Origin of the sequence: Planotetraspora sp. A-T 1434 (genome assembly GCF_025420585.1) — a bacterium.
Classification (GTDB): domain Bacteria; phylum Actinomycetota; class Actinomycetes; order Streptosporangiales; family Streptosporangiaceae; genus JAOEGB01.
The window spans coordinates 1-115343 of the sequence record NZ_JAOEGB010000019.1; the positions used below are offsets into that span (position 1 = coordinate 1).

The following is a 115343-nucleotide window of genomic DNA, read 5'->3' on the forward strand; positions in this document are numbered from 1 at the left end:
GGAGCCCCACGCCGAACGGCCGCCAGAATCTCTCTGGCGGCCGTTGCCGTGCGGGTTCGTGTTGGTGGCGCGGCGGTCAGGCGGTGCGGAGCGGCACGTCGGGGTCGGTGATGACGCGGCGCAGCGCCTCGCCGAACCCCGACACCATGTCGCTGATCGTGTCGTCGTCGAAGAGGTTGGTGTTGTAGGCCATCGACCCGACGAGCTCGCCGTTCCGGTCGATCTCCAGATGCCACATGGCGCCGTCCGGGACGTCTCCGCCCACGGGCTGCGACAGGAGCCGCCGGCGGATCACCGCGTACTCCAGGTCTCCCACCGTGTCGCGCTCGTCGGCGAACGGCGAGCGGAAGACCTGGAAGGCGACCAGGGCCATGTCGTCCTCCATGGCGGGCAGCATGAGCTCCGGCGCCTGCTGGAGCACCAGGCCGAACGGCATGTCGTGCGCGTACGCCTTGACGCAGCTGGTCCGGGTCTGGACGACGACATCGCGGAAGGTGGCGCTGCCGGCCAGGTCGAGCCGTAGCGGCATGAAGTTGAAGAACGACCCGACCGCGTTGTGGAACCGGGCCTGTCCGCGCCCCGAAGAGAACGTCGGGATGACGATGTCGGTCGTCTGGGCCCTGTCCCGGAGGAACGCCGCGTACGCCGCCAGGAGCACCATGAACGGCGAGCTGTGCGTCTCCTTGCCGATCCGCAGGACCGCCGCGGTGAGGTCCCCCGGCAGCCGGAACCGCTGCCAGGCCGTCGCCTTGGGCAGGCCGGCCGAGTGGGGGTGGTCGGTCCTGATCGTCAGCATGCGGGCACCGCTCAGCTTCTCCCGCCAGTACGACTCGGACCGGCTGACCACCGCCGGGTCGACGCCCGACCGCTCCCAGTCCACGTAGTCCCGATACTGCAGCACCTCGGACAGGTCGGGCAGGTCGTGTCCGGTCCGTACGGCGTAGCGGTGCACCACATCGCGCATGATGAGCCGCATCGACCACTCGTCGGCCGCGACGTGATGGGCCATCAGCGCGAGCACCCCGTCGCGCTCGTCGAAACGGCCCAGCACGGCGCGTACCAGCGGTAGGTCGCGGAGCGGGAACGGCTCCGCCTCGACGTCGTTGAGCAACTCCTCGGCGGCCCGGTCACGGTCGCCCGCGGCCACCCCGGACAGGTCGCGGACCGTCAGGGACGCCGGGCTGGGCGGGACCACCCGCTGGTACCCGCCGCCCTCCCCGCGGACGACCTCCGTGCGGAGGGCCTCGTGCCGGGCCACCACGTCGTCCAACGCCTCCTGGAGCACAGCGGGGTCGATGGAGCCGGTGACCCGCCAGCCGCAGACGATGGTGTACCGGGGACCGAACGGACCCTCCTCGTCGCCCCTGTCGAACGCACACAGAAACTGTTGGTTGGCCGAGAGCGGAATTCGATCCAGCCCGCCGTTCGGAATGTCGCCCAGTAAATCTGTCGCCTCGGAAACGCTCATGACTTTTGGCTCCTCATGCCGGTGGTCAGATCGGTCGTGAGTCCGTCGTGATGTCGAGTTGCCGCAGCCTGTCGCGGTCGATCTTGCCTCCGGCCGTGCGGGGCAGGCTGCTGACGGTCGTGAAGGTCACGGGCGGCATGGCCTTGCCGAACCACCGGCGCAGGGCGGCACGCCAGGCGGCCGGGGCAGCGCCGTCGGCCGCCTGTTTGCGCGGCACGACGTAGGCCGCCAGACTCGCGACCAGCCGGTGCCTGCCGGAGACGGCCACCACGGCGCACTCGGCGACGGACTCGTGCGCCGCGAGCGCGGCTTCCACATCGCCCAGTTCGAGCCGGATGCCGTTGAACTTCACCTGGAAGTCCTGACGTCCCTCGAATTCCAGCAGGCCGTCTCCGTTCCGGCGGCCGCGGTCGCCGGTCCGGTAGTACCGGCACGGGTCGTCCGACCCGGTCGGCGGCCGGAACGCGGCCCGCTCCCCCGCGGCCGCGCCGGCGTACCCCGGAGTGATGTACGGACTGCGGATGACCAGGCTTCCGGTGACCCCGTCCGGGCAGGGCCGGTCCAGCTCGTCCAGCACGAGCACCTCCCGCCCGGGGATGGGCCGGCCGATCGGCACCCTGCCGCGGAGGTCGCCGGACGGTGTGTCCCCCACCTCGTGCCAGGTCGCCAGGATGGACTCGGTCGGCCCGTAGAGGTTGACCAGCCGGATCGCGGGCAGCGCCGAACGCAGCCCGCTGACCAGCTCGCCGCTCAGCGGCTCGCCGGCCAGGAGCAGGTGATCGAGCCGGTACGGCCCTCCCGCGGGTCCGAGGCCGTTGATCCCCTCCAGGAGGCGGCGCGCGAAGCTGGGAACGGTCTGCAGATGCGTGATCCGTTCCGCGGCGAGCCAGTCGACGATCTTCTCCGGATTCGCCCTGATCCGGGAGGGCACGGGACACAGCGTCGCACCCGACATGAGCGGCGCGAACATCTCCACCAGGCTCGCGTCGTATCCCGGCGCCGCCCATTGCGCCACCCGGCAGCCGGGCCCGATCCGGAACTCCTCAGCGAACCACGACATGAACTGCGCGAAGGTCCGATGCGTCTGGGAGATCCCCTTGGGCCTCCCGGTGGACCCGGAGGTGTAGGCCACGTACATCAGATCGTCGAGCCCGCCGGCCGTCGGCGCGGGCGGCGGCCACGACTCGGCGACGGACCCGTGGGTGGCTTCGCCGGATGGGAGCAGGTCTTCCATGTGGAGGACCGAGCCGTTGAGGGTGTCGCGATACCAGGTGACGAGGTCGTCTTCTCCTCCGCCAGGCTGTGCTCCGCCGCCGTCGATCACGAGGATGGCCGGGCGGAGGTCCTCCAGCACTGCCCTGCCCCGTCCCCCGGCGCCGCCGGTGTCGAGGCAGAGCAGGTAGGCGCCGGCCGCGAGCACTCCGAGGACTGCCGCGGCCTGGCGTGGTCCGGGGTCGAGCCGCACCGCCACCGGCCGGCCCTCGACGTCTCCAGCGGCTTTCAGGGCGGCGGCGACCGTTGCCCCCTGGCGCATCAACTCCAGGTAGGAGACGTTCTCGCCGCCCTGGGAGACCGCGACGGCGTCCGGACAGGTTCCGGCGCGCCGCCGTACCAGCTCATGGACCGGCCGCTCGACGGACGCGACGGCCGTTGCCGCGCGTTCGGTCACGACACCGATGCCCCCGCCGTCTTCGCCTTGCCGTTGGCCGCCGGCTTGCCGTTGGCCGGCGCCTGGCTCTTGCCGGACGGCTCTGCCTTCGGCGCAGGCGTCTCGGCCGGCGCCCACGGCGGCGGGGTCTGCGGCGGCTCCGGCTTGTCCTTGGCCCAGGGCAGCGCGTTCAGCAGGATGCGCAGCAGCATCGGGGGGCGCATGAGGGCTTCGGGGCCGTCGATGAGACCGGCTCCGCGCATGTAGGCGGCCGCGACCACGCTGTCACGCGTGGCGGCGGTCTGCACCAGGCCGAGGAAGGCCTGGGCCATCCGCACCTGCAGCGGGCGCTCTCCCTCGACGCCGGGGAAGCTCAGGTCCACGATGTTGGTCATCTCCCACGGCTGGTCGATGACGTTGCTCGCGAGGTCCTTGAAGTACTGGAACGGGTCGGGCACCGCGCCGGTGTGCAGGTGCTGGCGGATGACCAGCGCCCCGAGGGCCGCGACGGTCATGCCCTGGGCGTACACCGGGTTGAAGCAGCACACCGCGTCGCCGGTCACGAGCAGCCCGTCGGGGAAGCGGTTCAGCTTCTCGTAGCGGCGGCGCAACGTCGTGGGGAAGCGGAAGGCGACCGGCTCGTCCAGGGGCTCGGCGTGCTGGAGCGCGTCGTAGATGTCCGGCACCGCCAGGGATTTGATCCACTCGTACAGGCCCTCCTGGTCGGTCGGAGGGTGGTCGCCGAGGATGCCGTAGGTCGTCAGCTCGACCCGGCCGCCGTCCGTTTTCGTGAAGATCGCTCCACGGGGCAGCGCGGGCGAGGCGACGGGGTTGATGGACAGGTCGCCGTGGTAGGGGTCGGCGGTCAGCCGGTAGTGCTGGGTGACGTACCCCAGGCCGATCTTCTTCCGCTCCTCCTCCACCCGGGGATAGCCCAGGGCCTCCAGCCAGATGGGGGTGCGCGAGCCGCGGCCGGTGGCGTCCACCACCAGGTCGGCGCTGATGATCTTCTCCGCGGCGCCGTCCTCAAGGGGCTGCACGCGCACGCCGGTGACGCGGCTCCGGTCGACGGTGGTCTCCAGGCCGAGGATGTCGTGCCGCTCAGCGAAGACGACGTTGGGGAATGCCCTCGTCCGCTCGCGGATGTGGTGCTCCAGCTTTGGCCGGCTGGAGGCCACGCAGATCAGTCCGGCCTGCTGCTGCTTGAGCCGCTTGCCGTTGAAGTACCAGCGCACGTGGCCGGCGAGGTCTCCGGTCGGCACGCCGTCCGCGAACAGTTCCTGGGTGATGCCCGGATACATCTCCTCCATGGCCTGCTGACCGCGGGCCAGCAGCCCGTTGATGTGGCGGCTCTGCGGGCAGCCACGGCGGGGCCCCTCCACCCCGATCAACACATCGCGGTCGATGATGAGCACTTCGTCATAGGCATCGGCGAGCACCCTGGCCGCGAACAGCCCGGCGAGGCTTCCACCGAGCACCACCGCACGGGTCTTTGCCACATCACCCATTTGAGCGCCTCCTCGGCTTCAGATTTGGTTCCGCGAGCTGTTGTCACCGGTGCCGGCCGACTGACCAGATGCAGCCGAATCGCATACACAGCGACCGCCCAGTCGCCTTTCACAAGCGGTCGGACCGCTTTTCCATCCGCTTCAGCGTCACACCCGGATTGTTATGGGGCATCTTCTGGAATGCTGCCTGACCGGGGCCGATTCAATGGCAACACAGCAATTCAAAGGATGCTCGCGATAAAACGCCGTGTGATCCTGACCGCATGACGGAGTTTGCGAACAAAACAGTTCTCATCACTGGTGGCGGCAGCGGCATGGGGCTGGCCACGGCGCACAAGCTCGTCGCCGACGGAGCGCGGGTCGTCCTCGCCGGACGCAGCGAGGAGCGCCTGGAGACGGCGGTCAAGGAGCTCGACGCGGGCGACCGCGTCCTGGCGGTGCCCACCGACGTGTCCCGCGTCGCCGACCTCGACCAGCTCGCGTCGCGGATCGAGCAGACCTTCGGACGGCTCGACGGCGTGTTCGCCAACGCCGGGACCGCCGACTTCGGCCGCACCGCGGACGTCACCGAGGCGAGCTTCGACAACGTCGTGGGCGTCAACTTCAAGGGTGTCTTCTTCACCATCCAGAAGGCGCTGCCGCTGCTTCTCGACGGCGGCTCGGTCGTGATCAACGGATCGTGGCTGGCCCACCGCGGACTGGCCTTCACGTCGGTCTACGCGGCGAGCAAGGCAGCCGTCATCAACCTGGTCCGCACCCTCGCCGCCGACCTGGCTCCGCAGGGCATCCGGGTCAACACCGTCAGCCCCGGCTACATCGTGACGGACATGTTCACGGCGATCACCAACACCCCGGAGGCCCAGGAGGTCTGCCGCAGCCACGTGGCGCTCGGCCGGCTCGGGACCGCTGAGGACGTCGCGGACGCCGTGCTGTACCTCCTGTCGCCTCGCTCCGCGTACATCACCGGCCAGGAGATCGGCGTGGACGGCGCGCTCACCACCTCCGTCCCGCTCTGATCTCCCCCTCTGATCACCGCTCTGATCACCGCTCTGATCACCGCTCTGATCACCGCTCTGATCACCGCTCTGATCCGCCCCTCTCGTCACGAGGTCATCGCGGGTCATCGCGGGTCATCCCGGGTCATCGCGGGTCATCCCGGGGTTATCGCGGGTCATCGGCAAGGGTGTAATGAGGTCGTCAATGAGGGCCGCCGGCCACAGCCGGCGGCCCTCATCGGCGTTCCTGCCCGCATCCCGTGCGTGCCCGGATTCCGTACGCGCCTGGATCCCGTGCCCAGACCTCTGGTGCATACCTGGATGCCGTACATGCCTGAAGGCATGCCTGAGGTCGCCACCGCCACCTCGGCCGCGGCGGTGGCGACCAGTCAGCGCGGGGCTCAGCGCAGGGCGGTGGCGGACGCCATGATGTCGTCCCGGAACCTTCCCCGGGGGTCCACCCGCTCGCGGACGCGGTCGACGGCGGCGATCCGGTCAGCGCTGAGATGCCCCTGCGGCTGCGCGAACGTCTCCACGAACGTGGGGGTCGTGCGCCCGGTGTCCCACGGGGCGAGCGCGGCCCGGACGGTCGCGATGTGCCGGGTGATGGCCTCGGCCGTGCCCGACAGGTCCGGGACGCCACCTCCCGAGTAGGCGTAGCGAGCGTCGAGGTGGTCGAGCGCGCCTCCCCGGGGATCCGCGACCGCGTACGCGCCGCCGAGCTGACGCAGCCCTGCCGCGATCAGCGGCGATTCCGACCCTTCGCCGAGCACGCGGAGCAGCTCGTCGATGCCCTCTTCGCCGAGCTCGCCCAGCAGCATGTGGTCGCCGATGACCGCCACGGGGTCGGAAGGGTCCATGTGCGTGTCCAGCACGCTCATGGGCGCGGTGAGCTGCCACGTGTCCATCACCGGCTCGGCGACCGAACGCAGGGGGCCCAGCAGCTCGTCCGCGTACCGCTGGGCGGTGGTCACGTCATCGGCCGTCTCGGCGAGCACGGCGCCGTCCACGCACAGGATGGGCCCGGCGGACAGCATCGGCGGCACCTCCGGAATGGCCGGCAGGTTCAGGATCCGCACCGAGGTCGCCGCCTCCCAAGGGGCGTCGAGGGTCCACCGGCGCCAGATCCGCAGCAGCCGGGGAGCATGGGCCGCGGGCCAGCAGGCCGCTCCGGTGACCACCTGGGCCACGGGGAACAGGCCGACCTCGACGGCGGTCACGATGCCGAATCCGCCGCCTCCGCCGCGCAACGCCCAGAAGAGCTCCGGATCGGACGACGCGTCCACCCGGCGCAGCTCCCCGTCGGCGGTGACCAGCTCGATCGCGGTGACTCCGTTGCCGGCGAGGCCGGTCTTCCGGCCGTAGAAGCTGAGCCCGCCGCCGAGCAGGTAGCCGACGACGCCGACGTTCGGAGACGAACCGTGGGCGACGGCAAGCCCGTGCTCGGCCGCCGCCCTGGCCACCACGCCCCAGCCCGTGCCGGCGGGGATGCGCGCGACCCGGCCGGCGGGGTCGATCTCCACCTTGCCGTCCATCTCCGTCCGGACCAGCAGCGCGTCGCCCATGGGCCGCCCGGCGGGAGAGGCGTGCCCGGTGGTGTGCACCCGCAGCGAGAGCCGTTCCCTGTCCGCGAAGCGGATCGCCGCGCGGATGTCCTCGACGGTCCGCACGACGACCGCGGCCACCGGCTCCGGCGGCGCCGCGAGGTTGAACACGCTGGTCGCCGCCTCGTAACCCGGCTCCCCCGGCCGCGCGATCCCCGCGCCGATGCTCGTCTCGCCGGCTGTGCCGACGGCCGTACCGCTGCCTGTTTCGCTGCCTGTTTCGATGTCGTTGCCGACGCTCATGAAGGCCTCCGCCTGGTGTTAGAGGGACGCCGCGTTCAGGCCACGCGCTCGGCGGTCAGGAAGGCGAACGACTCGGGGCCCGACTGGTCCCGGACGATCATGTTGGCGTCCGCCAGCCAGCGCCTGAGCTCGTCCGGCTCGAACAGCAACATGCCGGCGGGACGGCTCGGGAAGTAGTGGGACGCCTGGAAGTGCCGGGCGACGGGATCCCGATCCCACACGAACGTCATCAGCGTGAACGTGCCGCCGAGGCGCAGGCAGCGCCCCACTTCGGCGATGGCGGTCGCGGCGTCGTCGGGGAATGCCTGCAGGGCGTTCCAGCAGATCACCGCGCCCAGGCTCGCGTCCTCGAACGGCAGCGCGAGCGCGCTGGACCGGACGGCCGGCACGGCGGGCACTCTGCGGCGCAGCACGTTGAGCATCGGCAGGCCCATGTCCAGGGCGATGAGCCGCTCGGCGCCGACGGTCTCGGCGATCACACTGGTCCACCGGCCCGCGCCCGCCGCGAGGTCGAGCACGGGTCCGTCGACCGGACTCACCTGCTGCGCGATGTAGGCGTCCTCGTCGGCCAGGGTCACGGCGCCGCCCCAGTTGCCTCCGGCCACGCGGAGGAACTCGGGACGCAGCCGGGACTCGTAGTAGAGCCCCATGCTGGGCATCTCCGCCAGCTTCGCCAGGAGGTTGGCCGTGACCTCGTCGGTCACTCCGGCGGCGTCGCTCACGCCCTCCGTGAGGTCGAGGATGCCACGGGTCACCGGGTAGGTCACCGCGCAGCGAGCGCAGCGGACCCCACCGGCCCGGAAGTCGAGCGGCCCCTGGCAGGACGGGCAGCGCAGGGCGGCCGCGTGCCGGGTGAAGATGTCGATTCCGGGCTCCGGCACGGATGACGCCGATCCGTCGCCGGACTCGGATGACGGCGACGGGGGCTCTGTGACGCCGGCGACCGCCACCGGCATCCCGTGGCGCACCGCCCAGTACGCCTTGGAACCGACATATCCCCAGACAGTCCGCGTGTCGTTGCGCCAGTTCACGGCGACCTGCTCGGGGGTCAGCGCGCCGATCCACGCCTTGTCGAAGTCGCGCTCCTCGTCGGTGAGCTGCCACACCGACGGAGAGGGCCAGACCCGGCCCAGGTCGGGGGCGTCCAGGTCGAGCGTCCGCAGGCACCGGTCCAGCCGCGACAGGTCGCCCTCCTCCAGCCCCAGAGGCTCGACCAGAGGCAGGATCCGGTCCCGGTCCTCCGGGAAGTGGGCGAGCAGGTACACCACGGCCTGCGTCAGCGGCTCGTCCGGGCCGACCCGGCTCAGCAGGTGCAGGTAGTGGTCCATGCCCTGCCGTACGGCTTCGCGCACGGAGCCATCGGGGTCGCCGGGCTCCTGGCGTTCCCGGGCGGCGGAGTCGGCCTCCGCGAGCAGCCCGAGCAGGATGAGCAGGTAGCCGGCCCGGTGGTCGTCCACCCGGTCCAGGGACGCCACGATCTCGGTCGCCAGGGGCAACGCGACATCGGCCGGCGCCGGCAACGTGAAGCTTTCCGGCTCGGAGCCGGCCGTCGCGGGCTGCGTGGAGTCGGTCGGTGCGCCCACATCCCACAGCGCCCTGACCAGCCGCTCGTACGCCTCGGGAAGCTGAGCGGGCGGCGCGGCGGTGAACTGCTCCACCAGGGCACCGGCGATCGCGTGGGTGCCGGTCACGTACGTGCTGTCGACACTCATATACGAGTCCTTTCGGGAATCCAGCCGAAGCTTCGAGGCGACGCGGCGGCCGTGGTCGGCGGGGTGACCGTGATTCTGTGCGCCGGGCTCGGCGGGGGTGACGAGTTCGCCGGCGGGGACGGGCTGGGAATGGGCGTGGCGGATTGCCGGGCCACATGGTGACTTGGTACGCGTGAGTCAATTGGCGTGAGTTGGTGGGCCGCGTGGTGCATTGCCGGCCGCCACGGTGCGGCAGTCAACGCCTTTCAGCATCACACTCCGCCGCCATACCGGGCTTCTCCCGATGTGCGACGCCGCAAATCAATGTCGTACGGCACTGCCGTACCGCAATCGCGGAGATGCGAGCGCGCCGCCGCCGGCAAATCATAGACGCTGGCAGGCCCTGTTCTCCGGTTGTTCTCCGGTTTGTTAGCCGGTTTGCCAGCCGGTTTGTTGGCCGGTTTGTTTCCGGCGACCTGCTCTGTGCGCCTCACCCGTCAGCGCACGACTTCCGACCTTGTGCCGCGACAGCAGAAAGAGGTCAAATGAAGAGCAAGATTCCCATCGAAGTCTGGGTGCCGGACCTGACCTTTCCGGGCTGGATGGACCGGTGGTACAAGCAGGGTGCGGATTTCGAGAAGGCTCATCCCGAATTCCAGATCAACGTCACCGGCAAGGACTTCTGGAGATTCCCCCGCCAGGTCGTCGAGGCTGCCGCGGAAGGTCGCACCCCGGCGATTTCGGAGTGGTACTTCTACATGACCCAGGTGGCCCGGGACTCGCTCGCCCAGGACGGCAGCCCGCTGTTCACCTCGGTGGAGAAGGCCATCGGCGGCCGTACGGACGTTCTCGGCGAGCCCGTCGTGATCGACGACATCATCCCGCCGATGCGCGACTACTACACCTACGACGGGGACCTCACCTCGATGCCGACGGTGGGCACGACGAGCCTGCTGTACGCGAACAAGGGCCTGCTCCGGCGGGCCGGGGTGACGGAGCTGCCGCAGACCTGGGAGGACGTGGACGCCGTATGCCGGGCCGTCGCCCAGCTCGCGGACGGCCCGGCCCACGCCATCACCTGGTCGGTCCACGGCACGTTCATCCAGCAGGCGCTGGCGTCGCAGGGTGGCCTGATCGTCAACAACCACAACGGCCGGACGGGCCGGGCCACGGCCGTCGACCTCGCCTCCCAGGAGATGCTGACCTGGGCGGAGTGGTGGCGGAAGCTCCACAAGAACGGCCACTACTTCTACACCGGCAAGATCCCTGACTGGGCGGGCACGCTGAAGGCCTTCGCCGACCAGGACGTGGCCATCCGGATCTCCTCGTCCAACGACGTCAACTACATGTTCCGGGCCGCCGAGGACAACGGGTTCGACATCGAGGTGGGGATCTTCCCGTACAACCACCGTGTCCCCTATGTCGGCAACGCCATCGCGGGAACCTCCCTCTGGCTGGCCAACGGCCTCGACGAGGCCACCCAGGAAGGCGCGCTGGCCTTCCTGCAGTATCTGCACAACCCGCGCAACGCCGCCGAACGGCACAAGGCCAACAGCTTCCTCCCGCTCACGTACTCGGCGCAGGCGCTGCTGGAGGAGGAGGGCTGGTTCGACCGGCACCCCCACCACCGGCTGGCCTACGACCACGTCATGCGGTTCCCGGCGGGCGTCGTGCGCGAGCGGCCCGAGCTGGCGGGTCAGGTGCCGCTGTCCGAGGGCGCCCTGTTCGGTGACTTCGCCGGGAACCAGGACGTCATGACCCGTGCCATGGGCGACGTGCTGGCCCACGGCCTCGACCCGCTGGAGCGCTTCACCGAGGCCACCGCCGAGGCGCAGCGGTTGCTCGACACGTACAACACCTACGCGCTCACCTCCGGCTTCCGCGACCCGGAGAACAGCCCCACCCACAGCCTCAGCGTGGAGGCCTTCAGCGAGGCCGCCGCCGGCCGCGACTACTCGGCGGCGGACATGGAGGCGGTCGTACGGCTCCACCGCTGACGGACAGACGAATGCCGTGATGGGAAGAGTCCGCGGACGCACGCTGCGTCCGCGGATTCGCCATGTCCCGCCATCCTCGGCCGTGATCATGCACGGATTCCCTGGAACCTGCCGTGAGCTGGGCGAAAAACGTCGGTGACCATGCACCCTCACCTGAGTGCATGGTCACCAAGGTTGTTTCCCCCGGCCGGGACCGTGATCGAGGAATGTGTGCATGATCACGACCGGGGAGGGCGCGCGGTCAGTGGGCGGCGGCTCCGGCGGGGACCGACGCGGTCAGCCGTACGGGCAGAGCCCGGTGACCGTTCATGATGAACGTCGGCAGCGGCTGGAGGTCGTCCTTCGACACCGCGAGGTTCAGCTCGGGGAAGCGCTCGAACAGCGTGGACAGGCCGATCGTGGCGACCGCTCGGGCGATGCCCGCGCCCAGGCAGTAATGCGGGCCGTGACCGAACGACAGGTGCTCCTTGTCGGCCCGGGTGATGTCGAAGCGGCCGGCGTCGTCGCCGTGCAGCGCCGGGTCCCGTCCCACGGCGCTGTAGTTGACGAGGATCGGGTCGCCCTTCGGGATGGTGACCCCGTCGAGGTGGATGTCGGTGACGGCGTAGCGGAGCGGCAGGTGCGCGAGGGGCGACTCCACCCGCAGGGTCTCGTCGATCACGTCGTCCCACGTGGCGCCGCCGGACCTGACGAGGTCGAGCTGGTCGGGGTGGGTCAGCAGCGCGGTGATGGCGTTGTCGAAGAAGTTGATCGTGGTCTCGGATCCCGCGCCGAGGATGGCGAAGATCGTGTCGGTCAGCTCGACCTCCGACAGCCGCGAGCCGTCCTCGTCCCGCGCGGCCACCAGGTCGCTGGTGATGTCCTCGCCCGGAGCGCGCCGCTTCTCGGCGATGAGCTCCTCCATCGCGCCCCGCCATCCGGCGAGGATGGACTGGGCCTGCTCGGGGGTGACGGTGGTGTCCACCATCATGTCGATGACCTTGGCGGTCTCGACCCGGGCCTCCTCCGACATGCCGATCAGGTCGGCCACCAGGCGGGCCGGAAGCGGGTACGCGAACCGCTGACGCAGGTCGACCACCTCACCCGGCGGAGTGGCGGCCAGGGCGTCGAGAAGCTCGTTGGTCAGCTCGACGATGCGCGGCCGGATCGCCTCGGTGCGACGGGGCGTGAACGCCTTCCCGACCAGCCTCCGCAGGCGGACATGGTCCTTGCCGTACGCCGTGACCATGTTGTCCATGGCGATCCAGCTGATCATCTCCCAGTCCGGCGGGATCTCGCCGTTGAGAAAGGCCGGCCAGTGGTTGCGGGCGCTCTTGGTGACGTTGGGATCGGTGAGCAGGTTCCTGATCACGTCGTGGGAGTTGACGGACCACGCGATGACGCCGCCCGGCAGCTCCACGCGCGTCGCGGGGCCGAGCGCGCGCAGGTGATCCGTTTCGGCGTGGATGTTGCGGCCGGTGGTGTCGAGAACGGGGCAGCGTCTTTCCACGGATGTCTCCAGGGTTTCGTCGGTGGAGCCGGCCGAGGTGCCGAACACCATGAAGCGATAAGAAGCCGAATACGACGGCACCGGCGAATCATCACCTGCGCTCGATGCCATAGAAAAAGGCTATTTCGGCCGGTCGCCCGTAGAAATATCCAGAAATGCTGATGCGGAAGTAAGCATTACCGAAGATAAATCAGTCGCGACACATGAACGGATCATGCTCGCCGCGTTGCGGGGACCACGGCAGACAGGTGGCAGGCCAGCAGCTCAGATCAGGCGGCTTGTGTACCCCGCCTCGACCAGACGCTCGTAAGCCGATCGGACATCCGCGGGGAACGGCTGCTCGATGGCGTAGCCGGCCTTCGCGTACTCGACGATTCGCTGGGTGTCGCCGACAAGCATGTTGACCACGCGGTCCGGATCCCCGATGCCGGCCACGTAGTCATCGAGCGAAATCGGGAGCGAGGCACAGGTGATCTCGATCTCCGGCCACAGCTTCCTGCTCGTGGCGTATGCACGACGCTGCTGGTACGGCTTGGAGATGAGGATGGCTGACCGGACCTCAATCCCGCGCTCACTCAGGAGTTCGCGAGTGCGGCTGATGTTCTGGCCGGTGTTGGTCGCGGTCGGCTCGATCAGGACGGCCTCGGCGGGAACACCGCGCGCTATGGCGTGCTCTTGGTAGTGAACGGCTTCGCCACGCGGGAAAACGGCAACCGTGGTCGGTGCGTTCGCGCCGGTGAAGACGATCAGCGGAAACATGCCACGGTGGTAGAGATCCGCCGCACACGTAGCGACCCCGAGATCATGGCTGCCGAGACCGATGCCGACGTCCGCAGGTCGTACGGCATGGCGCAGATCGTGGTAGTCCCAAAGAGTCTCGACGTCGGCACGGATGGCCTCGGGTAGGACGGCTCTGGCTGTCATGGCGTGTCGCTGTCCTCAATCGGGAATCTTGAACGTATAGGACCACGCGAAGCGCGCGGCAGCGTGGATGCCTCGGGCGAATTCAACCAGGCGGCCATCACGGGTGACTGTGCGTCGATGGAGCACCATGACAGGCTCGCCTGCGGGAAGCCGTAGCACTGCCACCTCGTCGGGTGTCGGCATTCGTGCATAGATGGTTTCGGTGATGCTGTCCGGTTCGAGACCCTGAAGAGTGAGCACAGCGAAGCCTCCACCGTGTCCTGCCGGCCCGGGCGTGGGGTCGACAAGGGGTGTCCCTTCAACGTCCTCCGGGCGGTAGTAGCTGGTGAGCGTGTGGGTTGGCGCGTCGCCCTCCTTGACAAGCCGGGCGCGCTCGTAGACGGGCGAACCTTCGGGAATTCCGTACGCCTCGGCAACTTCCGCATCCGCTGGGACCTGGCGGACTGTCTGGGTCTGCTCCGTTGGCGTCCATTTTCGCTCCGACGCTTCGCGGTCAGCGGCAAAGGCTACGAGGCCGAACTTCCACTTGTGCTTGGCGTAGCGCTCGGCACCAAGCCGCTTCATGGGTGGGCGCCGGCGGACTACAGTTCCCCGGCGTCGTACTGGAGTCACCAGTCCCTCGGCTTCGAGGACCCGGACGGCCTGGCGGACGGTCTTGATGTTGACTCCATGCTCCTCGGCGATCTGGTCTTGCTTCGGCAGAGTGCTTCCCTGCTCGTAGTCGCCTCGCCTGATGGCCGTGCGAAGGAAGTCGGCCAGTTCGCGGTAGCCGATGGCCATGGTCGTCTCCTCCACTCGCCTGCGCGGACAAGGGTAGCGGTATCCACCTATACCGCCTCTAGTAGAGATAGCTCTATTGACAGTCTCCACACGTCCACGTTCTATAGGGCTAGCTCTTTACAGTCCTCCCACGGACATTCGGCAGCATCGGCATACCGGCAAGGTCCATCGAGGGAAGGGAGAACCGACCATGGCAGAGAGTAAGGGCGGCGGGAAGCACGCGGGCGAGCCGAAAGACAAGCCGCTCAAGGTTCAACCTCCCACCAAAAGCACGGGCGACACTCAGAACACGGGCGGCGGGACACGCCGCAAGTGAACACAGCCCAACGCATCGACGCCCTGTGTGAGGTCCTGGCCGCGAACCAGGAACTGACGGACGGGGTATGGCGGGCGGCGTTACACGCGGTGCCTCGGCATCTGTTCGTTCCTGACCGGGCGTGGGCCGCAGCCGATGACGGGCCTGGTTATGCGATCGACCGGGAGCTCCGCCCTGAGGCGTGGATGGACGCGGCCTATGCCGACCATCCGATCATTACGCAACTGGACGACGGCGCGACCGACGTGACGACCGGTGACGGCCATTACACGTCATCGCTGTCGGCTCCGGGCGTCGTCGTGGAGTTCCTGGAGATCCTGGACCCTTACGACGGTGACCGGGTGCTGGAGATCGGCACGGGCACCGGATGGACGGCGGCCTTGCTGGCGCATCGTCTCGGGGACGGCAACGTGACCAGTGTCGAGATCGACAAGGAGGTGCACGCCGCGGCGGCTGACAACCTGGCCACAGCGGGGCTGTCTCCGCGTCTGATCCTGGGCGACGGCGCGGAGGGCCGGCCGGACGGTGCTCCGTATGACCGGGTGCATGTGACCTGTGGCGTCTCTCGGGTGCCGTATGCGTGGGTGGAGCAGACGCGGCCGGGCGGGATCATCGTGCTTCCGTGGATGCCGGAGTTCGAGGGCGGTCACAAGGTCGCGCTGACCGTGGGGCGGGACGGCCGGGCGATCGGCCGATTCGCCTACCGTGGGGCGGCTTACATGATGCTGCGAGCCCAACGCCCGCCCGGCTGGGAGTACGCGGGCGACTACCGCAAGAGCACGGCGACCCTCGACCCTCGGCGCGTCTTGAGGGCCGGTACCGGGCTTGATGTGGCCGTTGCCGGGATGCTGCCCGGTGTTTCGGCAGTCACCGATCACAGCGACGGTTTCGAGGTCTGGCTGTCGGATGGGGAGTCGGGCGCGTGGGTGTCCGGCGACGAGGTCAACCAGTACGGGCCGCGAAGCCTGTGGGATGAGCTGGAAGAGGTGTTCTTCACCTGGGTCGGGTGGGGAAACCCGGCGCGTGACCGGTTCGGGCTGACCGTCGCGCCTGATGGTCAGCGTGTCTGGCTGGACTCTCCCGACAACCCGCTCTCGCCGGTTCGGCCGACGGCGGTCCGGCCTCCACTGTTCCAGTAGGGCGCGGATCGTCACGGAGAAGCCGCCACGCCGATGTAACGGCGTGGCGGCGAGAATCTTCGCGTGGTCCACGTCACCGAGGCGCCCCTCGCCGGAGCGGGGACGCCTCGACGCGGAGCGCGGGCCGGGCTACGGAGCGTCCCCGATCAGCCGGAGACCTTCAGGGACGCGGAAGGGTCGGTCTCGGAGGAGGCGCTCGGGGCGGCGTCCCGGGAAACCTCTCCGGTCTCGTCCTGAGGGGGCTCGTCCGGCGGGGTCGCCGGCTGGCCGGCGGAGGGGACGTGCCTGAGCGTCACGCCCGCCAGGATGGCCAACGCCAGGGCCAGCACGGCGCTGACAGCGGTGGCGGCGTTCACCGCCGTCGTGAACGCTTCGCGAGCGGCGTGGAGCAGCTCGGACGCGAGTGGAGCGGCCAGGTGCTGAGCCGCGGCGATCGCGTCGGGGATGCCCTCGCGGGCGGTGTCGGCCGCCCCTGCCGGGACCCCGGCGGGCACGGCGAGCTGGCTGTGGTAGACGGCGGCGCCCACGCTGCCCAGCGCCGCGATGCCGAGCGCGCTGCCGAACTGGGCGCTCGTCTCGGAGATCGACGATGCCGCTCCGGCCTTCTCAGGCGTGACCGAACCCATGACCAGGCCGTTGCCCAGCGACCCCAGCGGGCCCACGCCGAAGGAGGCGATGACGAGACCCGCGATCACGAGGGCCAGGCCCGACGAGCCGTCCGCCTGGGACAGCAGCACGTAGCCCGCCGCCAGGATGACCAGACCCGCCGCGAGGACGTAGCCGGGACGGATCCTCCGCGCGATGACCGGGGCCAGCAGGACGCTGACGATCGTCGCCGTGGTCGACGGCAGCATCCACAGCCCCGTCTCCAGCGGCGACAGGCCCTTGACGGTCTGGAGGAAGATGTTGATCAGGAAGTAGCTTCCGTTGATGACCCCGCCCAGCACCATGACGATCAAGGCGGCGCGGAAGGTGCGGTTCCCGAACAGGCGGAGATCGAGCAGCGGGCTGGCCAGCCTGCGCTGCCTGCGCACGAACAGGGCCCCCATCACGATGCCCACCACGACGGCGACGGCGTACAGCGGCCCCCAGCCGTTCCGGGCCAGTTCCTTGAGGCCGTAGATGAGCGGCAGGATGGCGGCCAGCGACAGCGCCACGCTGGTGAGGTCAAGGCGTACGGCGTTGGGGTCGCGGAACTCAGGCAGCAGCGCCGGACCGGCGACCAGCAGCAACAGCATGACGGGCACGCCGAGCAGGAACACCGAGCCCCACCAGAAGTTCTGCAGCATCACGCCGCCGACCACGGGGCCGAGCGCCATGCCGCCCATGAAGCAGGCCATCCAGACGGAGATGGCCGTGCCCATCTGCCGGGGATCCTTGAACATGTTGACGAGCAACGCCATGGTGGAGGGCATCAGCGTGGCTCCGGCGACGCCCAGCAGCGCGCGAGAGATGATCAGCATCTCGGCGCTGGTGGAGTACGCCGCGGCGAGTGAGGCCGCGGCGAACGCCGCACCGCCGATCAGAAGCAGCCTGCGGCGGCCGATCAGATCGCCGAGCCGGCCCATCGTGACCAGGAAGCCCGCGGTCAGGAAGCCGTAGATGTCGGTGATCCACAGCTGCTGGGTGGCCGTGGCGCCCAGGTCGGCGCTGAGGTGCGGCAGCGCCAGGTAGAGGATGCTCGTGTCGAGCGCCAGGAGGAGCGTGGGCAGGGCGAGCACGGCCAGCCCCAGCCACTCCCGCGGACCGGCCCGCACGCCGGACCCGGCTTCGGTGTTCGTGCTGTCCATCTCGGAGATCCTTCCGTCGGCGTTGGTCCCGGTCTGTCTCCCCGTCTTGTCTCTCGGTCCGCCCGATCGGCGCGCACGGCGGGGACCGTCCCGCGAGAACGACGGCGGGGACCGTCCCGCGAGAACATGCGCACCGACCAGTCTTACGGTCGCGGCACCGCCCGGCTTCCGCGAAACTGCGCTCTTTGGACGAGCCTCTCGATCGGGTCGCGCAGGCTCGCCGACGGCGGAACCCGCGGCTCACCCGGGCCTGCCATCGGCCCGCCCGGGCTTGCTCACGGCCCGCCGACGCCTACTCGGGTGAGCCCGAGGGCACCGGCGCCTGCTGCTGGGGCGTGACCGGCCGCGCCACGGGCTTCCTCGACCGGCTCCACCACCGCATCGCGGGCCGCTCCACCAGCGTGTACAGCAGCCAGCCGGCGATGACGTTGACGCCGATCATCCCGAGGGTGACGAGGATGCCGCCCGCGATGCCGTACTCGCTGTTACCGAGCACGAGGGGACGCAGCCAGTAGATCACCAGGAACTGGGTCATGTAGAAGCCGAAGGACACGTTGCCCAGCCACACCATCACCTTGGTGCCCAGCACGGTCCGCGCACCGCGCAGGTTGGCCGAGGCGAGCGTGCCGATCGCCAGGGCGAACGGGATCGAGGTGATCAGCACGAAGCGGTACGGCATGGGCGCGTAGACGGCCCCGGCGTAGCCGGCCAGCAGCAGGACCACGATCGGGGTGAAGCCGATCCGCGGCCACCGGTTCGCGATCACGATCCGCGCCACGATCATGCCGAGGACGAACTCGAACAGCCGCGCCGGCGGGAAGATGTACGCGAACCAGAACTGGGTGATCGACACGGCCTGGCCGGGGAACGCGGGCGTGTCGGGCAGGAACGCCATGTCGGCCAGGCAGACCGCCGCGATGCCCGCGACGGCGAGGCCGGCCCACAGCCACAGGCGGCTCTCGGCGATCTTCCTGATCGGGATGATCAGCAGCGGGAAGAGCAGGTAGAACATCATCTCGGAGCTCAGCGACCAGGCCGGCATGTTGCCCCCGGCCCACACCGGCGGGCTCGTGGAGAACGAGCTGAACAGGAAGAGGTTCGGCAGGCCGTAGTTCAGCGAGTACGCCCCGGCGAACAGGAGCATCGCGAGGGCCCACGTCACGACGTGGTTGGGCATGATCTTCACGACGCGGCGCCGCCAGTAGGCCGTGACCCGGTCGCCGGGACGGGCCGACCAGGTGATGACGAAACCGCTGAGGATGAAGAAGAAGGAGACGCCGAGCGACCCGCCCGGGTTGAAGAACCAGTTCAGGTTCTGCGCGAGGTCAGGGTCCTTGAAGGGGGTGGGCGCTTTCTGCCCGGCGGGAGTGAACGGAATCACGACGTGGCTCATGAAGACCAGCAGCGCGGCGATGATTCGCGCGCCGGTCAACGCTGGCAGATCGGGGCGACGCTCACTGAGAGTTCCGGCAAGGCCGGATGACGATGCCACAGGCACAATGGGCCTTCCTCTCCCTCGGATTGCCCAATGACGTACGCAACCCGGGCGATCGTGGGAATGACGCAATCAGGTCACATGATTCGCATTCCTGGCATGAGGCCGCATCTTCCCCCGTGCTGACTTTGGGGCCGCCCGGGGATTGAATCCACCGGTCACATGCTGAAAGCGGACGAGCCAGCGCTCGTCCGCTTTCACCCCGCCGCACGGACGCCGTTGTCCTTGCGCGCCGCTTTCGCTACTTGACCGACTTGAGATGGTCGTCGAGGGCGTCGAAGAAGTGCCCCCAGCCCTCCTCGGCCCGGGGAAGCTCGGCCTCGGGAAGGTTCCCCTCCTGGAGGAAGACGAGCTCGGTGCCGTCGCCGATGGACCTGAAGGTGACGGTCACGACCTCCTCGCCCGGCTCGTCGCGGGGGTCCTCCCTGCCGCTCAGGTCGACGAGGGTGTAGACCAGTCGCTCGTTCGGCACGACCTCGCGGTAGACGCCGGCGAAGGGGACCTGGGTCTGCTCGTCGACGACGATGGTCGCCTTCCACTCGCCGCCCGGCCGGACGTCCATGGAGATCGTGTCCAACGGCGCGCCCCACCAGTGGGTGAAGTGCTTCGGCTCGGTCCACGCGGAGTAAACCAGCTCGCGCGGCGCGTCGAAGGTCCGAGTGATCTCGATCCTGCCGCTCGCCAGTTCCGTCATCGTGTCGTCCTTTCTAGGGCTTTCTCTGGGCCTTGTTCGAGCTTGGAGAAGATGGCTCGCGTGAAAGCCGACGCCGGCCTGCCGGGCTCCGGCAGCGTGCCGACACGTTGAGCGGCCCCGATTCCGACCGGCCCATCGCCGCCGTGCCGCGGACCAGCTTTCCGGCAGATCAGCTTTCCGGCGAATCCGCTTTTGCTCCGGATCCACTTGTTCGCGGATCCACGCGACCGCCCCGCGGCCCGGGATCAGGAAAAGCTTATGGGCCGACGAGGCACCTGTGGCTTGATTCTCCCGGCCGCCCGGCGGCGTGTCTTATTCAAAATTGCTCTCTTCCCACGCCTGCCGTACGGCCTCAAAACGACGTGCGGACCCTCAAAACGAAGCGCGGCCCCTCATAAGCGCGCACGGCCCCTCATAAGGGATGCGCCGAAGCTGATAAAAGCGAATCGCAACCCGGGAGATGCGGCGGCCAGAAAAGGGATGTGACGCTCAAAGCATGCCCAATTCGACGACGAGACCGTGAGGACTGGGAGCATGGGAGTCGCCACAAGAATTCCCGAGCACCGCTTCCCCTCCCCGCCCGAGCCCGGCCTCACGCCCGGCGAGATGGTCGCGAGGGCCGAGGCGATCGCGCCCACTCTGGTCGGGCTTCAGGCCGGGACCGAGGAGCGCACCTTCTACGGCGAGGACGTCCACGACCAGTTCGCGAGAGCCGGCTTCTACCGGATCCTCGTTCCGCGCCGGTACGGCGGCTACGAGTTCGGGATCGACACCTTCATGCGGGTGACGATGGCGCTCACCCGGGGCTGCCCGTCGACCGGCTGGATGTACTGCCTGGGCGCCGCGCACGCCCTCGCCGTCGCCTCCCTGTTCGACGAGCGGGCGCAGGACGAGATCTTCGGCTCCGGCGGCGACTTCATCTGCCCGGCGACGGTCGTCCCGAGCGGCACCGCCGAACGCACGGCGGACGGTGGCTGGACGCTCAACGGCACCTGGGGCTACTGCTCCGGCTCGCCGTACGCCACGCACTTCGTGGGCCACACGCTCGTCGCACCCGAGGAGGGCGGCCCGCCCGAGCCGATGATGTTCATCGCCCCGCGCAGCGAGTGGACCCGGCTGGACGACTGGGGACACGCGCTCGGCCTCAAGGGCAGCGGATCGCACAGCATCAGGATCGAGAACGGCCACATCCCCGGTCATTTCACCCTTCCCATGCACATCAGCCAGGTCAGCGTCACGGAGGGCACGCCGGGCCGCGCGCTGCACGGGCCGCAGTACGGCGGCGGCCAGCTCAGCTTCATGGTCCTGGAGGACGCCGTCCTCGCCGTGGGCATGGCCCAGGGGGCGCTCGACGCCTACGAGGACCTCATGCGCACCCGGACGACGCCGTTCCCGCCCATCGTGCTCCGCGCCGAGGATCCCGACTTCCAGTTCCGGTACGGCAAGGCCGCCGGCCTGATCGCCACGGCCGAGGCCGCGACGCTCGACGCCATCCGGCAGTGGCAGGAGACCTGCGCCCAAGGCCCGGAGGCGGTCACCAAGGAGCGGGAGCTGCGGATCGCCGCGATCTGCAGCGAGGCGGTCGGCCTCTCCTGGCGCGCGGTGGAGGGATACCTCTTCCCGACCGCCGGTTCGAGCGCGGTGCGGCACGGCGAGCGCGTCGAGCGGGTGTGGCGGGACATGTCGATGTTCGCCACACATGCCGGAGTCTCAACGTTCCTGGCCACCATCGCGAAGCGCGAGCTGGCCCGAGCCCGGTTCGGCGTCGAGTAGGGCGCGGACCCCCGACAGTTCAGACGTTCAGAAGGGAGAAGGCCCGATGACGGAACTCCGGGACACCCCGCTCACCGCGGATCTCACTACTCAGCCCGTTGGCGACACCGTACAGCCGGACACGCGGCGGAAGACGCGGCCGCTGACCGGCGCGGAGTACATCGATAGCCTGCGCGACGACCGCGAGATCTATCTCTACGGCGATCGCGTCAAGGACGTCACCACGCATCCCGCGTTCCACAACCCGGTCCGGATGACGGCCCGGCTTTACGACGCGCTGCACGACCCGGACAGGCGCGACGACCTCATCGCGCCGACCGACACGGGAAGCGACGGCTACACGCACAGCTTCTTCACCACGCCGCACAGCGCGGAAGACCTGGTCGCCAACCAGCGCGCCATCGCGGCGTGGTCCCGGATGAGCTACGGATGGATGGGCCGCAGCCCCGACTACAAGGGGTCGTTCCTCGGCACGCTGGGCGCGAACGCCGAGTTCTACGAGCCGTTCGACGACAACGCCCGGCGCTGGTACAGGGAGTCCCAGGAGAAGGTCCTCTACTGGAACCACGCGATCGTGCATCCGCCCGTGGACCGCAACCGGCCGCCGGACGAGGTCGCGGACGTCTTCGTCCACGTGGAGAAGGAGACCGACGCCGGCCTGGTCGTGAGCGGCGCCAAGGTCGTCGCGACCGGCTCCGCGCTCACCCACTACAACTTCATCGCGCATTACGGCCTGCCGATCAAGGACAGGAAGTTCGCGCTGGTGGCGACCGTGCCGATGGGCGCCCCCGGCCTGAAGCTGATCTGCCGGCCCTCCTACAGCGCCACGGCCGCGGTCATGGGCAGCCCGTTCGACTACCCGCTCTCCTCGCGGCTGGACGAGAACGACACGATTCTCATCCTGGACAAGGTGCTCATCCCCTGGGAGAACGTGTTCATCTACGGCCACCTCGGGAAGGTCCAGCTCTTCACCGGCCGGTCCGGCTTCCCCGAGCGCTTCACGTTCCACGGGTGCACCCGCCTCGCGGTGAAGCTCGAGTTCATCGCGGGTCTGCTGGCCAAGGCGGTCGAGATCACGGGCACCAAGGACTTCCGCGGCGTGCAGAGCCGGATCGGGGAGGTGCTGGCCTGGCGGAACCTGTTCTGGGCCCTGTCCGACGCGGCCGCGCGCAACCCGGTCCCGTGGGTCAACGGCGCGGTCCTGCCCAACCCGCAGTACGGCCTGGCCTACCGGTGGTTCATGCAGATCGGCTACCCCCGGGTCAAGGAGATCGTGCAGCAGGACATCGCCAGCGGGCTCATCTACGTCAACTCCAGCGCCGAGGACTTCAAGAACCCGGACGTCCGGCCGTACCTCGACAAGTACCTCCGCGGGTCGAACGGCGTCGAGGCGGTGGACCGGATCAAGGTCATGAAGCTGCTGTGGGACGCCGTGGGGACCGAGTTCGGCGGGCGGCACGAGCTGTACGAGCGCAACTACGCGGGCAACCACGAGAACACTCGGGTCGAGCTGCTGTCCGCGCAGCTCGCCAACGGCCAGGTCGACGGCTACAAGGCGTTCGTCGACGAATGCCTCGGGGAGTACGACCTGGACGGGTGGACGGTCCCCGACCTGTCGTCGTTCGAGGCTCTACGGCAGGTCAGGACGGGCCTCTTCGACACCTGATCACCCCCGCGACACACGCGAAGCGCCGCCGGAAGCTCCATTTTCCGGCGGCGCTTTCGCATGCGGCCGGCCGCCGTTGACGCCGGGCCGCGGTCGTCCTTGGCCATGTCCAAGGGGCAGCGTTCGGCGATGGGCGTCGTCGTGGGCCGGGCCGGCCGCGCAGGTCGACGCGTTCACCGCCGGGCTCATCGTGCTGGGCGCCAGGCAACTCGGAGCGACCAAGTCGGCGACGGTCTACGGCGACCTCGACGACAGCCGCCGCAGGAAGGCCGCCGAAGCCGGGCTGGAGCTCGGCTCGATCGCCATGCAGGACCTGTTCATCCACCTGACCGGAGAGGACCGATGAGATTCCCCAGCCGCCTCCTCGCCGCGAACATGCTCTTCGCGCTGATGATCTGGGCCGGTTACTTCGTGGTGGTCACCGCGATCACGGTCGGCATCGCGGTCTTCGGCAGACTGACCGGGAGCGTGTGGGAGTCTGCCACCCAGCTCCCCCAGTGGTTCGCCCTGTTCGTCGGGGTGGCCCTCGTCCGGGACTGGCTCCCGCTGTACATCGCGCACGGGCAGACGCGCCGCCAGTTCGGCGCGCAGGCGGCCGTCACGGTCATGCTCTTCGCGCCGTTCCTGGCCGCCCTGCTCGCCCTCGGCTACCTGCTGGAGAAGGTGCTGTACGGCCTGGCGGGCTGGCCGCAGGCGCTGGACCGGGCCCACCTGTTCTCCGAGCCGACGCAGGTGCCGCTCGTCTTCGCCGAGCATCTGATCGAGCTCGCCGCCTGGATCCTCGCGGGCACCTTCATCGGCGCCACGTTCTACCGCTGGGACGGAGGCGGCCTGCTCACCATCCCGGTCGGCATCGGCATGGTGGTGCTCGCGGACGCGGCGATCGGCACGGATCTGCGCCTGCCGTTCATCCGGAACCTGGGCCTGCACCTTCCCCAGTCGCCCGCGATGACGGTCGGCGTCGCCGTCGGCACGTTCCTGCTCGGCCTCGCGCTGACCTGGGCCGTCATCCGCGACGTGCCCCTGCGGAACAAACCGTCCTGAGCCTGCCGTACGCGCCGCGACCGGAGCCGATGCACGATCACGTACGGCAAAAGCGCTCGTGAGCCCCATCGTGACGGAACTCGTGCATGATCACGTGTGAGGGAGTGGCTGGTCAGGCCATTGTGGCGGGAAGCCGTGCATGATCACGTGTGAGGGAGTGGCTGGTCAGGCCATTGTGGCGGGACGCCGTGCATGATCACGCGCGAGGGGAGGCCGCCACGGGGACGTGGCCGATGCCGGCGGGTCCATCTTCCTCGGCACTCCGCCGGTCGCGCTGGACCTCCTCGGCCTCCAGCACGACGTACGGGTCCTGCATCTCGTACCAGCCCAGGCCCGGAGGGCAGCGGTCGTAGCCGAGCAGCCGGCGGACCTCCTCGGGGTAGGCCAGCACCTTCTCCCGGGGCACCGCGAGGTACTGGTTCTCCTCCTGCCGGAGGTTGCCCAGGTCCAGGGCGATGGTCATGCCGGTGCGCGGCACATCGGTGGCATTGGCCCCGCCGCCGTGATAGACGCCGCCCAGCCAGATGAGGCCGGACCCGGCCGGCATCACGGTCGGGATGGCCTCCTCGGACTGCGGGGCGCGTTCGTCGTCCCAGTGGTGGCTTCCGGGGATCACCAGCGTGCCGCCGTTCTCGGCGGTGAAGTCGCTCAGGGCCAGCATGAGCTGCACCCGGCTGGTCGTGCCGGGATGCGTGCGCAGGTGCAGCGCGTCGTCGCGGTGCAGCGGCTGCTTGCCCTGGCCACGGTGGATCTGGATCACCTGCGTGGTGCTGATCTGGATGCTGGGGGTCATCTCCTGCCGCGACCGCCCGATCCACATGGGGATCGGCTTCTGCATGATGGCCCGCGCGGCCCCCAGGTACAGGCGCTGGGTGACGACCGGCGTCAGGTGGGTGGTCCGGGCGAACAGGGAGGACACTCGCCTGGTCCGCAGGCCGTCATACCAGCTCTCGCTGTAGGCGCAGGCGTCCAGGGCGGGGCCGAAGTCTCCCCACAGCGCGGCCATGGTGGCCGCGTCGGCGAAGTCCTCGACGATCACAGCCCCGTCGCGCTCCAAGATCTCGACGACCTCGCCGAGGTCGGCGTCCGGCTTCACTCTGGTAAGGCCCGCCATCGTGAGTCACCTTTCTCCGCGATTAATGCCTATCTCCGCGATTCGCGCGATTCGTACGAACGTGTGTGCCGTGCCGGGCCCCCGCCCGGCACGGCCCCGAGCTCAGCGGAGCTCGACGTCGGCGCGCGTCGCGGCGTCCACGAACTGGCCCCGGGACAGCGCCGCGGCCACCAGCTCGATTTCGTCGGCCATGTAGCGGTCGTGCGCCAGCGTCGGCGCCAGCGACCGCACCATGTCGTAGGTCGCCTTCCCGGCCGGGCTGAGCTTGTCGTACCTCCCGGACAGGTCCACCGCCTGCGCCGCGGCGAGGAACTCAACGGCGAGGATCCGGGTGTTGTTCTGCAGCACCCTGCGCGCGTTGCGCGCCGCGATCAGGCCCATGCTGACGACGTCCTGGTTGTCGCCGTTCGACGGGACGCTCTGGGTGCTGGCGGGGCCGATGGTCCGGTTCTCCGCGACGAGCGCGGTCGCCGGATACTGCGCGCCGGCGAAGCCGCTGTTGAGTCCCGGGTCGCCCGCGACGAGGAACTCGGGCAGGCCGTTGCTGAGATGCCGGTTGAGCAGCCGGTTCGTCCGACGCTCGGAGAAGACGCCGAGCTGGGTGAGGGCGATCGTGAGGTAGTCCATCACGAAGGCGACCGGCTGGCCGTGGAAGTTGGCCCCGTGGAAGACTTCCTTGCCCTCGAAGACGAGGGGGTTGTCGTTTGAGGAGTTGAGCTCGATCTGGAGCGTTGCGGACGCGTGGTAGACGGTGTCCCTGACGGCGCCGACCACCTGGGGGATCGCCCGCAGGGTGTACGCCTTCTGCAGGTAGACCTCCGTCCGCTGGACTCCGCTTTCCGAGCCCGGCCGGTCGCCGCTGAGCTCCCGCCGCAGCTGGACGTGCTCCACGGCCAGCTCGCTGCCCTGCAGCAGGGCGCGCATGTTGGCGGCGGAGTCGATCTGCCCACGGTGCGGGCGGGCCACGTCGTGCCCGTCGGCCACGAACGGGCTGGTCGAGCTCTGCAGGACCTCGCAGATCAGAGCGGTGACGATCTCGGCCTGCCGGACCTGGTCGAGCGCCCGGCCCACGAGCAGGCAGCCGAGCCCGGTCATCGCGGAGGTCCCGTTGATGAGCGAGAGCCCTTCCTTGAACCGGAGCTGCAGCGGCTCGATGCCGAGCTCCCGCAGCACCGGCCCGGTCTCGACCCGGCGGCCGTCCCGCAGGACGTAGCCCTCCCCGATGATCGTGGACGCGACGTGCGCCAGCGGCGCGAGGTCGCCGCTGGCCCCGAGCGAGCCGATCTCGGGGATGGCGGGGGTGACGCCGAGGTTGAGATAGAGCGCGAGGCGCTCCAGCAGCTCGGGCCGCACCGCCGAGTAGCCCTTGGACAGGGCGTTCAGCCGCGCCGCGACGATGGCCCGCGCCTCGTCCTCGGCGAAGACCGGGCCGACTCCCGCGCTGTGGCTGCGGACCAGGTTGGTCTGCAGCTCGATCTCCTTCGCGGTGTCGACCAGCATGTAGATCATCTCGCCGTAGCCGGTGGTCACACCGTAGACGGGGATGCCCTGCCGGATGATGTCCTCGAACAGTTCCCTGTTGGCCGCGGCCTTGGCCAGCGCCGAGGGGGCCACGCCGCACATGACCTGGTTTTCGGCGATCCGCCGTACGGTTCCGACGTCCAGGGTCTCACCATCGAAATCGACTGACGTCGCGGTCTCGACCAGAGTCAAATCTCTCACCCGCCATAGGTTGGTAACGCCATAATGGACACAGCTCGCGAGCCGAAAGGGCGGAAATCCCGGCTGAATGGCCCCGGCATCACGCCGGCGCCATTACCGGCGGATCCAGCGGCGCATCAGATATACGCGATCCTCACCACGTCATCGTCACTTCCGGCCATGGGCGGGGGCATCTCCTAAGATGCTGCTTCGGATTCCCCCACCGAACTGCGCGATATTTCGACACATCCCCCGTGGTCGAATTACCCCGGCCATTGGCGGCGCTTTTTATTCGCCGGGCGCCGGCTTAATTGGCGGTCAGCGGGCCCGGGGCCGCCGGGGGGATGTGAGGTTGGCGCGGAAGAAGTCGGCCGTCGCGGGAGACCTGCGCGGCGCTGGCGAGCGCCCCTCCCGGCCCGGGCGCGGTGCCGCACCGGCTGGCCAGGGCGCTCGGCCACCTCGGCTACGCGCGGCGGTTCCTCACCGAATCGCTGGGCCACTACCGGGAAGCCGCCGCGCGGACCACGTCTGCGAGCGAGGCGGCCCGCGACCTGCGTAACGCGGCCGACGGCGCCCATGCCGTCGTGCCTTCCGGCCATCAGGCCTTCGAGCTCCTGCTCGCCTCGGCCGAGCGGGCGCGGGCCACCGGCGATCCGGTGCTCACCGGCGAGTTCCACGAGGCGCTGGGCCACTCGTCGCCGTCCACACCGGCCGGTTCCAGGAGACGGGCAGGTGCACGCGGCCGGCTCGGCGAAGGCCGCCGCACGCGGCGGGCCAGACCGGCGGCGTGTGATGCCGCCGGTCTGGCCATGGCCGTACTCGGAACCGCGTGGGGATGGGTCGCGGGTCAGCTGGTCGTGAGCACCGGGATGCTCGGCTGCGCGGAGCTCTTGCCGAACGTGTTCCGCAGCCTCAGCGCCGGCTTCTCGACGGCGTAGTAGCTGACCACGGCGGCCAGGAAGCTGCCGCCCATGACGACGGCCCACGTCAGCGGGAAGTTCTTCCCGCCGACCAGGCTGCCGTTATAGAAGTACAGGAACGGGATGTGCCAGAGGAACATGCCGTAGGAGACCTTGCCGATGAACTGCAGCGGCTTGACGGTCAGCACGGCGTCGAGGACCCGCGACCGCACGCCCGGCACCGTCAGCGGCGCGAGCAGCAGGAAGACCAGAAGCAGGTCGACCGGCTGGTCGAACAGGAAGGTGGTCAGCGTGGGGTAGTCGGCGGTGCCCTGGCCGCCTGCGGGCGAGAAGCAGAACAGGATCAGGACGATCAGCGCCGCGAACCAGCACCAGCCCGGATACTTCGCCACCAGACGGTACGGCGCGAGCACCGCGTTCGGCGACGTCTCGGCGGCGGCGGACAGCGTCGCCAGCCCCATGCCGACCGCGAGGTAGCCGACCCACCCGATCGGCCAGTTGCCCTGGACCGGGTAGGGGCCGACGGCCGCGCTGTGGCTCCAGGCGCCGAACGCGTACCCGATCAGGATGAGGATGCCGATCGGCAGCAGGATCCGGCGCGCCCGGCCGGCCGGGTCCGCCGTCCGGCGGGCGAGCCGGGCGAAGAGCCAGGCGAACAGCGGCAGGAACACGTAGAACGCGGTCTCGGTCGCCATGCTCCAGGTCGCCTCCAGGCCCTGGGGAATGGCCCCCGCCTGGTAGACGTGCTGCATCGACAGCACACGCAGCGCGTACCAGACGCTGCTGACCTGGTCGCGGCCGATGGTGAACATCACGATGATGGAGACCAGCCAGAAGGCCGGGATGATGCGCAGCGCGCGCCTCCAGGCGTACGCCCCCAGCTCGGGCTTCCGGGCGTCCGCGATGGTGGCGAGCGCGAACGGACGGTAGATCAGGAAACCGGACAGCCCGAAGAGGATCGGCAGGGACTCTCTCGTGAACCGCTCCAGCACGACGGCTAAGACGCCGTTCTCCGGGTGGTAGGTGAGGAACCCGAGCTTTCCTGCGGTGAACGCCGAGTGAACGGTGATCACGGCCAGCACGGCAATGGCGCGAATTCCCTGGAGCTCCGGGAAGTACTGGCGTTTCGTGTCGCGGGGCTGCGCGGGCTCGGCGTTCTTCGCGCCCTGTCCGGGCCCGTTGACGATATCTGCTGCCATAGCCGCTCCTTGAGGAGTTAAACGACACCATCAGCTTGGTTCTGCGGCAGTTAGCGAAGCATCTCCCAAATTGCGGAATTTCCCCCCGCCGTGATCATGCACAGATTCCCGGCCAGGCCTTCCGACCTGCGCCGTCTCTTCCCGTGATCATGCGGAGATTCCCGGCGACGTCTTCCCACCTGGGCCACCCCTTTCGGTGATCATGCAACTTCCCGCGCATGACCCCGGTCGTGGCGACACGCGCCTTCCGCCGTACCGGATCAGCGGCCGTGGCGGTCGAGGACCTGGGCGAGATCGTCGGCGATGGACGCGGCGAGCGCGGGCAGGTGGTCACGCAGGAAGAAGTGGCCGCCGGAGAACAGGCGGAGGCCCAGGAAGTCGTCCGTCTGGTCCTTCCATTCGATCAGGCTCTCCGGCGGCGCCACGATGTCCTCGGTTCCGCCGAAGGCGGCCACCGGCACCGGAAGCGGCGGCTCGGGGCGGTAGACGTACGAATGGCACAGGGTGAAGTCCGCCCGGGCGACGGGCAGCGTCAAGGCGAGGGCGTCCGGATCTTCGGCCATCTCCGGCGGCAGCCCGCCCAAAATGCGCAGCGCGGCCACGAACTCGTCGTCGGAGAGGGCTGGATCGGGCATGCCGATCTCCGCCGCGCCCCGGATCGGCCACGACGCCAGGGCGAGCAGCACGGGGAGCGTCCCGCCGTTTCCGTTGCCGTTTCCGTTTCCGTGGCCGGCCTGGAACGCCCTTGTGAGGCGGTAGCTCAGCATCGCCCCCATGCTGTGCCCGAAAAGGGCCCACGGCACGCCGTCCCCGGCCAATCCCCCGGCCGACTCGCCGGCCAAGCCCCGGGCTCGGTCCCCGGACGCCTCGCGGGCCAGCGTCTCGGCGAGCCACCCGGCCGCCTGCTCGCAGTCGGTGAACGCGGCCTGCCGGTGCCGCCCCTGACGGCCCGGGAGCCGTATCGCCCGAAGCTCCACCCATGACGGCAGATGCCTCGACCACTGCCGGAACATCGAGGCTCCGCCGCCCGCGAACGGCAGGCCGTACAGGCGGACCCGCGCGGCGGGCCGGGGCTCGAACGTCACGTACCACGAGGACTGCGTCACCATTTGCCGCTCCGGCTCCTTCGACCCGACTGCAAGACCTATCCGCTGGACGAGACTCTCGACCGGACGCTCATCCGGACCCGCGGCGCTCGGAACCATGGCGAGACCCGGCGGTCACCTGGTCCCAGCCGCTCATCCGGACAGGCGGGTCACAGCAGGGAGTGGCCGATCATCTCTTTCATGACCTCGGTCGTGCCGCCGTAGATGGTCTGCACGCGGGTGTCGACGAACGCCCGGGCCACCGGGAACTCGCGGACGACGCCGTAGCCTCCGTGCAGTTGGAGGCAGCGGTCCACCACTTTCTGGCACAGCTCGGTGTTCCACCACTTCGCCATCGCCGCCTCTTCGGCGTCGAGCCGGGCGGCGGCGTGCTCGGCGACGCAGCGGTCGGTGAACGACCGGGCCACCGTGAGGGCCGTCGCCAGCTCGGCGAGCACGAACCGGTTGTGCTGGTGCTGCCCGATGGGCCGGCCGAAGACCTCGCGGCCGCGGCAGTACTCCAGCGTGTCCTCGAACACCTTTTCCGCCGCGGCCAGCGCCTCGACGGCGATCATCATGCGCTCCTGCCGGAGGGTGCGCATCATCGCGGCGAAGCCTCGTCCTTCCCTGCCGAGCAGGTTCCCGGCCGGGACCTCCACGTCGTTGAAGAACAGCTCGACCGTGTCCATCGCCCGCATGCCGATCTTGTCCAGCTTCCGGCCCCGCTCGAACCCGGCCCGGCCGGACTCCACGACGAACAGGCTGGCATCGGACGCCCTGGCTCCCGAGCCGGTTCGGGCGACGACGAGGACGAGGTCGGCGACGGCGCCGTTCGAAATGAAGGTCTTCTGGCCGCTGATGACGTACGTGTCCCCGTGGCGCGTCGCCTTCGTGCGCAGGCGCTGCACGTCGCTGCCGGCGTCGGGCTCGGTGATGGCGATGGCCGTCACCAGCTCGCCGGAGCAGAACCCGGGCAGCCAGCGCCGTTTCTGCTCCTCGGTGGTGAGGGTGCGCAGGTAGAGACCGGCTATCTCGTTGTGCAGGGACAGCGCCGGGGCGTGCACCCCGGCGCGTGCCAGCTCCTCCGCCAGGATCACGTGGTGGAGGTAGTCGGGGTCGCCGCCCCCGCCGTACTCGGTGTCGACGTCCATGCCGAGCAGGCCGTACTGTCCCGCTTTGAGCCAGATGCCCCGGTCGGCCACGCCCTCCTCCTCCCACCGTGAGTAGTGGGGAAGGATCTCCTTGCTCACGAACGTCCGGACGAGGTCGCGGAACGCGTCGTGGTCCTTGGTGAAGATGTCACGGCGCATCGAGCGCTCCGGCCACCGTGACGTCCGGGACCACCGGCGCCCAGGTCGGGAGGATGTCGCGGAGCCGGTTCATCATCACCTGGCAGTAGGCGGCGTTGTGATCCAGGCTTCGCCGCCGGGGGTAGGGCATCTTGTGCCGGCCGCCGTGGTCGACGCGCAGCCGGACGGGGTCGACGTCCAGAAGACCCTCGATGGGCTCGAACGACGTCAGCAGCTCGGCCGCCGCCGCCGGGAGCTCGATCTCGAACTCGTAGCGCCCGCGGGACACCACGCGCAGGTGCCGCAGCGGCACCGTCGGCTCGGTTACCGCCTCGCGGTACACGTACGGCCTGGCCAGCAGATCGAGCTCGAACGCCATGCGGACGCGCGGATCGGCCAGCCAGCCCTGCTCGGCCAGGAAGTCTTCCAGCAGTCTGTCCATCTCACCGCGGTGAGACTGGAGCACGTAGTGCAGGACCTTGCCGATGTTGTTGATGTCGTAGTTGCCGAGGCTGCTCACCGAGTCGGCGAAGAACCGGCAGATGTCGGTGTCCGTCCGGGTCTTGTAGTAGTCGGCGGCCCGGCACAGGAAGTCGACATACGAGCAGACGCCCGACCGGTCGAGCTGCCGCGCGACGTAGAAACCGGCGCGGGCGTTGTAGAGGCTGATGACGGCGTAGTAGAACCAGGCCCCGGCCTGGAACTCCTCCTGGGTCACCCAGTTGGTCGCCACGACCACGTCGGCCTCGGCCACGGGGTCGTCCACCCGGACGGTGACGATGCCGAGGGACTCCCGGCGTTCGTACATCGGCGTGTTCCGCAGGAGGAGCTGCGGATAGGCCACGACCGCGTCCGCTCCGGTGGCGCACAGCTTGGCGATGCCCTCCTGGAAGGACTGCAGCGTCTCGCCCGGCAGCGGCCAGATCAGCTCGGTGTAGGAGCTGATCTTCTTCTCGCGGAGCTGGAGCTGCAGCTCGACATAGGTCGACTCCTTGATGTTGGCCCGCTGCACGAGGTCGAGCGCCTGCGGGCTCAGCGTCTGCAGCGACACCGGCTGGCTGGTCAGCATGCCGCCCTCGACCAGGATCTCGGTGATCTCCGTGACCCGGTCCGGCCGGTTCTTGGCCGCCTGGATGGTGACCATCATCGGGTAGCCGTACCGCTCCTTGCACTCGACGAGATGCCTGGTCAGCTCCACGTCACGGGGCAGCGCGCCCCAGTTGGCGTCGGCGACGAAGATGCTCTCGATGCCGTGCTCGCTGATCCAGGTCAGGTCCGCCTTCACCCGGTCGAGCTCCCAGCGGTGGACCTTGTCGTTGGTCGCCGCGCCCCAGTAGCAGTACGAGCAGCGGAACGGGCAGCCGCGGTTGGTCTCCACGACCGCGAAGACGTACTCTCCCCCGTCGAAGATCCCGGCGGCGAAGGGCGACGGGATCTCGTCCAGCTCCTTGATCCGGGTGGGCTTGTCGGTCGTCACCAGCTCGCCGTCCGACCAGAAGCTCACCCCCGGCACCCGGCTGAAGTCCGGGTCCGCGCCGGCCAGTTCGCGAAGGTACGCCGTGAACGGCTGCTCGCCCTCCCCGTTGCAGACCACCACGTTCTCCCAGGACGGGGGGACGTATTCGGCGGTGTAGTTCATCACCTGCGGGCCGCCGAGGATGAAGTGCGCGTCCGGGCGGAGCCGGACCAGCTCGTCCAGCACCTCCTTCATCCGGCGCATGTTCCACAGGTAGCAGCTCATCGCGTACACGTCGGCCTCGGCCGCGAGCATCAGCGCGACCAGGTCGTCCACCGAGGTCCGCACCTCGGGCGCGTGGATGGTGAAGTGGCAGCTCCGCGCGACGTCCGGGTCCTGCTGCGCGTACGCCTGAAGGTAACCGGCGGCCAGCGGAAGGGTGTTCGCGTAGAGGGGCAGCTCCAGGAGGCTGACCTTCAGGCTTCTCATGCGTCCGTCCCCGTCGTCTCGGCGATCGAAGCCGCCAGCTCGTGCAGCACGTCGTATTCGAAGACGTCGTCGGCCCCGAGCCGGATGCCGCGTTCCTTGGCCCGCCTCGCCAGCCGCATCGCGTGCAGGGAGTCGCCGCCCAGGTCGAAGAAGCTGTCCTCGCGGCCCACCGAGCTGATCTGGAGCACCTCGCACCACAGCTCGCTGAGGACCCGTTCGGTGTCGGTACGGAAGACCTTGCCGCCGGCGCCGGCGGACTGGCCGGGCAGCGGAATCGCGGCCAGCGCCTTGCGGTCCACCTTCCCGTGCGGGGTCAGCGGCAGCGCGTCCAGCAGCGTCACCGTCTGCGGCACCATGTAGTCCGGAAGCCGCTCGGTCAGGTCGCGCCGTAGCCGGCCGACCTCGGGCGGATTGGCGGGATCGGCGGGGACGACGTAGCCGACCAGCCGGTCACCGCGGCCGTGCTTGACGACGGCCGCTTCGCGCACCTCGGCGAGCTGGTTGAGCGCCGTCTCCACCTCGCCCAGCTCGATGCGGAAGCCCCGCAGCTTCACCTGGTCGTCGGCCCGGCCGAGGAAGCTCAGCGAGCCGTCGGGCAGCTCGCGGACCAGGTCGCCGGTCGCGTACATGCGGGCGTCCCCGTCGAGGACGAACGGGTCGGTGACGAACCGCTCGGCCGTGAGGTCGGGCCGGTTGAGGTAGCCGAGGGCCACACCGGTGCCCCCGACGTGGAGCTCCCCGACCTGACCCGGCGGCACCGGCCTGCGCCGCTCGTCCAGGACATAGGCCCGCATCTTCGGGAGCGGCAGCCCGATCGGAGGCGCGTCGTCCCCCGGCGTGCCGTCCTGCGCCGCGCCGTCCCGCGCGGGGGCTCTGGTCACCTCGGCGTAGGTCGCGACCACGGTCGTCTCGGTCGGGCCGTACAGGTTGTAGACCTTGAACGGCAGGCCGGCCGGCGGATAGCGATGCAGCTTCTCGCCGCCGGTCAGCAGCGCCCGCAGCGCCCCGCCGTACGTCGTCCAGGGCTGGTCGAACATCTCGACGGCGAGCGCCGTCGTGAGGAAGCAGACGGTGATGCCCTCGGCGGCCAGCCACCGGGCGAAGTCGACGGGCGAGTCGGGCAGGCGCCCCTCGACGAGGCAGAGCGTCGCGCCGTTCGCCAGGCACGGCCAGACCTCCAGCGCCCAGGCGTCGAACGACGGCCGCGCGAGCTGTGTGATCCGGTCGCCCGGCCGCACGTCGAACGTCTGCCGATACCAGGCGACCAGGTTCGACACGCCGTCGTACGGCACCAGCACGCCCTTCGGCGTTCCGGTCGAACCAGAGGTGTAGACGACATAGAACAGGTCGCCCGGCGCAGGCTCGACGCTCTCATCAGGCTCTTCGTCTCCGGCCAGCGCCTCCTCCACGGCGAGCACCTCGGCCACACCGCCGGCGTAGCGATCGGCCAGGTCCGCCCGCGTGATGACCAGTGGAGCGCCGGAGTCGGCGAGGATGGCGGCCAGCCGCGCATCGGGCTCATCGACGTCGGTGCCCACGTAGGCGCCGCCCGCGAGAAGCACCGCCAGGGCGGCGACGACCAGCTCGGGCGAGCGCTCCAGAGCGAGGACCACGAGCGTTCCACGGGTGACCCCCCGGCCGCGCAGGACCTCGGCCATCCGGCAGGAGCGTTCGTAGAGCTCGGCGTAGGTCAGCACCGTGCCCGCGCGGACGATCGCCGGCTGATCCGGCTGCACCTGCGCCCACCACCCGACGTACGCCGGAACGGTCGCATGCGCGGCGCGTACGGCAGTGCTCAACTCGGTCAATTCTGCCTCCAAGTTCCGATTTCCCGCTTCCGAAGGCTTGTGCCTCGCCCGTCGGACGACGGAGGCGGTGGCCGCTACGACGCGATCAGAAGAAGAGCACCCGCTCGGCCGCGGAGAACATCCGGCGGGTTTTTCCGAGGCTGTTATTTCTCATTCGGCGGGCCTCCGGCTCGCGGGTGAAACAATTCTTTTGGAGCACGGGTGGGTCTTTATGACGTGCGGATAGTCACCGTCGTATCGTCTCGGCACGCCGCCGGGGAATGCATCTCCTGAATTGCCGTCGGACCTGCGAACGACGACCTGCGCATATTCGGACGCGACCGCTCAGCAATGTGAAAGATGCGCCCGCCCTTTGGCGCTGTCATAGTCATGTGGCGCGATTCGGTGAATGACACGCACACGGACACGGATGCGGGCGCGGACAGGGACACGGGCGCGGATGCGGACGCTGGCGCGGACATGGTCCCGCGGTTTCGCGCCGCCGAGCATGGGGCTGGGACATGACGGTTGTGCACGGGTCACTCGAAGCTCGGACGGCGGCTCCCGGGCCTTCGGACGAGCATGGGCCGCTTCTGGACGACGACACGGTCGCCGCCTATCTCGGGCGGATCGGCGCGCGGCGGCCGGAGCGGGCGACCGCCGGCGCGCTGCGTGAGCTGCACGAACGGCATCTCATGTCCATCCCCTTCGAGAACATCGACTTCCACCTCCGCAAGCCGATATACATCGGCGCGGACGCCATCGAGAAGATCGTCGGCAGGCGGCGCGGCGGCACGTGCTACGAGCTCAACGGGGCCTTCTTCGAGCTGCTGCGCGCCCTGGGCTACGACGCCACGGTGCTCGCCGGGCGGGTGGCCGAGGACGGCGAGCTGGGGCCGGTGCTCGGCCACATGCTCCTGCGGGTGGTGGCCGAGGACTCTCCGGAGCCGTGGCTGGTGGACGTCGGCTACGGCCGCGGCGCGCGCCACCCGCTGCGCTTCGACGCGCGTGAGCCGCAGGACGACCCGCAGGGCACGTTTCAGCTCTTCGAGGGGCCGTTCGGCGACCTCGACCTGCTGCGCGACGGGGTGCACCAGTACCGCATCGAGACCCGTCCCCGCACGGTCGCCGACTTCCTCCACATGTGGTGGTGGTATCTCCATTCGGGCGAGTCACCCCACATCACGCACCTCTACTGCACGGTCCCGACGGCCACCGGTCGCGTCACGATCAGCGGAAACACTCTGATCGTCCGGGAGACCGGGCGGCGGACGAAGCAGGTGATCGAGGACGACGACGAGCTGCGCGCGGCCTACCGGACCTGGTTCGGCCTGGAGATCGACGAGCTCCCGCCGCTGCCCGAATCCCGGGCGGCCGAGGCATAGGCCCCCGGGACGGGCTTGCCGTACGGCGGTCAGGGCGTTACTCGTCCTGGAGGGCGCGGCGGTTTAGCTTGCCGGAGGCGGTCTCGGGGAGCTTGTCGACGAAGCGGATGTCACGGGGATACTTGTGCGGCGCGAGCCGCGCCCGGACGAAGCTCTGCAACTCCTCGGCGGACACGTCGTCGCGGGTCACCACGAACGCCCTCGGCAGGGTCAGCCCGTCGACCTCGTAGCCGACCACGGCGCACTCCACCACGGCCGGATGTCCGATGAGGCAGTTCTCGACCTCGGCGGGCGCCACCCACCGGCCGCCGACCCGCAACAGGTCGTCCGCCCGGCCCTTGTAGTAGAAGAAGCCGTCCGCGTCCCGGCTGAACAGGTCGCCGGACCGCACGGTGTGCTCGGCGACGAAGGTCCGGGCCGACTTCTCCGGCGACTGCCAGTATTCCAGCGCCGCCGTCTCGCCGGTGATCTCCAGGAGGCCCACCTCGCCGTCGGGCACGGACGCGCCATGCTCGTCGACGACCCGGACGTGATATCCCGGCACCACCTGGCCGAGGCTCCCCAACCGGACCTGGCCCGGCCGGTTGCACACGTACCCGTGGAACATCTCGGACGAGCCGATGCCGTCGATCACCTCGACGCCGAAGGTGTCGAGCCACCGGCGGTGCAGCTCCAGCGGCAGGGCCTCGCCCGCCGAGATGCACACCCGGATCGAGCTGAGGTCCTGCTCGGACGCCTTGGGGTGGGCGACCATGGCGCTCATCATGGTGGGCACGTTCACGAGGATCGTCGGCCGGTGCTTGGCGATCAGCTCGAAGATCTTGTCCGCTGTGCTCCGCTCGGGGAACACGATCCCGGCCGCGCCGACGCCGAAGGGGAACAGCGCCGTCATGTTGTTCGCGTAGCCGAAGAAGAGCTTGGGCACCGGCAGCACCACGTCGTCGGGACCGATGTCCAGCACACCGCGGGCGAACCACTCGAAGCTCAGCGCCGTGCTCCGGGCGGCGATGACGCAGGCCTTGGGCGTGCCCGTGCTGCCCGTGGTGAACCGCCAGATGGCGACGTCGTCCGGGGTCGTGGCGGCGGGCTCCAGCTCGGCCGGCTGTGCGGCCGCCAGAGTCTCGAAGTGGTGCTCGCCCTCCCGCAGTTCGTCCGCGGGCACGCCCACCACCAGCAGGTTCGACACGCCCGCCGCGCGCAGCTTCTCGAGCGTCGCCGCGTCGGCCACGACGACGGCCGGGGCCGCGTAGTCGGCGTAGAACCGGTAGTCCTTCGGCTGGAGGTAGGTGTATGCCTCGGCCGTCACCGCGCCGATCTTGTGCACGCCGTACCAGGTGGCGACGAACTCGACGCCGTCGCCGAGCGCGAGCAGCACCCGGTCGCCCTGCCGTACGCCGAGATGGCGCAGCACGTTACCGGCCCGGTTCGCCAGCGCCCGCAGCTCCGCGTAGGTCGTACGGCCCGCGGGGGTGATCAGGGCGGTACGGTCGCCCTCGTTGCGGTCGAGGAAGTGCGACGCGATGTTGAACTCTCGAGGCAGGTCTCCGTAGCGCAACAGGCCGGCGGAGTGCCGGTCACCCGGGTCTCCTTCGAGCAGCGTCGAGCGGGTCTCGGCCACATCGCCCCTCATGGGTCCCTCCTCGAAACGGCGGCTCGAACGACCGGCCGGCGAACTCACCGCACCAGTCCCCCATCGTCCGACGGGATCAATTCGGGGCGCTTCTTCTGAAATGCCGTTTTTCACCGCAGGGGCGGCGCGGCGGGACGGCACATCGCAATACGGGAGATGCGGGGCGCGAACCGCCCGGATGAAGCTGGTTCAGGCGTTCGGCGGAAGGAGACCGCCTCGGCGAGGCAAGCACCGTGACCTGGAAATCTGCGTGACCTGGGAATCTGCGTGACCTGGGAATCTGGGGGAGCTTCGTGGGAGGTCGAAAGGTGGACGTCCGGGAGGGACCGTCGCCGCTGGGAACCGCGCAACTGCTCGCGGAGGTCGACGCCGCCGAGCGTGAGCTCACGGCACACGACCGGTCGTCGGGCGAGGGCGGCGCCGCCGAGCCGCCGGCCGGTGACGCCGGCGAGTCCGCGCCGGCCCGGTTCGAAGCGCTGATCGCGGCCGACAAGCGGATCGAGCCGAGAGACTGGATGCCGGACGGCTACCGCAGGAGCCTCCTCCGGCAGATCGCCCAGCACGCGCACTCCGAGATCGTCGGCATGCAGCCGGAGACCAACTGGATCACCCGTGCTCCCACTCTCAAGCGCAAGGCGATCCTGATCGCGAAGGTGCAGGACGAGGCGGGCCACGGGCTCTACCTCTACTCGACCGCGGAGACGCTCGGGGTCGACCGCGAGTCGTTGCTGGACGCGCTGCACGCCGGCCGCCAGAAATACCTGTCGTTCATCAACTATCCGACGCTGACGTGGGCCGACGTCGGGGCGCTCGCGTGGCTGACGGACGGCGCGGCCGTCGTCAACCAGGTCTCGCTCTGCCGCACGTCCTACGGCCCGTACGCCCGCGCCCTCGTACGCATCTGCCGGGAGGAGTCCTTCCACCACCGGCAGGGCTTCGACCTGCTGTACGAGCTGTCGCGCGGGACGGCCGCCCAGCGGAAGATGCTGCAGGACGCGGTGGACCGGTGGTGGCAGCCCGCCCTGGCGATGTTCGGACCGCCGAACGACAGGTCCACCCACTCCGACCAGTCGCTGGCATGGCGGATCAAGCGGGCCACCAACGACGAGCTGCGGCAGCGATTCGTCGACATGTGCGTCCCCCAGGCGGAGGCCCTCGGAGTCGTCCTCCCGGATCCCGAGCTCCGGTGGAACGCCGACCGGGGGCACTACGACTTCACGCCGCCCGACTACGAGGAGCTCATGCGGGTCGTCGCGGGGAACGGCCCGTGCAACCGCCAGCGTCTCGCCCACCGGCGCCGCGCCCACGAGGAAGGCGCCTGGGTCCGCGAGGCCGCGACCGCCTACGCCGCCAAACACGGCCTCTCCCACCCGGGCGGCCCCCCGGCGTACGGCCCATCCGCGGATGAGGCGGATGAGGCGGTTCAGGTGGATGAGGCGGTTCAGGTGGATGAGGCGGTTCAGGTGGAGGGGAGCGCTTCGGCTGACTGGCCGCTGTGGGAGGTCTTCGTGCGCCCGCGCCGCGGGTTCAGCCACGCGCACGCGGGCAGCCTGCACGCGGCGGACGCCGCGATGGCGCTGCGGAACGCCCGCGACCTCTACACCCGCCGAAGCGAGGGCGTGTCCCTCTGGGTGGTCCCCGCCGCCACGATCACCGCCTCCAGCCCGGACGAGAAGGACGCCTTCTTCGACCCGGCGGCCGACAAGGTCTACCGGCATCCGTCCTTCTTCCAGCCGCCGGAGGGGGTCGAACACCTGTGAGCAGCTCCGATCTGTACGGGTATGTGCTGGGGCTCGGGGACGACGCGCTCATCGCGGCGCAGCGCATGGCGGAGTGGGTCACGCGGGCGCCGCAGATCGAGGAGGACGCGGCCCTGGCCAACATCGCGCTGGACCTGCTCGGCCAGGCCAGGGCGCTGCTCTCCTACGCCGGGGAGCTGGAGGGCCTCGGCCGGAGCGAGGACGACCTGGCCTATCTCCGCGACGAGCACGAGTTCCGCAATGTCCAGCTCGTCGAGCTGCCCAACGGCGACTTCGCGACGACCATCGCCAAGATGCTGTTCTTCGCCGCCTACCAGCACCTTCTCTACACGGGACTGTCCGCCGCCGACGATCCGGCGCTCGCGGGGATCGCGGGGATCGCGGCCAAGGCCGCCAAGGAGACGGCCTACCACGTCGATCACGCCGTCACGTGGACGCTCCGGCTCGGCGACGGCACCGACGAGTCGCACCGCCGGATGCAGGCCGGAGTGGACGAGGTGTGGCCCTTCACGCACGAGCTGTTCGAGCCGCCCCCGGCCAGAACCGGGCACATCAAGACCACCGGGGACATCGAGACCACCGGGGACATCGAGCCGGGCGCCCTGCGCGGGCAATGGCTGCGCCTCGTCGAGCGCGTGCTGCGCGACGCGACACTGCGCCGCCCCGAGGACGGCTGGAGGCCGGCGGGCGGCCGCCGGGGCGTCCACACCGAAGCGTTCGGCTACCTCGTCGGCGAGATGCAGTCGCTGCATCGGGCACACCCCGGAGCCCGCTGGTGAGCGAGAGCGCGCGGGCCGCCGCGTTACGCGATCCTGAGCTCCGCGTGCCGTTCGCCGAGGCACTCGACCTCGTGCGGGCGGCCGTCGCCGCCGTACGCGATCCGGAGCTCCGGGTGCTGTCCATCGAGGAGCTCGGCATCCTCCGGGACGTACGGCTCGGCCCCGGCGGCCGGGCGGTCGTCACGATCACTCCCACCTATCTCGGCTGCCCGGCCCTCGACGTGATCCGGGCCGACATCGCCTCGGCGGCACGGGAGGCGGGCGCCGCCGAGGTGGAGATCGTCACCTCGCTGTCGCCGCCGTGGACGACGGACTGGCTGACCGACACGGCGAAGGCCAAGCTGTCGGCCGCGGGCATAGCGCCGCCCGGGTCTCCGCCGGGCGTGCGGGTGCTGCCGCTGGTCGGGGTGCCAGTGGTCGGGGTGCCGGTGGTCGAGCTGCCGGTGGTCGGGCTGCCGGTGCGCTGCCCGCGCTGCGGGTCCTCCGACACGGCGGAGATCGCCCGCGCCGGTTCCACGGCGTGCAAGGCGCTGCGGGCGTGCCGCGCCTGCCGTGAACCGTTCGAGCACCTGAAGGACCACTGATGTCCACCGTCACGGCCGGCAGCCGGGCCCCTTCGCGGCTGCGGTTCCATCCGGTGACCGTCGCCGCCGTCGAACCCGCTTCGGCGGACGGCAGCGCGGTGGTGGTGACCTGCCGCGTTCCCGGCGAGACACGCGAGGAGCTCGCCTTCACCCCCGGCCAGCACGTCACCGCGCGGGCGACCATCGGCGGAGCCGAGGTCCGCCGTTCCTACTCGCTGTGCTCGACTCCGGAGGAGCTGGAACGGCATGGCGTGCTGAGGGTCGGCATTCGCACGGTGCCGGGCGGCGTCTTCTCGTCCTACGCCAACGGAACGCTCTCCGCCGGAGACCCGCTCGACCTGCTGCCCCCCGTCGGCAGCTTCGGCACCGCCTTCGATCCCGCGCGGCGGCGACGCTACGGGGCGATCGTCGGCGGCTCGGGCATCACTCCCGTCCTGTCCCTCATGACCGCCGGGCTGGCCACCGAGCCGCACAGCACGTTCACCGTCCTGTACGGCAATCGCGACGCGGACTCGATGATGTTCGCCGAGGAGCTGGCCGACCTGAAGAACCGCCATCCCGACCGGCTTCAGCTCGTGCACGCGTTCTCCCGGGAGGAGCCGCGGCTCGGTCTGGCCGGGGGCCGCCTCGACCCGGCTACGCTCTCGGATCTCTTCACGCGGATCCTCGAACCGGCGGCCGTACAGGAATGGTTCCTCTGCGGCCCGGCGGGGCTCGTGCGCGACGCGCGGCGGACCCTGTCCGAGCACGGCGTGGACGGCGTGGGCGGTTCAGCCGTACATGTCGAGCTGTTTCATCCCGACGACGGGCGGGCTCCCGGCACGCGGCCCGCCGCCGGTCCGCCGCGTGACGCTCAGGCGAGGGAGCTGAAGATCCTTCTCGGCGGACGCGTGACGACCGTGCGCACGCGGGACGACCGCCCCATCCTCGACGCGGCTCTGGAGGCCCGGCCTGAGCTGCCGTACTCGTGCAGAAGCGGTGTCTGCGCGACCTGCCGTGCCCGTGTCGTGGCCGGCGAGGTCAGCATGTCCCGCAACTGGGCGCTGACCGAGGACGAGCTGGCCGCCGGCTACGTCCTCACGTGCCAGTCCGTCCCCGTCACCGGCCAGGTGACCGTCGACTTCGACGTCCTGTGAGCCGTCTCAAATGTTGCTGAATGTCAGGAGTGCCCCATGAGAACCGCGCATCGGACCTGTCCCATCTGTGACGCCGTCTGCGGACTGCGACTCGAGCTCGACGACACGGGCCACGTCACGTCGGTCAAGGGCGACCCCGACGATCCCTTCTCCGAGGGGTACGTCTGCCCGAAGGGCGCCAGTCTCGGCCGTCTCGACGAGGACCCCGACCGCCTGCGCGTCCCGATGATCCGTAAGAACGGCGAGTGGTTCGAGGCCACCTGGGACGAGGCGTTCCAGGCGGTCGAGCAGGGTCTCAGCGGGGTGATCGAGCGATACGGCCGCGAGTCGCTGGCGGTCTATTTCGGTAATCCGACTTTCCACACGATGGCCGGATTCATGTACCGGATGCCGCTGACGCAGTCGCTCGGCACCCGCAACGTGTTCTCCGCCAGCACGATCGACCAGATCCCCAAGCAGGTGGCCTGCGGCTATCTGCTGGGCGACCCGTTCGCCATCCCGGTGCCCGACCTGGACCGCACGGACTACCTGCTCGTCATCGGCGCGAACCCGGTCGAGTCCCACGGCTCGCTGTGCGCCGCCCCCGACTTCCCCGGCCGGCTCAAGGCGCTGCGCAGGCGTGGCGGCAAGCTGGTCGTGGTCGACCCGCGCCGCACCCGCACCGCCGCGGTCGCCGACGAGCACCTGTTCGTACGGCCCGGCACCGACCCCTACCTGCTGCTCGCCATCGTCCACACGCTCCTCGCCGAGGACCTCGCCACACCCGGCATCGCAGTGAACGGGCTCGACGAGCTGCGGCGGCTGGCGGCCGGCTTCACCCCGGAGGCCGTGGCGCCGGTCTGCGGCGTACCGGCCGAGGACATCGTGCGACTGGCCCGCGAGCTGGCCGCGGCTCCCACTGCCGCCGTGTACTCCCGCATCGGCACCTGCACCGCCGAGTTCGGCACGGTCTCGCAGTGGCTCGTCGACGTGGTCAACATCCTGACGGGCAACTTCGACCGGCCGGGCGGGGTCATGTTCCCCAGGCCCGCCATCGTCGAGATCTTCCGCACCGGCCAGCCGTACGCGTCGGGGCAGTGGCACAGCCGCGCCCGGGGGCTGCCGGAGGTGATGGGCGAGCTGCCGGTGTCCACGCTCGCCGACGAGATCGAGACACCGGGCGAGGGCCAGGTCAGGGCGCTGGTGACGGTCGGCGGCAACCTGGTGCTGTCGGCCCCGAACGGGCCCCGGCTCGACCGGGCCTTCGCCGACCTCGACTTCATGGTCTGCGTGGACCCGTACCTGAACGAGACGACCAAGCACGCCGACGTCATCCTGCCGCCGCCGCGCATGCTGCAGTCGCCGCACTACGACTTCCTGCTGCTGATCGTGTCGGTGCGCAACTACGCGAGGTTCTCACCGGCCGTCCTTCCGCTGGAGCCGGGGCAGCTGTCGGAGGCCCAGATCCTCGCGCGGCTGACTCTGATCGCCTCGGGTCAGGAGGCCGACGCCGACCCGGCCATGCTCGACGAGATGATCGTCGGCCAGGTGCTCGGCATGGCCGCCACGACCCCCGGCTCGCCGTTCGAGGGCCGGGACGTGGCGGAGCTGCGCGCCGAGCTGGACGGCGACAGCGGCCCCGAGCTGATGCTGGACGCCATGCTGAAGCTCGGCCCCTACGGGCTGTCGCTGGCCGACCTGCGGGCCAAGCCCCACGGCGTCGACCTGGGCCCGCTGCGGCCGCGCCTGGCCGAGCTGCTGTGCACGCCCTCGGGCCGTGTGGAGCTGGCCCCGCCCCAGCTCGCCGAGGAGGTCGTACGGCTTGGCGAGCGGCTGGCCACGCCGCCGGCGGACGTGGTGCTGATCGGGCGGCGCCAGCTGCGCTCCAACAACAGCTGGCTGCACAACGTCCCGACGCTGGTCGGCGGGAGCAACCAGTGCACGCTCCAGATCAACCCGCTGGACGTGACGAGGCTCGGCCTCGGCGACCGGGCGGTGGTGCGCTCCGCCGTCGGCGAGCTGGTCGTCCCCCTGGAGCCCACTGAGACGATCATGCCGGGAGTGGTGAGCCTGCCGCACGGATGGGGACATGTCGCGACAGGCCAGCAGGTCGCCGCCCGGCACGCCGGGGCCAACGCGAACACCCTGACGGACGAGTCCGTCATCGACGTCCTTTCGGGAAACGCGGTTTTCAACGGTGTTCCCGTAACGCTCAGCCCGCCCGCCCCCGACGCGCTGTCCTGACCCGCAGGCCCGGCGCCGCACCGTGTTCGCCACACCGGCTCTCGGCGGGCTGGGCCGCGATGCGCGCGAGGAGCCTGGCGAGCTGGCCCGGGGCGGAGATCATGGGCCAGTGCCCCGTCTCCAGGGTGTGGAAGTCCCAGGTCGGCGCGGCCCGCATGGCCGACACGTCGGCGGAGACCCGGCCGGCGAAGTGCTCCATCGAGCACACGACGTAGGTGGCCCGCTGCCGCGTCAACGGGTGCTTCAGGACGGCGGGCTCCGCGATGGTCCGCCCGGGGTGGCCGACGAACCGCCTGGCGAGCCACCGGGCCTGCTGGGGGGAGAGTCCCTGGCCGTCGGCCACCACGGACGCGTCGGGGGCGGGCCAGCGGCCCTTGTTGTCGGCGATCAGCCGCAGCTCCTCGTCGCGCTGGCGCTCGGGGAAGGCGTGCAGCATCGACTTGCCGTGGTGCGGCAGGAACCCCTCGACGAACACCGTGTGCGCCACCCGATCGGATGCCCGGTCGGAGACCTGGCCCGCCACGATGCCCGAGTAGCTGTGCCCCACGACCACGACGTCACGCAGGTCCCTGCCCTCCAGAACCTGCAGGACGTCGTCGATATGGGTCTGCAGGCCGACGTCCGACACGTCCGCGTCGGGGGTGGCCAGGCCCGACAGCGTGATCGGCCAGGCGGGATGCCCGTGCCTGCGCAGGCGACGGGCCACGGGCTCCCAGACCCAGGCCCCCATCCAGGGGCCCGGGATCAGGACGAAGCCTCTCTTCATGAGACTCAGCACCCCCTTGCGGCTACCCGGCCGATCGGGTCATCCACCGTTATTCATCAACCTCGCACTCGGCAACCTCGCACTCGGCGTCGTCAACAATCCTCAGGCGGCTTCGCGTACCGTCGGGGCGACGGGCAGATGGAGGTCCGTCACATGCGCTTCCGAGATCGTGATGTGCCGCGTCTCGGTGAGCACCGCCACGACGCCGACATATCCGTCACCGGGGTCGAGCGTGTGGATCCGTACGGTTCCGGGGGAGATCTCAAGTGGCCAGCTAAGCAGCGCGGGGCTCTCCTCCGGGCCGCTGACCTCGACCCGGTCCGGCGAGATGCGCAGCCCGTGCCCGGTGGCCTTGAGCGCCGCCTCCTTGCGGACCCATGTCCTGGCGAACGCCTCGTAGCGCTCGGCCTCGGGCAGCGCCTCCAGCACCTTGCGCTCCGTATCCGTCAGCGCGCACCTGGCGAGCTCCTCCACCGGAGCCGACGGCACCGACTCCACGTCGACGCCGAGTGGCCCCTCGGTGGTCAGGGCCACCGCGACCCGGTTTCCCGAATGCGAGACCGACACGTGCAGCGGAGTGTCGACGCCGCCGATGTACGGCTTGCCGTGATGTCTCGTGCAGTCGGGGCAGTTCCGCTCCACCACCACGTCCTCGGGACGGATGTCCAGCTCGGCGCCGGCCGCCAGCCGCAGCAACCAGGATCCGGTGAGGAACCGGCGGCGGTCCGGCTCGCGGCGGAAGCGCGCGGCCCGCTCCAGCTCAGGCTCGCTGAGCACCGCGGAGAGGTGGTCGACGGTCCGGTGCCGCGGGTCGGCCCACCAGATGCGGCACTCGCCCGGGGCCAAGGCGGAAGCGGTCATCGCTCTTCTTCCTTTCTCAGGGTCCTGGGTCCTGGGTCCTGGCCGTGGTGCTTCGCGGGCAGGGTGTGGCAGGTCACCAGCTCCCAGTGGCTGACTTCAGGATTGGTGAGGATCTCGACGACCTGGGCGCGGATCTCCGCGCTCGTCGTCTTGTCGTCGGCGCGGACCCTGATCACGATGTCGCCGGTGGCCTGCGTGAGATCCTTGTGCCATCGCCCTGGCAGGAGCGCCATGATCCGGATCCCGTCGACCGGCGAATGGGGAATCCGTCGCCCGCCGGTCTGGCGCATCGTCAACTGAACCAGCATGACTCCACGATCCTCGTCCTGCGTCCGGCCGGTTCCGGTGCCGGTCCCGGCCCCGTAACCGCCTGCCGTGACGGTCGGCTCGACGACGACTCCGGAGCTCACCGAGGAAGCGACCAGGCTCTTCATTCCGTGCCTCCCGGAGCGTCGGTCTCGCGTGGCGATTTGTTCTCGCACCACCAACTCTGCGGCGTGGGAAGATCCGGAACCAGGCTTGCCGGAGGCAGCAAGCTGCACGCGGGTAGCCGCATGCTGTCATCCCCACGTCGTGATCATGCACAGCTCCCCCGCTCCCAGGTCGTGATCATGCACAGGTTCCCCAGGATGGCCATCGACCTCGCCATACCCAGGTCGTGATCATGCATGGGTTCCCTCACAGCCCTTCCGAGCCGGGCACAAAACGTTCGTGACCTTGCACTCCGAGAGTGCAAGGTCACGAAGGAAGAACCCGCAGGCCACCAGGCATCTACGGGAAGGCGCGCATGATCATCAACCAAGAAGGGGCTGGTCACACACCATGATCGGGAATCTGTGCATGATCACGACGTGATCACGGGTTACAGGGGGACGTTGCCGTGCTTGCGGGGGGCGGTCTGCTTGCGCTTGTCGCGGAGCATGGCGAGGCCTCGGGCGACGACCGACCGCGTCTCCACCGGGTCGATCACGTCGTCGACCAGTCCCCTCTCCGCCGCGTAATTGGGGTGGACCAGCTCCTTGGCGTACTCGCGAACCAGTTGCGCGCGCAGCGCGGCCGGGTCCGCCGCCGCGGCCAGCTCCTTGCGGTAGATGACGTTCACCGCGCCCTCGGCGCCCATCACGGCGATCTCGTTGGTCGGCCACGCCAGCGACAGGTCGGTCCCGATCGAGCGGGAGTCCATCACGATGTACGCCCCGCCGTACGCCTTGCGGAGGATGACTTGGATGCGGGGGACGGTGGCTTCGCAGTAGGCGTAGAGCAGCTTCGCGCCGTGCCTGATGATCCCGGCGAACTCCTGGTCGGTGCCCGGAAGGAAGCCCGGCACGTCCACCAGGGTCACCAGCGGGATGCTGAAGGCGTCACAGAACCGCACGAACCGCGCGGCCTTCTGCGAGGCGGCGACGTCGAGCACACCGGCCAGCACCATGGGCTGGTTCCCGACGATGCCGACCACTCCGCCGTCGATCCTGGCGAGCGCGCAGATGACGTTCGGCGCCCAGCCCCTGTGCATCTCCAGGAAATCGCCGTCGTCGACCAGCTCGGCGATCACCAGGCGCATGTCATAGGGCTTGTTCGGCTCGACCGGCACGATCTCCGCGAGCCGGGGCCGCACCTCCGAGGCCGCGCCGCAGGGCGGAGAGGAGGGCGGAAGCTCGAGGTTGTTGCTCGGCAGCATCGAGACGAGATAGCGCACCTCCATCAGGCAGCTCTCCTCGTCGTCGTGCACGAACGTCGCGACCCCCGAGAGCGTGCCGTGCACCTGCGCGCCGCCCAGCTCCGCGTGGGTGACGCGCTGACCGGTCACCGCTTCCACGACATCGGGCCCCGTCAGGTACAGCTGAGCGGTGTCGTGCACCATGAAGGTGAAGTCGGCCAGCGCCGTGGAGTAGGCCGCCCCTCCGGCGCAGGGCCCGAGCACCACGCTGATCTGCGGGATCACCCCGGACGCCTGGACGTTGCGCTGGAAGATGCCGCCGTACCCGTTGAGCGCCATCACCCCCTCCTGGATCCGGGCGCCGCCGCTGTCGTTGAGCGCGATGAACGGCGAGCCGGTGGAGAGCGCCAGGTCCATCACCTTCTGGATCTTCATCGCGTGCGCCTCGCCGAGCGACCCGCCGAAGATGGTGAAGTCCTGGGCGTAGACGAACACGCGACGACCGTCGATCGTGCCGGAGCCGGCGATCACGCCGTCGGTGTGCGGGCCCTGCGCGCCCATCCGCAGGCCGTGCGCCTGGTGCCGCTGGTACATGTCGATCTCGATGAACGAGCCCGCGTCGAGCAGCAGGTCCAGCCGTTCGCGCGCCGTACGCTTGCCGAGCGCGTGCTGCCGGGCGACCCCCTCCGGACGGCCCGCGACGATCCGCTCACGCAGCCGCTCCCGCTCCTCACGCAGCGAGCGCATGGAGCGCGGCTCAGGCTCCGGGCTCCGCGGCTTCGAACTCCGGGGCTCCGGGCTCCATGGCTGCGGCTCGGCCGGCGCTGGAGCGGGCGCTGGAGCGGGCGCGGATCCGGATGCCGGCACTGGGGCGACGTCGAGTTCCGAGATGGTCATCTGCGCTCCTCCGGTGGTGCGGGCGTCGGCGTGTTGCGGCTCGGGCTCCCGTCATCGGGAGAGCGCGGACGGCACGCCCGCCCCGCCGAGACCGGCCTGCCGCTCGGACAGGTGACCGCTCTCGTAAAGCCAGCGCACGGTGTCGCGAACGGTCGCCGCCAGGGGCCGCGGGTCGATTCCGTGGGTGTCGACGCCCTCGGCGACGCGTACGGCACAGGCGCAGGTGTAGATGGCCCCGTGCTCGGCGGGAATGTGCCACGGCCAGATCCGCTGGACGAGGTCGGCGAGCCACCCGACCGGGATCATCGCGCGGGCCGGCAGGAACAGCGTGGGCAGCGCGCGGCCGGTGACCTCACGCAGGACCCTCATGTACTCCCGCGTCGGCACGTATCGCCCAGGACCGAAATATCGGTTGGCCGTGCCGCCGCGTGCGGTGATCAGCCCGACATGCAGCGCCGCGGTGTCGCGCACGTCGCCGAGTGGGAACCCGCCCAGCGGCCACATGGGCGTAAGCCCGCGGAGCACCCCGCGCAGCCGGTTGACCTGGTCGCCAAGGTTGGGATCGTTCGGGCCGAGCAGGGCGGGAGGATAGGTGATCACTACGGGCGCGCCCTCGACCTGATGCCGCCGGGCGATCACCTCTGCCGCGGCCTTCGTCGCCATGTACGTGTCGCGGGGGCGGCCGACGGGCGAGTGCTCGTTGATCACCCCGCCCCGCGCGGGGAACATGGCCGCGACGCTGGAGACGTGGATGATCGGGTCGGCGCCCGCGCGACGCGCGACGTCCAGCACGATCCGGGTGCCCTCCTCGTTGATCCGGCGCATCTCCGCGTGGAGCCTGCTGTCGAAGGAGTAGATCGACGCCGCGTGCAGCACCGCGTCGGCTCCGCGCAGCGCCCTGGCCGCGCTCATCTCGCTGGTGACGTCGCCGGCCACCACCTCGACGGCGGCGTGGTCGATCCCGAAGGGCGCCAGAGCGCGCTCGGCCTTCGCCGGATCGCGGACGAGCAGGCGGACCCGGTGGCCCATGCTCACCATCGCCGCGACCGAGTGGGCGCCGACGAATCCGGTGCCTCCGGTGACGCTCACGAGCATCGGACCATCCTTTCTCCAATTCTCACCAGTCAATGACCACACGCCATTCCCTGTCATCTCCTCATGTGCTTCACCCTTGGCACGCCGTACCGCGGGTTGGCAGGAAGTGGCAACCGACATGCAACTTGCTGCCCCCGTAAAGCCTGGTGGGAGCCCTTCCCGGAACGCAGAATCGGTTGTGCGAGGACAACTCGCAAGCGAAACAAGAACGGCCTGAGAAAGAGGAAGAGAAATGAAGAGCCTGGTTGCTTCCCCGGCAAATCACAAGAACGCCGGCAAGTGGGCCGTCGCTCTTGTTTCGGGCGCCGTGGCATGGGGCTTCGCGGCCGGTTCCTACGAGATTCAGCCGGCCGTCACGGCCGGCTCGCACCACACCGTGGCTCTCGCGGACGGGAACGGCTGGGGCAGCGCCTCGGCCCTCGGAAACGGCTGGGGCTGAGCCGACTCATCCGTCCAGCCCCTCGCGAGAACTCACACGGGTTAGATCCAGTTCTCCTCTTTGGCGCGGAGGGCGGCCTGGAAGCGGTTGACGGCGCCGAGCCGCGCCATGAGATCGGCGACGTACCGGCGGTAGGTGCGGACGGAGATGTCCAGTTCGCGAGCCGCGATCTCGTCCTTGTCGGCCGTGGCCATCACTTCGAGCACCCGCTGCTCCATCTCGGACAGGCTCGGCTCCTCCGTGGAGGGCTCGGTGAACTCGCGGAAGTCGACGGCCGACTTCCACATCCCCTCGAAGTAGATGACGAGCTGTGAGACGAGTCCCGGCTCCCTGACGAGAAGGGCGCCCTTGGCACTCTCCTTGGGGTCGATCGGCACGACGGCCACACTGCGGTCGTAGATCAGCATGCGGTCCATGGGCTGCTCGGTCAGGCGCACGTGCGCACCGAGGCTGACCAGCTCCCGCAGGTAGGACATCATCGCGGGGTCGTCGAGCGCCTTGGGGTGGTAGACCCCCTTGAGGGCGAGCCCCCGGCGCAGGGAACGGGTGTCCAGAGGGAGCGCGGCCTCGATCATCGCCCGGTTCCACGGCCCGCCCGGATGCAGGCAGAGCGTCTCCTTGTAGGAGAAGAAGGCGAGGTCGTCGAGCCTCTGGCGGACGCGCTGGAGCCCCTCCACCCGCTCGATGTCGAGCATCGTCGCCGCGCGCTCCCCCTCCTGCTTGTCCTCGACGAAGACGGAGATGGCGTCACGCGCGGCCAGGACGCGGCGGATCTCGGCGTTGAGCTCGTTGAGCCGCTTCTCCACGAGCCGCTCGATGCCGACCCTCGGCTCGGTCGCCACGACCCTGTGCCGGTCGGCGAGGTCGAGCAGAGACAGCTTGCCGAGTGTCTCGACGGCTGTCTCCACGGTGTCCGGATCCATGCCGAGGGCTTCCGGCAACGTGCCGACGCCTTCGCCCCGATGCCGGAGGAAGTAGCGATAGATCTCCGCCGCCTCGGCTGAGATACCGATGACCGAAACATCCATGGCTCCGCCTCCCGCTTCAGAGAACTGGGCAGGGCAATGTCGCACCGGAAGGAGACGCCCCGTAGCAGGCGGCCCCCGGGCACACCACCTTGACGGCCTCGTGAGACGTCCCCGCCTCGACGACGACGGGCTCGTGTCCGAACCGGCGGCGGGCGATGGCGGCCCAGTCCGGCGTGGTCAGCTCCGCCGCACCCGCCTCGCCGGCGTCAAGAGCGCGCGGATCGGCGTCGACGGCCCACCGCTCCAGATAGGTCACGTAGTCGGCCTCGCGGTGCCAGACCGCGAAGCGGCGCAGGGAGTCCGCCGCGGCGAGCGTGCTCCACGGCTGCGCCCGGGCCGCCATCGCGCGTAGGAATGCCTGGCCGACCGCCTCGCCGGCCGTGGGGGCGGCGGCGGTGGCGATGGCGGCGCCGTCACCGGCGACGCCGACGAGGGCGAGGGCGATCCGGCCGTCAGAGGCGGGCAGCAGGAACGCCGAGACGCCCAGACCCAGGCCGGACGCCGCCGAGGCGACCCCGGGGGGAAGCAACTGGTCGAGGTGGGTGGAGAGGCGCGTGAGCGGGAGGCCCGGGGCCGCCCACCAGCGGGAGAGCACGTCGTGGGCGAGCAGCTCGGCGACCGCCGCCGGGACGTCCTTGTCCACCACGCCGACCGTGGTCGGCTCGACCGGGCAGTCGCGGTCACCCGCCCACACGACCTCGATCGGCAGCGCGTACGGCCTGCCGGTGAGCAGGCCGGTCCCCGTGACCACCGGACGGCCGGCATCGACCGCGCCGGGCAGCAGGCCCGGCAGTAAGCCCGGCGGCAAGCCCGGAATGAGGTCGGGCACGAAATCCGTCAGGGAGAGCTCCTGAGCGGCGGCGTCGAGCGGCCCGGCCCCTTCGTGCGGAAGCCGGTGCAGCAGGTCCAGAGCCCACGCCCGCCGGCGTGCCCTCGCATGGGCCTCATGAGGAGAGAAACCGGCGGCGACGATGGCGACCCCGGGTTCAGCCCCTGAGAACAGTGCCGAGGTCTGCGCGTACGCGAGGTGCACCGTGCCGTCGAGGCACTCGGCGACCTCTCCCAACGCCTCCACCGCCAACCGAGAGCCTGGAAACGTGGGTGCCATCGATCCCTCCTCGCTGAGCGTGACCTGTCAAGGCCCGGCGTGAGGGCATCGGCACCGCGGCCGCATGTCGCCGCGGAAGGTCCTGACACAACAGGCCGCGGGCCGAGCTTCCCCGCCGGCCGGCATCCGATCGGGACCGTGAAAAGCCCAGGATGCCGGCACATGACCAGTAGAGCACGCGCGGGAAGGGGGCAGTCAACGTGAAAGCGCCTATTCGGCAATCCACAAGAAGGCATTCAGCCGGTTGCGTTGGACGATGGAACGTCCGATTGCGGGAAACCTGTCACGCGCGCCATTTCGCTGCCCCCGATATGCCTGGCCCGCGGCCTGTACGGCATGCACCGTGGGCAGCGGGAGAACACGCCATTCGCTCACGGAGGCGATGTAGGAAATGGAAATCTCCGCCACCCTGCAGGCTAATCTGCCGACCAATCCCGATAAACGCGATCGCGACGACGAACCGCGATTCAACATCGCCGAGCGATTTCTCGACCGGAACCCCGGCGACCGGACCGCTCTGATCACCGCCGCCGGTCACGTCACCTTCGCCGAGTTGCGCACGCTCGCCAACCGGGTGGGCAACGCGCTCCGCGCGCTGGGCGTACGGCGCGGCGACCGGGTGCTGATCGCGTTGAGCGACGGCGTCGAGTTCGTCGCCACGTGGTACGGCGCGCAGAAGATCGGGGCCGTCACGGCCGAGGTCTACACCTACCTCCAGCCGAAGCACTACCGGTACTTCGCCGACTACGCGACGCCGGCCGTCGTCGTGACCGACGCGGTGGCCGTGGACAAGCTGCGCGCGGCCGGGATCCGCGATCTCCTGGTCGCCGGGGTGCCACGGCGCGACCTGCGGGAGGGCGAGCACCACTTCGAGACCCTCGTCGGCCGGCAGTCCGGCGACCTGGAGCCGGCGCCGACGACCCGCGACGACGTGGCGATCTGGAAGTTCACCACCGGCAGCACCGGCGCCCCCCGGGCGTGCGTGCTGGCCGCCCGCAGCCCTGAGCTCAGCTTCGAGTGGTACGCCAGGGGCGTCCTGGACTTCCGGCCCGACGACATCGTGCTGCCGGTGCCCAAACTGTTCTTCGGCTACGCCCGCGACCTGACCGCGCTGTTCCCCTTCGGCGTGGGCGCGGCGGGCATCGTCTTCCCCGAGCGCAGCACCGCCGACCGGATCTTCGAGCTGATCGCGGAGCACCGGCCGACGATCCTCGTCAACGTGCCGACCATGATGAGCGCGATGGTGGCCCATCCCGACGCCCACAGGCAGGACCTGAGCTCGCTCCGGCTGTGCACCTCGGCGGGCGAGTCGCTCCCCGAGGAGCTGCACCGCAAGTGGACGGACACCTTCGGCGTCGAGGTCGTCGACGGCATCGGCTCCTCCGAGGCGTACCACATCTACGTGTCCAACCGGCCGGGCCACGTCCGCCCCGGCACCCTGGGGCAGGTGGTGCCCGGCTACCGGGCGCGCGTGGTGGACGGGCAGGGACGGTCCGTACCGGACGGCGAGATCGGCAGGCTGGAGATCACCGGCGAGACGGTGGCGCTGGAGTATTGGCGGGAGCCCGAGAAGTCGGCCGAGACGTTCGTCGCGGAGCACACCGTGCGGTCCGGCGACCTGTTCAGCAGGGACGCGGACGGCTTCTTCCGTTACCACGGCCGGGCCGACGACCTGCTGAAGGTCGGCGGCGTCTGGGTCGCGCCCGCCGAGATCGAGAACTGCCTGATGGGACATCCGGCCGTGGTCGAATGCGCGGTCGTCGGCTACGAGGTGAACGGGCTGACCCGGCCGCGGGCCTACGTCGTGGCCTCCGGCCAGGTCGCCGCCGAGGAATTGCAGGCGTACGTGAAATCCCGGCTGGCGCCGCAGAAATATCCGCGTGACGTGCGTTTCGTGGCCGAGCTGCCGCACACCGCGTCGGGAAAGGTGGACCGCCGCGCCCTGGAGGACCGGACCGACGGTGAATCGTGAATATCCCGCGGAAGCAGCCGGTCCGGCGGGCTGGCAGGAAGCGGTTACGCGCACGCAACTTGCTGCCCGATGAACGCCTGGCTCCGGGAACGGGCCACCCGCACAGTTGACGTGTGGGAGGAAGCACAAGGAAATCGCGATGACACCTTCGCAGAACAAGAGGTCAGGCGTATGAAGAACTCGACTACGTGTCCCCTGGATTCCGCCGGCGTCTCCCTGTTCGCAGGCGACGCGATTCCCGCGTACCGCGCGTCGCTCGCCGCCGACCGCGGGCCCCGCTCAGCCGACGTGGGCGCGCGCTCCGCCGTGGGGGTTGACGAGACCCCGGTGGCCGACCCCCCGGCCGACTTGACGTACTCCTCCTATCTGGCGCTCGACGAGGTGCTGACGACCCAGCGGCCGCTCTCCGGCGCGCACGACGAGATGATGTTCATCGTCATCCACCAGGTGCACGAGTTGTGGTTCAAGCTGCTGCTGCACGAGTTCGCCGACCTGCAGCGGCGCCTGTCCACCGGGGACACCGCGGGCGCGCTGCACTCCCTGCGCCGGTCGCTGGCCGTGCTGAAGGTGGTGATCTCCCAGATCGACGTCATGGAGACGCTGACACCGGCGCAGTTCGCCGCGTTCCGCGGCTGCCTCGGGACGGCGAGCGGCTTCCAGTCCGCGCAGTTCCGCGAGGTCGAGACGGTGCTGGGGCGGCGCGACCGCGCAGTGCTGGACCGTTACAAGGAGGGCGGCGCGGAGCGTGGCCGGATCGAGGCCGCGATGAACCGGCCCTCCCTCTTCGACTCCTTCCTCCAATATCTGGCGTTCCAGGGCTACCCGGTGCCCGTGGCCGTGCTGTACCGGGACGTGTCGCTCCCCCTGGAGCCCTCCGCCGAGGTGCAGGACGCGCTGCTGGAGGTGCACCTCGAGGACGGCGTGGCCGCGCAGGTCTGCGAGGGTCTGATCGACCTCGACCAGCGGCTCCAGGAATGGCGCTACCGGCACGGCAAGATGGTCGAGCGGATCATCGGCCACAAGACCGGCACCGGCGGCTCCTCCGGGGCGTCCTACCTCTTCCGGACGCTGGCCACGCCCATGTTCCCCGATCTGTGGGCCGTCCGGAGCCGGTCATGAACGACCAGTCGGCGTGGCTCGCGCCGCACTACTCGATGTTCCAGGTGTCGCGGCGTCTCCTGCTGACCGGCCACTCCCACCAGGCCTGGCCGGACGTCGCGCTGGAGGGCCAGGTCGAGGCGTTCCACGACGCCGCCCGCGACGTGGACGACAAGTGGGGCCGCGCCCTGGCGAAGGCCGACGAGGTCAGAGCGGGTTTCCGCCGGTTCCTCGGCGACCCGGCGGCCGAGCTGGCCCTGGGCGCCAACACGCACGAGCTCGTGCTGCGGTTCCTGTCCGCTCTCGACCTGCGGACCCGTCCCCGGCTGGTCACCTCCGACGGGGAGTTCCACACGCTGCGGCGGCAGCTCGGCCGCCTGGCCGAGGAGGGCGTCGAGCTCGTGCGGGTTCCCGCCGAGCCCGCCGGCACGCTGGCCGAACGGCTGACCGCGGCCGTCGACGACCGTACGGCCGCCGTCCTGGTGTCGGCGGTGCTGTTCGAGACCGCGAGGATCGTCCCGGGGCTCGGCGCGCTCGCCGGAGCCTGCCGGCGGCGGGGCACGGAGCTGCTCATCGACGCCTACCACGCCCTGGGCGTCGTGCCGTTCTCGACGGCGGAGGTCGAGCCGGCCTGGGTCGTCGGCGGCGGGTACAAGTACCTCCAGCTCGGCGAGGGCAACTGCTTTCTCCGGATCCCCGCGCACGCCGCGCTGCTGCGGCCGGTCATCACCGGCTGGTTCTCCGAGTTCGCCGAGCTGGCCGCCGAACGGCACGACGGTGAGGTGCGCTACCCGACCGGCGAGGCCCGTTTCGCGGGGTCCACGTACGACCCGGCAAGCCACTACCGCGCAGCCCGCGTCTTCGGGTTCTTCTCCGAGCACGGCCTGACCCCGGAGTTCCTGCGCCAGGTGTCGCTGCGCCAGGTCGGCCTGCTGGCCAGACTGTTCGACGCCCTCGACGCCCCGGAAGACCTGATCACCCGCGACCGCCGCGGCTCCCTCGGCGACTTCGGTGGCTTCCTCGCGCTCCGCACGCCGTACGCCGGGCGCCTGCGGGACGGCCTGGCCGCCCGTGGGGTCCTGGCCGACAGCAGAGGCGACTATCTGCGCGTCGGGCCCGCGCCGTACCTGTCGGACGCGCAGCTCGTGTCGGCCGTCGACGCCCTCGGCGCCGAGATCGCCGAGATCCGCCCAGGTACGGACGTCACCCCCGGCCACCTCTCCTCCACCAGCCGGTGATGAGCATCTCACCTTGGTAGAGCGAGAACCCCGGCGGCGCGTCTGGGGGAAGCGCGCCGCCGGGGCCCTCGGGTCATCGGCCGGCGGTGGCGAACTGTCCGGGAGTACGGCCCGCACCGGCGGGACCCCGGTAGGCCTGGGCGATGTCCAGCCAGTGGTCGGCCTCGGCGCCCGTGGCCGTGACCGCGAGATCGTCACGGTGGCGGCGCCTGGTCACCAGGAGGCAGAAATCCTCGGCGGGGCCGGACACCCGCTGCTCACCGTCCTCCGGGCCGAATGCCCAGACCTCTCCCGACGGGCCGGTGATCTCGAAGCGGAACTCGGTGGCCGGCGGGGTGAGGCCACGGGACAGGTAACCGAAGTCGCGGGTGAGGATCGCGAAGACGACCAGGTGCTTGAGCCGGTCGGTCCGCTCCAGCTCCACCCCGAGCGCGTCGGCGATGTCCTGCCCGTGGGCGAACTGCTCCATGATCCCGGCGCAGGCGAGCACGATGGGCGGCAGCGGGTTGACCAGCCAGGGCACCACCTCGCCAGGGGGGACGGCGGCGAGTCCCTTGACCACGGTCTCCCGCTCGGCCCGCCAGCGGGCCAGCAGCACCTCGGTCGTGTCGTTCTCGTAGTCCTTCAGCGCGGCGTTCACCGCGCCGTCGAAGTTGCTCTGCGCCCCGGCGGTCAGGGCCTTGAACGCCTCCGCGTCCGTGGCCGCGGTCGCGGCGAGGCGGAAGATGAAGGCGAGATGGGCGATCTGGTGGCGAATCGTCCAGCCGGGTGCGGGAGTGGGGAGATTCCACTGCTCCGCGTCGAGACCGGCCACCAGGCGGTCGATCTGGTCGCCGTCCGTGGTCAGGTCCTTGAGCACAGCCTCCAGCTCGGTCACGTTCTCTTCCTCTCATTGGCAAGCGGGTTGTCTTCGTGCGTCGATGCCCGGCTCGGCCGGGCGACGGGGACCCGTGACCAGCTCCCCACCTCGCGCGCCGCGGCAAGGCTCGCCCACGCGGTCAGCTCGACCAGGGCCCGGTCGCCCGGCTCGGCCCCGCGGAAGTCGTCGACGACGGACCGGTCGACCTGATAGGACGCCAGCGCGGTCAGCAGGGCGAGGCGGCCCGCGGGGCGCTGCGCCGCCGGCAGGACGGACACCGCGTCGGTGGCCCAGCCACGGCTCGGGCCGACCGGGCGCCCGCTCCACGCGGAAAGCTCGGCGACGACCAGCTCTCTCACCGGGTCCGGCACCGAACGGCGGCCCGCCGCCTCGATCGCGGCGGCCGCCCGCGCGAAGGCTCCGGCGATGTGCGCGCCGCTCTCCTCTGCCCCCGCCCCCGTCCGTGCCCCCGCCCCGGCCCAGGACATGTCGCCGGGCAGCAGCGCGGCGGGCAGCAGGTCGAGGGATGCGCCGGGTGTCACGGCCCGGCGCGCGGCGGGCCGCATGAGGAGGCCGAGCAGCCGCAGGGCGGGGCCGCGGACGGCGGCCGGGACCTTGGGCGGCAGCGGGGAGTCGTCCAGGAACACGTTCACCATGCGGTTGAGGTAGTGGAAGGTGACCGCCACCGCGACCAGCTCCCCGACCTGCCCGGGCGGCGCCGGAAGGGCCTGCCGTACGGCCGTGTCCCGGTTCGCGGCGGCGCGCGCCCATTCGGCGGTCCGCCGGACGCCGGGATCGGGGATGGCCTCGAAGCGGCCCTCGGCGATCTCGCTCGCGTGGGCTCCTCGCGACAGCCCGCGCAGCGTCTCCCTGTGAACGTCCACGCAGTACGGGCAGGCGTTGCCGATCGAGACCGTGGTGGCCACGACCTCTCTGACCGCCCTGGTGACCGAGCCCGCGGCGAGCAGCGACTCGCGCAGCATCAGCCAGGAGGCCGCGAGGGTCTCCGGAGCGGGCGAGTGCAGGATCATGGGCGGGGCGAGCATGCCGAAGTCCCGTTCCACCTGGTCATAGACCTTCGCGACCAGGCCCCCGGCGGCGTCCGGCCGCACTGGCGAGACGTGGCGGACCTGGGTCAGCGAGTTTCGCAGCGTCGCCCTCGTGAGCAGCGTCCCGCCCATGGCCGCTCCCCCCTACTTCCGCATGAGGGCCGGCACCAAAGGGGCCGTCCCACGCCGGCCGCTGGTGCCGCCGCCCGGCGCCGGCGCGCCGTACGTGACCTCGACGCCGCGCTCCCGCGCGGCCCTGACGATGCCGGGGACGGCCCGCTCGGCGAGCGCGCAGATGGTCATCGCGGGGTTCACCGTCAGCGCCCCCGGTACGGCGGAGCCGTCGGTGACGAAGATCCCGGGGTGGCCCCTGAGCTCGTGCCGGTCGTCGAGGGCGGAGGTGTGCGGGTCGTCGCCGATGCGGCAGGACGCCAGGGGGTGGACGGTGTACGCGCCGACGAGGTCGTTGGTCCAGGGGGTCACCGTGGCGAGCCCGTCGCGTTCGAGGATGTCCTTCACCTCGGCGTCCGCCATCGCCCACGCCTTGCGCGTGTTGGCGGTCGGGCGATACTGCAGCCTGCCGATGCCGAGCATCTGCTGCGAGAGCCGGTCGGCGTTGCCGCGCTCTGGGGGCGGGCCGAAGACGCCCTCGTTGTCGTCCTCGATCATCTGGAAGATGATCAGCCACGACTTCCAGCGCTTCAGCATCTCCTTCTTCCCGACCCCGTACCACCCCGGCCCCGATCCGCCGGCGGCCGTCGCCAGGATGGTGCCGAGGCCCGGCGGGAAGTACAGCTGCTCCAGCGAGTAGCGGGTGTATTCGGGCAGCGAGCCGTCCAGCCGGTCCCAGTTGGCCACGGTCGGCCCCTTGCCGATCTGGTTGGCGGCGTAGGCCAGTCCGTCGCCGCGCTCCAGGCCGAGCAGGTCCCGGACGCGGTCCTCGTTGAGGACGGCGGTGTTGAGCCGCTCCCCGTTGCCGGAGAAGTAACGGCCCACGGCGTGCGGCATCGGGCCGAGCGTCGCCTCGCTGCGCTGCAGGATCACGGGCGTGGCCGCGGCTCCGGCCGCGAGCACGATGATCTTGGCCTCGATCGCGCCGTCTCCGGTCGTCAGCCGGTAGTCCTCGTCGTGGACCAGCTTGTAGTTTACGCGGTAGTGGCCGTCGTCGGTCCTGGAGATGCTCTGCACCTCGTGCAGTGGCCTGATCTCCGCCCCATGCGCGAGTGCCGCCGGCAGGTAGTTGAAGAGGAGCGACTGCTTCGCGTCGAAGCGGCAGCCGGCCATCATCCAGTTGCAGTTGACGCACTTGCCGTTGTCCACGGCGGCGGGGACCGGGTTCGCCGTGCGGCCGGCGTGGCGGCAGGCCGCGGCCCACAGCCCTCCGGCGTACGACACGTCCTCCCAGCCCTGGTGGGTGATCGGGATCGACTCGGCCACCCGGTCGTACCACGGGTCGAGGGTGTCGCGGGTGATGGCGGACGGCCACATGCGCCGGGCGATGCTGCCGCGGCGCTCGAACACGAACCGCGGCGCGCGCGGCATGGCGGCGAAGTAGACGACGCTGCCGCCGCCCACGCAGTTGCCGCCGAGCGTGCTCATGCCGTCGCCCACGACGAAGTCGAAGATCCGCGTGTACGACGACCCCAGCTTGTAGTCGTGCTCGAAGTCGGTGCCGGTGAGCCACGGCCCGCGTTCGAGCATCACGACCCGCGCGCCGCCGGCGGCGAGGTGGTAGGCCGCGATCGCGCCGCCGAAACCGGTTCCGACCACGAGGACGTCGGTGCGCTCCGTGCTCGTCATGCGGGGCTCCCTGAGGGGGTCGTGTCCGGATGGAGGTCGGCCAGCGCGCGGCCGTACGTGTATGCGGGGAACCGCCACAGGCCGTCCGGGTCGGGCGTGGTGATGCCCATCGCGGTCAGCCCGGGGTGGCCCGCGGCGATCGCGTCCCTGGTGTGCATGTGGGCGGCCGAGTCGTAGGCCATGTTGCTGAACAGCGCCAGGCTGATCCACAGCTCCTTCTCCGGGTGGCCGGGCGCGGTGAGCACCCCCACCAGGGCCCCCCGGTCCTCGAACGGCAGGGCGACGAACGGGGGCACCGACTCGTCGAGCGCCAGCCCGTGCTGGGCCGCGTAGGCCAGCGCGTGGGCGTCCAGCGCGCGGGCGAAGTCGTCCAGCCCGCCGGTCAGCCCCGTCGCGTCCCACTCCAGCAACTCGATGGCCCCGGCCTCGACCGCGCCGCCTCCCGGAGCCGCGCCCGCGACGGCCCTGTCCTCCGGATACCGCTTCTCACCAGGGATGATCGTGTCCGCGAACGCCTCGAGGGTCATCGTCCTGGCCTGCTGCTGTGGGCTTGGCGCGCGCATAGGCGTTCCCCTACCTAGTTGAGCTCCGGCTCTCCACATGGTCCGGATATCTGCTCGTCTGGTGCATCTTCTGCATTGCCGTCACCTTCCGCCTCAAGCGCCGACCTGAGCGTGGCGAGGGCGCGGACGGTCTGGCTCCGCACGGTCGAGGAACGGCTGCCCATCGCGCGGGCCGTCTCCTCGACGCTGCGGTCCTCCCAGTAGCGGAGGATGACCGCGGCGCGCTGCCGCGGCGCGAGGCCGGCCAGCGCGTCCATCAGGACCATCCGATCGCCCAGCAGGGCGTACGGATCGGGTGTCGGCTCGGGCTCGGGCGGCAGGTCGTTGAGGATCTCGCGGGACCAGCGGAGCGATCGGCGGTCGCTGATGAGCAGCCGCGTCATGATCGTGCGCGCATACGCGGCGATCTTGTCGCGCTCCTCGATGGTGTCCCAGTGCCTGTGGATGGCCATCAGGGTCCGTTGCACGAGGTCGTCCGCCTCGTACCAGTCGTCGGAGAGTTGGAATGCGGTGCGCCGCAGCGCCGGCCTGACCTCCTTGACGAAGCGCGCGAACTCATCGCGGCATGCCTCAGCCATCTGCTCACACTCCAAGAAGCTGACCGGATTCCAGCGTGACGGGGCCGGACCCCCGAAGCGACGTATCGACGTCGATGTGCCTTGCCAGCCACCTCAGAATTTGCGCGCAAATGTGCCTTCACAACCCCTACACGCCGCACGCCCCCCCTTACCCGGGCCCTGTGAACCCCTATTTGGGCGCGGATCTGCTGCTCAGAGACCGGGCCGCGAATACGCTCGCCAAATGACAGGCTCGCAGACCCACAGGGGAAGGCCGCCCGCGATAAGCGACCGCTACGTCGCCTTTCCGGGGCACCGGGCCGCCACGTGGATCCCGCGTTCCGCTGCAGGAGACGTGCTGTTCACCCAGCATCTGCCCGGCCGGCGCCCCAGGCGCCCGTAGGGCTTCGGCGTCCGATCGCGTAAACGCCCGGAACAATGCGGCCACATGATGTCACCGGTCAATTACTCAAACAAGTTCTCGGAGAAACTCGCGGCGCCGTGCAGCGCCCACAGCATCTCGCCGCGTGTAATTACCGAGAGAGTCAGGAAACGCGGCAAATGTCCGGATGAACAGCTGTCCGGAAAACGCCACGTGGCTCCTCGGAACAGACGCCGACCAGGGCGATCAGGGGAACGTCGCAATCCAGGAGTAATACTGGCGCATTTGTCGCGCCCAGTTTTATTCAGGATTGCTCGGCCGACGCCTCCACTATCCGGGAGGAGTAATGGACGACGTAATCGAGCGAGCTGTCCTGCGAGTCATCGACAGCATGCACGAGAACCTCGGCGAACAGATCACCATCGACGACATGGCGCGCACGGCGATGTTCAGCAAGTTCCACTTCTCCCGCGTCTTCCAGCGGGTCACGGGGCTTTCACCTGGGCGCTTCCTGTCAGCGGTACGGCTCCGCGAGGCCAAACGGCTGCTGGCCTCGACACCGCTGAGCGTCACGAACATCAGCCATCAGGTCGGCTACTCCAGTGTCGGCACCTTCAGCTCGCGGTTCACCAGCAGCGTGGGGCTCTCTCCGAGCAGGTATCGGCAGCTCATGAGCGTCACGCCGCAGATCCTCACCGACGGCCGCCACGACTTATCGGGGGGCTCGACGGTGACGATCAGGGGTGACATCACCTCTCCGATGGAGGACCGGCCGGTCTTCGCGGGCCTGTTCCCCGACCAGATCCTGGAGGGCCGGCCCGCCAGCTTCACGCTGCTCAGCAGGCCCGGGCCGTACGTCCTGGCGAACGTGCCGGAGGGCCGCTGGCACCTGATCGCGCAGTCGATCGCCGCCGGCCGGGAGGACGCCATCCACTACCCGCCCGGCGACGACGAGGCGCTCTGCATCGCGCGTTCCGGGCCCATCACGGTCGGGTCGGGGGGCGGGCCGCATCTCGCCGACATCCAGCTCAAGCCGATGCGGCCGCTCGACCCTCCGGTGCTGCTGGCGCTGCGCGATCTCCTGTCCTCGCAGGACTCGCAGCACTTCGCGGACACCACTGTGGGCGCCCCTGTGGGCGCGGCTGTGGGCGCCTGCTGAGCCCCGGCACGAGAAGCGCCGCGGGCGGTGATTCCATCACCGCCCGCGGCGCTTCCGACATCTGTTCCGGGTGTTTTCCGAAGACGGCTCAGGCGAGGCTCACGGTCATCGGCAGGCCGCCGCGGACCCTGAGGGACAGCATGGCCTCGGGGGTCACCCGGTAGCCGGGAACGCCGGTCAGCCGCAGCTCGCGGCACACCATGGCGACGACGAACGTCGCCTCCATCATGCCGAGGTGGTTGCCGACGCAGAACCGGGGCCCCGCGCCGAACGGGATGTAGGCATAGCGCGGCCGGCCGGACGGGCGGCCGGGGTCGAACCGCTCCGGATCGAACCGATCGGGTTCGTCCCAGAAGGCGGGATGCCGGTGCAGCGTGTACGGGCTGATCATGACGTCCGCCCCGGCCGGCACGTGGTAGCCGCCGACCTCGTCGTCCCGCTGGGCCACCCGGGTCAGGGCCCACACCGGCGGGTAGAGCCGCAGGACCTCCTCGACGACCATCGCCGTGTACGTGAGCCGGTGGAGGTCCTCGTAGACCGGCGGCCGGTCGCCCAGCACCTCGACGGCCTCCGCGCGCAGCCGCTCCCCCACATCCGGATGCAGGTCGATGAGGTGGAAGGCCCACGACAGCGTGCTGGCCGTCGTCTCGTGCCCCGCGAGCAGCAGCGTGACGATCTCCTCACGCGTCAGCTGGCGGGCGGCCCGGGGATCGGCCTCCTCCCGCGTCGAGGCCAGCAACCGGGACAGCAGGTCGTCGCCGTCGGCGGAGCCCGTGCCCCGTTCCGCCACGAGCCGGTCGGCGACCCGGTACAGCTCCCTGCGGGCCCGGCGGAAGCGCAGGTGCATGGGCAGCGGCAGCCACAGCGGCACCATGCTCAGCGACACCATCTCGAACATCGCCTGGTCCTGGATCTCCTCGAAGGAGTGCCCGATCGAGGTGAAGGCTCCGAGGTCGGCGTCGAGCAGAGTGCGGCCCAGGACGCCGAGGGCGAGCCCGGTCATCTCGCCGGCCACGTCGACCGGCGGCCCGCCCGCGTGCGCCCGCAGGCGGTCCACCAGGCGGACGGCCTCCTCCGCGATGACGACGTCCTGACGGGCGAGCCGCTTGTTCTGGAACGACGGCTGGATCGTCCTGCGCTGCCTGCGCCACAGCTCGCCCTCACTCGTCAGCAGCCCGTCGCCGATGACCCTCCGGGCCTCGGCGAGCCCGATGCCCTTGTGGTAGGCGGCGCTGTTGTCGGCCAGCACGTGCTTGGCGTGGTCGGGGTGGTTGAACAGGTAGATCGCCTTCGGGCCGATGGCCAGCCGTACGGCGTCGCCGTACCGGGACGCGGCCGACGACAGCATCCCGATCCGATCGGTCACGAGTTGCTTGAACAGCCTGGGCGCGGCCGTGATCGGAGGCCCGGGCGGCACCACGTGGGTGCCGCCCCGGGCCGGTGATGTGGCCGCCGGCGGTCGTTCGGTGTTGAGGCTCACGCCGACAGCTCCCTCAGATCCGTGATCTCCCGGAACTTGCCCCGGTAGACGAGCAGGCCGTCGCGGTCGGTCTGCTGATAGATGGACAGGACCTTCCCGATGAAGATCGTGTGATCGCCGCCCTCGTAGGAGCGCCACACCTCGCACTCGAAGCGCGCGACCGCGCCCGCGATGAGGGGCACGGCCGTGAGCTCGCCGGGCAGCCACGCGACGTTCTCGAACTGCGCCGCGCCGAGCGCCCGGTAGCGGTTGGCGAAGTGCCGCGCCTCGTTCTCCTGGTGAGCCGCCAGCACCGACACGCCGAACGAGCCGGTCATGCTGAGGCACTGGTGCATCACCGCACCCCGATCGATGCAGACCAGCACGAGCGGCGGGTCGAGCGAGACCGAGGTGAAGGAGTTGGCGGTCATGGCATGGGGGACCGGACCGCCGGTCGTCACCACGGTGACGCCGGTGGCGAACGCCCCGAACGCCCGCCGCAGCGCTTTCGGGTCCGTCACCTGGCAGGACGCCGTAGATTGCTCGACTTGCACGCTGACCTCCTGGATCCGCGCCTAGGGCGCGTACGGTTCGAGCGCCCTGACCAGCGACTCGGGGACCCTCGCGGGGGATGTGCGGGTGTTCGGCCCGCGCATGCAGGCCACCCGCTGCTTGCCGCGGGCGACGAGGGTCTCCCGCTCGCCCGCGTCCAGCCGTACGTAGTCGAAGCTGAACTCGAGCTGGGTCTGCGCGAGCTCGCCCAGGCGCATCCTGATGGAGAGCTCGTCGAAGGCCGTGATCTCCGCGAAGAACTCGCATTCGACCTTGAGCGTGAAGAGCTTCAGGTCGTCCTGCAGATCGGCGAGCACCTCCGGCGCCCGCTCCTTGAGGAACATCTCCCGGCAGCGCCCCTGCCACCGCAGGTAGTTGACGTAGTAGACGTTGCCGACGATGTTCGTCTCCTCGAACCCGACCGTGTGCAGGTATTCGAAGTACTTGCTCATGGCCTATGCCCCTCCTTCCGTGAGCACCGCGACGACGACGGGGTCCGCGACGCCCCGCACAGTGGTGACGAGCGTCGCGATCCGGAGGCCGCCGGAGACGAAGACCGCCCACGCGTCACGCCTGCCCGGAGTCAGCGTGAGCGGCGCGCTCGGCGCGAGACCGGCCCGCCGCAGGCACTCGGCCGCGGACAGGACCCGCGCGCCGGAGGTGTCCGGCCCCTCGCCCAGCTCCCCCGCCACCAGGTCGGCGAGCGGCGCGTGCGGACCGAGCAGGCCCTTCCACTCCTCCGCCGACCGTGTGGTCACCCGGGCGACGTCGCAGCCGAGGGTGCCCGGGCCCGCGACGCACAGGGTCACGCCGGCGGCGTGCGCCACCGAGACCGCCCGCTCGCCGTCGACCTCCGGTTCGCCGCCCGGACCGTACCGGACCTCCACCGCGTGGCCGAAGGCCCGCCCCAGGCTCACAGCCGCCGCCTGATCCCGGGCCTCGTGAGGTTCGACGACCGGCTCGACGACGACCGCCACCCGCGTGCCGGTCAGGTCCTCCAGCGTCCGCTCGACGTAGGAGCCGAGGAGCGGGGCCACCCAGGGGCCGCGCCCGTCCTTCTTCCGCACGGCCTGGAGCCGCAGGCCGTCCCACCGCTCGACGACATCGCCCGCGTGCGTGCGCACCGCGATGTCGTAGACGTAGGTGTCGCCGTCGCGACTGCGCTCGGTGGCGCAGTAGCGCAGCTCCCCCGCCGGGGCGAGGGCCGCTCCACCCGCGTGGACCCGCTCGATCCCGGTCGGGAGCAGCGTGGCGTCCGGCACGCAGACCTGGTTGCCGTGCATGAGCGCGTCCCGCATGCCGGGGTCGCCGAGCAGTAAGTGGCCGGGCAGGAACGCGGCGAACCAGTCCCACGCGTCGACCGCCGCCACGTCCGCGTCGACGTGCCGGGCCGCGGCGCGGTGGTAGCGGCGCAGCCGCTGGAACCGCTTGCCCTGGAACAGCACGTCCCCGTACATCTCGGCGGCCGGATCCAGCGCCACCGGGGGCAGCCCCTCTCCCACCTGATCGGGCGGCCCTTCCGGGGCCGCTTCGCCGGTGTACGACAGCCGCGCCCGGAAGTGGTCCACGTCGAAGCCCGTCTCCGCGCTCCGGATGGTCACCGCCAGCGTGTCGTCGTCGGTGACCGTGGCGGCCACCCGGAGCGTGGTGCTGCCGTCCGGCGGCACGATGATCGGCCGCAGGAACTCCGCGTCCTCGATGACCGGCGTCGCCTCCCGCCCGGTGGCCGCGAAGGCGACCTGGGCCATGGCCTCCATGCCGAACACGGCGGGGAAGAGGAGGTTGCCGTCGAGGTAGTGGTCGGCCAGGTAGAGGTCGGTTCCCGCGTTGACCTCGACCTCGGTGACCAGCTCCACGCCGTGGTAGCGGACGAGCGGCTTGCCGACGAAGCGCAGCAGCGGCAGCGCCGGCAGGTCGTACCGGACCGTGTCGATGCCCTCGGTGCGCCCGCTGATCACCACGACGCCCGGAACGTCCGGGTCGGCCACCAGCCGCCGCATGATCCGCACGCCCTGCTCCGGGGAGATCGGCGTGATGCCCTGGCGGGTCAGCCCGTCGATGACCGACAGCCGCTCCCCCATGCCCACGTCCGACCAGACCGACCACTCCATGCACACGGCACGGCAGCCGGGATGCCGCTCGGCCACCTCCCGCGTGAGGCCGGCCAGCCACTCGTTCGCGGTCGCGTAGTGCGCCTCGCCGTGCAGTCCGGCCCGGCCGATGATGCTGCCGAAGGTCACCAGCAGGCGCAGCCTGCCGGGATCGATCGCGTCGAGCACGTTCCGCAGGCCGTCCACCTTGGGGGCGAACGTCCGGCGGAAGGCGGCCATGTCGAGGCTCGTCAGGCCGGCGGGCTCGTTGCGTCCGGCGCCGTGCAGGAGCGCGGTGACGGGCCCGAGGGCCGCCTCCAGCTCCGCGATCCCGCGCCGCACCTGCTCCGGGTCGGTGACGTCGGCCCTGGCGTAGCGAACCTCGATGCCGGAGTCCGCCATTCGCCGCAGGTTGGCGGCGAGTTCCTCGTCGCCCGCCGGGTCGGAACGGCCCAGCACGGCGAGCCTGGCTCCGCTGTCCACTGCCACCGCCAGCGCGCACTCGGCGGTGATGCCCTTGCCGCCGCCGGTCACCAGCAGCACGTCGGTGCCGTCCAGCGGCTGCTCGGTCCGGGCGGGCCGTACCGGCAGCGCCCGCATCGTGGGCACCCGCCGCACGCCGGCCGCGTCGTAGTACGCCTCGGCGTAGGCCGTGGTGGCGGCCACCTCGGCTGTCACCCAGCCGACCGCCTCCGGCGTGGGCGGTACGTGCACGATGGTGACCCGGAGCTGCGGAGCTTCGAGCTGGAGCGTCTTGGCGAGCCCGGCGGCGCCCCGGCCGTGCTGGACCAGGACGAACCGCGTCCCCGGCGCACTTGCCGCCGCCGTCTTGGCGCCGAGGAGCGCCTGCTCCAGATGCTCCTCCCCGCACTCCGGCGGTAGGCACACCAGCACACCGGACCCGACCTTCCCCTGTTCGAGTGCCAGGCGCAGCGGCTCGGCGATCCGGGAGTCCGAGGCAGCGAAGACCTGCCAGTGCCCGCTCTCCCGCGCCGCCGTCCGCTCCGGCAGCGGCAGCTCGTCGAGGTCCACGGCGAACGGCCTGGCCCACGGAGCCGCGCCGGCCACCCCCTTCGACACGGCCTCCTGGGGCTCCACGGCCAGCCGGTCGAGCGCCTCGCCCAGCTCGCGGAGGCTGGCCGTGGCGAGGTTCGTGGGAGACCTGGCCGCGGGGACGCCCAGCGCCTGGGTCGCCTGGTCGACGATGTGCATGACGGTGACCGAGCTCAGGTGCAGCTCGTCGAGCGGCCTGCTGTCCTCGGTCACCATCTCCAGAGGAAGCTCGGCGCGCTCGGCCGCCAGGCGGCGCAGCAGGTCGATGGTCGACTCCTGTTCCCCGGACACGGGCTGCCCGTCCGGCTGCGGCGCGCCCACCGGCTCCGGCCGTGCCGGAGCCTGGAGGGCTCGCGTGGCGCCGGGGAGCCGCACCTCCGGCGCCTGCTCGGCGGGGCTGGCGAAGAAGGAGAACTCCGCGCCCACCTCCAGCGGCCGGACCAGCCGGCCCTGGAACAGCTCCTCGTGCACGACGGGGACGCCGACGACATAGGCGGCGCCCACCGCGCGCAGCAGCCCGGTCAGCGACTCGGCGTCGGTGTCCAGCGGGACCGCGGGCACATCGGTCACATCCGCCGCCAGCCCGCTGAGCACCCGGCCGGGGCCGACCTCGATGAACAGGTCGATGTCCTTGGCCGCCCGCTCCACCGCCTGGGTGAACAGCACGGGGTCGGTGATCTGGCGGCGCAGCAGCGCGGCGATGTCGGTGTCCGGCGGCAGCACCTCCCCGGTGACCGTGGAGACCACCTGCCGCTCGATCGGCCCGAGCTCCTCTATCTCCAGGTACGCGCCGAGCGCCTCGGCCGCCGGGGCCACCAGCGGCGAGTGGAAGGCGTGCGAGACCGCCAGCCTGGTCCAGGTCAGGCCCGCGTCGGCGGCCCTGCGCCCGACCGCCTCGACGGCGTCCACGGGGCCGGCGACCACGGTCTGGCTCGGGCCGTTGTATCCGGCGATCACGACGGGCAGGTCGCCGATCAGGTCGAGCACGGCGTCGGGGGCCGCCCGGACGCCGGCCATCGTGCCCGACGCGCTGTGCTCCGTCATGGCCTCGCCCCGCACGGTGGCCACGCGGAGCAGGGTCTCCTCCTCCAGCGCGCCCGCCCAGTGCAGCGCGGAGATCTCGCCCAGGCTGTGGCCGACCGCGACGTCCGCGTCGACGCCGAGCAGGGACAGAACCCGCAGACCGGCCATCGAGCCGGTGACGATGCGGGGCTGGGCCACCGCCGTCGCCACCATGTCGCCCGTGGTCGGCAGCGCCGCCCTGGCGTAGATCTCATCGGCCTCGGCGAAGCGCCGCCGCAGCGCGCCGCCGCTGGTGCCGCGGCCCGACCCCTGCCCCGGGAAGAGGAAGCCCACCCGGGCCGGGCCGTCCGCGTGGCCCAGGAAGGCCCGGCCGTCCGGCGTGAAGAGGCTCGTCTCGCCCGCGTCGAGGGCGTCCAGCACACGCTGGATCTGCCGTTCGGCGTCCTCGGGCGAGGAGACCACCACGGCGGCCCGGCACGGCAGGTCGCGCGACTCCCGCTGCAGCGTGGCGGCGAGATCGGCGAGCTGGGCGTACGACACCCGCGCCACGAACCCGGCGATCTGGGTGAGCCGTTCGCGCAGCTCCTCCGGGGAGGCGGCGTCCACCAGGAGCAGCTCCACGTCCTGCGGCGACGAGGCGAGCGTCCGCGTGCGGGTCGAGAGCGGCACGCGACGGCGCGGACCGCTCTTCTCCAGCACGACGTGCGTGTTGATGCCGCCGAAGCCCATGGCCGTGATGCCGGCGCGGACCGGAGCGCCGGCCGGCCACGGCTCGGCCCTCCGCAGCACGCGCAGCGGCGCCGACTCCTCGGCCAGGATGTCGTGGGGCTCGACGCAGCCGATGGCGGGGGGCAGCACCTGCTCGTGCACCGCCATCGCGGCCTTGATCAGGCCCGCGACCCCGGCCGCCGCCTTGGCGTGCCCGATCATCCCCTTGATGGAGGTGACCGCCGCCGGAGCGGCCCCGGGACCGGCCTCCGCCCTGGCCTCCGACAGCGCCGTGAGCTCGGTGGCGTCGCCGACGGCCGTGCCGGTGCCGTGGCCTTCGAACAGCTCGACGGTCTCGATGCCGAAACCCGCCCGCTCGTAGGCCCGCCGCAGCGCCAGCTTGTAGCCGCTGACCTCGGGCCTCGTCATGCCGCCCTTGCCGTCGGAGGAGATGCCCCAACCGGCGATGGTGGCGTAGACCCGGCGCCTGGCCTCCAGCGCGTCGGCCTCGCGCATCAGCACGACCATCCCGCAGCCCTCGCCCGGCCAGAAGCCGTTGGACCGGCGGTCGTAGAGCCGCATCTCGCTCTTGGCCAGGGCCCCGGTCTTCGCGAAGCCCACGATCTCGAACGGGTCGATCGACAGGTCCACCCCACCGGCGATGGCGACGTCGATGTCGCCGTCGATGAGTGCCTTGCACGCCGTCGTCACCGACAGCAGCGAGGAGGAGCAGGCGCCGTCGACCGTGTAGCCGCCGCCGTTGAGGTCGAAGTGGTTGCAGATCCGTCCCGCGATCGTGTTGGACAGGCCCCCCGCGAGGGTGTCCTCGTCGATCGGCGGGAACGGGTTCTTGTAGGTGGCTTCCAGGTCCTCGAGGAAGGCGGCCAGCCGGTCATCGTCCCAGCCCCCCTGCTCCTTGAGGACCGCCGCGACCGTCCTGCGCACGTACGGCCAGCGCAGGCGCATGACGTTGGCCCTGGTGAACTCCCCGGTGAGGGTGTTACCCACGACCACGCCCGTGCGCTCACGGGGCAGGCCCTCCGCCCCGGGGAAGCCCGCGTCGGCCAGTGCCAGGCCCGCCATGTCGAGCGCGAGCCAGTGCGTGAGGTCGGTCGAGCGGTAGGTGCTGCCGGCGATCCGGTAGCCGATCCGGTCGAACTCGTAGCCCTCGATGACCGCGGCGGTGCGGGCGTAGAAGCGGTCCGGGGTGGCCGGGTCGGCGTCCCAGTAGTCTTCCAGCCGCATCCGCACATCGGGCAGCCTGCGGAAGGCGCGGCGACCGGCGAGAGCGTTCTCCCAGAGCTCTCTCGGCGACGCGGCATCCGGATAGCGGCACGCCATGCCGACGATCGCGATCCTGGTCATGCGGCCGCGACCTCCTTACCCGCGGCCGGGACCTGCACGGGCGCGTCGGCGACCGCGCGAAGCTCCTGGGCCTCGCGCTGCTCGCGCGCCTTGTTGACGAAGTGCAGCGCCCAGAAGAACACGCCCCGGATGGCACAGACGATGGCCGTGGCGAAGAAGATCGCATAGGCGATGTGCACCGCCGTCAGCAGGCCGTACACCAGGGCGACGCCGCCGCCGAAGGCCACCTGGGACATCGGCTTGGACGGGCTCGTGCCGGGGTCGGTGACCATGTAGTTGGTGAACAGCACGAACGCGACGCCGGTCATCATCCCGAGGGCCGCGGAGATCGAGGTGCCGAAGAAGAGGCCACGCAGGATCGCCTGCAGGGCGAAGAAGCCCACCCAGCCCATGATCAGCGGCATCCGGCCCGTGAGCTTGCCGTTGATCATCGTGCCGCCGATGATGATGAGGCCGGGGATCAGCCAGTCCACCCACCCGTCCGGGCTCTCGGTGAAGTGGTACGGCGGCGCGATGCTGGCCCAGGGGAAGATCAGCAGGATCACCGCGATGCCGAAGTTCGACGGGTTCATGAAGTGGCGCAGCCGGCCCTTCACCGGGGTCCGCAGCACCCACTTGGCGCCGACCGCGACGACCACTCCGAAGACCATCACGAAGACCTGGTCGTTGACGTAGGTCAGCATGTTCATGGCGAGGCTGGTGATGTGCGCCGGGTAGAGGAATTCCCGCAGGCCGCGGATCCCGTTGCCCGCGTAGCGCGGCGTGCGGCCCTCCACCTTGGCCCCGATGTACTCCAGCCCGATCTCCACGCTGTAGCCGGTCGCGAGGGCGATGAACGGCCACGTCCACGGCTGCTCGAACCCGAGGAGGAGGTAGCCGATGATGTTGAAGACCGAAATCGAGATCGCGAAGTTGCGCAGCGCGATGATCACTTTCGGGTCATGACGCGGAGGCGCGCCAGCGGTTTTCTCAGCCATGTCGATCACTTCTCCTTGGCCTGCTGGCCGAGCTTGAGCGAGTGCCAGCCAGGGGCCAGCTCAAGGTCCTGGTTGTGGATCTGTCCGGTGCGGTCGCGCCAGCGCAGGTTCACCATCAGCGGTCCGGTGACGTTCGGGCCGAGGCCGATGTGCACGTCGGTGGTCCGCCTGCCGGAGTGGCCGCTGCTGCCGTCCACGCGGGCGATGAACTTGCGCCCGTCATGGGTCATCACGCAGACCTGCGCGCCGGTGACCGGCGAGCCGGCTGCGGGAAGCGTGCCGGCGACCGGCGTGGCGTCGTGGGTGAGCCGCAGCCCGAGGAAGGCGCCGGTGGGCGGGCTCTGGTTCTGGTAGAAGATCGGCTCGCCCCACTGCCGGGCGACGGCGAAGTCCAGCAGGCCGTCACCGTCGGCGTCGCCGGTCGCGATGCCCCGCGTCGGCACCGGTACGGCGAGGCCGAGCTCGGGGGCCAGGTCGATGTAGCGGCCCGTGGGACCCTTGACGAAGAAGTGCAGGGTCTGGTTTCCGCCGATGTCGTCACCCAGCTGCGCGTTCGGCCACCAGAACGGGTTCTGCAGCAGCTCGTCGTTGGCCGTGGCCAGCTCCTGCAACTGCGGCCAGCGGTCGGTCTGGCCCTTGATGAACCCGGTCGCCTGGGCGATCGACAGCTCGCCGCCGTTGTTGAAGTCCTCGATCTTGACGTCCCAGCCCCAGCCCGACCAGGCGGTGCCCGCCGGACCGCTCTTGTCCTGCCACGGCGCCACGCCGTCGCGCAGGTTCGCACGCAGATCGGCCTGGCTCTTCGCCGTGGAGACGAACTGGAAGTTGCTCTCTTCGATGCCCCACGAGGTGGTGATGTTGCTGACGAACATGTCGTAGATGCCGTCGTGGTTCAGGTCGCCGAAGTCCACGCCCATGCCCTTGAAGGAGTCATGGCCGATGCGCTTCGACTTGGGAACCATCGGCAGGCGCACGCCCTCGACAAGCGAGAGCTTGATGTGCCCCGGCGTGGACCGGTTGTAGAACATCCGGTCGGGGCCGAAGTCGTTGGCGAGGTAGAGCTCCGGCAGCAGGTCGCCGTCCAGGTCGTTGGACGCGGCGGCGAGCTCCCAGCCCTTCGACGCGAACTTGGGCAGGACGTTGTCGAGCTTCTCGTAGGTGGCCGTGGGCTGCGCGCCCGTGGTGGCTCCCGTCCAGCGGAAGAAGTAGTCCTCGCCGCCGTTCTGGGCGTCCGACATCGAGTGGTTCATGTGCACGCCGCCGCTGACCGTGGGGTCGAGCACCGGGCCGTCCTCGAAGTAGTTGCCGATGAAGATGTCGTCGTGCCCGTCACCGTCGAAGTCCGCCACGGTGGCCGCGTTGGTGTTCCACTGCGGGCCGGTGTACCTGCCGTTCGTGGAGTTCTTCCCCGGCACCAGCTCGGTCGGCTGGTAGGCGTCCGCGCCGAGCTTGGCCGCGCCCGGCTTGGCCAGGTAGATGATCGGCGTGCGGCCCCACATGTAGACGAGCAGGTCGAGGCGGCCGTCCTCGTTGTAGTCGCCGGGGACGCAGCCCATGGGCGCCATGTGGTCGTTCACCGGCAGCGCGCCGGGGCTCAGCGCGAACGGGGCGTACCTGCCGGAGCGCGCGCCGGGCGTGGGTGTGACCACGACCTGGTCGGTGCGCGTGTCGACGAGGCACAGGTCGTTGGACAGCCCGTCACCGTCGAGGTCGTTCATCGCGATCGCCGCGCCGACCGAGGAGATCCAGGCGTCGATGTGCGTGTAGTCCTTGTTGACCTGGCGGATCGAATGCTGCGCGTATCCGCCCGGCAGAGCGACGGACAGCGGTTTGAACGAGAACTTGCTCGCCATGGTGGCCGTCTGGGCCGCGGAGTAGGAAGGCAGTCGGGCGATCAAGAAGACGCTCGTGACCAGCACGAGAGCGACGATTCCCGGTAGCTGCCTCCGCAGCCAGCCAAGGGTCCCAGTCACGGGCTAACACCTCCAAGAGAGACAAACTGGTCGGCGATGCGCCGCCGCCACACCTCGTAGGCCGGCACATCGGGGACTTCCCCGTGGATCGGCAGGTCGGGGCGGGACTCGTTGCTGATGCGGGCCGCCTGCCACGGGGTCGTGCCGCAGAGCACCCGCGTGGCGGTCTCGGTGGCGGGCACGACGAGGTCGGGACGGACCCGGGCCTCGGCCGCGAACGCGGAGCCCTGCGCGAGCTGGGGACGGTAGGCGCCGGCCCGCTCCTGGAAGGCCAGCAGCTCCGCCTCGTCCGCGCCGCAGGCGTAGGTGGCGGCCAGCCCCGCGCCGGCGTACAGGTCGGCCCGCCGGTGCTCGGGGAACTTCTCGATCATGGTGGCCACGACGTCGGCGTCGGTGCCCCCGACGAACCACATGGCCCGTCCGATGCCCTGGTCGATGACCCGGTTGGCGTACCCGGCGGGCGCGTCCAGCGGCCACGGGAACCGGGCCTCCTGGAACTGCCCGTGCACGTACTGGCCGGTCCGGAAGTAGGCCTGGTGGAAGCCGTACCCGTCGAGCGCGAGCCACCGCAACATAGGGTCGGGGGCGTGGATCTTGGACCACAGGAACCGCGGCAGCCGGGCCATCGCCCACCCGACTCCGACGTAGATCATGTAGATCTGGGCGTCGCCGCCCGGTCTGGTGAGGAAGCCCGCGACCTTGGCGCCCCTCGCGAGCGGCGTGGCGTCAAGGATGCCGAACGCCATTCCCGCGCCCTCGTAGGCGAATCCGCGAAATCGCCGCGGAAGCTCCTCCAGACGCTCCTCGGCCTCGGCTGGCGTGCGCGACTCCGCGGCGTAGGCATAACCGGTGAGAAACATCTCGCCGACCGTCTCCAGCAAATCCCGGGACTCCGGGCTCTTCACGTGGAAACCGCGTTTCGCAAGCCTCGTCTCGGAGACGTCGGGTGTCAGAATTCGCCGTCTCAGTGACCGTAAAATGCTGGCCAATCTCCCTCTCCCTCCCCCAGGTTGCTATTTATCCTTGGGGCAATCTTCCTTCTGATGTAGCCATATGGGTTTACTTCCGGTCCACTCCGGGCGTGCTCACTCGGCGGGCCGTTTCCGGGCATGCCGAACAGAAATCTCGAACCGGAGAGGAAATCCCGCACGTGGCGGGGGCCGAACGCGTCGCCACGTCAGCGCGGAATACGGTTCTCCGCCGCGATGAAATGTGCGCTCACATTTCGCCGCCACAATTCGTACGCCGGAACGGAGTCGCCGGCCTCCACGGCCGAGTCGTCGGCGAGGGCCACGGCGTCCTCGACGGACAGCCCCGCGAGGACGGCGGTGGCGACCTCCGTGTGGTCCGGCACGAAGCCCGCGAAGCTCCGCGCCCTGGCCGCGAAGACGACGCCCTGGGCCAGCTCCGGCAGGTGGTCACCGGCCTCGCGGCGCAGGACGGCGAGCCCATCGGCCCCGCACCCGCCGGCGAAGGTCGCGGCCAGGCCGACGCCGCTCCAGAGGTCGGCCTGCCGGTGGGCGGCGAAGCTTCCCACGTTGGCGGCGATGTCGGGCACCTGCCCGCCGTGGATGAACCACAGCGCCCGGCCGATGCCCTGGTCGACCGCCCGGAGGAAGTAGTCCGGCGAGCCTTCCCACGCGTACGGCGACGGCACCCGCTGCTCGTCCACCCAGCGCCGGGTGTCGAAGTAGGCGCGGTCGAAGCCGTACCCGTCGACCGCCAGCCAGGTCATCGCCGGGTAGTACGCCGAGCCGCTGAGGTCGGGGACCACCTTCTTCCACAGCGGCCGGGGCAGCCGCGCCATCGCGAAACCGATGCCGATGTAGGTGAGGAAGATGTGCGGCTGTCCGGGACCGAGCAGGAGGTCGCGGCTGCGGTGGCCGCGCCCGCCGCCCATCGCGTCGAGGACGGTGAAGGCCATCGTGGCGCCCTCATACGCGAAACCGCGCAGTTCCTCGTCCACCATGCTGAGCCGGCGCTCGACTTCCCACTGGTCGCGGGCGTCGATTCCCCATTCGAAGCCGCAGACGACCGCCTGCGGAATGGCCTCCAGACGCTGGGTCGCGGGCGACGGCGTGACGGGAAAACCGCGCGCGCCGAAAGTGACGTCGAGCAGCGACGGCGCCAGAATGAGCCTGCGGAGCGATCCGGATAACGTCGACATAGTGCTCTCCTCTTCAATCGGCTGGGCGTTCGGGGGCGTTGGTGGAATACAGCCCGCGTCAGGACCACGGCGCCGTCGGATACCACGGAATGATTTCCCGCCGCGCCAGCGTCCGTACGTCCCAGTAAAGGAAGGTGAACACGCCCGCGATGATCAACGCGGACGCCGTCAGGATCGCGGCCCGCCCGGGCTTGGCGCTCAGCCACCGCTGCAGCCGGCTGCCGCCGACGGCGGCGAGGACGATGAACAGCACCGCCATGATCACGATGTTGCCGACGGACTGCATGACGAACGCCGCGGCGCCGTACAACGGGTTGCCGCTCTCCGCGGCGTCGCGGAATATCTGCCGGAACAGCGCGAACGGCCGGCCGATCAGGAACCCGCCGATCAGCACGCCCATGAACACCGTCGGCGCGTTCGGGTGGCGCGTCACGACGCGCGCGAACGGATCCGGCACGACGCGGAGAGCCGCCAGGCCGAGATAGAGCATCACGAGGCCGATCACGCCGAAGACCACCATGGACTGCACGCTGCGCGGCGACAGGGTTCCGGCGGCGCCCTGCGCGGTGGAGAACTGCGGCATGGCCGTGCCGGCGAAGCCGGCGATCGCGCCGTAGATCGCGGACACCGGGGCCAGTCCACTGAACAGGATGATCAGTCCGCGCCTCCGGGGGACGTGGCCGGCTCCCGGGCTGGGCGTGGCCCTGTCTGCCAAGACTGCGCTGTCGCTCATCCTGATCTCCGGTTACCCGAGGAAGCGGCACGGTCGTGCTCATTCATCAGGATGGGACGGGCAGCCTGCCCCGGTTTTTCGCAGAATGCGGCATTACCCTAAACAGCACTTATTCGCTCGATATCCACTGAGCCACAGCACATGAGGAGAAGGCGCCGCATCAGGCCGGCCGCGATCAGCGGTGATCAATACAGACAGTAGGCGCCGTGTATCAAATCCATCCCTCCTATGGCCAGTCTGGGTAGCATTGGATAAATGGATCTTCCGATGAGCGCCCGGCTGGAAGCGCGCTTGGCCGCGCTGTGGTTGCGACCGCTCAGTGTGGGTGGGTGCTCGTTCGCCAGGTGGCGCGGGCTCCGGGGACCGGGCGGAGGGTGAGCGTGAAGCCGTCGGTCCACGCGGGCGGAACGGCCGCGCGGGCGGCCTCCGACGCCGCGCGCCGGCGGAGCAGCGCGATGACCGCGATGACGGCCGCGAGCTCCTCGGGCGTCGGGTTCCCGCGGACGATCGTCACGTCTGTGCCGTCTTGGGCGGCTGTGCTGTCTTCCACGGTCGCCTCCCGCGACGAACGTCGCACCCGGCGGGGTCGCGCGCTTCTTCCGGGATGCGGACCTTTCGTCAGAGCGTGGCCTGCTCCCCCGAACCCTGGTCGCTGCCCTGCCTGCCGCTCTGGTCACCGCCCTGCTTGCTGAACTCGAGGACCAGCGGCAGGTCGGCGCGGCGGGTGATGTTCAGCTTCCGGTAGGTGCGGGTCAGATGCTGTTCGACCGTGCTGATCGTGATGTAAAGCCTGGCCGCGATCTCGCGGTTGGAGTAACCGGCCGCGGCCAGAGCTGCGACCCGGCGCTCCCCGTCGCTGAGCACCTTGATCAGGTCACTCGGCAGCGGGGACGCCGCCGCGCCTCCGGCACCGGCCCGCGCCAGCGCCTTGACGAGCGGCTCGGCGCGGCACTCTCCGGCCACGACCTGCGCCCGCCCGGCGATCGTCCTCGCCCTGCGGTACTCGCCGAGCGCGTCGTAGACCTCGACCAGGTCGAACAGCGCCCGGGCCAGCTCGTACTTGTCGCCCGCCATCTGGAGATACTCGGTCGCCTGGCGGAGCAGCGCGGGACGGCGGGCCGGTTCCGACACGGCCGCCAGCAGCCGCAGCGCGATGCCGCGGCCCCGCCGGGCGTCCGGCCCGCAGGTGGCGAGCTGCGCCTCGATGAGCCGCCGGGCCTCCTCGACGTGGCCCATCCGCAGGCACGCCTCCCCCGCGTCGGCCCGCCACGGGATCAGTCCGGGCGTGTCGAGATTCCAGGCGGCCATCAGCTCTCCGCACCGCTGGAAGTCGCGCAGCGCCAGCGCCGGATATTCGGTGGCCAGGCTGTGGCGGCCGCGCGCGTGCAGATAATGCAGGCCGTACCTGGTCTGGAACATGGCGTCGGGGACGGGCCGGTCGAGATGCTCGCGCACCGCGCCGTACCTGCCCATCGCCGTCAGGGCGAGGATCAGGCTGCTGAGCGGCCCGCCGATGGCGACGCCCCAGCTGCTCATCGGGATGGTGTCCAGGGCGACACGGGCATGATGTTCGGCGGCCGGCATGTCGCCCTGGCGGATCGCGATCTCGGCCCGGATGGCCGCCAGCCTGGCCTGACGGCTTGGCGCCTGCCGAGACGACGCCTCGATGCTGAACAGGTCGCACCACGGGGCGACCCGCTCGCAGCGCCCGGCGTACGTGAGCGCCAACAGGGAGTTCTCCACGGTCTCCATCGTCATCTCGTCGAGGCGGGAGTCCTCCAGGATCCGCTCGACGGCGTCCAGGTGCCGCTCACGCGGCCCCCGGGTGAGGACCTCGGCGAGGGCCAGCGTCGACTCCAGCCGCCTGCTGACCGAAACGGAGACCATGGTCGCGAGGCCGCGTTCGGCGGCGGTGTGCCGCACATGCGCCAGAAGCGGCGGATGGGTGGCGCGCAGCCACAGCTGGGCCACGACCAGCTCGGCGACCGTCTCGTGGTCCGCGGCCTCCATCGACTCGTTGAGCTGCTCCAGCACGTCGCGCGCGTCGTCGAAGCGGCCGTGCCACAGCAGCGCCCGCGCCAGCACGACGGCGTCGCTCCCCCGGAGGCTGCCCCGGTGCATCGCCTCGGCCAGTTCGGCGAGATGCCCGGCCGGCGCGGCCGGGTTGATCCGCCACTCGGCGCGCACGAGCATCGTCATGATCTTCGACCGGTGGGCCTCGTCCGCGCACTCGCGCCAGGCCATGCGGAGGTAGGCCACGGCCGACTCCACCTGGCCACCCCGCAGGGCGCTCCGCGCCGCCTCCTCCAGGGTCGGGACGACCCAGGCCGCCTCGACCCGTCCGGCCTGCAGGAGATGCCCGGCGACGACGGCGGGAGCGGCGCCGGCGTCGTAGGAGAGCTCGGCCGCGCGGCGGTGCAGATCCATCCGCTCCTCGGGATCGACCCCGGCGAGCACGGCCTGCCTGAGGGCCTCGTGACGGAAGCTCCCCACCGTGAGCAGACCCGCGGCGCTGAGGGAGAGCAGCTCCCTGCCGATGTCCATCGCCGGGATGTCGAGCAGCCGGTCGAGGCCGTCGGTCTCCCCGAGGACCGCCAGCCCCCGCGCCACCCGCATTGCCTGCGGCTGGCCCCGCTCCAGGCAGGACAGTACGGCCTGGCCGTACTGGTCGCCGATGACGACCGTGGCGGGCGGCTCTCCGGCGGCGGAGCGGACGAACTCCCGGTGGTCGTCGGCGAGGGCGGTCACCAGCAGGGGGTTGCCCCCGCTCAGCGCGTACCAGTCGTCGGCGAACCGGACGGCCGCCTCCCGGCCCACCCGCTCGGCCGCCAGCCCGGCGACCCCCGCCCGTGAGAGCGGCGCGAGCTGGAGACGGCGGCAGTGCGGCTGGCGGAGCAGGTCGGTCTGGAAGTACGCGTCGGTGTAGCGCCCCTGGTCGGAGTGGCCGAAGACGGCCACGATCCGGGCTCCCCTGACGCGGCGCGCCAGATACGCGAGGCAGAGGAGGGAGACCCGGTCGGCGTGGTGGACGTCGTCCACGATGATCATGAGCGGGTACCGCTCCGACAGGTCGAGCAGGACCGTGCAGAGGGCGTGCACGATCTGGGCGTCGATCTGCTGCTCAGCGGCTTCCTGCGCGTTCGCGACGGCCCGGGCGCCCTCGTCCAGCAGCGCGAGCGCGCGGTCGCGCTCCCCGGCGACCAGCGGCGCGTCCTGGATGAGCTGGCCCAGCACGCCCAGCGGCAGGTCCCGCTCCAGCCGGGAGCCCGTCGCCGTGACCGCCAGCGCGCCCAGCTCGATGGCCTGCTCGGCGAGCGTCCGCAGGAGGGCGCTCTTTCCGGTGGCGACGGCGCCGCTGACCAGGGCGACCCTGCCTCTGCTCATGACGGCGCTGGCCAGCAGCCCCTCCAAGGAGGCCAGTTCCTCCTCGCGTTCGATCAGGTCCATCGCCGCCTCCGATCGTCAGACCGCGGTCGGGGAATCTGACACCGCAACGTTAGGCACCGGAGGCATCCGATCCTTATCGCCCGGCTATCACCCACCGGGCCCGCCCGGCCCCGTGGCGGTCACGGCGCATGTCCTGCTCCGGGAAGGCGGGCGGCTGCGCGTCCCCCGGCTGGTGAGGCTGCGCGTCCCCCGGCTGGTGAGGCTGCGCGTCTCCCGGCTGGTGAGGCTGCGCCTCCGCACCCACACCAGGGGCCGCCCGCGCGAGCCGCGCCCTCGTGACGGCGGAGCGCACGGCCGCCACCGCGGCGCCCTCGACGTCCCGCTCGATCCCCGCGCCCCAGAACGTGGCTCCGTCCACCCCGCACTCCGCGTAGACGGCAACTCGCCGCGCCGCCGTACGGCCGGGGCGCTCCAAGCCGGTGTGATGCACCACGCGGACGTGGAAGCCCCACCGGGCGAGCGCCGCCCGGACCGCCTGGATGGTGTCCGTCCTGGTCGAGCCTGAGCCGAACGGCTCGCCGTCGATGTGGAGGCCGGTGACCGTCGCGCGGCCGTCGAAGGCCGGCGCCACCGGCGGAGCCGAGGTGATGACGTACTCGCTCTCGAAGAGCCGTCTGATCCGGTCCGGCGCGATCTCGCCGCCTTCGGCGTCCGCCACCGCCTGCACGATCTGGGCGAACTCGATCTGGAGGCCCCGCGGCAGGGTCAGCCCGTGCCGGGCGCTCATGAGGTAGGCCAGACCGCCCTTTCCGGACTGGCTGTTGATCCGCACGATCGCCTCGTAGGTGCGGCCCGCGTCCTGCGGGTCCAGCGGCAGGTACGGCACGCGCCACGGCAGATCGGCGGCCTCGGCCCCCGTGCGGGCCGCTTCTCGCTCCAAGGCGTCGAAGCCCTTGTTGATGGCGTCCTGGTGGGAGCCCGAGAACGCGGTGTAGACGAGGTCGCCCCCGTAGGGGTGCCGGGAGTGAACGGGGATGCCCGTGCAGTGCTCGACCGTACGGCGGACGTGGTCGAGGTCGGAGAAGTCGATGCCCGGGTCCACGCCCTGGGTGAACAGGTTCAGCCCGAGCGTGACGAGGCAGACGTTGCCCGCCCGTTCCCCGTTGCCGAACAGGCAGCCCTCGATCCGCTCGGCCCCCGCCATCAGGGCGAGCTCGGCGGACGCGACGCCGGTGCCCCGGTCGTTGTGCGGGTGAACCGACAGGCAGACGTGCTCCCGCCGGGAGAGGTTGCGGTTCATCCACTCGATCTGGTCGGCGAAGACGTTGGGCGTCGAGCGCTCGACGGTCGTGGGGAAGTTCAGGATGATCTCGCGGCCCGGTCCGGGGTTCCAGACGTCCATGACCGCCTCGCAGACCTCCAGTGAGAAGTCCAGCTCGGTGTCGTTGAAGTGCTCGGGAGAGTATTGGAAACCGAGGTCGCAGTCGCCCAGCGTCCGCTCGGCGTACTTCATCGTCAGCCGGGCCCCCTGGACGGCGAGGTCCTTGCACTCGTCGCGGTCCATGCCGAACACCAGCCGCCGGAACAGCGGCGACGTCGCGTTGTAGAGGTGGACGGTGGCGCGCGGCGCCCCCTGGAGGCTCTCCACGGTGCGCTCGATCAGCTCGTCGCGGGCCTGGACGAGCACCGAGACGCGGACGTCGTCGGGGATGCGGTCCTGCTCGACGAGCAGGCGGACGAAGTCGTAATCATCCTGGCTGGCGGCCGGGAAGCCGATCTCGATCTCCTTGTAGCCCATGCCCACCAGCAGGTCGTACATGGCGAGCTTGCGGGCCGGGGTCATCGGGGACGCCAGTGACTGGTTGCCGTCGCGGAGGTCGGTGGAGAGCCAGCGCGGCGCGGAGGTGATGGCGGCGCTCGGCCACACGCGGTCGTCAAGGAAAACCTGCGGGAATGCGCTGTAGCGTCTGATCACTGTCAGACCCCCTATCTGGTCGCACTGAGACCGTCAACTGAGCGAACCGAAATAGGCCGAATAGGAATATGTTGAGAGCAAAAGCTGAATTTGGTACGAATCAGTCTGGTCCTGCATACGGAACGTGACCACGATCTCCGGATAGGCGGCGCTGAGTCCCAGACCGACAAAGTATCGGTCGCTTTCGAAGACGATGCGGTACAGCCCGCGCTCGAACTTGCGACCGCACCACTCCCGCACCCGTCCCTCCTGGTCGGTCTCCGCCTTGTCCTCGGCGTTCCACTGGCCGTTGTCGGCGTGCTCGAGCCGCACCCGCACGCTGGCCGCCGGCCGGCCGTACACACCGTCCAGCGCCTGCACAGCAATCCCCATATCACCGTCACCTGTTCGCGGGTCCGTCACGGCTGCCCGGGTGCCCAGGGCGCCAGGGCTCCGCCCAGGCTGGCCCATGGCTCTATCGGCGTGGCTTCCGTTCGCTATCCGCCGGGCCGCGCCCTCCGGCCACCGCGGCGCGACCGGGCGGGACATGGCGCCCGCACAATCCCGGGTCTCACCCCGTGACCCGCTCCGCCGCCCGCCGAAAACGCCGTGACCTGCGTTGATGGGCCACCGGAAGCGATCCGATATGGGCCGGATGGCGGCCCGTGTGAGCGTGAGCACCGGTCAGCTGAAGCGCCGTGCGACGCCGGCGCCAATAGGTGGAGGTAGGCAGATGGGTGCCAGGATCAACAAGAACGTCGCACGGTTCGGCGTGTCGGTCGTCATCGCCCTGACAGGCGCGGCGGCCACCGGGGCGATCATCGCGGGGGCCCCGGCCGCGTACGCGGACGAGACCGGGGCGACCACCCCGACCCCCACACCCACGCCGCCCCCTGTCACGACCGCGAACAACCCCTGGGGATGACGGGAGCGAAGCCGCACGGGGGCCATGACTTGAACGGCCGGAGACACGATGTCTCCGGCCGTTCCGCGTGGTCTGGAACTTGACAACGAAGTTCACCCGACCGCTAGAGGTCCTTCTAGCCACGGATCGCCTAGCGCTGTACGATCCACACACAATCGGACAGACAGCACGAGGCCAACCTAGGCGTCGAAAGGGTGCTGCTAACGAGCACACCGCCGCCTAGGGTTTTTCGCTATCAGTTGACAGCATTTTACATAGATGACCGGAGATCGAAAAGGCTGTCATGCATGAGACTTCACGTGTTGCGCTTCCCCGTGGGGAGGTGTGAAACCTTAACGGGCACGAGGTCAGAAGTTTCATCAAGGAGATGAGCGTGGAGTTTCGCGTTCTGGGGGCTCTCGAAGTCACAGCGGGGGGTCGCCGCCTCGATCTCGGAGGCATTCGCCAGCAAACTGTCCTCGCGGTGCTGCTCCTCAATGCCAACCGCCCCGTGGCCATCGGGCGGCTCATGGAGGCCGTCTACGGCGACGATCCGCCCACCACATCGAGGGCACAGGTGCAGATCTGCATCTCCGTGCTGAGACGTCTGTTCGCCGCCCACAACGACGGCGACGGCGACGTGATAATGACCAGGTCGCAGGGCTACGCGCTCCGGGCCAACGACGAACAGATCGACGTCCACCGTTTCCAGAGCCTCGTACAGCAGGCCCGGCACAGCCGCGACAACCGCGGCTACGACGAGGCGGTCAAGCACTACCGCGACGCGCTCGCGCTGTGGCGCGGGCCGGTCCTGGAGGGCATAGAGAGCAGGCTGGTGCAGTCGGCGGCCGGCCAGCTCGCCGAGCAGCGGATCACCGCGAACGAGGACTGCATCCAGCTCGAACTCGATCTGGGCAGGCACCACGAACTCGTGGGCGAGCTCACCACGCTCGTGGAGGAGCACCCGCTGCGTGAGCGGCTCCTCGGCCAGCTCATGACCGCGCTCTATCGCTCCGGACGCCAGGCCGAGTCCCTCCAGGTCTACCGCGACGCCCGGCGCATGATGATCGACGAGCTGGGGATAGAGCCCAACGAGCGGTTGCAGCAGCTCGAGTCCGCGATCCTCACCTGCGACGAGCGGCTCGACCCGCCGCAGCAGCCCGTGCAGGCGGGCCACGCCGGTCACCCGTCCTCCGGCGCCGTCGAGCTCCCTGCCGTGCCCGGAATGCTCCCCGCCGGAATCGCCGACTTCATCGGCCGGCAAAGCCAGGTAGACCACATCCGGCAGCGGCTCACGGTCGCCTCCGACGGTGCCGCCCGCTTCGCCGTACCCATAATCGCGATCGTCGGCAAGGCCGGGATCGGCAAGACCACCATCGCGGTGCACGCGGCGCACAGCGTGGCCGAGCACTTCCCCGACGGCCAGCTGTACGCCGACCTGCACGGCGGGGTCTCCCGCCCGCTCAGCCCGATGCAGGTGCTCGAACGCTTCCTGCGCGCGCTCGGCGTGCCCGGCACCACGCTCCCCGACGGCATGGAGGAGCGGGCGGAGACCTACCGCATGCTGCTGGCCGACCGGCGGATGCTCATCGTGCTGGACGACGCGGCGACCGAGAGCCAGGTCCTTCCGCTGTTACCGGGCAACCCCGCCTCCGCCGTCATCGTCACCAGCCGCAGCCGGCTCGCGGGGCTGGCCGGGGCCACCCACGTGGACGTGGGGCTGTTCGACTCGGCCCACTCACTGGACCTGCTCGCGCACATCGCCGGGACCGAGCGGGTGCAGGCCGAGGCCGACTCCGCCGCGGCCCTGGCCGACCTGTGCGGGCATCTTCCACTGGCGCTGCGCATCGCGGGCGCGCGCCTCGCGGCGCGTCCGCACTGGAGCGTCGAGCAGCTCGTGGACCGGCTCAGGGACGAGACCCGCAGGCTCGACGAGCTGATGCACGGCGAGATGGGCATAAGGGCCAGCCTGTCGCTGACCTACGACGGCATCAGCGAGGAGGCGCGGCGGCTCTTCCGGCGGCTCGCGATCCTCGACTCCCACGTCTTCTCGGCATGGACCAGCGCGGCCCTGCTGAACAGGCCGCTCGCCGACGCGCAGGACCTTCTCGACGACCTGGCCGACGCCCAGCTCGTCGAGGTCACCGGCACGGGCCGCCACGTGCACGCGCAATATCGCTTTCACGACCTCATCCGCGTGTTCGCGCGCGAACGCCTCGCCGCCGAGGAGCCCGCCGCCGAGCGCACCGCCGCGCTCTCCCGCGTGCTCGGCGCGCTCCTCTCCCTGACCGACGCGGCCAGGGTCCGCGAGTACGGCCCGGACGCCACGATCCACCAGAAGGCGACCTGCCCCTGGTCGCTGCCGCAGGAGCTCATCGAACGGCTGGTCACCAAGCCGATCGCGTGGTTCGAACGCGAGCGCCACATCCTCGTCTCCGGCATCCGCCAGGCGGCGCAGGCGGGCTTGGTGCAGGTGTGCTGGGGGCTCGCGGTGAACGCCGCCATGTACTTCGAGTCGCGGGTCTACCTCGACGACTGGCGGGAGACCAACGCGATCGCCCTGGAGGCCACCAGGAGGGCGGGCGACAAGCGCGGCCAGGCCGAGATGCTGTACCGGATCGGCTCGCTGTCCCTGAGCGAGCAGCGGTTCGACGACGCGCGGCGCGAATTCGAGGGGGCGATCGAGCTGTTCGAGGAGGTCGGCGACGATCTGCGGATCGCCCTGGCCATCCGCAGCATCGCCCTCCTCGAACGCATGAACGGCAGGTTCGAGAGCGCGGTCAGCCACTACGAGCGGTCGCTGGAGATCTTCCGCGCCACCGGCGACCACGCCTCCGCCGCCCACACCCTGCACAACCTCGCGCAGGTGCGGCTCGACTGCGACGACATCGACGGCGCCAAGATGCTGCTCGCCGAGGCCCTGATGCGCAGCAAGGCGGGCGGCGACCGGCGGGTGACGGCCCAGGTCCTGCATCGCATGGGCCAGGCCCACCTCCAGTCGCGCGAGTTCGCTCTGTCGGCGGGCGCGTTCGAGGAGGCGCTGACGGTCGTGCAGGAGATCGGCGACACGACCGGCGAGGCGTTCGCCCTGCACGGCCTCGGCATCGCGCGGCTGCGGCAGGGCAAGCACGCGGAGTCCGCCGGCTCGCTGCGCCGCGCTCTCAACGTGGCCTACACCTCCCGCCACCGGCTCGCGGAGGCGTGCGTGCTGGCCGGGCTGGGGGAGCTCGCCATCGCGACCGGCGACCCCGCCGAGGCCACGGGCCACCTCCGGCGGGCGGCCGGCCTCTTCCACGCGATGCGGATCCCCCTCCGCGAAGCGCAGACCCTCATCATGCTGAGCGACGCGTTGCAGGCCGTCGGAGACGCCGACGCGGCCGGCGACGCGCTGTCCAAGACACTCGAACTGGCCGACCGGATCGACCTGCGCGCCAGCGGCTACCTGCGCGAGCAACTGGCCGGGATCCACGCCCGCGACAGACGCCCGGAGTACGCCACCGCCTCAGACCCGTCCGTGTGACCCGTTGCTTCGGCGCCCCACGCCGGTCGGCGTCGCTCGCGTGCCGCCCGGCCATGTGTGATCGATTCCCGGCTATCAGAGCCGATGATGAGGCTTGCTGGAATCGGTCCTTTCCCCTGGAGGAGGCGGGTGATCGCCGGCGTGGAGAGAGCCATCTCGGGGCGTCCGCCCGAGCTGTTCGAGGGCCTTCATCGGCGGGGCGGGACGAGCACGGCCGCGCCCAGCCAGTGGCACACGGCCAGTGCGGTCTCCAGCCCGAGCCGGTCGTCCCGGAGTGGCCGCCCCCGCTCCTCGGCGGCCCTGCGCAAGCGGTACACCACCGTGTTCCGGTGGACGCCCAGCCGCTCGGCGGCCGCGACGTAGCTTCCCTCCGACGCGAGGAACGCGCGGAGCGTCTCCCGCAGGCGGGCGTGGGCGTCATCGTCGATCGCCAGGGCGCCGAGGGCCTCCGCGACCCACTCGCGGGTCGCGTCCATGTCGGAGCACATGAGGGCCACCGGGCCGACCTCGCCGAACGCGGTGCACGACGGCGCGGGGGCGCGGCCCGCCAGCGCGACCGCCTGCGCCTGTACGGCCTGCCGGTGGGTGCGGCGGAAACCTGCCACGCCGCTGTGCGGCTCCCCCACGGCCACCCTGACCGGGCGCTCCCATCCGTCGACCAGCGTGGAGATCACGGCCGAGTCGACCGTACGGCGTGGCCCCATGGGCAGCCAGGCCCACGCGCTGAGCTCGTCGCAGGGGGCGAAGAGCGGGCGGCCGGCACAGTCCAGGGCTTCGGCCAGTGCCAGGACGGAATGCTCCATGCCGGCGAGCCGGTCCTCGGCGGGATGGTCGCGCTCCGCCCAGACCACGAGGCCGAGGTGATGCTGGCTGAGGCGGTAGCCGAGCGTGTCCTCCGCGGAGGCGACGTCGACGGCCCTGCCGTCGATCAGGTCCCTGATCCGGGCCGACCGTGAGGCTCCGCGGCTGAGCAGCCACAGGTCCCGCTCGTGCTCGTAGACCGCGACCACCGTCTGGGAGACCCGGTCGATGTAGGCGGATGCGACGGCGACGATGCGCAGCGCGGCGGACGAGACGGCTTCGGCGTCGTCGCTCTGGCGGCTGAGCTCCTCCAGGGACCACCGCAGGAAGCTGTCCTGCCCCAGGCGGTAGCACCGGATCAGTGCGTTGACGGGGACACCGCGCTGAGCGAGCCGCCGCGCGTACTCCACCGCCGCCGGCGGGGCCTCCGTGCGCTCCACGTCGATGCCGTGCCGTAGGAGGTGGACGAACGTCTCGACGTTCCCCTCGATGCTGGCGGACATGAGCTGGACGAGCCGGTCGTCGCCGGCCAGATGCTCGATCTCGGAGGACAGCCGGAGCAGGAGATCGCCGGTGATGTCGGCCAAACGGACGTTCAGGACGGCGCCCACCGAGGCCACCAGATCTTCGATTACGATCGCCGGACCAGGGCGTATGTCACCGTTCCACCGCATCGCCCCAGAGTACGCCCGGAACCGTCCGGTTCATTGGTCCCGCGGCGATCGCCCCGGCCAGAGCCTCCCCCCGGGGGCCACGGCGAGCGCCACCTGGGCGCCTCCGCGAAGCATCGTCCTCACCCAGGGACTGGGCAGTTCGGCTTTCCCCGGAAATCTCCGGATCTCGCTCGGATGAATGGAAAGGGCCCGTCCCTCCCGTGGGGGCAAGAGGGACGGGCCCCGGCTGGGGAAGGTCGTCAGCCGATGGTGATCTTGTCGACGTTCGGGCCGCCGGTCGCGCCGTTACCGGTCAGCCGGATGGTGTTGGTGCCCGCGACGAGGTTCACCGTCACCGACTTGGTGACCCAGGTGTCCCAGTTCGTGGTGACACCGAACGACACATTGCTGGCGGCGACCGTACCGTTGACCGAGACGTCCAGCGGCCGGGCCGCGGTCGTGCCGTTGGAGTAGCGGATGGTGAGCGGGGTCGCGCCGGCCGAGTCCGCGTTGACGGTCAGCTCGATGTAGCCGCCGGGGGCGTTGACGTAGTCGACGAACCCGGTGCCGGTGTACCCGAGGTGGTTGGTGAACACGCCCGCCGCGGACAGGACCCCGTCCTCGGCCTGGTAGTCCTTGGGCGTGGCCACCGCGCCCGTGGTCGCGGTGGCGGGGCCGGAAGCCCCGGAGAGGTTGCCCGCCGCGTCCTTGGCCTTGACCGTGAAGCTGTACGACGTGCTCGGCGTGAGGCCGCTCACGGTCGCCGTGGTCCCGCTCACCGTGGTCGCCAGCGACGCGCCGTTGTAGACCTGGTAGCCGGTCACGCCGGTGTTGTCGGTCGCGGCGTCCCACGCCAGCGACACGCTGGAGGAGGTGGTGCCGGTGACGTGCAGGTTGCCCGGAACCGACGGCGGAGCGGTGTCGATGATCTGCTGCTCAACCGTGATCTTGTCGACGTTGGGGCCGCCGGTCGCGCCGGGCCCGGTCAGCCGGATCGTGTTGGCGCCGGCGGCGAGGTTGACCGTCACCGACTTGGTGACCCAGGTGTCCCAGTTCGTGGTGGGGGGGAAGGCCACGCCGCTCGCCGCGACCGCACCGTTCACGGAGACGTCCAGCGGCCTGGTGTCCGTCGCGCCGTTGGCGTACCGGATCGTCACCGTGGCCGGGCCGGCCGCGGCGGCGTTCACCGCGAACTGGATGTAGCCGCCGGCCGCGTTGACGTAGTCGACGAACCCGGTGCCGGTGTACCCGAGGTGGTTGCTGAACACGCCCGCCGCGGACAGGACCGCGTCCTCGGCCTGGTAGTCCGTCGCCGAGCCGGGCTGGCCGTTCACGGTGAGGGAGTAGGTGGCGGTGTGCGTGCCCGAGCTTCCGGTGCCTGTGATGGTCACCGGGTAGGTGCCGCCCGGCGTCGAGGCGGAGGTCGTGATCGTCAGCGTGGAGCTGGCGCCGGCGTTCACCGAGGCCGGGCTGAACGAGGCCGTCGCCCCGGTCGGAAGGCCGGACGCCGACAGCGCGACCGACTGCGCGCTACCCGCCGTGACGGCGGTGCTCACGGTGGCCGTGGCGGAGGAACCCGCGTCGACCGTGCCCGAGGTGGGGCTCACGGAGACCGAGAAGTCGTTGCTGCCGACCTCCGGCGGGAAGATCCACTGGGCGGACGTGCCCGAGCAGCTACCCGCGATCAGGCTGGTGCCCGACGCCTTGATGCACTTCTGGCCGGTCTGGATGTCGGTGATCGTGCCGTCGGGGTTTATCGACCATTGCTGGGCGGGCCCGGCGGTGCAGGTCTGGAGGACGATGTTGCTGCTGCTCGTCCCGGCGCACAGGTTGTTGATCACAAGGAAGGCGCCGTGGAAGGTGAACCGCTGGTTGGCCGCGCCGCTGCACGCCGCCAGCTTGAGCGCGGTGCCCGTGCTGGAGCTGTTGTTGGGGTCGTCGATGCAGGTGCCGGTCGAGACGTTCTTCCACTCACCGACCCACTTGTTCGGCTGGGCGCCGCCGTAGCACTCACCGGTCGAGGTGTTGAAGATCGGCGTGGAGTCGACCACCTCGCTCGATCCCGGGTTGACGATGACGGACTCCATCGTCGGTGTGCCGTTCGAGTTGTAGTGCGTGAGCGCGTCCTCGCAGTCGATCGCGTCCATCGCGTTGCCGCCCTTGCCACCCAGCCAGAGGTCGAAGTGGTACAGCCCCGGGCCGCCGTTGGGTCCCTGGCCGCTCCAGTCCTCGCCGCACTCCTGGCAGCTGTCCTCCATGATGAAGTACTTCTTCACCCGGGGGACGTAGAGCTTGGTGCCGGCCGGCGCCTCCGCGGTCGAGGTGGCGAAGGTGATCGGGTCCGAGTAGGTGCCCTTACCACCGGCGGTGCTGTGGATCTGAGGGTAGGAGATGTCGCCGCCGGGCGGCGTGTTGTCGTACCAGCCGTAGAACGTGAGGAAGGCCTGCCGACTCGTGGCCGCGTAGGCCGATGTGCCGCTCAGCAGGGCGGCAAGGGTCGATAAGAGGACCAGGCAGGTGGCCGTCAGGGTTGCGCCGAGCGCACGCCGACTCATGGGGGGCCTCCGGGGGGCGAGGATCAACCAGCGTTAATGCAGGGTCAAGCCGGAGGCCCCCACAAGTCAAGGTTTGATAGGAAAGTTTTCTAACAATCACCCTCGACGCACATCGACCGCCTTCCGCCGCGCCGCCTCGATCCCGGAGTTCACCCAGCTCAGCGGCTGACGAGGGCGCCACGAGGGACGAGGAGCCGGACGTACGGGCTCCGAAATCGCGCGTACGGCACCGCACAGGTGGCAGGATCGCCACAACTCTGAACGACGACATCTCTGAACGACGACACGGTCACGAGGACGCACATGCCGACAGAGCCACACATCGTGGAACGCGCCGAGCAGCCTTACGTGGCGATCAGGGGCGTGGTGACCATGCGAACGATCGCCGAGATAGCCGACCGTCTCCCGGAGGTCTTCGGCCGGGTCGGCGCGCATGGGGTCGAACCGGCGGGAGCGCCGTTCTTCAAGTACAACCTGATCGACATGGAGGGGCGGCTGGAGATCGAGGCCGGCGTACCGGTCGCGGCCGTCGCCGAGGCCGCCGACATCGCGCAGGACGCCGGCGAGCTCTTCTCCGGTGTCCTGCCCGCGGGCCGATACGCGACCGTCACCCACGCAGGTCATCCGAGCGGGCTTCTCGACGCCACCGCGGCGTTGCTGGACTGGGCGGCGGAGCGCGGCCTGCGATGGGACATGGCGGAAACGCGCGACGGCGAGAAGTGGGGCTGCCGCCTCGAGCTGTACAAGACCGATCCCCGCGTGGAGCCCGACATGAACAAATGGGAGACGGAACTGGCATTCCGGCTGGCCGACTGACCGGGACCGCAGCCCTCCCGCGGGCGTCGAAGGGCTTTCCAGCAGGGCCTATACCTCACCTATACCGACGTGTCCGATGCTCAGCCCGAGCCATTCCCGGCGGCTGGAACATCTCCTAGTGGCGTGACGTGACGGCCGGGCCGGTGAGATGTCGACCAGGCCCGGCCGTCAGAAACCGAGATCGCTCAGGCTGCGGTGGTCGTCAGGGCGGCGTCCCAGCGGCCAGTGATAGCTCCGGTCGGATTCTCTGATCGGCAGGTCGTTGATGCACGCCCACCTGACGACCATGAGGCCCTGCTCGTCGAAATCCCAGTTCTCGTTGCCGTAGGAGCGATACCAGTTTCCCGAGTCGTCGTGGGATTCGTAGGCGAAGCGCACGGCGATGCGGTTCCCGGTGAAGGCCCACAGCTCCTTGATGAGCCGGTAGTCCAGCTCTCTCGTCCATTTACGCCGGAGAAACTCGATGATCTCGCCGCGCCCGTTGACGAACTCGGCGCGGTTGCGCCAGCGGCAGTCCACCGTATAACCCTGGGCCACCTTCTCCGGATCACGCGTGTTCCACGCGTCTTCCGCCAGACGGACTTTCTCGATGGCGGACTCTCTGGTGAACGGAGGGAACGGAGGACGGGACATCAGGCGCTCTCCCTCAGGAAGCCGAGAAGGGCGCGGTTGACCTCTTCGTGATGGGTCCACGCGATGTTGTGCGGGCCCCCAGGAATCTCCACGTATTTGACGTTCTGAATAAGCGAGGGCAGCCGCCTGCCGGTGGAGTCGATGGGCAGGATGCGGTCCGCGTCTCCCTGCACGACCAGAGTCGGCACGTCGTTCTTGGCCAGGTCGCCGCGGAAGTCGGTCAGCCACGCCTGGACGCAGTCGAGCGTGCCCTTCGCCGACGCGCCCACCGCGACGTTCCAGCTCAGCTGCCACGCCTCGTCGCTGATACGGCTGCCGAGAAGCTGGTCGACGTTGTAGAAGTCGTCGAGGAACGACTTCAGGTAGGCCGGCCGATCGGCGACGATCGCCTGCTGGATGCCGTCGAAAACGCCCTTGTCGACGCCCTCCGGGTTGTCGTCGGTCTTCAGCAGGTACGGTGGCACCGGCGCGAGCAGAGCCGCCTTGCTGACCCTGGCGGAGCCGTACTTCGCCAGATAACGGGTCACCTCTCCGGTCCCCATCGAGAAGCCCGTCAGCACCGCGTCGCGCAGGTCGAGCTCCTCCATCAACCGGTTCAGGTCGGCGGCGAAGGTGTCGTAGTCGTAACCCACGGTCGGCTGACTCGAGTCGCCGAATCCCCGGCGGTCGTAGGTGATGACGCGGTATCCGGCGTCGAGCAGCACCAGGAGCTGCTTCTCCCAGGAATGACCGCTCAGGGGAAATCCATGGATCAGGACGACGGGCTGCCCCTGGCCATGGTCTTCGTAATAAATCTCAATATCGGCGGAGTTCTCCCTGCCAACGGTCACGTACGGCATGCGCCCCTCCGAGATGATCGGTCCGGACTTTCATCCCACCCATCGCCTCGCGGGAATCTCCGGCGACGGTAAGGAATGCGTCAGCACGCCCGGCCGAGCGCGGGCGTCACGGGCCGGCCGCGGTGACCAGACCGGTCTCATACGCGAAGATCACAAGCTGTGCCCGGTCACGGGCGGCCACCTTGGTCATGGCCCGGGAGACGTGGGTCTTCGCTGTCGCGGGGCTGATGAAGAGCCGTTCGGCGATCTCGGCGTTCGTCAGGCCCGACCCGACCAGCGTGACGATCTCGCGTTCCCGCTCCGTCAGCCGGCCGAGCATGGCCTGGTAGGCCGGCGGACGCCGGGGCCGGACCGCGAACTGGCCGATGAGGTGGCGGGTGACGCTCGGGGCCAGCAGCGCCTCGCCGGCCGCGACCACGCGGACGGCCCGGCGCAGGTCCTCCGGCTCCAGGTCCTTGAGGAGGAAGCCGCTGGCCCCGGCCCGCAGCGCCGAGTAGATGTAGTCGTCCACCTCGTAGGTCGTGACGACCACGACCCGCGTCGCGGCGAGCGCGGCGTCCCCGCAGATCCGCTCGGTGGCGGCCAGGCCGTCGAGCCGGGGCATACGGACGTCCATCAGCACGACGTCGGGCCGGGTGCGGCGGATCACGGCGACCGCGTCGAGCCCGTCGGCCGCCTCCCCCACGACCTCGATGTCCTCCGCCCGTTCCAGGATCGCCCGGAACCCCGCCCGGATCAGCGTCTGGTCGTCGGCCAGCACGACGCGGATCGTCATGTCGTCTCCAGAGGAAGGTCGTCCAGGGGGAGGTCGCCGAGAGGAAGCTCGGCGTGGACGTGGAAGCCGCCGTCACGCCCCGCCTGAGCGGTGAGACGGCCACCCACCATCGCGGCGCGTTCCCGCATGCCGGCCAGCCCCAGCCGGGGGCCGCCGGGGCTCACGTCGGGAACGGCCCCCACGCCGGGATCCGGACCGCGGCCGTCGTCGGCGACGTCGACGGTGAGCGTGCGGCCGTCGCTCCGCAGGGTCACCGACACCTCGCGGGCGCCCGCGTGCTGCACGACGTTGGTCAGCGCCTCCTGCACGATGCGGTAGGCCGTCAGCTGGAGCAGCGGAGAGATCGGGAGCGCCGGCGGCATGGTCAGCTCCACCCGCAGCCCCGCCGCACGGGCCTGGGCCGTGAGGTCCGGAATCTGCCCCAGCCCCGGCTGGGGGGCCACACCCGGCTCGCCGCGCAGCAGGCTGAGGGCGGCCCGGAGCTGCGGCCTGGCCTCCTTCGCCGCCGCCCGCACCGTCCGCATGGCCGCCCGGGCCTGCTCGGGATCGCCGTCCAGCGCGTCCAGAGCCAGCCCGCTGTGGACGGCGATCGTCGAGATCGTGTGCGCCAGCACGTCGTGGAGCTCCCGGGCGACCCGCAGCCGTTCCTCCGCGAGTCGCCGCGCCACCTGCGCCTTCGCGGCCTCGGTGGCGTGCCGCAACCGCTCCTCGGCGGCCGTCGCCCGCGAGCGGGCCGCCGCGCCCAGCACGACCATCCACGCCAGCGCGAAGCCCGGGCCCAGCACCGGGAACGACGTCCACGGCATCGGGTGGGGCGGCAACGCCGGGATGGCCGTCGTCACCAGGACCAGGCACAGCCCGGTCAGGAGCGACCAGGCGGACCTCCCGTACGCGGCGACCGCGTAGTAGGCGGCGAACAGCGGCATCGCCGCCGCGAGCCCCGGATAGCCCACGAGGTTGTAGAGGAAGGTCATGGTGAGGCCCACGAGTGAGACGGCGACGGGAGCCCGCCGCCGGGCCACCAGCGCCGCGGAGGCCACCAGGCCCATGCCGTACGCCCAGGGAGCCGGGGGGAACGGGTCGGGCGCGTAGGCCAGCTCCGTGGCCGTACCGGCCAGGGTGATGATCCCCATCGCGGCGGCCAGCAGCGGCTCGACCCGGAACTCGGCGATGCGCGGCCGGGGCCGGGCGGGCGTCGGGTCCACGCGCGCAGCATAAGGGCGGACGGGCCCCGCGGAACATCGCCCGCGAGGCCCGTCCTTCAGGCGTTCAGCCATCGGCTCGGACAGCCGTCCGCGCGCCGGCCCGCCCGGCACGGGCTTCCCCCGCACGGGCCTCCTCGTTCTGCCCGTTCAGGTGTGCCGTACCACCGGGCGGGCGCGAGCGGCGGAGGCGTGGGCGGCGGTAGATGAGGACCGCCACGACCGCCAGGCCGGCCGTCCAGGCGGCGAGGACGCCGATCGCGGGCCACAGGGCCGGGTGGCCTCCGGCGATCTGCCAGCCGAGGTCGGCGAGCCGGTTCGACGGCAGCCACCCCGAGACGCTCCGGAACGACTCCGGCAGCATCCCCGGCGGGACCCACAGGCCGCCCACGGCCGAGGTCACCATGTAGAGGCCATAGCAGACGACATACGACGCGTCGGCGTTGACGGCGTATCCGATGGCCACGCCGAGAGCGGCGAAGGCGGCCGTGCCCAGCCACATGGCCACGACCAGCCCGGCCCACTGCCCGGGGCCGAGCCGTACGCCCTTGGCCAGGGCGGCGACCAGGCAGACCGAACAGATGGCGGGCAGCGCCATGGCCCCGCCGGCCACCAGCTTCGCCGCCAGCACCTGCCACGCGCGGACCGGCATGGCGCGGAGCTGCTCCAGCCAGCCGATCTCCCGCTCCTGCGCGATGCGCGGGCCGGTGGTGGACAGGACCGCCCAGATCGCGCCGTACGCCGCCATCGCCACCATGATCTCCACGGTGCCCCGCAGCTCCCCCGGCCGCACCGGAGCGCCCCCGAACAGCGTGGCGAACAGCAGGTAGAAGCCGATCGGCGTCGCGACGGCCAGGGCGAGGTAACGCGGGTCGCGCAGCGCCCGGACGATCTCCAGGCGCAGGAAGTACCAGGTCATGACGCCTCCTCGGTCAACATCAGGAACGACTCGTCGAGGCTGGCGGGAGTCACCCGCAGGTCCCGCCAGGGAAGGACGCCGGCGGCCAGCGCGCGGACCGTGACATCGGCGTCGGCCGTCCGGAGGAGCACCCGCTCGCCGCGCACCTCCACTCCGGTGACGCCGGGGAGCGCCGCGAACGCGCCGTGTCCGGCGTCGCAGCTGAACCGGACCGTGCCGCCGCCGACGCGGCCGCGGATCTCGGCGGGCGTGCCGTCCGCGATCACCCGGCCCTTGGCCATCACCACGACCCGGCCCGCGTTCTCGTCCACCTCGTCGAGGTAGTGGGTGGCGAACAGCAGCGTCCTGCCGGACGCCGCGTAGGCCCGCATCGCCTCCCAGAACTCCGCGCGCCCCCGGACGTCCAACGCGCGGGTCGGCTCGTCGAGCACGACGATCTCCGGATCGGCGACGACCGCCACGGCGAACCGCAGCCGCTGGGCCTGGCCGCCGGACAGCCGGTCCACCCGGCGCGACGCCACCTCGGTCAGCCCGGCCAGCTCCAGCGCCCGCGCGACCGGCAGCGGCGAGGGGTACGCCCGGTGGGCCAGCCCTACGAGCTCCGCGACCCGGACGCCCGGCATCATCCCGGCGTCCTGGAGCATCGCGGCGATCAGCCCGTCCTGGACCGCACGCGCGGGGTCGTGGCCGCAGACCAGGGCCCGCCCGGTGTCCGGGCCCACAAGGCCCAGCAGCATCGCGACCGTGGTCGACTTGCCCGCGCCGTTGTGGCCGAGCAGCGCCACCGTCTCGCCCGGGCGCACCTCGAGGGACAGATCACGTACGGCACGCACCGGGCCGTACCCCTTGCTCACCGACCGGAGGCTGATCGCGCTCGCCGCGGACCTCCGCACACGTGTTCCGCTCATGCCCCAAGGATCGGCGCGCGGCCCCGTCCCGGTCGTCCGACCAGGATGGTCATGGCCCTACTCCGGCCGGGGCGTTCTCACGGCCGTGCCGTACTCCCGTGGTGGTACGCCGGGGGACGGGCTAGGGCTGCCGCCGGGCGTCGGCCACCGATTCGTACATGGGGAAGACATCGTCAAGGCCCAGGACCTCCAGCAGCCGCCTCAGCGGGCCGCGGACACCGGCGAGCTTGAGATAGCCGCCCGCCTCCGCCGTGAGGCGGAGGAACTCCACGAGAAGCCTGACGCCCATGGAGTCGCAGAACGTGAGCCCCTCGACTTCGACGATGAGCCGGGCGTGCCCGGCCTCCATCTCCTCGGAGAGAGCCTCACGCAAGCGGTCTGCGGAGATTATGTCCAGCTCTCCCGCGAGCGTCACCACGGTGTCGGCCGCCTCCTGGCTTACCGTGACAGCGAGTCTCGTGGGCATCTCTCCATCCTCGTCCGAAGATCTGTAGAGAAGGTACACCCACGGCGTCGCCATTCGATACGCCTATGCCGTTTGTGTGGCCAGCAGGCTGGAGGCCAGCGCGCGCAACGAGCCCGTGAGGCGGGCGGCGCCGCCATTGCTCGTGATGTGCCTGACCAGGTCGGCGTCGAACATCGCGAGCAGCGTGTGCCCCAGGAACTCGGCGTCGAGATCGGGACGGGCCGCCGCCAGCAAGGCCGTCACGTGGCCGTGCCAGAGCAGGTAGATCGGGTCGGCGTACTTGTCCTCGGCACAGGCCCGCTCGTGGGCCGCGAACAGCGCCACGTTGCGGGTCGCGAGATCGGCCAGCGCGTCGAGGAAGGCGAGCAGCCGCTCCTCCGGCGGCGCGCCCGGCCCGAGCGGCGGAGGGCCCGAGGTGATGGCCTCGCGCAGCAGCACCGCGCGCTCCTCCAGCAGCGCCCGCATGAGGCCGGTGCGGTTGCCGAAGCGGCGGAAGATCGTCCCCTTGCCCACCCCGGCCTCGGCCGCGACCTTGTCGAGCGACACGTGGTCGAACCCGTGCTCGTCCAGGAGACGCTCGGTCACCCGCAGGATCGCCCGGCGGTTGCGGGTCGCGTCGGCACGTTCGGCACGATGCTCGCTCAAATGAATCCATCCGTAGACAATCGGACCGCCAGTCCGTATCGTACTCGACATCCGGAGGCGGACCGTCGGTCCGCTTAGCACAGAGACGAGGAGCATATAGATGGGTGTCGGGGCATTGGTGGTCAACTCGGACGCCTCGGGAATGCGGATGGGCGAGATTCCCGATCCGGTGCCGCAGCCGAACGAGGCGCTGGTGGACGTGCGGCATGTGTCGATCAACCACGGTGACCTGCGCGTCGACGTGCGCCCGCCGGGGACCGTCCTCGGCTGCGACGCCTCGGGCGTGGTGGCGCGGGCCGCGGCCGACGGCAGCGGGCCGGCCGCGGGAACGCGGGTCGTGGCCTTCTCCGTGGGCGCCTGGGCGCGACGGATCGCGGTCGGCACGAACGAACTGGCCGAGGTGCCCGCGTCGATCGACCTGGCCCACGCCGCGGCCTTGCCGCTGGCGGGCATCACCGCCCTCCGCACGCTGCGCGCCGCCGGACCGATCCTCGGCCGGAGGGTGCTCGTCACGGGCGCCTCCGGAGGTGTCGGCCGCATGGCCGTACAGCTCGCCGCGCACGGCGGCGCCCACGTGATCGCCTCTGTCGGTACGGCGGAGCGCGGCGAGGGCCTGGCCGCGCTCGGCGCCCACGAGGTGGTGGTCGGTCTCGACGGCATAGACCGGCCGGTCGACCTGATCCTGGACAACGTGGGCGGGCCCCAGCTCGTCGCCGCCTGGGGCCTCCTCGCTCCCGGAGGCAACGTGCAGAGCATCGGGTGGGTGTCCGGAGAGCCCGCCGTCTTCCCGCCGTACTCGACCTTCTCCCTCGGCGCCGCTAGGACGCTGAGCTCGTTCGGCGACGCCTCCGACGTCGGGCCCGACCTCGCCACTCTGGTCGATCTGGTGGCTACTGGCGCCCTCGTCATCGAGGTCGGCTGGCGGGGCCCCTGGGACAGGGTGGACGAGGCCGCCGACGCACTCGCCGGCCGCCGCCTGGCCGGCAAGGCCGTGCTGGACGTGTACTGACCGCGGCGTCGCCGTACTCCCTTGGGCGTACGCGACGTGTCGCTGAGCGGCGGACGACACCCCGAGCGTCCTGGGACACGATCACCACTGTGCATCCACAGGAAAGGGAGTAACGCCCATGCGCAGGGTCTACGCCGCTCTCGCCGGCCTTCTGCTGCTGTCGGTCGTCGTGCAGTTCTACTTCGCGGCGGTCGGCGCGTTCGAAAAGCCGCAGGTGGACGGCTCGTTCGCACTGCACAGCGTGACCGGCACGCTCGTCATCCCGGTCCTCTCGCTGCTGGCCACCGTGGCGGCGGCGCTGTCCCGGGCGCCAGGCCGCCAGATCGCGCTCACGATCCTGCCGCTGGGCCTGGTGATCGTGCAGATGCTCATCATCGCCCTCGGTGAGGCACTGGACGACAGCACCGGCAACACCACCCCGGCGTCGCTCGCCATCCTCGGCCTGCACGCGGTCAACGGCCTGGCCATCATGGGCGTCTCCGGGTTCGTGTTCCGTGGAGCCCGCCTGCTCGCGACGACGACCGGTGCATCGCCGCATGGCGACTGACCAGCTCATGGCGCTCGACCTGCTCGCCGCCGTGGTGACCACGGCGGCATGGCTGGGGGCCGGCGTCGCGGCGGCCTACCGGCGCCCGAGACTCGCGCTTTCGCTGTTCGCCGCCGCGGTGCCGGCGTCACTGGCCCGTGCGGCGAGCGTGTTCGCGCTCTCCCGCGCCGGATGGTGGTTCGCGCAGGAGAAGGTCACGGTCGCCCTGCCGCTGCTTCTCGTCACCGGGCTGGTCGCGACCGTGCTGACAGGGCCACGCCTGGCCCTGGCCGCCTGCCGTCCCGGCGGCGCCGCGGACTCGCCCGCCGTCGTGGTGCCGTTGCTGAGCACGGGCTACGCGGCGGCGGCCGGGCTGGTGGTCACGTTCGTATTCGGCTATCCGGCGACGTGGAGCACGGCCCTCATCACGGTGGCGCTTGTCGCGACCGCCGTCCTCGTGACCTGGCGACCCGGGTCCGTGTGGCGGCGAGCGGCCACAGCAGCCATCCTCGTCATCGGCCTCGCCGGCGCCGCCCTGGCATTCCTCCCCGCCGAAGCCACCGACACAGGCGGCGGCATGGGACACCCTGGGGAGCCCGGAATGCGGGGTGGGCCGGTTGCGTTGACCTCGCTACGCGGGCCGGCCGCACCGGCTCCGGGCGGCACCGTCCGCCGATACACGCTGACCGCCCGCACCGCCACCGTCACCCTGTCGTCCGGGCAGCGGGTCGCGGCGTGGACCTTCAACGGCCAGGTGCCGGGCCCTCCCATCACGGCCGCCGTGGGCGATCTCGTCGAGGTACGGCTGCGCAATGCCGACATCGAGCCGGGCGTGACGTTGCACTGGCACGGTTACGACGTGCCCTCCGGGGAGGACGGCGTGCCCGGCCTGACCCAGGAGGCCGTCCTCCCCGGGCAGGAGTTCGTCTACCGCTTCCTGGCCAACCGGACCGGCACGTACTGGTACCACACCCATGAGGTCTCCGACCGCGGGGTCAGGATGGGTCTGTACGGCACGCTCGTGGTCGGGCCGCGAACGATGGGCGTGGACGTCACCGTTCCGGTGCACACTTTCGCTGGGCGGCTCGTGTTCGGCGACCACGACCAGCCGATCGGCGTACGCGTGGCGCCGGGCACGCCCGTGCGGCTACGTCTCATCAACACCGACAACACGCCACATCGGTTCACCCTCGGCGGCACGCCGTACAAGCTGGTGTCCGTGGACGGCACCGACCTCAACGGGCCAGGCGAGCTCGGCCGCGTGGGGCTGCGCCTTCCCGCGGGCGGCCGCTACGACCTCGCGTTCACCATGCCCTCGGCGCCCTCGGCGCCCTCGGCGCCCTCCGGTCCCGTCGCCGTGCTGAAGGCCGACGACCGGACCCCAGCCGTACGCCTCGCCCCCACCGGGGAGAGCGCCTCCGCCGCACCGAGCGTGGCGCGCTCGGACGAAGACACCTCGGGCTGGCCTGAGCTGGACCTCACGCGGTACGGCACGGCGGTCACGTCCGGCAGCGCCATGCCGTTCACCGCTGCGAGCCGTTTCGACCGGCGGTTCACCCTCGTGCTCGACCGGGGTCTCGCGCTGGTCAGCGGACGGCCGATGTACGCGCACACGGTCAACGGCCGGGCGTTCCCGTCCATCCCCATGCAGATGGTCTCGGCTGGAGACCTGGTCCGGATGACCGTCGTGAACCGCGGGCGTGAGACCCACCCCTGGCATCTGCACGGCCATCGCGTGCTGGTGCTGGCCCGTGACGGCCGCGCTCCGACCGGCAGCCCGCTCTGGCTGGACACCTTCGACGTACGGCCCGGCGAGGTGTGGGAGGTGGCGTTCCGCGCGGCCAACCCCGGCCTATGGATGAACCACTGCCACAACCTCGGCCACGCCGACCAGGGCATGGCACTCCACCTGGCCTACGAGGGCGTCACCACCCCCTTCCACGGCGCCCACGGCGGCTGAGAGCCACCTGGCCCGCGATTTCCCCGGTCCGGAATTTCCGCCAAGAACGCACTTCATACGCCCGGCGACAGGTAAAGAAAAATAGCGCTGCCGTAATACTGTGTTGAACGGATAGTAACTGGATAACAACTCCCGGTGAGCATCGTGGGCCCTTATGGCCCGGACCAAGCGATGCGCACCGAAGGGAGACATCGTGACAATCGCCAAGCGGGTCGTCCCCGTGCTGGCTGCCTGCGCCGCCGCGGGGTGGCTCATGGCAGCCGCCGCCCCGGCTCAGGCCGCCGCACAGGCCACGAACCGAGCCACCACTCAGACCGCCGCCCCAGCCACGGCCGCGGCCGCCGCCCATACACCCACCACGTTCGCCCCCACCGCTCTTCTAGGGAAGGCGGCCCATGTGACGGGGGCGGTCCGGGTCGTCCCCCGCCCGATGCCCAGGGAGGGCCGGCCGACGCTGGCGTGCACCTACCGGCTCCACCGCGTGCGCTCCTCCAGCTTCCTCAACGTGCGGAAGGGTCCGGGGCTGCGGTTCCGCCCGGTCGGCAAGCTGAGCGTGGCCGACGGCCGCTTCGCGGGATCCTGCGGGGCGCACCACGGCTGGGTCGCGGTCAAGTCCGCCAAGGGCGAGCCGGGCTGGGCCTCGGCCGGCTTCCTGCGCAGGTTCCGGGCCTCTCACCCCGTGGTGCGCCCCGCCCTTGCCTGCTCCTACCGGGTCACCAACCTGCGGACGGGCGGCCTCCTCAACGTCCGCAAGGGTCCGGGGCTGCGGTTCCGCCCGGTCGGCACTCTCAAGGCAGCCGACGGCCGCTTCGCCGGATCCTGCGGGGCGCACCACGGCTGGGTCGCGGTCAAGTCCGCCAAGGGCAAGCCGGGCTGGGCCTCCGGCCACTACCTGGCGAAACAGGCCGGATAGCACCCCCCGCCGACGTTCCCCGCTCCCGGCCATCCCGCCAGCCGGGGGCGGGGAACACTCCTCGAACGAACGGCTACTCGCCGCTGATAACGCCACAGGCGATGCGGCTGCCGGAGTCACCCGCCTTGAGGGTCTCGGCGTCGGGACCGGCCTTGCCCTCATGGCTGTAGCGCTCGGGGATGTTTGCGTTGTTGTCCGGCTTCGAGTGGATGATGACCGAGGTTCCCGCGTCCCCGACGAGCCCACTCACCCGGAAGCGGTCGGTCACGTAGGTGGCCCCTGCCGTGCCGTCCTTGTTCACCAGGAGGTTGGGCAGGTCACCCGTGTGCTCGGGATGAGGCCCGGCGCCCAGGTGCGGTCCCGAGCTGAAGAAGGGGCTCCCGGTGGCCGGGTCGGTCGATCCGGCCTCGCAGGTCCCCTTGCTGTGGACGTGGAACCCGTGGAATCCGGGTGGCAGGCCCTCCGCTCTGACGGTCACCGTGGACTTGCCGTTCTCGGCGTCCTCGATGTGGAGCGTGCCGACTTCGCGACCTTCGGCGTCCTTGATGACAGCGTCGGCCTTGGCGTCCGGCGGTGACGGCGGCGTGTCGGCGATGGCGGCCCCGGGCACGGCGGCTGCCGTTCCGAGTGCGACGACCAGGGCCAGAGATGTCGTGCCGAGCATGAGAATCTCCCCGTGGACAAGATCCGCTGGCGTCTACGGCCAGCGTAAGCACGAGGCGCCCACGCGTAGGGCCAAGGCGGCGTCAAGTCTGGGCGTCCCCCATGCCGGGCTATCCCAGGTCGGGGTGAGGGACGTACCGGTCCAGCCGTACGAGAGCGTCGTCGCTGGTCATAAAGGTGTCCATGTCGGTGATGCGCCAGCCCGCCGCGAGAAGCGCGGGCAGGAGCGGATGCGCTCCCGGCACCGCCATGCGGACGACGTCCACGTCCGAATGCGCGGCGCAGGCTCCGAGGACCGCCGCGGCGCAGTCCGATGGAGTTACGCCGCCTGCCGGCCCCACCACCAGTTCGCCGCCGGCCACCCGGGCGAACGCGTACCCGTCTCCGACGACTCCCCAGGTCACGCCGGGCAGTCCCGCATACCAGGCGAGAGTGGCGGAGCGGTCGCCACCGGAGACCTCCGCGTCCAGTTCCCCGGCCAGGCGGGCGTCGGCGCGCTCCACCGGCTGGCCGTACGCCAGAGGTCTGTCCAGCGACCGCGGCGAGCCGGTCAGGTAGAGCAGGGGGCATCTCGGCCGCATGCCGTGCCTCACGTAGAGGGCCATCGCCCTCGGGTCGGCCGACGCGAAGGTGACGAGGGGCGCCCCGTGCGGCAGCAGCGCGTCGAGGAGCATCCGGCCGATGCCGGACGACTGGTGCTCCGGCAGGACGAACAGGTCTCCAAGGTGGGTCACCGGTCCGCGGCGCAGGGTTCCGCCGTAACCGACGATCCCCGCACGCCCGTCGGAGCCCACGAGCAGGTCGCCGAACGTCCGCTCCGCGTCCAGGAAGTCGGGCGTGCCCGGCCACTTGCCCAGGAGGTCGAAATGCGACGCGACGGCGCGTACGGCCGGCATGTCCGCGTCCACGGCGGCACGCGTTATCGGATCAGGCACGACGATCTCCTGGGCACGGGCGTTTCCTCATCCCACGTGGACATGCGGGCGGCGCTCGCGGTCGGGCTCGGCCTGCCGCAAAACCTCGCGGGTCATCGCGGGCACGTCACCCCCGCCGAAGAGGAGGTAGCGCAGCATGGCGACGATGGGGTTGCCCTCGGTCCAGTGGAAGTAGATGTGCGGCACCCTACCGGTGCGGTCGCGGAGGTAGAGCAGCAGAGCGGCGAGCGCGTTCGGGATCGTCGAGCTCTCGATCCGGAAGATGCGGTGGCCATACCGCTCCTCGCCCTCGACGCGGAGCTCGGTCTCGAACTCCGAGGCGTCGGGCACGGTCACCTCGACGAACATGAGCGGCTCGGATGTCCGCAGCCGGTGGGTCAACCACATCTCGCGCAGCTTGTGGTTGTACTCGGCCTGGTCGCGGGCCTCGGGTTCGTTGGCGATGAGGTGGATCTCCCCGGCGGCCTCGTTGATGAACTCCTCTGCCAGGTGATCCAGATGGACATCGGTGACCCGCAGCTCGGTCGATCTGGTCGCGCGGGAGATCAGCGAGGTCCCGACGATGGCCACGATGAAGAAGGAAGCGATCTTCACACCCTCGGGCCGCTCGATGACGTTGGCGACGAGGGTGTAGGCGAGCACCGCGGAGATCGTGACGAACGCGGCCATCAGCCTCCGCCGCCCGCGCCGGTGAGCCGAGATGGTCACCGCGACGGCCGCCGACAGGATGAGCACGAGCACGCCGGTGGCGTACGCCCCGCCCTGCGCCTGCACGCTCGCCCGGAAGATGATCGTGATGGCGAAGGCGATCACAGTGAAGACCAGCACCAGAGGCCGTACGGCCCGCGTCCAGTCGGGGGCCATGCCGTACCGGGGAAGGTAGCGCGGGACCAGATTAAGCAGCCCCGCCATCGCCGAGGCCCCGGCGAACCAGAGGATCGTGATCGTGCTGACGTCGTACAGCGTGCCGAACCAGTTACCCACGTAGCCGTGGGCGAGGTAGGCCAGGGCCCGGCCGTTGGCCTTGCCGCCCTCCTGGAACTCCTTCTCCGGGATCAGCACGGCCGTCACGAAGCTGCTGAAGATGAGGAAGACGCTCATGATGGCGGCCGCGGTGGTCAGCAACCGCTTCGCACCCCTGATTCTCTCCTCCAGATCGCCCTTCACCAGCGGCATCACCGCCACGCCCGTCTCGAACCCGGACAGGCCGAGCGCGAGCTTGGGCATGACGAGCAGCGAGAAGCCGACCATGGCCAGCGGTCCATCGTGCCGCGCCAGCAGGGCATGCTCCCAGCCGGACAGCACGGCGGGGTGCTCCAGAACATGCGCCAGCGCCGTCGCGACCACGACCGCGTTGAGCACGAGATAGACCGTCACCAGCAGTACGGCGATGCCGATCGCCTCGCTGAAGCCCATGAGGAACACCACCCCGAGCAAGCCGAGGAGCACCAGCGTCACGCCTATCTGGTGCCCCTGGAGCCAGCCCGGGGCGAAGGGGTTCTCCAGGGCGTGGGCCGTCGCGTCGGCGGCCGACAGGGTCATCGTGATGACGAAGTCCGTGGCCGCGAACCCGAGCAGGACCAGCACGAACAGCTTCCCCCACCAATGCGGCGCGAGCCGTTCGAGCATCGCGATGGAGCCCTGCCCGTGCGGGCTCTCGACGGCCACCCGCCGATAGACGGGCAGCGCGCCGAACAGGGTCAGCATGACGAGGAACAGCGTGGCGACCGGCGACAGGGCGCCCGCCGCGAGCGCGGCGATGCCCGGCTGGTACCCGAGCGTGGAGAAGTAGTCGACGCCCGTGAGGCACATGACCTGCCACCACGGGTGCTGCCTGTGCGGGGCCTCCGGCCCATAGGGGCTCTGCGCCTTCCGATCCGCGTGCTGGAGCCCCTCCAGAAGCCAGGAGCGCACCCCATCCCCGGCCCCCACACCTCGCACCCTACGAGTTGCCCCCGGCCCGGATCGTCAAGGACACGTATGCGGTTGACCAGAGCCCGCTGCCTGCGGTTCCGCTAGCTCACCGCCGCAGGGCGCTTGCTGTACGCGTGCTTGACCAGCGCGATCAGCACTTCCTTGCCCGAATCCCGCTTGCGCGCGTCGCAGAGCAGCACGGGGACGTCCGGGCCGAGGTTGAGCGCGAGCTTCACCTCGTCGAGCTGGAACATCGGAGCGCCCTCGAAGCAGTTGACCGCCACGATGAACGGCGTGCCGCGCCGCTCGAAGTAGTCGACCGAGGGGAAACAGTCGGCCAGCCGCCGCGTGTCGGCGAGCACGACCGCGCCGAGCGCGCCTCGCGCGAGCTCGTCCCACACGAACCAGAACCGCTCCTGCCCCGGCGTGCCGAACAGATACAACATGAAGTCGTCGCCGATGCTGATGCGGCCGAAGTCCATCGCCACCGTGGTGGTGGACTTCGCCTCCACGCCGGACAGGTCGTCGACGCCGACGCTGCGGTCGGTGAGCGTCTCCTCCGTCCGCAGGGGCCTGATCTCGGAGACCGCCCCCACCATGGTGGTCTTGCCCACGCCGAAGCCGCCGGCGATCAGAAGCTTGATCGCTTTTGGCATCTTCGGGGTCGGCGTCTTCGGCATGTCAGAGCGCCCGGAGACCATCGAGCACCGCCCTGTACATTCTCTCGTCCAGCACGTCCACCTCCGGTTGAGGCTCCTGCACGGCGACGAACCCGCGGTCGAACAGGTCGCCGAGCAGGACCCGGACGATCCCGGCGGGGAGGTCCATGTGGGCGGCGATCTCCGCCACCGACAGCGGCCTCCGGCACAGTCGCACGATGGCCTGGTGCTCCGGGTCGAGGCCGATCTCGGCGCCTGTCGTAGGCCGGATCGTCACCGCGAGCGTGATGAGGTCGAACCGGTCCTGGGCCTCGGTGCGGCCACGCGCGATCACGTACGGCCGGACGGTCGGCGCGTCGAGAAGCCGCTCCTCGTCCGGGTTCCAGTCGCCGTTCCAGTCGTTCATCGGCCGGCCCCGCCGCCGACGGTCCGGGCGGGGGACGTGAGGTACTGACCCACGCGGACGACCAGCATCGCCATCTCGTAGGCGACGAGGCCCACGTCTCCGTCGCCGGCGCACAGCACGGCCAGGCAGGCCCCCTGCCCGGCCACGGTCACGAGCAGGTAGGCCGACTTCATCTCGACGATCGTCTGCCGTACGGTGCCGCCCCCGAACCGGTCGCCGACTCCCCTGGCGAGGCTCTGCAGCCCGGAGGCGACGGCGGACAGGTGCTCGGCGTCGTCCGTGCGCAGGTCCCCCGAGGCGGCCAGGAGAAGGCCGTCCGTCGAGAGGACGATCCCGTGCTCGACCTCCCGCACGCGCGCGACGAGGTCGTCGAGCAACCAGGCCAGGTCGGCGGAAGTGCTCGTCTTCTGCGTCACCGGGTGTTCTCTCCTTCGCCAAGCAGCCTCGCCGCTTCGGACCTGCCCCGCCTGGTTCCCGTCTGGAAGGACCCCATGATCTTACGGATGTCGTCGGGCGAGCGCTCGTCTTCGTCATCATCGGCCGACGCCGGCGGCTCCTCCGCGAGCGACGGCGCCAGGCTCGCCTGCGGCACCCGGAAGGGCAGGCCGGAAGGCGTGAACGACGCGGGCGGCGCGGAGCTCGCCGGCTCATGGGCCGGCGCGGGTCTTTCCAGGGGCATCACCTGAGCGCCGGGCGCGGCCGGAGCCTCGGGCGCGATCCGCGCCTCAGGCGCCTCAGACGCGGCGGGCGCCTCTGGCGCGCCGACAAGAGCGATCTTTCGCACGTTCTCCTCCTCCTGGTCGGGAAGGGCCTCCGCGTTGTCGATCACCACCTCGCGCGGCAGCAGGACCACGGCCGTCGTGCCCCCGTACGGCGACGCCTTGAGCGACACCCGGATCTCGTGCCGCTCGGCCAGCCGGCTCACCACGTACAGGCCGAGCCGGGCCGTACTGGACAGGTTGAACTCCGGCGGGTCGGCGATCCGCTCGTTGGTCGCGGCCAGGTCCTCGGGGCTCATCCCGAGACCTCGGTCCTCGATCTCCAGCGCGTAGCCGCTGGCCACCTGCTGCCCGCCGACCTGGACCATGGTGTACGGCGGGGAGAACGACACCGCGTTCTCGATGAGCTCGGCCAGCAGGTGGATGACGTCGCCCACGGCGCGGCCGGTCAGCCCGATCTGCCCCATGGGAAGCACGGTGACGCGGGTGTAGTCCTCGACCTCGGCCAGCGCGCCGCGCACCACGTCGACCATCGGCACCGAGCGCCGCCACGCCCGCGCGGGCGACGCGCCGGACAGCACGATGAGGTTCTCCGCGTTGCGCCGCATCCGGGTGGCGAGGTGGTCGATGCGGAACAGGTCCTTGAGCTCGGCCGGGTCCGTCTCGCGCCGCTCCATGACGTCGAGGAGCGTGAGCTGCCGGTGGACGAGCGACTGCGTGCGCCGGGCGAGGCTGAGCAGGATGTCGCGGATGCTCTGCCGGAGCTGGGCCTCCTCGACGGCCGTCCGGATCGCGGTCTGCTGGACCGCGTTGAAGGCGGCGCCCACCTGGCCGATGACGTCGCCGCCGAAATCCAGCAGCGGGGCCTCCGCCTCGACGTCCACCTTCTCGCCTTGGGCGAGCCGGGCCACGACGCCGGGCAGGCGGTCGTTGGCCAACTCAAGCGCGGCCGTACGGAGCTTCTCAAGCTGGCGGACCAACGCCCTCGCCGTCGTGATGGACAGGATGACCGACGCGATGACCGCGATGAGCCCGAGAACACCGGCCAGCAGCAACCGCGCGGCAATCCCGATGCCCACTGACGTCCCGCGGCCGATCAGCGCCTCGCCAGCCGTATGCAGCGCCTCGTCACGTGCGGCGAGGACGGCGTCCGCCAGCGGTGTCCACTGTTCGGCGGTGACAGGTGGAGGAGCCAGCGAACGACCGTTCTGCATCACGAGATCTTCAAGTTGGCCCAGGCGAACAAACTTTCTGCTCTTGGCCAGGTCCTGGTACGCCTTCAGGTCCGCGGCCGGGAGTTCGGGAAGGGTTTGGGCCGTGAGCGACCGCTGGGCGCCCACGAGTTGTGCGAACTCCGCTGGCTGCGTGGCGTCGAACCGTCCCGCCGCGAGCACGCCCTCAAAGAGGGCGTCTTCTTGTGCCAGCATCTCGCGCGCCCGGTTCATCGCGATGTTGACGCGCGCGTCCTTTGTGATCTGCTCGTCGTCCAAGGATGCCAGCGAGTCGTACATCCGGTAGATGGAGTCGATGACACCGGTGATCGCGCTGGCGGCCTCACCGCTGTCCATGCGGCCGGCATCGACCGCGCTCCTGGTCGACCTAAGACCGTCGAGTTCCTTGAACGTCTCCCCCAGACGTCTCTCGAAGGCCGCACTCGCCGCCAGTCCGACATCGTCTCCGCGTGCCAACCGCCCGAACGTCGCGACCGCCACATCCGTGCGGGCCCGCTGCGCGTCGAGTTCCCTACGTGACCGCGCTTCAGACGCACCCAGGTAAACGACGGAGACCCTACGCTCGCGCTGTAACTCTGTCAGCAGAGGCTGGCTCGGCTCGACGACCTCCTTGTTCAGCGTGGCGACCCAGAGAAGAGTCACGCCATCTCGCACCGTCACCCATGCCGCGAACGCCCACAGCGCCGCAAGGGACACCAGTAGAGCAGTCACCTTGGTCCGTACGCGCGAGTTGCGAAAGCGCATATCACCCACCCTGCGAGAATCCGAGAGCCTGACACGCGTATCTACAGTTAGCAGTCGCTTATCGCCAGGGCGGCGTGCATCGCCCGTCACAGCCCGCCAACCCTAGCAAACACCCCGAATATCGCCGGGAAAAACCACATTTATCAGAGAAATGGGTCGAATGGCCGGGTATAGCGAAATTTGGGCAGTTCCCATGGCCGCCTGATCATAGTTGACCACGGCGGTCAACAACAAGTCGGCTTGACTGTGCGAGATGGAGCGCGGCGAGAACTGCCGCACGCACGATCGCGAGCGGGAGGTAGAGGTCCTTGTCGTGCCACAGCGGGGGACCGCTCCCAGCGTCAGCGGATCGGAGGAGGTATGCGTACCCTCGGGTCGCCGCTTCCTCGACCGGCACCTCCGATCGGGCCAGCAGAAGCGTCTGCAGGCAGTACGCGGTCTCCTCCGCCGTACCTGCCCACCGGCCCCAGGAGCCGTCCGGTCGCTGGGTCTCCAGCACCCACCGCACGGCCTTCCGTACGGCTCGCTGGACGGCCGGAACCGATGCCCCGCCGCCGAAGGCGTCCAGCGCGAGCACGCACGAAACGGTGGCGTAGTAGGGGGATGCGTGCCACCTGTCCTCCCAGCTTCCGTCATCACGCTGCCGGCCGCACAACCACGCTGACAGCTTCCTCATCGATGGCGCGTAGCGCGCGACGGCATCGGGCTTGCGCACCACGTACTGTCCGAACGCATCCAGCACGTGGGCGTTGACGGAAACCGAGGCTCCCTCCTCCCCCTGCCACGTGCAGAAGTGCGTCTCCGTCTCGAACGCCCACAGGCTGTCCGGCTGGTACGGCGTGCCCAGCAGCGCCAGCGCGTACAGCGCGACAGAGGTCGAGTCGGCGTCGGGCGGCAGTCCGGGCCCTGCCGGCGTGCCCTGGGGGCCGATCGCCGATCTGAGGTCCCCCACCATCTCGGGCGGCACGTCGAGGGGCACTCCCGCGCGGGCCAGCGAGCTCAGCACCCAACCTCGTTCGAACACGGTGATGGGGAACCCGACCGGAACGGGGCCGCCGTGCAGTACCGCCACCGCCTCCAGGTGCCGCCGAACGTGATCGACAGGATCGAGCCTGCCCCGAGCGCCGAGCCACGCGGCGGATGCTGCGGGGGAGGCCCCGACCGTTCCTATCGGGGTCGGACGGATCGCGGACGCACCGCTTGCCGCGTCTCCGGCTACCTCCAGCGCGTGCAGGAGTTTCTCCGGCACACCCGTCCCTGACTCCAGCCTGGCTCTCACCATCGCCAGCTTGGTGTCGCTCAGGCCAGGAGGCGATGCCAGCCGCCCGCCGGGGAACTCGACGTGCTTCATTTCGTCGAGGTGCCGGTTGATCATTGCGATCAGCGACGGCACTGTCAGCTCGATCGCAGGCAGGTCAGGCAGGTGGAGACCGGCCGGCGCACCGAGCCACCGGAACAGGACACGCAGCCCTCGGCTGGCCGCCGCGGCCACCGCGACGTGATCCGCGCCCGGGTCACGACGTCGCATCGCGCAAAGGAGCGCTTCGGTGGCGCTCAGCGTCGGCACCAGCGCATAACCGTCCGGAGCCCCCCATCCGCCATCCGCCCCCTGGCCGGCGATCAGGTAAGCCACTCGCTCCGAATGCCCGGTCAGCCAGGGGGCGAGGGTCACCAGCCGTCCGGTTTCGTATACCGACGGAGAGACGGTGCCCCACGGCCGGAGCATCAGGCCGGACACGAGTTCGCCCGCAGCCGCGGGCACGTCGACACCGCGCTGCATGAGATCGCGGACAGTCATAACTGGCCCCAGTAATCAGCGACCCCGTAGAAACCGGCGTTGAATCCAATCTGCCGCTCCAGGTAGGACGCGGCATCCGGGCAGAGTCCTTTCAGCGACTGCACGAGCGCGAGGCAATTCTTGATGAGAACGTCCAGACGCTCCCGCACCTCGGCCGGGCTCAGGTCGAGCAGAAGAGCATTGATGTCCCCCCAGGCCAACTCCCGCTCATAGCCGGCGAAATCATTGAGCAGGCGCAACGCACGTTGCACCGTGATGCCGACTGCCATCAGCTCATCGAGATGGCCGAGGGTTCGCGAGTCGCGAGTGAAGATCCAGTGCGAGATGTTCACAAAAGAGGCCCCCACACTGTCAGAATTCTCCAGGTATTCCTCGAACGTCGGCAAGGCTTCGGGGCCGGCCGACCTCCATTCCCATTCCTTTACCATGGCGGTGAGGAACTTCTCCAGCTGACGCCGCCAGATAGGCTCTATGGGACCGAATTCGGGAACAGTGGCCAGGTCGTCGTATATCTCAGCGAGGAACCGCACAAGAGGCGCGTCCGAGCCGAAACCGATGCTCAGACATTCCCGAGCGATGCCCTCGACCTCGTCCCGGGACTTCGCGACATAGTCGACTTGCCAATCGGCCGCGTACACCCAGAGGCACACCCGAGTAACCGACCGGATTTGATCAGCAGTGCCCTCAGGAGAACAGAAGGCGTTGACGAGGGAGAGCATGGCGAAGAAACCCGGATCGAACGGCTTGGCGGGAAACAGCTGGGGGTATTTCGCAGCGATTCGCTGCACGTCCTGCCAACATTGCAGGGAAATCCCGCATATCCTGCCCTGCCCCGCCGCCGCCTCGAACTCGTCCATTCGGAATGTGATCATTTTCCCTCAGGCGTTTTCGCGGGCCAGCAGTCTCATCTCAACCCGGGGACGGGGGTGCGCTGTCGCACCGGGAAGGGGTGTGTAAGGTCCCGAGCTGGTCAATTGCGGTCGGAACCTGCTCAGAATGCTGGCGACGATGAGCGGGGCCTCGATGTAGAAGAGATGTTGCCCCAGGCACTGCCTCGGCCCACCACCGAAAGGGATATACGACCAGCGGTGCCGCCGTTCGTCACCCTCGGGAGCGAAGCGATCGGGGTCGAAGACGAGTGGGCGATCCCAGAACTCGTCGAGCCTATGCGTGGTATATGGGCTGAGCAGAATCTGCGCGCCGGCGGGGATCCGAACCTGGCCGATGTCGTCCGGCTCCGCCACGATCCGCGGCACAATCCAGGCCGAGGGATACAGACGCAGCAGCTCCTGCAGGACCATCTTCGTGTAGCGCAGCTCCGGCAGGCATTCGGCAGTCACCGGCCCCACCCCGACGACGCGGTCCACCTCGTCATACAAACGACGAGCGACCTGGGGATGCTCGTCCAGGAGCGGCCACAGCCAGGTCAACGCTATCCCCGTCGTCTCGTAGGCCGCTGCGTACATCGCGACGAGATCGTCGCGCATCTGCCGATCACCGACCCCGCTACCGTCCTCGACCCGCGCTCGGGAGAGCGCGGAGACGATATCGGTGCCCTCGTCCGGCTCCGCGCGAGCCCGGCCGATGACCGGAAGCATCACCTCGTCGATCACCTTAACGGCCCCGCCGAAGGCCCAGTCGCCAGGAACGGGGACGCTGTCGGGGAGGAAGGGCATGAGCAGGCGGAGGCTGAACGACGTCGCCGCGGTGTCGTACGCGGGACCGAGCCGCTCGGCGTCGGCCGCCGAGATCTTGTTTCCGAACAGTACCGCGATCACCGCTTTGGCCACCACGCGGGCCATCTCCTCGGCGGCGTCGACCGGTCGCCCTGATCGGGCATGCCGATCCAGAGCGCTGATACCCTCGTTGATCGTCTCGGCCAGGTCTCCGGCCAGCGAGGCGATGTACTTGGCGGTGAAGAGCGGCTGGAGGACCGCTCGGCTGGACTCCCACGAGGCCTCCGAGAAGATGCCCTCACCGGTCAGGCGCCGCGTGGGCCTCCAGAACACTCCGTCGCGGGTGTAGTTACGCCAATTGCCGCGGAGAACGTGCTGGACGTGGTCGGGATGACTCACCAGGTAGGGACGGAAAGGTCCCAGATTCAGGCGGACGATCTCGCCGTGGGCTTGCCTGGCGAAGGTCGCGAGCGCGTTCACAGGATCGCGGAGGAGCCGAGGGAGTACGTGACGGAGGGGAAGGGTTCTGACGTTTCTGGTTGATCTTGTACGGGCTTCGGTAGACATCGCGGGTGTCTCCCACCTGCTCGTGCGGATTCGCGCAGCACGAACGCCGCCCACGGCGGATGGGCGGTTCGAACGAACCAGGGGCAGGACACTCCATCGTGTTCGCCACTGCGCGGATGGTCAGTACTCGCTCGGCCCTGGACGATCAGAGCCCTGCCGACAACTTCGGGGCCTTCTCCCTCACATCTCGCCCGTCGAAGAAGTGACCTCCTTCGACCTCGGTGACGTCACCGGCGAAGTATCACATGATCAATCCCCATTGATCAACGATGCAGGTGAGTGACACTTTTATGGCGATGTGGGACATAGACCGACCTTTGGCCGGTTTGGGACAGAAGCAGCCGTCTGTGACCTCGGCAAACGGGAAAGGGGCCGGACCACGAAGGTCCGGCCCCTCTCGAAAGGCTCGTTACGCGGGCCGAGTGATCAGGATCGCGAGGCCGACAAGGACGACGACCGGGATCAGCCACACCACGACCTCGCCGAGGAACTCCTTGTACATGACCTCGTCCTCCGGGTGACGTGCGAAAAGTGGATCCCAAGCAGCATATTCGCTGGCGCACCCCCAGGGAACCGCGTGCCAGGATCGAGCCATGCGGTACATCATCATCGGCGCCGGGGCCATCGGCGGAACGATCGGCGGGCGGCTCTTCCAGAGCGGTCACGACGTCCTCCTCGTCGCCCGGGGCGCCCACTACGAGACCCTGCGCGACAAGGGGCTCCGGCTGATCACCCCCGACGGCGACACCACGATGCCGATCCCCGCCACCGACCGGCCCGTACGGCTCGGCGACGACGACGTGCTCGTGCTCGCGACCAAGACCCAGGACACGGCCGCGGCCCTCGACACGTGGGCGGGCGCCGAGCACCTGCCCCTCGTGTGCGCGCAGAACGCGGTGGAGAACGAGCGGGTCGCGCTCCGCAGGTTCGGCCGCGTCTACGGCATGTGCCTGTGGCTCCCCGCCCTCCACCTCGAACCGGGAACCGTCGCGTCGTACGGCGCGCCCCTGTCGGGCATGCTGCCAGTCGGGCGCTATCCCCAGGGTGTGGACGAGCTGTCCGAGCGCCTCGCCGCCGACCTCGCCAAGAGCTCCTTCTCCAGCTTCGCCGTGCCGGACATCATGCGCTGGAAGTACGCCAAGCTGCTCGGCAACCTCGGCAACGCCGTGGAGGCGATGTGCGGCCACGCCGACGGCTGGCAGCCGATCATCCAGCA

91 protein-coding genes and 1 pseudogene (1 of these 92 running past the window's edge) are annotated in these 115343 nt (G+C 70.2%); 28 read left to right on the top strand and 64 right to left on the bottom strand.

Annotated elements, in window-relative coordinates; genetic code table 11:
- Positions 1-76: 76 nt before the first annotated feature.
- Genes N5079_RS23465 through N5079_RS23475 form a run of 3 tightly spaced genes read right to left on the bottom strand, consistent with a single transcriptional unit; the run spans position 77 to position 4624 of the window.
- The gene (locus tag N5079_RS23465) at positions 77-1468 is read right to left on the bottom strand and encodes a condensation domain-containing protein (RefSeq protein ID WP_261586147.1); all 1392 of its coding nucleotides are present in this window, start codon (positions 1466-1468) and stop codon (positions 77-79) included.
- Positions 1469-1493: 25 nt separating this feature from the next.
- Complete coding sequence (locus N5079_RS23470; protein WP_261586148.1) at positions 1494-3137, bottom strand: AMP-binding protein; 1644 nt, start codon at positions 3135-3137, stop codon at positions 1494-1496.
- Positions 3134-4624 carry an FAD-dependent oxidoreductase gene (locus N5079_RS23475; RefSeq protein WP_261586149.1) on the bottom strand — a complete coding sequence of 497 codons (1491 nt, stop codon included), beginning with the start codon at positions 4622-4624 and terminating at the stop codon, positions 3134-3136. The genes N5079_RS23470 and N5079_RS23475 overlap by 4 nt, the downstream gene beginning before the upstream one ends.
- Positions 4625-4887: 263 nt before the next feature.
- Here N5079_RS23475 and N5079_RS23480 point away from each other — a divergent pair, with 263 nt between their 5' ends.
- Positions 4888-5640 (top strand): SDR family NAD(P)-dependent oxidoreductase, encoded by a 753-nt coding sequence (locus tag N5079_RS23480; protein ID WP_261586150.1) that lies wholly within the window; start codon positions 4888-4890, stop codon positions 5638-5640.
- A gap of 380 nt (positions 5641-6020) precedes the next feature.
- On the opposite strand, the gene N5079_RS23485 is transcribed toward N5079_RS23480, so the two are convergent.
- Both N5079_RS23485 and N5079_RS23490 read right to left on the bottom strand, forming a co-directional pair.
- Positions 6021-7466 (bottom strand): FAD-binding oxidoreductase, encoded by a 1446-nt coding sequence (locus N5079_RS23485; RefSeq protein WP_261586151.1) that lies wholly within the window; start codon positions 7464-7466, stop codon positions 6021-6023.
- A gap of 35 nt (positions 7467-7501) precedes the next feature.
- Positions 7502-9178 carry a class I SAM-dependent methyltransferase gene (locus tag N5079_RS23490; RefSeq protein ID WP_261586152.1) on the bottom strand — a complete coding sequence of 559 codons (1677 nt, stop codon included), beginning with the start codon at positions 9176-9178 and terminating at the stop codon, positions 7502-7504.
- Positions 9179-9702: 524 nt separating this feature from the next.
- Here N5079_RS23490 and N5079_RS23495 point away from each other — a divergent pair.
- Complete coding sequence (locus N5079_RS23495) at positions 9703-11154, top strand: extracellular solute-binding protein (protein ID WP_261586153.1); 1452 nt, start codon at positions 9703-9705, stop codon at positions 11152-11154.
- Positions 11155-11395: 241 nt separating this feature from the next.
- On the opposite strand, the gene N5079_RS23500 is transcribed toward N5079_RS23495, so the two are convergent.
- The 3 genes from N5079_RS23500 to N5079_RS23510 form a co-directional block, all read right to left on the bottom strand.
- Positions 11396-12694, bottom strand: a complete 1299-nt coding sequence (locus N5079_RS23500; RefSeq protein WP_261586155.1) for a cytochrome P450 family protein — start codon at positions 12692-12694, stop codon at positions 11396-11398.
- Between the two features lie 213 nt (positions 12695-12907).
- Positions 12908-13567 (bottom strand): YdcF family protein, encoded by a 660-nt coding sequence (locus N5079_RS23505; RefSeq protein WP_261586156.1) that lies wholly within the window; start codon positions 13565-13567, stop codon positions 12908-12910.
- Between the two features lie 15 nt (positions 13568-13582).
- A complete protein-coding gene (locus N5079_RS23510; RefSeq protein ID WP_261586157.1) occupies positions 13583-14347 on the bottom strand; it encodes a GntR family transcriptional regulator in 765 nt (254 codons plus the stop codon).
- A 312-nt stretch (positions 14348-14659) separates the two neighbouring features.
- On the opposite strand from N5079_RS23510, the gene N5079_RS23515 reads away from it, so the two are divergent.
- Positions 14660-15802, top strand: a complete 1143-nt coding sequence (locus tag N5079_RS23515) for a methyltransferase domain-containing protein (protein WP_261586158.1) — start codon at positions 14660-14662, stop codon at positions 15800-15802.
- Between the two features lie 146 nt (positions 15803-15948).
- Here N5079_RS23515 and N5079_RS23520 read toward each other — a convergent pair whose 3' ends face one another.
- The 3 genes from N5079_RS23520 to N5079_RS23530 form a co-directional block, all read right to left on the bottom strand.
- Complete coding sequence (locus N5079_RS23520; protein ID WP_261586159.1) at positions 15949-17592, bottom strand: MFS transporter; 1644 nt, start codon at positions 17590-17592, stop codon at positions 15949-15951.
- A gap of 292 nt (positions 17593-17884) precedes the next feature.
- The gene (locus N5079_RS23525) at positions 17885-19024 is read right to left on the bottom strand and encodes an acyltransferase family protein (RefSeq protein WP_261586160.1); all 1140 of its coding nucleotides are present in this window, start codon (positions 19022-19024) and stop codon (positions 17885-17887) included.
- Between the two features lie 304 nt (positions 19025-19328).
- On the bottom strand, positions 19329-19781 hold the full coding sequence (locus N5079_RS23530; RefSeq protein WP_261586161.1) for an SRPBCC family protein: 453 nt from the start codon (positions 19779-19781) through the stop codon (positions 19329-19331).
- Between the two features lie 534 nt (positions 19782-20315).
- On the opposite strand from N5079_RS23530, the gene N5079_RS23535 reads away from it, so the two are divergent.
- The 4 genes from N5079_RS23535 (at position 20316) to N5079_RS23550 (ending at position 24264) form a co-directional block, all read left to right on the top strand.
- Positions 20316-21554 (top strand): acyl-CoA dehydrogenase family protein, encoded by a 1239-nt coding sequence (locus tag N5079_RS23535; protein WP_261586162.1) that lies wholly within the window; start codon positions 20316-20318, stop codon positions 21552-21554.
- 46 nt (positions 21555-21600) lie between these two features.
- Positions 21601-23220, top strand: coding sequence for a 4-hydroxyphenylacetate 3-hydroxylase family protein (locus N5079_RS23540; protein ID WP_261586163.1), 1620 nt, complete (start codon positions 21601-21603; stop codon positions 23218-23220).
- 190 nt (positions 23221-23410) lie between these two features.
- Positions 23411-23566, top strand: coding sequence for a hypothetical protein (locus tag N5079_RS23545; protein WP_261586164.1), 156 nt, complete (start codon positions 23411-23413; stop codon positions 23564-23566).
- The gene (locus N5079_RS23550) at positions 23563-24264 is read left to right on the top strand and encodes a hypothetical protein (RefSeq protein ID WP_261586165.1); all 702 of its coding nucleotides are present in this window, start codon (positions 23563-23565) and stop codon (positions 24262-24264) included. Before N5079_RS23545 ends, N5079_RS23550 begins: the two co-directional genes overlap by 4 nt.
- A gap of 196 nt (positions 24265-24460) precedes the next feature.
- On the opposite strand, the gene N5079_RS23555 is transcribed toward N5079_RS23550, so the two are convergent.
- Positions 24461-25378 (bottom strand): phytanoyl-CoA dioxygenase family protein, encoded by a 918-nt coding sequence (locus N5079_RS23555; protein WP_261586166.1) that lies wholly within the window; start codon positions 25376-25378, stop codon positions 24461-24463.
- Positions 25379-25480: 102 nt separating this feature from the next.
- Positions 25481-27100 carry a tyrosine 2,3-aminomutase gene (gene cmdF, locus N5079_RS23560; protein WP_261586167.1) on the bottom strand — a complete coding sequence of 540 codons (1620 nt, stop codon included), beginning with the start codon at positions 27098-27100 and terminating at the stop codon, positions 25481-25483.
- 404 nt (positions 27101-27504) lie between these two features.
- On the opposite strand from cmdF, the gene N5079_RS23565 reads away from it, so the two are divergent.
- On the top strand, positions 27505-28017 hold the full coding sequence (locus N5079_RS23565; RefSeq protein WP_261586168.1) for a hypothetical protein: 513 nt from the start codon (positions 27505-27507) through the stop codon (positions 28015-28017).
- Here N5079_RS23565 and N5079_RS23570 read toward each other — a convergent pair.
- From N5079_RS23570 to N5079_RS23590, 5 genes are all read right to left on the bottom strand, one after another.
- Positions 27927-29198, bottom strand: coding sequence for an acyltransferase family protein (locus N5079_RS23570; RefSeq protein WP_261586169.1), 1272 nt, complete (start codon positions 29196-29198; stop codon positions 27927-27929). The genes N5079_RS23565 and N5079_RS23570 overlap by 91 nt on opposite strands.
- 260 nt (positions 29199-29458) lie before the next feature.
- Positions 29459-30307 carry a thioesterase II family protein gene (locus N5079_RS23575; protein ID WP_261586170.1) on the bottom strand — a complete coding sequence of 283 codons (849 nt, stop codon included), beginning with the start codon at positions 30305-30307 and terminating at the stop codon, positions 29459-29461.
- Between the two features lie 146 nt (positions 30308-30453).
- Positions 30454-31593 carry an acyl-CoA dehydrogenase family protein gene (locus tag N5079_RS23580; RefSeq protein WP_261586171.1) on the bottom strand — a complete coding sequence of 380 codons (1140 nt, stop codon included), beginning with the start codon at positions 31591-31593 and terminating at the stop codon, positions 30454-30456.
- Positions 31583-33517 carry a B12-binding domain-containing radical SAM protein gene (locus tag N5079_RS23585; protein ID WP_261586172.1) on the bottom strand — a complete coding sequence of 645 codons (1935 nt, stop codon included), beginning with the start codon at positions 33515-33517 and terminating at the stop codon, positions 31583-31585. The genes N5079_RS23580 and N5079_RS23585 overlap by 11 nt, the downstream gene beginning before the upstream one ends.
- Entirely contained in the window at positions 33514-35325 is a 1812-nt protein-coding gene (locus tag N5079_RS23590; RefSeq protein ID WP_261586173.1) for a non-ribosomal peptide synthetase, read from the bottom strand. The genes N5079_RS23585 and N5079_RS23590 overlap by 4 nt, the downstream gene beginning before the upstream one ends.
- Positions 35326-35825: 500 nt before the next feature.
- Between N5079_RS23590 and N5079_RS23595 the strand changes: the two genes are divergently transcribed.
- On the top strand, positions 35826-36689 hold the full coding sequence (locus tag N5079_RS23595) for an arylamine N-acetyltransferase family protein (RefSeq protein WP_261586175.1): 864 nt from the start codon (positions 35826-35828) through the stop codon (positions 36687-36689).
- A 37-nt stretch (positions 36690-36726) separates the two neighbouring features.
- Here N5079_RS23595 and N5079_RS23600 read toward each other — a convergent pair whose 3' ends face one another.
- Positions 36727-38319, bottom strand: coding sequence for a benzoate-CoA ligase family protein (locus N5079_RS23600; protein ID WP_261586176.1), 1593 nt, complete (start codon positions 38317-38319; stop codon positions 36727-36729).
- A 476-nt stretch (positions 38320-38795) separates the two neighbouring features.
- Between N5079_RS23600 and paaA the strand changes: the two are divergent.
- The 6 genes and pseudogenes from paaA to N5079_RS23630 all read left to right on the top strand — a co-directional run.
- A pseudogene (gene paaA, locus N5079_RS23605) lies at positions 38796-39677 on the top strand (1,2-phenylacetyl-CoA epoxidase subunit PaaA); the annotation flags it as partial.
- 105 nt (positions 39678-39782) lie between these two features.
- Complete coding sequence (paaB, locus tag N5079_RS23610; RefSeq protein WP_261586287.1) at positions 39783-40079, top strand: 1,2-phenylacetyl-CoA epoxidase subunit PaaB; 297 nt, start codon at positions 39783-39785, stop codon at positions 40077-40079.
- Entirely contained in the window at positions 40076-40858 is a 783-nt protein-coding gene (paaC, locus tag N5079_RS23615) for a 1,2-phenylacetyl-CoA epoxidase subunit PaaC (RefSeq protein ID WP_261586177.1), read from the top strand. The genes paaB and paaC overlap by 4 nt, the downstream gene beginning before the upstream one ends.
- Entirely contained in the window at positions 40855-41442 is a 588-nt protein-coding gene (gene paaD, locus N5079_RS23620) for a 1,2-phenylacetyl-CoA epoxidase subunit PaaD (protein WP_315967881.1), read from the top strand. Before paaC ends, paaD begins: the two co-directional genes overlap by 4 nt.
- A complete protein-coding gene (locus N5079_RS23625; protein ID WP_261586178.1) occupies positions 41442-42578 on the top strand; it encodes a 2Fe-2S iron-sulfur cluster-binding protein in 1137 nt (378 codons plus the stop codon). The genes paaD and N5079_RS23625 overlap by 1 nt, the downstream gene beginning before the upstream one ends.
- 36 nt (positions 42579-42614) lie before the next feature.
- On the top strand, positions 42615-44801 hold the full coding sequence (locus N5079_RS23630; protein ID WP_261586179.1) for a molybdopterin-dependent oxidoreductase: 2187 nt from the start codon (positions 42615-42617) through the stop codon (positions 44799-44801).
- On the opposite strand, the gene N5079_RS23635 is transcribed toward N5079_RS23630, so the two are convergent.
- The 5 genes from N5079_RS23635 to N5079_RS23655 form a co-directional block, all read right to left on the bottom strand.
- On the bottom strand, positions 44770-45567 hold the full coding sequence (locus tag N5079_RS23635; protein WP_261586180.1) for an alpha/beta fold hydrolase: 798 nt from the start codon (positions 45565-45567) through the stop codon (positions 44770-44772). The two genes, N5079_RS23630 and N5079_RS23635, sit on opposite strands and share 32 nt — an antisense overlap.
- A gap of 102 nt (positions 45568-45669) precedes the next feature.
- Positions 45670-46428, bottom strand: a complete 759-nt coding sequence (locus N5079_RS23640; protein ID WP_261586181.1) for a 4'-phosphopantetheinyl transferase family protein — start codon at positions 46426-46428, stop codon at positions 45670-45672.
- Positions 46425-46862: a hypothetical protein gene (locus N5079_RS23645; protein WP_261586182.1), complete on the bottom strand. Its 438-nt coding sequence runs from the start codon at positions 46860-46862 to the stop codon at positions 46425-46427. The genes N5079_RS23640 and N5079_RS23645 overlap by 4 nt, the downstream gene beginning before the upstream one ends.
- Positions 46863-47290: 428 nt before the next feature.
- Positions 47291-48832: an acyl-CoA carboxylase subunit beta gene (locus N5079_RS23650; RefSeq protein WP_261586183.1), complete on the bottom strand. Its 1542-nt coding sequence runs from the start codon at positions 48830-48832 to the stop codon at positions 47291-47293.
- Positions 48833-49033: 201 nt separating this feature from the next.
- Entirely contained in the window at positions 49034-50077 is a 1044-nt protein-coding gene (locus N5079_RS23655) for an NAD-dependent epimerase/dehydratase family protein (RefSeq protein WP_261586184.1), read from the bottom strand.
- A gap of 232 nt (positions 50078-50309) precedes the next feature.
- Between N5079_RS23655 and N5079_RS23660 the strand changes: the two genes are divergently transcribed.
- Entirely contained in the window at positions 50310-50516 is a 207-nt protein-coding gene (locus N5079_RS23660) for a hypothetical protein (protein ID WP_261586185.1), read from the top strand.
- Positions 50517-50557: 41 nt separating this feature from the next.
- On the opposite strand, the gene N5079_RS23665 is transcribed toward N5079_RS23660, so the two are convergent.
- Entirely contained in the window at positions 50558-51544 is a 987-nt protein-coding gene (locus tag N5079_RS23665) for a helix-turn-helix domain-containing protein (protein WP_261586186.1), read from the bottom strand.
- 16 nt (positions 51545-51560) lie between these two features.
- A complete protein-coding gene (locus N5079_RS23670; RefSeq protein ID WP_261586187.1) occupies positions 51561-52652 on the bottom strand; it encodes a hypothetical protein in 1092 nt (363 codons plus the stop codon).
- 391 nt (positions 52653-53043) lie between these two features.
- Between N5079_RS23670 and N5079_RS23675 the strand changes: the two genes are divergently transcribed.
- The 3 genes from N5079_RS23675 (at position 53044) to N5079_RS23685 (ending at position 56960) form a co-directional block, all read left to right on the top strand.
- Entirely contained in the window at positions 53044-54624 is a 1581-nt protein-coding gene (locus N5079_RS23675) for a benzoate-CoA ligase family protein (RefSeq protein ID WP_261586188.1), read from the top strand.
- 171 nt (positions 54625-54795) lie between these two features.
- Positions 54796-55743: a tryptophan 2,3-dioxygenase gene (locus N5079_RS23680; RefSeq protein ID WP_261586189.1), complete on the top strand. Its 948-nt coding sequence runs from the start codon at positions 54796-54798 to the stop codon at positions 55741-55743.
- Positions 55740-56960 carry a kynureninase gene (locus tag N5079_RS23685; protein WP_261586190.1) on the top strand — a complete coding sequence of 407 codons (1221 nt, stop codon included), beginning with the start codon at positions 55740-55742 and terminating at the stop codon, positions 56958-56960. Before N5079_RS23680 ends, N5079_RS23685 begins: the two co-directional genes overlap by 4 nt.
- Positions 56961-57033: 73 nt before the next feature.
- Here N5079_RS23685 and N5079_RS23690 read toward each other — a convergent pair whose 3' ends face one another.
- Genes N5079_RS23690 through N5079_RS23710 form a run of 5 tightly spaced genes read right to left on the bottom strand, consistent with a single transcriptional unit; the run spans position 57034 to position 61809 of the window.
- The gene (locus N5079_RS23690) at positions 57034-57837 is read right to left on the bottom strand and encodes a TIGR03084 family metal-binding protein (RefSeq protein WP_261586191.1); all 804 of its coding nucleotides are present in this window, start codon (positions 57835-57837) and stop codon (positions 57034-57036) included.
- The gene (locus N5079_RS23695) at positions 57834-59000 is read right to left on the bottom strand and encodes a carboxymuconolactone decarboxylase family protein (protein ID WP_261586192.1); all 1167 of its coding nucleotides are present in this window, start codon (positions 58998-59000) and stop codon (positions 57834-57836) included. The genes N5079_RS23690 and N5079_RS23695 overlap by 4 nt, the downstream gene beginning before the upstream one ends.
- 12 nt (positions 59001-59012) lie before the next feature.
- The gene (locus tag N5079_RS23700; protein WP_261586193.1) at positions 59013-60668 is read right to left on the bottom strand and encodes a GMC family oxidoreductase N-terminal domain-containing protein; all 1656 of its coding nucleotides are present in this window, start codon (positions 60666-60668) and stop codon (positions 59013-59015) included.
- Positions 60665-61231, bottom strand: coding sequence for a DUF5987 family protein (locus N5079_RS23705; protein WP_261586194.1), 567 nt, complete (start codon positions 61229-61231; stop codon positions 60665-60667). Before N5079_RS23705 ends, N5079_RS23700 begins: the two co-directional genes overlap by 4 nt.
- Positions 61232-61245: 14 nt before the next feature.
- Positions 61246-61809, bottom strand: coding sequence for a SigE family RNA polymerase sigma factor (locus tag N5079_RS23710; RefSeq protein WP_261586195.1), 564 nt, complete (start codon positions 61807-61809; stop codon positions 61246-61248).
- Between the two features lie 707 nt (positions 61810-62516).
- Between N5079_RS23710 and N5079_RS23715 the strand changes: the two genes are divergently transcribed.
- Positions 62517-63329 carry a helix-turn-helix domain-containing protein gene (locus N5079_RS23715; protein WP_261586196.1) on the top strand — a complete coding sequence of 271 codons (813 nt, stop codon included), beginning with the start codon at positions 62517-62519 and terminating at the stop codon, positions 63327-63329.
- 88 nt (positions 63330-63417) lie between these two features.
- On the opposite strand, the gene N5079_RS23720 is transcribed toward N5079_RS23715, so the two are convergent.
- The 13 genes from N5079_RS23720 to uraH all read right to left on the bottom strand — a co-directional run bounded on the left by N5079_RS23720 (position 63418) and on the right by uraH (position 83163).
- Positions 63418-64809, bottom strand: a complete 1392-nt coding sequence (locus tag N5079_RS23720; protein WP_261586197.1) for a cytochrome P450 — start codon at positions 64807-64809, stop codon at positions 63418-63420.
- Complete coding sequence (locus N5079_RS23725) at positions 64806-65342, bottom strand: flavin reductase family protein (RefSeq protein ID WP_261586198.1); 537 nt, start codon at positions 65340-65342, stop codon at positions 64806-64808. The genes N5079_RS23720 and N5079_RS23725 overlap by 4 nt, the downstream gene beginning before the upstream one ends.
- A 21-nt stretch (positions 65343-65363) precedes the next feature.
- Positions 65364-65792, bottom strand: coding sequence for an acyl-CoA thioesterase (locus N5079_RS23730; RefSeq protein ID WP_261586199.1), 429 nt, complete (start codon positions 65790-65792; stop codon positions 65364-65366).
- 3 nt (positions 65793-65795) lie between these two features.
- Complete coding sequence (locus tag N5079_RS23735) at positions 65796-71579, bottom strand: type I polyketide synthase (protein ID WP_261586200.1); 5784 nt, start codon at positions 71577-71579, stop codon at positions 65796-65798.
- The gene (locus N5079_RS23740; RefSeq protein WP_261586201.1) at positions 71576-72556 is read right to left on the bottom strand and encodes an enediyne biosynthesis protein; all 981 of its coding nucleotides are present in this window, start codon (positions 72554-72556) and stop codon (positions 71576-71578) included. The genes N5079_RS23735 and N5079_RS23740 overlap by 4 nt, the downstream gene beginning before the upstream one ends.
- 5 nt (positions 72557-72561) lie before the next feature.
- Positions 72562-74529, bottom strand: coding sequence for a CRTAC1 family protein (locus N5079_RS23745; protein WP_261586202.1), 1968 nt, complete (start codon positions 74527-74529; stop codon positions 72562-72564).
- Entirely contained in the window at positions 74526-75518 is a 993-nt protein-coding gene (locus N5079_RS23750; RefSeq protein WP_261586203.1) for a DUF1702 family protein, read from the bottom strand. Before N5079_RS23750 ends, N5079_RS23745 begins: the two co-directional genes overlap by 4 nt.
- Positions 75519-75706: 188 nt before the next feature.
- The gene (locus N5079_RS23755; protein ID WP_261586204.1) at positions 75707-76696 is read right to left on the bottom strand and encodes a DUF1702 family protein; all 990 of its coding nucleotides are present in this window, start codon (positions 76694-76696) and stop codon (positions 75707-75709) included.
- Between the two features lie 58 nt (positions 76697-76754).
- Positions 76755-77429 (bottom strand): hypothetical protein, encoded by a 675-nt coding sequence (locus N5079_RS23760; RefSeq protein ID WP_261586205.1) that lies wholly within the window; start codon positions 77427-77429, stop codon positions 76755-76757.
- Between the two features lie 316 nt (positions 77430-77745).
- Positions 77746-77979, bottom strand: a complete 234-nt coding sequence (locus tag N5079_RS23765; RefSeq protein ID WP_261586206.1) for an acyl-CoA carboxylase subunit epsilon — start codon at positions 77977-77979, stop codon at positions 77746-77748.
- Between the two features lie 68 nt (positions 77980-78047).
- On the bottom strand, positions 78048-80876 hold the full coding sequence (locus N5079_RS23770; protein WP_261586207.1) for a helix-turn-helix transcriptional regulator: 2829 nt from the start codon (positions 80874-80876) through the stop codon (positions 78048-78050).
- A 73-nt stretch (positions 80877-80949) separates the two neighbouring features.
- Complete coding sequence (gene leuA / locus N5079_RS23775) at positions 80950-82797, bottom strand: 2-isopropylmalate synthase (protein WP_410007825.1); 1848 nt, start codon at positions 82795-82797, stop codon at positions 80950-80952.
- Between the two features lie 27 nt (positions 82798-82824).
- Positions 82825-83163 carry a hydroxyisourate hydrolase gene (uraH, locus tag N5079_RS23780; RefSeq protein ID WP_261586209.1) on the bottom strand — a complete coding sequence of 113 codons (339 nt, stop codon included), beginning with the start codon at positions 83161-83163 and terminating at the stop codon, positions 82825-82827.
- Between the two features lie 340 nt (positions 83164-83503).
- Here uraH and N5079_RS23785 point away from each other — a divergent pair, with 340 nt between their 5' ends.
- Together N5079_RS23785 and N5079_RS23790 are read left to right on the top strand one after the other, a co-directional pair.
- The gene (locus N5079_RS23785; RefSeq protein ID WP_261586210.1) at positions 83504-83695 is read left to right on the top strand and encodes a hypothetical protein; all 192 of its coding nucleotides are present in this window, start codon (positions 83504-83506) and stop codon (positions 83693-83695) included.
- Between the two features lie 373 nt (positions 83696-84068).
- Positions 84069-87194 (top strand): AfsR/SARP family transcriptional regulator, encoded by a 3126-nt coding sequence (locus N5079_RS23790; protein WP_261586211.1) that lies wholly within the window; start codon positions 84069-84071, stop codon positions 87192-87194.
- A 188-nt stretch (positions 87195-87382) separates the two neighbouring features.
- Here N5079_RS23790 and N5079_RS23795 read toward each other — a convergent pair whose 3' ends face one another.
- Both N5079_RS23795 and N5079_RS23800 read right to left on the bottom strand, forming a co-directional pair.
- The gene (locus N5079_RS23795) at positions 87383-88606 is read right to left on the bottom strand and encodes a PucR family transcriptional regulator (protein ID WP_261586212.1); all 1224 of its coding nucleotides are present in this window, start codon (positions 88604-88606) and stop codon (positions 87383-87385) included.
- Positions 88607-88908: 302 nt separating this feature from the next.
- Positions 88909-91203, bottom strand: a complete 2295-nt coding sequence (locus tag N5079_RS23800; protein ID WP_261586213.1) for a carbohydrate-binding protein — start codon at positions 91201-91203, stop codon at positions 88909-88911.
- Between the two features lie 303 nt (positions 91204-91506).
- On the opposite strand from N5079_RS23800, the gene N5079_RS23805 reads away from it, so the two are divergent.
- Positions 91507-92019: a GyrI-like domain-containing protein gene (locus N5079_RS23805; protein WP_261586214.1), complete on the top strand. Its 513-nt coding sequence runs from the start codon at positions 91507-91509 to the stop codon at positions 92017-92019.
- A gap of 168 nt (positions 92020-92187) precedes the next feature.
- On the opposite strand, the gene N5079_RS23810 is transcribed toward N5079_RS23805, so the two are convergent.
- The 8 genes from N5079_RS23810 to N5079_RS23845 all read right to left on the bottom strand — a co-directional run bounded on the left by N5079_RS23810 (position 92188) and on the right by N5079_RS23845 (position 98406).
- A complete protein-coding gene (locus tag N5079_RS23810) occupies positions 92188-92652 on the bottom strand; it encodes a nuclear transport factor 2 family protein (protein WP_261586215.1) in 465 nt (154 codons plus the stop codon).
- Complete coding sequence (locus N5079_RS23815; protein WP_261586216.1) at positions 92652-93491, bottom strand: alpha/beta fold hydrolase; 840 nt, start codon at positions 93489-93491, stop codon at positions 92652-92654. The genes N5079_RS23810 and N5079_RS23815 overlap by 1 nt, the downstream gene beginning before the upstream one ends.
- A 106-nt stretch (positions 93492-93597) precedes the next feature.
- Positions 93598-94266 carry a response regulator transcription factor gene (locus N5079_RS23820; protein ID WP_261586217.1) on the bottom strand — a complete coding sequence of 223 codons (669 nt, stop codon included), beginning with the start codon at positions 94264-94266 and terminating at the stop codon, positions 93598-93600.
- Positions 94263-95471 (bottom strand): sensor histidine kinase, encoded by a 1209-nt coding sequence (locus N5079_RS23825; RefSeq protein ID WP_261586218.1) that lies wholly within the window; start codon positions 95469-95471, stop codon positions 94263-94265. The genes N5079_RS23820 and N5079_RS23825 overlap by 4 nt, the downstream gene beginning before the upstream one ends.
- Positions 95472-95535: 64 nt before the next feature.
- Positions 95536-96387: an ABC transporter permease gene (locus tag N5079_RS23830; protein ID WP_261586219.1), complete on the bottom strand. Its 852-nt coding sequence runs from the start codon at positions 96385-96387 to the stop codon at positions 95536-95538.
- Complete coding sequence (locus N5079_RS23835; RefSeq protein ID WP_261586220.1) at positions 96384-97295, bottom strand: ATP-binding cassette domain-containing protein; 912 nt, start codon at positions 97293-97295, stop codon at positions 96384-96386. Before N5079_RS23835 ends, N5079_RS23830 begins: the two co-directional genes overlap by 4 nt.
- Before the next feature lie 121 nt (positions 97296-97416).
- Entirely contained in the window at positions 97417-97761 is a 345-nt protein-coding gene (locus tag N5079_RS23840) for an STAS domain-containing protein (RefSeq protein WP_261586222.1), read from the bottom strand.
- Positions 97762-97824: 63 nt separating this feature from the next.
- On the bottom strand, positions 97825-98406 hold the full coding sequence (locus tag N5079_RS23845) for a TetR/AcrR family transcriptional regulator (protein WP_261586223.1): 582 nt from the start codon (positions 98404-98406) through the stop codon (positions 97825-97827).
- A 100-nt stretch (positions 98407-98506) separates the two neighbouring features.
- Between N5079_RS23845 and N5079_RS23850 the strand changes: the two genes are divergently transcribed.
- The 4 genes from N5079_RS23850 (at position 98507) to N5079_RS23865 (ending at position 102814) form a co-directional block, all read left to right on the top strand.
- Positions 98507-99415: a zinc-binding dehydrogenase gene (locus tag N5079_RS23850; protein WP_261586224.1), complete on the top strand. Its 909-nt coding sequence runs from the start codon at positions 98507-98509 to the stop codon at positions 99413-99415.
- A 118-nt stretch (positions 99416-99533) separates the two neighbouring features.
- Positions 99534-99962, top strand: a complete 429-nt coding sequence (locus N5079_RS23855) for a DUF6220 domain-containing protein (RefSeq protein ID WP_261586225.1) — start codon at positions 99534-99536, stop codon at positions 99960-99962.
- Complete coding sequence (locus N5079_RS23860; protein WP_261586226.1) at positions 99952-101901, top strand: multicopper oxidase family protein; 1950 nt, start codon at positions 99952-99954, stop codon at positions 101899-101901. The genes N5079_RS23855 and N5079_RS23860 overlap by 11 nt, the downstream gene beginning before the upstream one ends.
- A gap of 193 nt (positions 101902-102094) precedes the next feature.
- Positions 102095-102814 carry an SH3 domain-containing protein gene (locus N5079_RS23865; protein WP_261586227.1) on the top strand — a complete coding sequence of 240 codons (720 nt, stop codon included), beginning with the start codon at positions 102095-102097 and terminating at the stop codon, positions 102812-102814.
- Positions 102815-102887: 73 nt separating this feature from the next.
- Here N5079_RS23865 and N5079_RS23870 read toward each other — a convergent pair whose 3' ends face one another.
- The 10 genes from N5079_RS23870 to N5079_RS23915 form a co-directional block, all read right to left on the bottom strand.
- Complete coding sequence (locus tag N5079_RS23870; RefSeq protein ID WP_261586228.1) at positions 102888-103478, bottom strand: superoxide dismutase family protein; 591 nt, start codon at positions 103476-103478, stop codon at positions 102888-102890.
- A gap of 109 nt (positions 103479-103587) precedes the next feature.
- Positions 103588-104412 (bottom strand): GNAT family N-acetyltransferase, encoded by an 825-nt coding sequence (locus tag N5079_RS23875; protein ID WP_261586229.1) that lies wholly within the window; start codon positions 104410-104412, stop codon positions 103588-103590.
- 27 nt (positions 104413-104439) lie between these two features.
- Positions 104440-106344, bottom strand: coding sequence for an amino acid transporter (locus N5079_RS23880; protein ID WP_261586230.1), 1905 nt, complete (start codon positions 106342-106344; stop codon positions 104440-104442).
- 83 nt (positions 106345-106427) lie between these two features.
- Positions 106428-107027: a GTP-binding protein gene (locus N5079_RS23885; RefSeq protein ID WP_410007824.1), complete on the bottom strand. Its 600-nt coding sequence runs from the start codon at positions 107025-107027 to the stop codon at positions 106428-106430.
- Positions 107008-107391, bottom strand: a complete 384-nt coding sequence (locus N5079_RS23890; RefSeq protein WP_261586232.1) for a DUF742 domain-containing protein — start codon at positions 107389-107391, stop codon at positions 107008-107010. The genes N5079_RS23885 and N5079_RS23890 overlap by 20 nt, the downstream gene beginning before the upstream one ends.
- Positions 107388-107807 carry a roadblock/LC7 domain-containing protein gene (locus tag N5079_RS23895; protein ID WP_261586233.1) on the bottom strand — a complete coding sequence of 140 codons (420 nt, stop codon included), beginning with the start codon at positions 107805-107807 and terminating at the stop codon, positions 107388-107390. The genes N5079_RS23890 and N5079_RS23895 overlap by 4 nt, the downstream gene beginning before the upstream one ends.
- Positions 107804-110086 carry a nitrate- and nitrite sensing domain-containing protein gene (locus tag N5079_RS23900; RefSeq protein ID WP_261586234.1) on the bottom strand — a complete coding sequence of 761 codons (2283 nt, stop codon included), beginning with the start codon at positions 110084-110086 and terminating at the stop codon, positions 107804-107806. The genes N5079_RS23895 and N5079_RS23900 overlap by 4 nt, the downstream gene beginning before the upstream one ends.
- A 205-nt stretch (positions 110087-110291) precedes the next feature.
- The gene (locus N5079_RS23905; RefSeq protein WP_261586235.1) at positions 110292-111884 is read right to left on the bottom strand and encodes a prenyltransferase/squalene oxidase repeat-containing protein; all 1593 of its coding nucleotides are present in this window, start codon (positions 111882-111884) and stop codon (positions 110292-110294) included.
- The gene (locus tag N5079_RS23910) at positions 111881-112741 is read right to left on the bottom strand and encodes a terpene synthase family protein (protein WP_261586236.1); all 861 of its coding nucleotides are present in this window, start codon (positions 112739-112741) and stop codon (positions 111881-111883) included. Before N5079_RS23910 ends, N5079_RS23905 begins: the two co-directional genes overlap by 4 nt.
- Positions 112742-112762: 21 nt before the next feature.
- Positions 112763-114040 (bottom strand): cytochrome P450, encoded by a 1278-nt coding sequence (locus N5079_RS23915; protein WP_261586237.1) that lies wholly within the window; start codon positions 114038-114040, stop codon positions 112763-112765.
- Between the two features lie 680 nt (positions 114041-114720).
- Between N5079_RS23915 and N5079_RS23920 the strand changes: the two genes are divergently transcribed.
- Positions 114721-115343 carry the 5' portion of a ketopantoate reductase family protein gene (locus tag N5079_RS23920; RefSeq protein ID WP_261586238.1) on the top strand. The gene runs 361 nt beyond the window's last position, so only the first 623 of its 984 coding nucleotides appear in the window; the start codon lies at positions 114721-114723; its stop codon lies beyond the right edge, outside the window.

Bases quoted from the DNA above. Each gene is read 5' to 3' on its own strand.
- N5079_RS23465 (WP_261586147.1), bottom strand. From the start codon at position 1,468: ATGAGCGTTTCCGAGGCGACAGATTTACTGGGCGACATTCCGAACGGC.
- N5079_RS23475 (WP_261586149.1), bottom strand. From the start codon at position 4,624: ATGGGTGATGTGGCAAAGACCCGTGCGGTGGTGCTCGGTGGAAGCCTC.
- N5079_RS23480 (WP_261586150.1), top strand. From the start codon at position 4,888: ATGACGGAGTTTGCGAACAAAACAGTTCTCATCACTGGTGGCGGCAGC.
- N5079_RS23485 (WP_261586151.1), bottom strand. From the start codon at position 7,466: ATGAGCGTCGGCAACGACATCGAAACAGGCAGCGAAACAGGCAGCGGT.
- N5079_RS23490 (WP_261586152.1), bottom strand. From the start codon at position 9,178: ATGAGTGTCGACAGCACGTACGTGACCGGCACCCACGCGATCGCCGGT.
- N5079_RS23495 (WP_261586153.1), top strand. From the start codon at position 9,703: ATGAAGAGCAAGATTCCCATCGAAGTCTGGGTGCCGGACCTGACCTTT.
- N5079_RS23500 (WP_261586155.1), bottom strand. From the start codon at position 12,694: ATGGTGTTCGGCACCTCGGCCGGCTCCACCGACGAAACCCTGGAGACA.
- N5079_RS23505 (WP_261586156.1), bottom strand. From the start codon at position 13,567: ATGACAGCCAGAGCCGTCCTACCCGAGGCCATCCGTGCCGACGTCGAG.
- N5079_RS23510 (WP_261586157.1), bottom strand. From the start codon at position 14,347: ATGGCCATCGGCTACCGCGAACTGGCCGACTTCCTTCGCACGGCCATC.
- N5079_RS23520 (WP_261586159.1), bottom strand. From the start codon at position 17,592: ATGGACAGCACGAACACCGAAGCCGGGTCCGGCGTGCGGGCCGGTCCG.
- N5079_RS23530 (WP_261586161.1), bottom strand. From the start codon at position 19,781: ATGACGGAACTGGCGAGCGGCAGGATCGAGATCACTCGGACCTTCGAC.
- N5079_RS23535 (WP_261586162.1), top strand. From the start codon at position 20,316: ATGGGAGTCGCCACAAGAATTCCCGAGCACCGCTTCCCCTCCCCGCCC.
- N5079_RS23540 (WP_261586163.1), top strand. From the start codon at position 21,601: ATGACGGAACTCCGGGACACCCCGCTCACCGCGGATCTCACTACTCAG.
- N5079_RS23550 (WP_261586165.1), top strand. From the start codon at position 23,563: ATGAGATTCCCCAGCCGCCTCCTCGCCGCGAACATGCTCTTCGCGCTG.
- N5079_RS23555 (WP_261586166.1), bottom strand. From the start codon at position 25,378: ATGGCGGGCCTTACCAGAGTGAAGCCGGACGCCGACCTCGGCGAGGTC.
- N5079_RS23570 (WP_261586169.1), bottom strand. From the start codon at position 29,198: ATGGCAGCAGATATCGTCAACGGGCCCGGACAGGGCGCGAAGAACGCC.
- N5079_RS23575 (WP_261586170.1), bottom strand. From the start codon at position 30,307: ATGGTGACGCAGTCCTCGTGGTACGTGACGTTCGAGCCCCGGCCCGCC.
- N5079_RS23580 (WP_261586171.1), bottom strand. From the start codon at position 31,593: ATGCGCCGTGACATCTTCACCAAGGACCACGACGCGTTCCGCGACCTC.
- N5079_RS23585 (WP_261586172.1), bottom strand. From the start codon at position 33,517: ATGAGAAGCCTGAAGGTCAGCCTCCTGGAGCTGCCCCTCTACGCGAAC.
- N5079_RS23595 (WP_261586175.1), top strand. From the start codon at position 35,826: ATGACGGTTGTGCACGGGTCACTCGAAGCTCGGACGGCGGCTCCCGGG.
- N5079_RS23600 (WP_261586176.1), bottom strand. From the start codon at position 38,319: ATGAGGGGCGATGTGGCCGAGACCCGCTCGACGCTGCTCGAAGGAGAC.
- N5079_RS23625 (WP_261586178.1), top strand. From the start codon at position 41,442: ATGTCCACCGTCACGGCCGGCAGCCGGGCCCCTTCGCGGCTGCGGTTC.
- N5079_RS23630 (WP_261586179.1), top strand. From the start codon at position 42,615: ATGAGAACCGCGCATCGGACCTGTCCCATCTGTGACGCCGTCTGCGGA.
- N5079_RS23635 (WP_261586180.1), bottom strand. From the start codon at position 45,567: ATGAAGAGAGGCTTCGTCCTGATCCCGGGCCCCTGGATGGGGGCCTGG.
- N5079_RS23640 (WP_261586181.1), bottom strand. From the start codon at position 46,428: ATGACCGCTTCCGCCTTGGCCCCGGGCGAGTGCCGCATCTGGTGGGCC.
- N5079_RS23645 (WP_261586182.1), bottom strand. From the start codon at position 46,862: ATGAAGAGCCTGGTCGCTTCCTCGGTGAGCTCCGGAGTCGTCGTCGAG.
- N5079_RS23650 (WP_261586183.1), bottom strand. From the start codon at position 48,832: ATGCGCTCGCTGCGTGAGGAGCGGGAGCGGCTGCGTGAGCGGATCGTC.
- N5079_RS23655 (WP_261586184.1), bottom strand. From the start codon at position 50,077: ATGCTCGTGAGCGTCACCGGAGGCACCGGATTCGTCGGCGCCCACTCG.
- N5079_RS23660 (WP_261586185.1), top strand. From the start codon at position 50,310: ATGAAGAGCCTGGTTGCTTCCCCGGCAAATCACAAGAACGCCGGCAAG.
- N5079_RS23665 (WP_261586186.1), bottom strand. From the start codon at position 51,544: ATGGATGTTTCGGTCATCGGTATCTCAGCCGAGGCGGCGGAGATCTAT.
- N5079_RS23670 (WP_261586187.1), bottom strand. From the start codon at position 52,652: ATGGCACCCACGTTTCCAGGCTCTCGGTTGGCGGTGGAGGCGTTGGGA.
- N5079_RS23675 (WP_261586188.1), top strand. From the start codon at position 53,044: ATGGAAATCTCCGCCACCCTGCAGGCTAATCTGCCGACCAATCCCGAT.
- N5079_RS23680 (WP_261586189.1), top strand. From the start codon at position 54,796: ATGAAGAACTCGACTACGTGTCCCCTGGATTCCGCCGGCGTCTCCCTG.
- N5079_RS23685 (WP_261586190.1), top strand. From the start codon at position 55,740: ATGAACGACCAGTCGGCGTGGCTCGCGCCGCACTACTCGATGTTCCAG.
- N5079_RS23695 (WP_261586192.1), bottom strand. From the start codon at position 59,000: ATGGGCGGGACGCTGCTCACGAGGGCGACGCTGCGAAACTCGCTGACC.
- N5079_RS23700 (WP_261586193.1), bottom strand. From the start codon at position 60,668: ATGACGAGCACGGAGCGCACCGACGTCCTCGTGGTCGGAACCGGTTTC.
- N5079_RS23705 (WP_261586194.1), bottom strand. From the start codon at position 61,231: ATGCGCGCGCCAAGCCCACAGCAGCAGGCCAGGACGATGACCCTCGAG.
- N5079_RS23710 (WP_261586195.1), bottom strand. From the start codon at position 61,809: ATGGCTGAGGCATGCCGCGATGAGTTCGCGCGCTTCGTCAAGGAGGTC.
- N5079_RS23715 (WP_261586196.1), top strand. From the start codon at position 62,517: ATGGACGACGTAATCGAGCGAGCTGTCCTGCGAGTCATCGACAGCATG.
- N5079_RS23730 (WP_261586199.1), bottom strand. From the start codon at position 65,792: ATGAGCAAGTACTTCGAATACCTGCACACGGTCGGGTTCGAGGAGACG.
- N5079_RS23735 (WP_261586200.1), bottom strand. From the start codon at position 71,579: ATGACCAGGATCGCGATCGTCGGCATGGCGTGCCGCTATCCGGATGCC.
- N5079_RS23740 (WP_261586201.1), bottom strand. From the start codon at position 72,556: ATGGCTGAGAAAACCGCTGGCGCGCCTCCGCGTCATGACCCGAAAGTG.
- N5079_RS23755 (WP_261586204.1), bottom strand. From the start codon at position 76,696: ATGTCGACGTTATCCGGATCGCTCCGCAGGCTCATTCTGGCGCCGTCG.
- N5079_RS23760 (WP_261586205.1), bottom strand. From the start codon at position 77,429: ATGAGCGACAGCGCAGTCTTGGCAGACAGGGCCACGCCCAGCCCGGGA.
- N5079_RS23770 (WP_261586207.1), bottom strand. From the start codon at position 80,876: ATGGACCTGATCGAACGCGAGGAGGAACTGGCCTCCTTGGAGGGGCTG.
- uraH (WP_261586209.1), bottom strand. From the start codon at position 83,163: ATGGGGATTGCTGTGCAGGCGCTGGACGGTGTGTACGGCCGGCCGGCG.
- N5079_RS23785 (WP_261586210.1), top strand. From the start codon at position 83,504: ATGGGTGCCAGGATCAACAAGAACGTCGCACGGTTCGGCGTGTCGGTC.
- N5079_RS23800 (WP_261586213.1), bottom strand. From the start codon at position 91,203: ATGAGTCGGCGTGCGCTCGGCGCAACCCTGACGGCCACCTGCCTGGTC.
- N5079_RS23805 (WP_261586214.1), top strand. From the start codon at position 91,507: ATGCCGACAGAGCCACACATCGTGGAACGCGCCGAGCAGCCTTACGTG.
- N5079_RS23810 (WP_261586215.1), bottom strand. From the start codon at position 92,652: ATGTCCCGTCCTCCGTTCCCTCCGTTCACCAGAGAGTCCGCCATCGAG.
- N5079_RS23815 (WP_261586216.1), bottom strand. From the start codon at position 93,491: ATGCCGTACGTGACCGTTGGCAGGGAGAACTCCGCCGATATTGAGATT.
- N5079_RS23820 (WP_261586217.1), bottom strand. From the start codon at position 94,266: ATGACGATCCGCGTCGTGCTGGCCGACGACCAGACGCTGATCCGGGCG.
- N5079_RS23830 (WP_261586219.1), bottom strand. From the start codon at position 96,387: ATGACCTGGTACTTCCTGCGCCTGGAGATCGTCCGGGCGCTGCGCGAC.
- N5079_RS23835 (WP_261586220.1), bottom strand. From the start codon at position 97,295: ATGAGCGGAACACGTGTGCGGAGGTCCGCGGCGAGCGCGATCAGCCTC.
- N5079_RS23840 (WP_261586222.1), bottom strand. From the start codon at position 97,761: ATGCCCACGAGACTCGCTGTCACGGTAAGCCAGGAGGCGGCCGACACC.
- N5079_RS23850 (WP_261586224.1), top strand. From the start codon at position 98,507: ATGGGTGTCGGGGCATTGGTGGTCAACTCGGACGCCTCGGGAATGCGG.
- N5079_RS23855 (WP_261586225.1), top strand. From the start codon at position 99,534: ATGCGCAGGGTCTACGCCGCTCTCGCCGGCCTTCTGCTGCTGTCGGTC.
- N5079_RS23860 (WP_261586226.1), top strand. From the start codon at position 99,952: ATGGCGACTGACCAGCTCATGGCGCTCGACCTGCTCGCCGCCGTGGTG.
- N5079_RS23870 (WP_261586228.1), bottom strand. From the start codon at position 103,478: ATGCTCGGCACGACATCTCTGGCCCTGGTCGTCGCACTCGGAACGGCA.
- N5079_RS23885 (WP_410007824.1), bottom strand. From the start codon at position 107,027: ATGGTCTCCGGGCGCTCTGACATGCCGAAGACGCCGACCCCGAAGATG.
- N5079_RS23890 (WP_261586232.1), bottom strand. From the start codon at position 107,391: ATGAACGACTGGAACGGCGACTGGAACCCGGACGAGGAGCGGCTTCTC.
- N5079_RS23900 (WP_261586234.1), bottom strand. From the start codon at position 110,086: ATGCGCTTTCGCAACTCGCGCGTACGGACCAAGGTGACTGCTCTACTG.
- N5079_RS23905 (WP_261586235.1), bottom strand. From the start codon at position 111,884: ATGACTGTCCGCGATCTCATGCAGCGCGGTGTCGACGTGCCCGCGGCT.
- N5079_RS23910 (WP_261586236.1), bottom strand. From the start codon at position 112,741: ATGGACGAGTTCGAGGCGGCGGCGGGGCAGGGCAGGATATGCGGGATT.